Source organism: Flavobacterium anhuiense, assembly GCF_001705175.1.
Taxonomy (GTDB): Bacteria; Bacteroidota; Bacteroidia; order Flavobacteriales; family Flavobacteriaceae; genus Flavobacterium; species Flavobacterium anhuiense.
The window spans coordinates 3,921,661-4,037,003 of the sequence record NZ_CP016907.1; the positions used below are offsets into that span (position 1 = coordinate 3,921,661).

Consider the following 115,343-nt stretch of genomic DNA (forward strand, 5'->3'; position numbering starts at 1 on the left):
AATTAGTTTGAAGATTTTCTTGTTTGCATGCAGCTGTATTAACACAGAAAAGAAATTGAGCGTTTTTTTATAACTTTGTCGCATGATAAATCAAGATTCTATAGTTGCTTTGGCTACGCCTTCGGGAGCTGGAGCTATTGCCATAATTCGTATTTCTGGTGCCGATGCCATTATCATTGGCAATTCGGTTTTTAAATCTATTAAAAACAAAGATTTGACCAAGCAGAAAACGCATACGCTTCACTTGGGACATATTGTAGATGGAAGCAAAACACTAGACGAAGTGCTGGTTTCTGTTTTTAAAGGTCCAAACTCTTACACGGGTGAAGACACAATTGAAATTTCTTGTCATGGATCAACTTATATCCAACAGCAGATCATTCAGTTATTGCTTAGAAATGGCTGTAGAATGGCAGATGCAGGTGAGTTTACATTGAGAGCTTTCTTAAACGGAAAATTAGACTTGTCTCAAGCAGAAGCAGTTGCAGATCTGATTTCGTCAGATAATGAAGCTTCTCATCAAATTGCAATGCAGCAAATGCGCGGCGGATTCAGTAATGAAATTGCAAAACTGAGAGAAGAACTTTTGAATTTTGCTTCTTTAATTGAATTGGAATTAGATTTTGCTGAAGAAGATGTAGAGTTTGCAGACAGAACGCAATTTCATGAATTATTAAATAGAATTGAATTTGTTTTAAAACGTTTGATAGATTCGTTTGCAGTTGGAAATGTAATTAAAAACGGAATTCCAGTGGCAATTGTTGGCGAACCAAATGTTGGAAAATCAACTTTATTAAATGCTTTATTAAACGAAGAACGTGCCATTGTTTCTGATATTGCGGGAACTACTCGCGATACGATTGAAGATGAATTGGTAATTGGCGGTATCGGATTTAGATTTATTGACACTGCGGGAATTCGCGACACAAAAGATGTTGTAGAAAGTATTGGAATCAAGAAGACTTTTGAAAAAATCGATCAAGCTCAAGTAGTAATTTATTTATTTGACGGATTGAAATTCCAAACTTCAAGTTCAGAATTCGTAAACGAAATTGAACAGATTAAGAATAAATATCCGCTAAAACCGCTAATTATTGTGGTGAATAAAAAAGATATTTTATCTGCTGATGAAGTAGCGAATATTACCAATCAGTTAGAAAATTTAAATGCAAAACTGTTATTGATTTCGGCGAAAGAGAAAATAGGAGTAGAGGATTTAAAAAATGAATTATTGTCTTTTGTAAATACAGGGGCGCTCCGTAATAATGAAACGATTGTAACCAATACAAGACACTACGATTCTCTATTAAAAGCTTTAGATGAAATTCAGAAAGTGAAATTCGGTTTAGAATCAGGTCTCTCAAGCGATCTTATGGCACTAGATATTCGCGAAGCTTTATATCAATTCGGGTTGATTACCGGTCAGGTTTCTAATGATGAACTATTGGGGAATATTTTTGCTAATTTCTGCATCGGCAAATAGAGGGCGGTAACGTATCAGATGTGTTGGTGGTTAATTATTGTATCTAACATTTACAGAAAATCAGATATTTATATTAATATCGCATAAAAATTAAAACAGCCTTTGGGCTGTTTTTTGATTTTATAATGCCTTAAATCGAAAAAAATGGGGTCAAACCAGACTAGGTGTTACAGATGTGTTGGTGCTATTCGAAAGATGATAAAATATGGAAAGACAAAGTCTGGTAATCAAAGATATATTTGCAGAGCATGCGGGAAAACTAGAGTTGAAAATTATGCATATCTGGCTTATAAGGCAGAGATAAACCAGAATATTATCCAATTAACCAAAGAAGGTTTAGGAATAAGAAGCACAGCAAGAATATTAAAAATATCAACGACAACACTATTGAAAAGAATCATCTTTATTGCCAGAAACATTGTTAAGCCGATTATCAGCAAAGGTAAAACTTATGAAGTCGATGAACTTTGCACTTATATCAGACACAAGAAAAATTATATCTGGCTAGTTTATGCATTGGAAAAGAATTCTAGAACTGTTGTAAGTTTTAGCGTTGGAAAACGAACCAATAAAACGCTGAATCGTGTTTTGGAAACTTTAAAATTATCAGAAGCTAAAAAGATATTTACAGACAGATTGAAAAATTATCGATATCTGCTTGATGAGGAAATGCATTCAGTAAAGCGTTTTGGAACTAATCATATTGAAAGGAAGAATCTGACGCTCAGAACCCATTTGAAAAGACTCAACAGACGTACAATCTGTTTCAGCAGAAGTTTGGCTGTTTTTAATGCTGTTTTGAAGATTTATTTTTGGATTTGAATTTGAGTCTTTTATTTGACTAAACAGGACTCGAACCAATTTTCCCTGAAAACACTGGTGGTTTTTATTTTAAAAAAATGAAACGAGATTTTTCGAACCACAAAAAAAGCCTAAGAAATCTAGATTTCTCAGACTTTACCTTTTTTATAGTAGCGGGAAAGCACTATAAACCAGTCTAAATAAAAAACGGTTATATTTCAATCGAGGTGCTGCCTAATAATTCGAAGTAAAGCAAGTTGGATTAGGGTTTATCCAAAAAAAAGGAGAATTAGCAGCACTATTAAATCTTTTTGGGCTTTATTTAGTCAAATCACTGTTGCATCCTTCAAGTTACCTGTATTCAGGTAATTTATTTATTTAAGTTTCTGGTTATTAAGCTATTGATGTTTATTGGCTTTAGTCTAAAAAAATAAAAGAAATGTTTTTCCTACTTTTATGCCGATTTTTTAACAAAAAGCATCTTCTTAATATACTGGCATTTAAACATTAATCTATGGAGAGAAAACTACTTATGGGATTGCTATTTTTATTTGGCAGTCTATCTTTATTATCGGCAAAAAACAGTGCTAATATTCCCATACCGGATTCAGAATATCAGGCATTGGTAGATTTTTACAAAGCTACAGGAGAAGCCAACTGGACCAACAAATGGAATACAAAAGAAAACAATCTGCATGAAGTGCCATGGTACGGGGTTACAGTTGAGGACGGGCATGTTACAGCTATTAACCTTAATGGGACAAGCAATATTTCTGGCTCAATTCCGGCATCTTTTGGGAATTTAAAATTTCTTAAAACACTTTCCATATACGGAGGCAATTATGCAAAAGATCTCAGCGCAACCGATTTAAATGTTTTTTCCGAATTGGAAGCTTTAGAATCTCTAGATTTAAGATATGCCAAGTTAAAAGGCATAATTCCGGCATCATGGGCGAAGTTAAAAAAGCTTAAAACCCTTTATTTGAGCAGCAACGCCATTACAGGTTTATCTCCAGAATTTGGCCAGCTTGAAAGTCTTGTAACGGCCGAACTTTCAGATAACCAGATTCCAGTTTTAATCAAAGAGCTGGAGAATTTAACAGCATTGAGAACCTTAAATTTAAGCAGCAACAAAATTGCTTCAGTTTTAGCTCTACTGCCGAGTACAGTAAATCTCAGCCTGCATTATCAAGCAGTAGACATTGAAAATATTATTTACAAAGGAGTAGATTTAAAAATAGATAACCTGCCTAATATTGTTACCTACAATAGAACTAAAAATGATTTTTCTGCCAGAAGGCAATTTGCAGTTTATGTTCGCGGCAGTGAAATTGGTAATGCCGTTATGGCCGCAGATGGCAGTTTGACAATTCCTGCAGCCTATTTATCTTCTTTAAAAAATGGCGACGAAGCATATTTGTACCAGCAGTACGACTCTTCAAGCGGAAGCGTTTCTTATTACAGCAAGGTTTATTTCACAAACATAAAAGTAAATCAGCCCGCTGTTTCTAATATAGAATATCAGGCATTAGTAGATTTTTACAATGCTATGGGAGGAAGCAGCTGGAATAATAAATGGGATATAAACGAAAACAATCTTAATGAAGGCGCATGGACGGGTTTAAGTATAGAAAATGGCCATGTCACAGGATTAAACCTTAATAATACATCTAATGTTTCTGGTTCAATTCCGGCTTCCTTCGGTAATTTAAAATATCTGAAAAATTTATCTCTTTACGCGGGAAACTATTCTAAAAACCTAACTGCAACAGATTTAAATGTTTTATCAGAACTGCAGTCTCTGGAAACATTGGATATGAGATACTGCCGAATACAAAATGCCATCCCATCTTCATGGAGCAAGCTAAAAAAATTAAAAACGATTTATTTTTACAATAACTCAATTACCGGATTGCCTGAAGAATTAGGAGAAATGGAAAGCCTTGTTACTCTAGAAGCGCCATACAATCAGATAAAAACTATCCCAGCTTCTATTGGAAATCTTCAAAATCTGGTTACGCTCAATTTATCAGACAATCAGATTCAGGTTATGGCAAAAGAGCTGGAAAATGTTTTAACATTAAAAACATTAAATCTTGCAAGCAACTATATTTCAAATGTTGCGGCATTGCTTGGCAGCTCGGTCAATTTGCAGCTCCATTATCAAAATATCAATGTTGAAGGACTGGTTTATACAGGTTCTGATTTAACAGTTTCCAATCTGCCAAATACTGTTTATTACAACAGAAATCAAAATGATTTTTCTGCCAGAAGGCAATTTGGAGTCTATGTTGGTGGCAGTCAGGTTGGAAATAATGTAACAGCAGCTGCAGACGGAAGTGTAGCAATTCCTGCGGCTTATCTGGCTTCGCTAAAAACAGGAGATTCGTTTTATTTATATCAGCAGTATGACTCTTCAACAGGAAGCGTCTCTTACTATTCAAAAGTTAATTTTGTAAATGTAAAAGTAGATCAGCCAAAAATCCCAGATTTAGAATATCAGGCTTTAGTGGATATTTACAATGCAATGGGCGGAGCACGCTGGAATAATCAATGGAATATTGCCGAAAATAATCTGCATGAAGGAGCTTGGTATGGCGTAAGCATAGAAAACGGACACATCACTGGGCTAAGTTTTAATAATATTTCGAATGTTACAGGAGCAGTTCCAGCTTCAATCTCCAACTTAAAATTCCTTAAAAATCTTTCGTTTTATGCAGGAAACTACAGTAAGGATTTAAGCACAACAGATTTAAATGTTATTGGAGAATTAGAGTCCTTAGAATTTTTAGATTTTAGATACAGCAAAATCAAAGGAGATATTCCTGCATCATGGAGTAAATTAAAAAAACTAAAGACACTTTATTTAGCATATAATGCTTTAACTGCATTGCCAGACAATATTGGCGCAATGGAAAGTTTGGTAACGCTTGAAGCTCAGAATAACCAAATAAAAGCGATTCCGGCATCAATAGGAAATCTTACTAATCTCGTTACTTTAAATTTATCTGATAATAAAATTCCAGTTTTGGTAAAAGAGCTTGAAAATATAGCTTCTTTAAGAACGCTAAATCTTTCTAGCAATAACATTTCTGATGTTGCAGGATTGCTCAATGCTAATGTTAGTTTACAGCTTCATTATCAAACCATAAATGTTGAAGGGCTTGTGTATACCGGCGCCGATGTAAAAATTGAAACATTGCCGAATATTGTTCATTACAGCAGAAACCAGAACAATTTTTCGGCAAGAAGACAATTTGGCGTGTATGTGGGAGGCAGTCAAGTCGGCAGCAATATAGCCGCATCAGCAGACGGAAGCATTCTAATTCCGGCTTCTTATCTGGCATCAATAAAAACGGGAGACAGTTTTTATCTGTATCAGCAGTATGATTCTTCAACAGGAAGCATTTCGTATTATTCAACTGTAAATTTTGTAAATGTAAAAGTAGACCAGCCCAAAATTCCAGACGAAGAATATCAGGCTTTAGTTGATTTTTATACCGTTATGAATGGTGCAAACTGGACTAATAAATGGAATGTTGCCCAAAACAATCTTCATGAAGGCGCTTGGTACGGAGTAAGCATAGAAAACGGCCATATTACAGGTATTAATTTAAACAGTAACAGTTCGGTTACGGGGGCTATTCCTGCCTCGATTAAAGATTTAAAATACCTGAAATCTCTGTCACTTTACGGAGGCAATTACTATAAGGATTTAAGTGCAGCAGATTTAGGTGTTTTATCAGAACTTGCCAATCTTGAATATTTGGATTTAAGATACACCAAAATCAAAGGCGATCTTCCAGCGTCATGGAACAAGCTGAAGAAAGTAAATACACTGCATTTAAACAACAATACACTTACAGCGCTGCCTGAAGATTTTGGCGGCATGGAAAGTTTAGTAACCGTAAATGTATCATCAAATCAGATAAAATCAATTCCAGCATCTACAGGAAATCTTTTAAAGCTAGCCACTTTAAATCTTTCTTATAATCAGATTGAAGTGCTTGTTAAAGATCTGGAAAAAAATACTGCTTTACAGACTTTAAGCATTACTGGCAATAAGCTTTCGACTATTCAGGCATTGCTGCCAAGCCAGGTAAATTTAGAATTAACATCTCAAACGCTAACTATTCCTAATTTTTTATATGAAGGAAACGATGTAAAAGTGAGCGGCCTGCCAAATATTGTGCTTTACAACAGAACGGCAAATGATTTCTCGGCACAAAGGCCATTTCGACTGTTTGTAAAAGGAAACCAAGTTGGAAATAATTTAAGGGTGGCTTCAGACGGAACCATAACAATTCCTGCCGATTATCTTTCGACTTTAAAAACGGGAGACGAATTGTATTTGTATCAGGATTACGAAGGGGGTTCTTCTGCTTCTTACGATTCCAGAATTTATTTTGCCAATGTAAAAGTAGATCAGCCAAAAATTCCAGATGCTGAATATCAGGCTTTAGTTGACTTTCATAATGCTATGAATGGGGCAAACTGGAATAATAAATGGGTGACAGCAGAAAATAATCTGCATGAAGGCGCTTGGTACGGAGTAAGCATTCAGAACGGACACATTACAGGTTTAAACCTTAACAACAATTCGAATGTTTCTGGGACAATTCCAGCTTCGTTTGCCAATTTAAAATACCTGAAAAATCTTTCTTTATACGGCGGCAGTTATACAAAAAACTTAAGCGCAACAGATCTAAATATTATTTCAGGATTAGAATCTTTAGAATCTTTAGATCTTAGATACACAAAGTTAAAGGGAGTTATACCATCATCATGGAATAAACTGCAGGCTTTAAAAGCGTTATATTTAAGTAACAATAATATCGAAGACGCAGATGAATCCTTGGCTCGTTTGCCACTTTTAAAAACAGTTGATTTTACGTATCAAGATATTACAATTCCAACTATCGAAGTAGGGGCAAATGAACTGGCAATTAATCTGCCTGTTTTATCAACGTTTTTATTTAATGCAAACGGAGGTGCTGTTAATAACAAAAACCATTTTACACTTTACATTAACGGTGTAAACAAAGCATCGAATTATTCTAACAGCGAAGGAAAATTAATTTTTAAAGACATTGCTTTATTCGGAATAAAATTAACAGATAAAATTAGAATTGTCCAAAACGACGGAACAGCACAAGGAACAGCAATTAATTATACTCAGATTTTTTTTGGAAAGCCATTGGCAGATGAAGAATTCGAAATCCTGAAAAAAATCTATTCAAGTGCAAATGGAGCGCAATGGACGCAAAAATGGGATATTTCGCAAAACAAACTTCACGAAGTAAGCTGGTACGGAGTAGGAACAAAAGACGGGCATGTAGTTTCGCTAAGTTTAGCTGCGAATAATTTATCAGGAACACTTCCTGTAGAATTACCCGGTTTGACTTATTTGGAAACTTTAAATCTGCAGTCGAATGCAATTGAAGGATCGCTTCCTTCTGATTTAGGAAGATTGGCAAACCTAAAAACGCTTAATTTGCAATCGAACAAATTTCAGGGAACACTGCCTGTTTTATCTGGAGTTTCTGGATTGAAAAAACTTTCAATTGCCGGAAATGGATTCAAAGGAACAATTCCGGGGCACTTCAACGATTTTGAAAATATCGAACAGATTGATCTTTCAAACAACGGTTTCGACGCTTTAGAAAAACCTTTTACCTACGATCTGGCCAAAGTGTATATTAACCTGAGAGGTCAGGTTATCGCAAAAGAGGAATATTTATATCTAAAAGGCGACGAAATTATAGCTGATCTTCCAGCGGTTGCAACCTACAACGAAACAGCACAGGATTATACAGGACAATACCAGTTTGAACTGCAGGCCAACAATTTCAAAATTTCTGAAGCGACGGCTGTAGGCAATACCATTACGTTTCCAAATATTTCTGTGGCCAGTTTTCCTGCAGGTGCTAAAATTGCCATTTGGCAGAAAAATGGGACGTCGCAAGGAACTTATATTCAGTTTAAAGGAATTGCAGACGGTTCTGAAACACCATTAATTGCAGAAGAATATGATGCTCTAGTTGCTTTTTTTCAAAATGCAGGCGGAACAGGATGGAAAGAAGCTTGGGATACATCATCTAACAATCTTCATGAAAAGAAATGGAAAGGCGTTACAACCAACGACGGACATGTGGTTTCAATCAATCTTCCCGACAACAATTTGACTGGAACAATAAGTGCAGAAATTGGAAAATTTAGCGAACTGCAAAATCTGAATCTTGCCAAGAACAAACTAACTGGAGCCATTCCGGAAAGTATATCAAAAGTAACCAAGCTAAAAACGGTTGATCTTTCGGAAAATGAATTAACAGGGATCGATGCGGCATTTTTACCGGCGGTAAGCTTTAAAATCGATCGCCAGAGAATCAATTTAGGAGAACTGACTTTAACGGTAAATGCAGTTTTAAAAGATCAGAAAATCAATCATTACGATCATACAAATTCTATATTTAGTGCAACCCAATCCTATAATATGACTTTAAAGGATTATTTCCAAATGGTAACAGTTCCGGAAGAAGGCATTAAATTAACGAATATTTTGAGCGAATGGAATGTTCCAAATAACCAGACTTTAGAATTAAGGCAAATTGCAGGAGCTGCAAGAAACAGTATTCTAAGTTATACCATTGCCTATAGGGAAGGAGATTCTAATTTAGACGGAATTGTAAATATTCTGGATATTCAGTCGACTTTAAATTATACTTTAAGCCAGAAGCCAAAATTCTTTAATTATGGTGCGGCCGATATCAATAGAGATAAGAATCTGAACGTGTTGGATATTATTTCCTTAATTAATAAAATCCAAGCAGGAACTCTCGAAAATTCTGGCAGCACAAAACGCATGGCTTTGGCCAGCAATGAAGATGTGGTTTTAAGTATTGAAGATAATATGCTTTATATCGACAATCAGTCGGCTATGACAGCAGCATTTGACATTCGTTTAAAAGGCGGAAGTAAAACTGAAGTAAAAGAACTTCTTTCTGGCATTGGTTATACGGTTTCAATTGCAGAACATGAAGGCGAAATAAGCATTATAGGTTTTTCTATGGATAAGTCACTTTCTGGCAAGCACGCCATTGCTTCCTTATCTTCTAAAACAGCGATTGCTTCTGCCATGATTTCTAATGCCGATGCCCAATCATTGAGCTATAAAATAGCAGGAACTTTAGGAGTTGGCGATATAGATCAAGAAACCGCCGCTGCACTTGCAAATTATCCAAATCCATTTACTGATAAAACGGTGATTCAGTATCATGTAGCTGAAAACGCAGATCAAGCCATCTTAAAAGTTTTTGATGCAGCAGGAAGAACCGTTTACACAGAATCGGGTCTCGATGCATCGCAAGGAAAGCATGAATTTACTTTCCAGCGCAGAAATCTTGCTTCTGGAATTTACTTCTACAGCATCGAAGTGCAGAATAGAGTAAAACCTGTGTTTTTTAAAGGAAAAATGTTAATACAATAAACTTCACCATAATGATATCTAACGAATTGAAAACAATGAAAATAAAACCGTTTTTGGTGTTTATCTTCCTATTTATGGCTGCGTTTGCACAAGCCCAGAATAGTTTAAAAGTATTAAATGCATCAGCAGGACCGGGCGAAAAATCAAAAATTGCAATTGATCTGGCTAATGCCGATGAGGTCGTGGGAGCTGAGTTTACCCTTACGGTTCCGCCAGGATTAATTGTAAGCGAAAAAGACAGTAAAATTATCGAAAGCCGTAAAGGCGATCATGCTATTTATGTGAACATCGAAAAGAATAATCCGCGCAATTATCACTTTATTCTTCTCTCGCTAACAAGCACTTCTTTTAAAGGAAACAGCGGTGCTTTATTAGAAATTCCGATCGAGATTCCATTGAATTATACCTCGGGGCAGATACACAATTTAGACTTAAGCAGTGTTGTTTTAAGTTCTAAAAATGCTGTCGATATAGGGGCAAACCACGTAAACGGAAAGCTGACAATTGCCGCAGCACAATATCCTGATTTGACAATTTCAGGGATTAGCACAGCAGAATCTGCTATTGCTCCCGACGGAAAAATTAATGTTTCATGGAAAGTAGACAATATTGGAGACCGAATCGCTTCTGGCGGATGGGTGGAGCAGATTAGCATTGTTTCGGATCAAACAGGTTTAGAATACAATTTAGGAGCCGTTTCATATAGCCAAGATCTTGATAAACAAAATTCTGTAAACAGAACGGCAGCTTTTAATCTTCCTAAAATTTTAGGTCTTGACGGCAATATAAAAGTGAGAATCAATATTATCGCCAATACAGCGGTAAAAGAACCAGAATCTCTAAAGAATAACAATAAAGTTACTGCGGCAAGTTCTATTTTGCTTGAAAAACGTTTGTTTTTAACGCTTGACAGAAAGAGCATCGATGAGAACTCTACCGAAGTGATTAGAGCAACACTGCTGCAAAGCGGTGACCGAAGCAGTGATAAAATCTATAATTTAACCGCTTCTTTGGCTTCGCAGCTTCAGTTTGATTCCCCACTCAAAATTGCAAAAGACCAGTCTTCGGCAGTTTTTTATATCACACCGATCGATAATACAGAGAATGACGGAAACAGAACTGTTTCGTTATCAATTGCAGGAAACGATTATCCTGCCGTTTCAGATAATATCGAAATTATAGATAATGAATTTTCAACCATTACGCTAAGTCCTTCAAAAAGTACAGCAACGGATGGCGAAACGGTAACGGTTACTTTAGAAACTGGTTTTGCCAAAACAAAAGATGTAAAATTTGCGATTACGGCAGACCAAAGTTCACGATGGACTGTTCCTGCAGAAGTTACGCTTCTGGCAGGAAGTAAAACAGCTTCGTTTACTGTAACCGTAAAAAACAATAAAGTTCCTGAGCAGACCGTAACAGGGAAATTAACGCTTAGGGCTGAAGGTTTTCAAGCAGGAAATGCAGAAGTAATTTTAAAAAGTTCGAATGTTCCAGCTTTCGAATTGGAGATTGCACCGCAAACTATTTCTAAAGGCGATGGAGTTTACGCAACTTATGCGACATTAAAGCGGATCAATAAATCAGAAATAAGCACATCAGTTCGCTTAAAAGCAAGTATCGCTAATGCTTTGATTTTACCAGATGCTGTTGATTTTCCTGCCAATGTAAATTCGAAGAAATTTAATATTGGAGCTGTAAACAATGGAATCGTAGATGGAGCAAAAGTGGTGAGTGTAACAGCGGATATTTATTCTGCATCATGCAACTGCACCATTTCTGCAGGAGACGGAAGCAGTGCCAGCAAAGATATTACCATTCTTGACAGCAATGGACCGGCTTTAATTGTAAAAGCAAATCCGGCAACAGTTAAGGCAGGAGTTCAAAAAGCGGCAAAAATTACCATTTCCAGAAATACAGTGGACACTTCTAAAGCCATTTTAGCAAAATTATCGTCAGATTCTCCAACTATTGTTTCAATTCCGACAGAAGTTTCAATTCCAGCCGGACAGCAAAGTGTTGAGCTAGAAATTAATACAATTATAGATCCGTTAAAAACAGGAGATCAGACCGTACGAATTCAAGCTGAAGCCGATACTTTCAGTTCAGGATTTGCTTGGATTTTGGTTACAGATCAAAACAAGCCAGATGCTGTTGCTGACTCGGTAAAAACTGTAGCAGAAGCAAATGGTGAGGATACTATAGAAGTGACAGTTTCTATTGCCAATCAAGGTTTTGCGCTATTGGCAAAAGGTTCAAAAATAGAATATTTTCTATCTAAAGATAAATTAATTCAAAATGCAATTCCTGTATTTGCTTCACAGCTTGACAGCGATATCGAAGCAGGAAAAGCGCTGGATCTTGTAAAATCAATCAAACTCCCTCAGCAGGCCGGCGATTATTATTTGGTGGCAGCGGTAAATTCAGATCAAAAGATAAATGAATTATCGTATGCCAATAATCAGGCTTATTCGGCTATAAAATTACTTTCGAGTTATAGTGCCGTAAGTTCGGTTTCCAAACCGGTCTACAAATCGGGAGAAGTTGTTGCAATTACAGGATCGGCCAAAATGGCAAACAATTCTCCTGCTATAAATAAAGAAGTAGAAATTATTGTTGCGGCTGGAAGTTTTACACGCTCTTTTAAAGTAAAAACAAACGCTTCAGGAAATTTTGCCTACGATTTTGAACCCTTACAGGCAGAAAGCGGACATTATACGGTAAGTGCAGGATATCCTGGAACAAAAAACGCAGTTCAGGCAGAATTTGACATTGTTGGTTTTGAATGGACAAACAAACCTTCTGATTATTTAAAATGGGAAGTGGTAGCCAAAGTTCCGTATAAAGGTGAATTTGTCTTAAAAAATAACAGCAAGACACCATTAACCAATATTAATATTGAATTACCGGCAGAGGCAGGCTTCACCATACAAACAGATCCCTTAACGCTGGCATCGGGGCAAGAAGCCGTTTTAAGTTATACGATATTGGCAGAAACAGCATCGGCAGAACAAAAATATTATGAAATCAATTTTAACATAGTTTCAAACGAAGGGGCAAAACTGCCTGTCTTGGCGTATTATCATGCTAAAGTGCAAACACCTAAATTGGCAGCAAATCCGGTAAGCATCAATACTACGATGATTAAAGGAAACTCTCGTTTTTATGAACTTACAATTTCGAACACGGGAGCAATAGACGCAGAAAACGTAAAAGTGGATGTTCCGAATCTGGAATGGATGAAGCTTAAAAGTGCAGCTGTTATTGATAAAATTGCTCCAAACGAATCTGCAAAAGTCATTTTGGAATTGGTGCCAACAGATAAGCAGCAATTAAATGTCCCATTAACCGGAAACTTAGCTTTAAATCCTTCAAATGGAGGAGGAGTAAGCATTCCTTTTAAAATAGAAACCGTTTCAGAAGCAACAGGTTCTTTAATAGTTGACGTTGTTGACGAATATACTTATAATACAGAAAAAGCTCCTCACGTAAAGGGAGCTAAAGTAACAGTGCGCCATCCGTTTTCTGGTGCAGTTTTGGCAGAAGGAATTACAGATGAAAATGGTTTGTTTGCCACACCTCAAATTCCGGAAGGATATTATACGGTAACGGTATCGGCAGATAAGCACGCCTCATATCAGAATAATTTATTAATAGATCCAGGTAAAGTAACGACTCAAAAGGTATTTATTTCGTATCAGGCAGTAAGTTATCAATGGGTTGTAAAACCAACAGAAATTGCAGACGAATACCAATCTGATTTAGTAGTTAAATTCGAAACAAACGTACCAAAACCAGTAATTGTTATCGATATCGACAATCCTGTTCTAGATTTAAAAGCGGGCGAAAGCAGAATGAGTTATGCAACGGTTACAAATCACGGTTTGATCGCATTATCAAATGTGACTTTTAATGTAGATGCTCAGGGAGATTATAAGTTTAAACTCATGATCGATAAGCTTGGCATCTTAAATGCAAAATCGAGTATCATAGTGCCGATATTAATTACAAGACCGGCTTCGACCGCAAGAAGCGCGGCGGCAGCGGCGGCTGGGCAAAACTGCAGTTACAATTTAATTACAAAAGGAACTTATGTATGTGAAACCGAACAAGATTTAGCGGCGTTTAAACCGTATTATGTGCTGACTTGTTCTACACCAAGCACTCCCGTAGTAACCGGTATACCTAATTTTAATGGAAGCGGTTTTGGAGGATTGATTCCTATTGGAACAGCAATTGGAAATATCGTAACATCGCTTCCAACTATTTGCACTAATCCTTGCCTTACTTCGGTATTTGGTATGGTTATAGGATGTGCAGGTGGGCCAGCAGGTGCTGTTGCAGGATGTCTTCTTGGTCTGGCTACCATGAATGGAGAAACAATTAATCAAGTCATTGCCGTTGCTGGCTGTATTCCAGGGCCAATAGGCTGTGTTGCCAGTATGGTTGGAACATTAAAAGCTTGTATTTATGATCCATTAGCTTCAGGTAAAAAAGCGAACAGTAACAGCAACAGTTTCCTTGAAAGCATGTATAATGATTTCTATGTAATGGACAATGCGCAAAAAGCTTTAAATAGCAGGCTCAAGGCTTATTTGGGCAATGAGAGAATTATAGACAGTCCTAATTTTCATGATTTCATGAAAGAAACGGCTTTAAATCTTGATATGGAAAAAGCATTTTCTGCTGCTGATATTACCAGAATTAAAACGAATCTTTCAGGTTCTGATATTACAAGCCAGGAAATTGAAACATTCTGTAACAGATGGAATAAAACGGTAGAAGCATGGAATAAAAATATTAAAGCTCCAAATGCTGAATATCCCGATATTGTAAACAAGAATGATATTGAAGAGTATGATAGAGTAAGACAATTACTAGTTGATCTTGTAAAAACAGAGGTTTTGCATCTGCTGAAAAAATGTACAATCAAGACATGGCAGATTTAAAAGAATATATTGAAAGATTGGCTTCTCAATCTTCCGTTTGCGCAAGCGTAACTGTAAAATTTTCTCAAAAAATCACCATGACCAGAGAGGCTTTTGAAGGTACTTTAACTTTAAACAACGGTAGCGAGACAAATACAATTAAAGATCTAAACTTAGATTTATTGATTAGAGACGAAGCTGGAAATGATATGACGCATCTGTTCCAGATCAACAAAGATGCTTTCCTTAGCGGAACAGGACTTGTCGGGCCAAACAGCAGCCAGTCAGGAACAGTAATTTTTATTCCTACTAAAGATGCGGCGCCAACTGTACCCAAGTCATATTCTTTTGGAGGAACTTTATCGTATTTAGATCCCAATACAGGCGACAGGGTGACGGTGCAATTATATCCGGTGACTTTAGAAGTAAACCCAAGCCCAGATTTGGTAATGCATTATTTTATGCAAAGGGACATTTTAGGAGATGATCCGCTTACAGATAAAATAGAGCCGATTGTTCCGGCAGAAATGGCTTTATTAATTAAAAATGAAGGATACGGAATCGCTAAAAATGTTCAGGTAGAATCTGTTCAGCCTGAAATCATAGAAAACAAAAAAGGCTTATTAATAGATTTTGAAATTATTGGAAGCAACTTTAACAACGAACCAAAACAATTAGGTTTGCTGAATGTTGATTTCGGAAACATCGAAGCTCAAAAAACAGCACTTGGACAATGGTGGTTTACCAGTACTTTGTTAGGCCATTTTGTTGAATATGATCTTAAAATTAAGCATTTAAGCAGCTATGGCAATAAAAGCCTAAGTCTGATAAAAGCATCGTATGCCCACGAATTAATTAAGAGCGTAAAAGCATACGGTGCAGATCAGGATAATATCAACGATTTCTTAGTAAATGATGCAGTCGATTTAAATGATACTCCAGATGCTATTTATTATTCAAACGGAGAAAGCGATGAAGTGTATAAAGCAGCAGCAGGAACGGTTTCGAATATTATTTCTCCAAGCCAGCTTACAACGACTTTAACCATGGATTCATCTAAAACAGGATGGAACTACGGTAACACAGCTGATCCAGGAGCAGATAAGTACACACTCGAAAGAGTAGTCAGAATCAGCGATAATCTGGAACTGCCAATAGAAAACTTTTGGCAAACGCATGTAACGCTGAGAGACGGACTTGAGCCAAAGTATGAAAACAGACTTCATTTCCTTGATAAAATATCAGGATTAGAAAGATATACTTTGTATTACAGTGTCATCAATACCAACATTCCAAAAGTAGCATCTTTTGAAAGTTTGCCTCCGACAACCACAAAACCAGTAGAATCTGTTCAGGTAAACTTTAATAAAGCAATTAACCCAAGTACATTTACAGCGCAGAATGTCAGTTTGATCCATCAGGGAGCAAAAATTCCGTTTAGCGATAGTTTTATTGGAAAAGTAAACGATTCGACTTATGTTTTAAATATCAAAACTCTATCACTTGCTTCTGGATATTATGAGTTAGCAGTTCAATGTGCCGGAATAAAAGATTTGGAAGGAAACGAAGGAAATGAAGGGAAAAGCATTTCATGGATTCAGATAATCGGCGAACTTGGAATTGTTCAGTTTAAAACAGACCAAATAGAAGCACAGGCTGTAAATAGTGTCGAAATTGTATTTAACAAACCTGTAAAACCTGTTCAGTTTACAAAAGATAAACTGACTCTGAACGGGAAACCGCTGGAGAATGTTTCTATTGTTACCGATGATAATTTAAAATATACTATTGTCGGATTAAACGGGTACAACAAAGAAAATGGCCAATATGAGCTGGCAGTTGATCTTCCGTCAATAAAAGCAGAAGACAACACTTTGGGATTAATTGTGCAAACCCAAAAATGGAAAGTCGATATCACTATTCCAGAAATTGATGCGTTTACTCCTAAATATCAGGGAGCAGTACACAGCCAGAACGTAACAGATATTGTCGTAACTTTAACTAAGCCAATAAGCAGTTTTGAGAAAAACTGGGTTACACTTTACAAAGGCAGCATTAATTTAAATGCAAATCTAATTGTGATAAAACAAGACGATTTACATTATTTAATTTCTGGTTTAGGAGAATTTACTCAGGCCGAAGGCGGTTATAAAATTGTAGTAGACCAAACTGGCTTTAAAGATCTTTCTGGCAATTTTGGAACAGGAAATTCAAGCACAATGTGGGAAGTGAAGTTTGGAAAACCTTCTGCACCTTTCAACATGCGTATTGCGCCAGACAGAGGGTCATCGGCTTTAGATAATATTACTTCTGGCAATGATTTATCGATTGCCCTAACCACTACTGGAAACAAACAAACTATCGAGCTGTATGCTGTAACGCCGACTGGAAGAACTTTGGTAAGCAGACAAAAACAGGAAACGGCAAAAGAAGTTTTAATTCCGATAAAAGGATATTTCGGGAAAATTACTTTTGAAGCGGTAGTTCTCGATGAGTTTGGAAACTCAAGCGATGTAAGCAGAATAGATGTTTATATTGACATTGTAGATCTTAATTGTACAGTTACTCCGTTGAGCGATGCAAATAATAATTGTTTTGAAACAGATATTTTGAAAGTGGTGTTTGCCGATGAAATTATGGCTTCGTCATTGACTAAAAATGATATTATTGTGAAATCGGGCGGAATTGCAGTTTCTAATGAAAACATAACTTTAACTAAGGTTTCGGACAAAGAATTTGAAATTGGAAACATAGAAAAGTTTGCAGGAGATCATACTTTTGGAGTTGATTTAACAAAACTGAGTAAAAAATCAAGTGGACTGCAAGGAAAAGGAATTGTCTCTGTTAATGTTGAAACTGCTTTAAATAATACAGCAGCGATTACTGGTGACATACTTATTACCAATGATAATACAACAGTAACGTATACAGCTACACCGTCTATGCAGCTTTATGCGTGGAATGTTACCGGTGGAGAAATTATAGAACAAAATAGCAATATGGTAACCATTAAATGGACAGAAAAAGGAAATCAGACACTTTCTCTGAATTATTTAACTCAGGCATCATGCAGTAAAACAACAGCATTGGAAGTAAAAGTGGATGCATCGCTGTCTGTGGAAAATCCGATTTCAGATAAAAAAGGTTTCTTCATTTCCCCAGTTCCAAATAATGGAAGCTTTACTTTGCATCTAACTGGCGATCAGGGAACTTTTGATCTGATTATTTTTGATGCCGGCGGTAAAGCGGTTTACAGACAATCTAAGTTGGAAATCGATGGCGTTTTCAGTAAAGAAATAAAAACACATTTAAGAGCCTCGGGAGTTTATTTCTTAATGCTGCGAAATGCAGATTCGAGTTATAAAACGAAGTTTTTAATCAAATAGAGAAGAGGCAATGTTACAGATTAGGTGTTTTTATAATTTAATCATTTAACTAACTGAAAAAGAATATTAAAATTAAATTATTGAATAGAAAAGAGACGGCCAGCAGGTCGTCTCTTTCGTTTTTTGTCTTTTAATAAGCTTCAAAATGCTTTTGCCTTACCTTAGTGTTTCAAATTAGGCATGAAAATAAAATGTATTTTGGATTTGAATTTGAGTCTTTTATTTGACTAAACAGGACTCGGACCAATTTTCCCTGAAAACACCGGTGGTTTTTATTTTAAAAAAATGAAACGAGATTTTTCGAACCACAAAAAAAGCCGAGAAATCTAGATTTCTTGGCTTTTAATTTTTACTTAGTAGCCTTAACGGGACAATTTTCGAACCGTTTTCATGATGGCCTACTAAAAATAAATGGCTGATGCATTAATTTTGCCGTAGCCGATTACTCAATCAAATTATTTTGGAAGCCGCTTAGCGCCTGTTTCTTTTAATATTTTCTTTTATTGATTTATCAGTTTTCTTTTGTGATTTTTAAATTATCTTCTTCCAGAGTAAAAATAAGCTACAGCAAGCATTCACCTTTCAGGTTAAACAAAAGTTAATTCTTTACGGAAAGACGTAAAGAACTTTGATTTCATTGTTTTATTTTCGCCCGCATTATAGTAACAATCTCAAATTTATAAAGAATGCGTATGCGGAAACTTTACCTGCTTCTACTTTTTTCTGTGTCATCTATTAGCTATTCTCAAGATATTCTTTGGGAAAAGTCATATGGAGGCACGCATGCTGACTACCTTTTTGATGCGCAGTCGACTGCTGATTATGGATTTATTTTAGCCGGAAGTTCGCTTTCGAATAAAACAGGAAACAAAGCAGATGACAATCATGGCGATTTGGACTTCTGGGTCTGGAAAATGAAAGAGAATGGAGAATTGGACTGGCAGAAAAGCTTTGGTGGCTCTGGTTTTGATTTTCTCCAAAGCATTAAAAACACCAGAGACGGCGGGTTTATTCTTGCTGGGACTTCCAGTTCTTCAAAGGGTTTTCAGAAAAAAGACCATTGTAAAGGCCTGGCTGATTTTTGGGTCATAAAACTAAACGCTGCTGGAGACGAGCAATGGCAGCGAACCATAGGAGGCAGCGCCCAGGATGAACTGCTGTGCGCTTTTCAGACGAGAGATGGAGGCTACATTTTAGGGGGCTCTTCAAGTTCAAGCCCAAATCCAATTTCAGCTTCAAAACTAGACGAAAATTCATTTGCAGCAGATATTTACTCTAAATCTGAAAAGTGCAGAGGGAGTATGGATTACTGGATTGTCAAATTAGACAAAGATGGCGTGATCCAATGGCAGAAAACCTATGGAGGCCAATATTCAGATATTTTGAGAAGCATGGAACAGACTTCTGACGACGGTTACATTCTTGCAGGATATTCTAATTCTCCTGTTTCGGGCGATAAAACAGAAGCACATAGAGGTGTTGGGGATTATTGGGTCTTAAAAATAAATGACAAAGGTGTAATCCAATGGCAGAAAACCTATGGCGGGGATGGTGATGACCAGCCTTATGCAATTCATCAGACCAAAGATGGAGGCTATATTTTGGGAGGAAATTCTAACAGCTCTAACGCCTTGACAACAGAAGGAGGAATCGTTTCTAACGGAACAGATTACTGGGTTCTTAAACTTGATAAGGAAGGGGGAGTGCTATGGAGCAAGACTTTTGATTTTGGAAAAGTGGATATCTTAACATCATTAGTTGAAAATGAAGACAGCACCTATTTGATTGGTGGGCATGCACGCAACTCACGCCCTAAATCTGGAGGCGGCAGTCTAGTATCAAAAGCAGTCGGAATGGTTGCCAAAGAAAAAGACGGCATAAACGATTACATAGCTTTAAAGATTAGTGATAAAGGTGACGAAATCTGGAATAAAAGCGTAGGAAGCGGAGGAGAAGATATACTTAGAAAACTGATTGAAACCAGAGACGGCGGATACCTTATGGCTGGAACCTCAAATTCAGGCTCTTCCAAAGATAAAAATTCCAATATCGGATCTAATGATTTCTGGGTGGTCAAGTTGAAAGATAAACAGAAGATTGAAAAAGTGAAAGCCAGCATTGAGGCAATTCCTAATCCTGCCTCGACCTATACAAATATTATTATAGGGTATGATTTTGAGGAAGGTACGGCTTCTGTCGTTGATATTTTAGGTCGCACACTGCAGAATTTTTCTATATCGAGCAGGACAGTTCCCGTTGATTTAAGCAGATATGCTGAAGGGGTTTATATTATTGTCATAAAAACAGATGTTAGGACCGAATCGGTTAAAGTAATTAAAAGAAAAACCGGCAAATAGACTTATCGCAACATGAATCATTTACAAATAAAAAAAATACTATTATTTAGAGCATTGGTAATATTAAATATACTTTTTTCGACCCAGTGTATAGGACAAGGAACAACAGATAATACAGATAATTTCTCACCAGATATTATACCTTCTTCACCGGCGGCTGCTAGTTTGGGAACTTATGGAAATATTCCTGTTGGTATGCACACGGGATCTCCAAATGTCAATTTAGAAATATTTACTTTAAAAGAAAACGGAATCACAATTCCGGTCTCTTTAGGATATAGCTCTAATGGAGTTCAGGTTGATGCGGCATCAAAACAGTTGGGAATTGATTGGAATTTAATTGCTGGCGGTGTCATTTCAAGGCAGGTTAATAGCGATGATGATTTTTACACGGCATGGTCAGTACCAGACGAGGCAAAGCTCTGTATTCCTTCAGAACTGGAGCCAATTGCTTTAAATGCCCATCCTCCGCAGAAAGATATTTTTAACTACAGTGCACCCGGAATTTCTGGAAAATTTATTTTGGATGGTGCTAACTCATTTCGTGAGCTTGATGTTTCAGACAACAAAATTGAAATGCTTTTTTATACTAATGCAGATGGCGAAACAGATAGATATTTTAAGATTACAGATGTTAATGGTACGGAGTATTATTTTGGAGAAAATTCAAGCCGAGAGAGCTCTAATAACATAAGTTATTGCGGCAGTTCACCTTCTCCAGCTGGAATGCATGATACGGCTTGGCTGTTGACTAGAATAAAAACGGCTACTGGTCAAGAAGCTTTTTTTAAATATACTTCCAAAACTTTTTCTATCACTACCTATCAGCAGATGGCTAAATCAATTGTTAATTTTAATGCAATGCCTTCTACTGCAAGTGTTGGACAGCCTTGTCGTTTTGTTCAGAAGCATGAAACTTATTTTGTTCAATCAATCGAGCTTAATGATAAAAAAATAGCATTTGAGTATACAGAGCTTGAAACAAATTTTAATTATCAGGAGAGCATGCAGCTGAATAAAATTAAAGTTTATGCAGCAACGAATCAGCTTTTGAAAGCTTTTGCATTCAATTATTATGCAATAGCTCCAAACCCTGCCAGTAAGGGGATGAACACTAACACAAAACTTGATAAGAAAAGATTTTTCTTAAAAAATGTTGTGGAATACGATAATAAGGAAATTAAGAACTTCTTAAAGTATGAATTTGAATACTACAATCCAGAAGGGCTTCCGCCACATAATTCGTATGCTAAAGATGTATATGGCTATTTTAATGACAGGGATAATAAAAACCTAATTTATAATAATCTTCCAGCTCAGGATTTGTTATATACAGTCTTTAAGAATGCAAATACTGCTGACCGATTTCCAAACAAAGACGTAGTTAATTACGGTATGTTAAAAAGCATTATATATGCGACCAAAGGAAAAACGGTATTCACATACGAGCCCAATTCAGTTTATGTATCTAAAACTATTGAGCCTCCAGTTGAAGTAACGCCCGATGGAACAATGGCGATGCCAACTACACAGACAAAAGATTCTCAAGAAATTATTATTCCATTTGCTCAAAGAATAACAATATCGGGAGGAGCTGAAGTGAGTTTCATGGGTGAAGGAATTTGTACTGAAGAGCTCTACCCATCTCATCATAATGCATATGTAAATGTTTCTTTAATCAATAAAGTAACGAATGCTGTAGTTGCATTTTTTAATTCATCTGAGAATCCAAGCATTAATGTACCAATAGAAGCAGGCACCTATTTTATGCGTATTAAATCTAGTGGCCCTTGTATAGAGACATATGCTAATCTTTTTTATAGAAAGACTGAGCCATATACAGTTATGGTAAATGATCCTGTTGCTGGTGTGAGGGTCAGCAAAACTGTGGATTATGATGACAGTGGAGATGATAATAAGAAAGTTACAAAGGCATATTTTTATGGGGATTTAAATTGTTTGGAATGCAGTTCAGGGACATTTGCTATATCGAATCCTAATTTTGTAAGAAACATTGATGTATTTAGAACGGAAACTAAAACAGTTTATACGATGTTTTCTAACGCAAAAATACCTTTGAATTCTTTTACGGGCACTATTTTAGGATATGGAACTGTAGTGGAAAGTATGGGTGAAAACTTTGAAAACGGAGGGATAATTCACTACTATAATAGTGCCTCAGATGAACCATCTATTCCTATGTGCGACGAGTACATTCGTGGGACTCCATATTCTAACGGTTTCCGTGGAGGGTATGAAGTTAAAAATATGACATTCAAAAAATCGGGTAATACTTGGACATTTATAGCGCAAGATGTGTTTGAATATGAGCAGGACGAATCTCGCGATTTTACGGTAAACAACTATACTTCAAGATTGTACTCAACGCTAACGGGTTCAGGAAATACAACTATTACAGATTATTATTATAATTTCAATATCTATGAAACAAGAAGCCAACGACATTATCTCGCAAAAAAAATATCAACTGTTAAGGATGTAAATGGAAATAATCCAGTTATTACAACTACCACCTATAATTATTCTAAACCAAATCATGTGCAACTTGCCTCACAGGTTACAGAAAACTCAAGTTTGGAAACATTAGAAACAAAATATTTATATGCAAAAGATGCAGAAATGGCTTCGGAACCTGCAATCTCAACATTACTTGCAAAAAATATGGTGGGTATTCCTCTTGTGACAAAAAATTATAAAATGGGCAATAAATTATTTGAAAAGAAAACAGAATATGCTTATGATTCTACCACTTCAAATTTATTGCTTCCAAAATACATTTATTCAAACAAAGGGAATGAACCTATTAATGTTAATCAGGATAAAAAAATAACATTTAATAAGTATGATGACAAAGGCAATGTACTGCAGTACACCCCTGAAAGCGGAATGCCAGTGTCCATAATCTGGGGATACAATAAAACACAGCCTATAGCAAAAATTGAAAATGCTTCTTATGACCAAATTGCTTCTTTTGTAACGAATCTCCAGAGTTTGTCAAATGCAGATAATGATAATTGTTTATCAAGCAGTTGTAAGGAACAGATTTTAAGAGAGTCTTTAAATGCTATGAGAGTTTCGCTCAATCAATTTATGATTACAACCTATACTTATAATCCCCTTCAGGGAATTACCAGTATAACGGATCCTAAAGGCATATCTACATATTATGAATACGATTCTTTCAGTAGATTGAAATTTGTGAAAGATAAAGATCTAAATGTACTTGAGAAATATTGTTATAATTATAAAGGTGAGATTATTGATTGCGGTGATAATACATCCAGCAGTGTCATAATTTATAAAAGTGCGCCCTTAAGCGGTTCATTTACAAAAAACAACTGCTCTACAGGAGGTGTGGGCTCAAACGTAACTTTTAACCAGCCTGAAGGAGCGGTAATATCTGAAATTTCACAGGCCGATGCCGATTCAAATGGACTTTCTAAATTTAACTCAGAGGGGCAAATATATGCGAATACTAATCCGGATGTGAAATGCACATTTAGCAGCAAGGCCTACAGCGGTTCGTTTACAAAAAATAATTGTGCTGCAGAAGGAGTTGGAGCAAGTGTGGTTTACAGTCAAGCAGCAGGTTTAGAAACATCAAATATTTCACAGGAAGATGCCGATTCAAAAGGACTTGCTAGATTTAATGCGGACGGACAATATTATGCAAATACTAATCCAGATGTAAAATGCACATTTAGCAGCAAGGCCTACAGCGGTTCGTTTACAAAAAATAATTGTGCTGCAGGAGGAGTTGGATCAAGCGTGGTCTATAGCCAAGTGGCAGGTACAGAAACATCAAATATTTCACAGGAAGATGCCGATTCAAAAGGACTTGCTAGATTTAATGCGGACGGACAATATTATGCAAATACTAATCCAGATGTAAAATGCACATTCAGCAGCATGGCCTACAGCGGTTCATTTACAAAAAATAACTGTGCTGCAGGAGGAGTTGGTTCAAGCGTAGCTTACAGTCAAGCAGCAGGAGTCGAAAAATCTTATTCTTCTCAAGCTGATGCAGATGAAAAAGGGCTTATTAGATTTAATACAGATGGACAGGCATATGCAAATACTAATCCGGATGTAAAATGCACATTCAGCAGCAAGGCTTACAGCGGTTCTTTTACAAAAAATAACTGTGCTGTAGGAGGAGTTGGGGCAAGTGTGGTCTATAGCCAAGCAGCAGGCACAGTAACATCGAATATTTCTCAGGCTGATGCCGATTCAAAAGGTATTGATAGATTTAATGCAGACGGACAGTATTATGCAAATACTAATCCGGATGTAAAATGTACATTCCGTAGCATAGCCTACAGCGGTTCATTTACAAAAAACAACTGTGCTGCAGGAGGAATTGGATCAAGCGTGGCTTACAGCCAAGCGGCAGGTACAGAAACATCAAATATTTCTCAGGCTGATGCCGATTCAAAAGGGCTTGACAGATTTAATGCAGATGGGCAGGCATATGCCAATGCGAACGGCTATTGCACGTTTTACAGTCCCGCATTAAGCGGAAGTTTTACCAGAAATAACTGTTCGGCAGGAGGATCGCCCTCAAGCCTATCCTACAGCCAGCCTTTTGGAGCTGTAACTTCAACTTCTTCACAGGAAGAGGCTAATGCTTTAGGGATTTCTAAATTTAATAGTGATGGACAATCTTATGTTAATGCTAATGGAACTTGCACATATTACAGTATTGCAAGAAATGGATATTTTACTAAAAGTAATTGCACTGCTGGCGGCTCTGGATCTAGTGTCGAGTACTATCAAAGTGCAGGTGCGCAGATATCTTATAACTCACAAGCAGAGGCGGATGGATTAGGAAATATCAAATTTAATATAGATGGTCAGAATTATGCAAATGCTAATGGGACTTGTTTGTATTATAATACAGTTAAGAGCGGTTCTTTTACCAGAAATAATTGTTCTATCGGCTATCAGCCAGGTGCACCAGTAGTTTATACTGTTGCTGCTGGAGCCTTCAGCTCTACTTCTTCTCAGGCTGATGCCGATAATCAAGCTCAGAATTTAGTAAACAGTAATGGACAGAATTATGCCAATGCAAACGGAAGCTGTAACCCAATTGTCTTTAATGCTGAAGGAGAGCAAAATTTTGGCATTAATAGATTGACTATTACACTAACAGCTTCTTCCGCAAATCATAATGGACATACTTTTAATATTGAGATTAATTATGATAATCCAGTAAATGTTAACAAGTACAAAACCTTAACAGCTACATTACTGCCGGGAGAAACTTATAAAGTGGTATCCACATCTGTTTTTGCACAAACTTATGCCATAATAGCATTTTAAAATTCGTAAAAAAAATGAAAAAGTATATACTAATAGTATTCTTGCTGTTTTTTACTAAAACAATTACTGGGCAGACTTTCAGCGATGATAATTTCATCTACACTATTGCACCTAAAAAAGCGGTTAAGCCAGCCAATTTGAATTCGCTTACCAAAGAAGAGATGAATCAAAATGTTAGGTATTTTGATGGTCTGGGCCGTCCTGTGCAGACAAGAGCCGTGGGTCAGGGCGGAAACGGCGGGGATCTCATAACACCTGTAGAATATGACGGATTCGGAAGGCAGGTAAAAGAATATCTGCCTTATGCCACTGCAAACAGTGGAACCAACTATTCTAAAATAGATCCCAATACTGCTTTAAGCTCATCGGCATCATTTTATAGCAGCCTGTATGATGATGGTTCCAATCCATTTTCGCAGAAGGAATTGGAATTATCACCATTAAGCAGGGTTTTAAGACAGGCAGCCCCAGGAGATTCATGGGCAATGGATTCTGGCCATGAAATTAAATTAGACTATCAGGCTAATACAGCAAATGAAGTTAAATTATACAAAGCGACAGCCGCTTGGGATGCTAGTTCAGGTCTGTACGAAATCGGTCTTTCTGATGCTGGGACTTATCAGGCAGGAGAGCTGTTCAAAACCATTACCTATGATGAGAATACTGCGCCTGGATCAAATGTTGGTACAGAAGAATTTAAAAACAAGGAAGGGCAGATTGTATTGAAACGCACCTATAATGGAGGGGACAAGCATGATACGTATTATGTCTACGATATTTATGGAAACCTTACTTACGTGATTCCGCCAAAGGCTGAAGGAAATATTGATTACGATGTTTTAAATGGCTTGTGCTATCAGTATAAGTATGATAATAAAAACCGTGTGGCAGAGAAAAAGCTTCCGGGAAAACAATGGGAATTTATCGTTTATGACAAATTGGACAGGCCTGTTGCAGCAGGGCCTGCATTTTCTCCTTTTAAAGACGAAACTGCCACAGGATGGATTATTACCAAATATGATGCTTTCGGCAGGCCTATATATACAGGCTGGAGCAGCCAGGCCTCTAATTCAGCGGCGAGAAAATCTCTGCAGGATGCCCAGAACGCTGCGGCGGTTTTATTTGAAACAAAGCAGGCTTCTGGAACGATTGACGGAATCGAAGCGCATTACAGCAATGTTATAACTCCGACAAGCTTTAAGCTTTTAACCGTTAATTACTATGATGACTATGCCTTTCCAAACGCACAGGCTCTTCCATCTTCAATAGAAGGGCAGCCTGTCTTAAATAATGTAAAGACACTGGCAACAGGAAGCTGGACAAGGGCCATTTCAACACCGTCTTCTACTGCGGGAGAAACCAGCACGATATTCTACGATGATAGGGCAAGACCGGTAAAAAACCACCTTCAGAATCATCTGGGAGGCTACACCTCAAGTGAAAGCAAGCTTGATTTTACCGGGAAAACGCTTTATACAGTAACAAAACACAAAAGGACTTCCGGCAATCCGGAGATTGTGGTAAGAGAAGAATTCACCTATTCGCCTCAAGACCGTCTTCTTACGCATACGCACCAGATAAACGGCGGAGCAGTAGAGCTTTTGGCAGACAACACCTATGATGCCTTAGGGCAGCTGGTAAGCAAGAAAGTGGGCAACAGCGCTGGCAGCCCGCTTCAGAAAGTAGACTTTGAGTATAATATCAGAGGCTGGCTGAAGGAAATCAATAGAACGGCCAATCTGCAGCAGGATACCGATCCTGCAGATTTGTTTGCCTTCAAGATCAATTATGAAACCGCACAGACTGATATTTCAGATGTAAGGGCGCTATACAACGGAAACATTTCAGAAACATTCTGGAAAACGGCTTCAGACTTAAATGAAAGGGCTTATGGCTATAAGTACGATAACCTAAACCGTCTGACCAATGCCATTTATGAAAAGAACGGCCTGACTACAAGCGCCTATGACGAAAATCTGTCTTACGACAAAAACGGAAATATTAAAACATTGAGCCGTAAGGGAGACTATGATCCTCAAGTGGGCAATCTTGATATAGACGATCTGGTCTATACGTATCCAGCCAACTCAAACCAGTTGTCTAAAGTTGCAGATAATTCCAACAACAGCAGCGGATTTAATGATGTCAATAAAACTGATGATGATTACAGCTATGATGATAATGGAAATATGATTGCCGATAAAAACAAAAATATCACCAGCATCACTTACAACCATTTAAACCTGCCAAAGAAAATAACATTTGGAACAACGGGAAGCATTGAGTACTTTTACAATGCCTCTGGGCAAAAACTGGAAAAACAAGTTACCGAAGGCACTGTTACAGTTGTTACTGATTACTTGGGAGGTTACCAGTACAAAGACAATGTTCTGGAGTTTTTCCCGACGGCAGAAGGGTATGTAAAAAATACGGCAGGAGCGCTTTCGTATGTTTTCCAATACAAAGACCATTTAGGAAACGTACGTGTTAGCTATGCTAAAAACCCGACAACACAGGTTCTTGAAATTATTGAAGAGAATAACTTTTATCCTTTTGGATTAAAACATAAAGGGTATAACGATTACCTGCCGTCAGCTAATAAGTACAAGTACAACGGCAAAGAGCTTCAGGACGAGAATATTGGAGGCTCTCAGCTTAACTGGTATGATTATGGGGCGAGAAACTATGACCCTGCACTTGGACGTTGGCTAAATATCGACCCGCTGGCGGAACAGATGAGAAGATGGTCACCATATAACTATACCTTTGATAATCCAATGAGATTTACTGACCCTGATGGTATGGGACCAAATGATATTATAATTTGGGGTTCAGCTGAATATAAGCAAACTGCACTAAATGATTTACAAAAACTTACTAATGACAAATTAACTATTTCAGAAGATGGTAAAGTAACTATTGAACAAAAAGGAGGCAGTAATGCAGATAAGACACTCTCTGCCGGAACAGATTTAATATCTAGTTTGATAGAGTCCCCTAAAACCACCACAATTGAGCAGTCTTGGGGAGAAAATAACACTAAGCCAGACAGTGGTCTTGATAGTATTCTTAATAAAGATGGTTCTCCAGGGCCAGGAACAGATTCTACTGTAAAATATAATGCAAATGGGAAAGGTGAAGGCATTGTTAATGCAGATGGGACAAAAGGAAGACCTGCATTTATTGGACTTGGGCATGAATTAGCTCATGCTAAACAAAATGCCACAGGAACTCGAGATGTAGCGCTTGATCCATTAAAAGTTGATCCTGATGTAGGGGATGTAGGACAATTGACCAAAGGCGAAATAAAAGTAAGAGAAAATGAAAATGAAATACGAAAAGAACAAGGAGTAATTGAAAGGAAAATACCATATAACTAAAAAAATGAAAAAGTTTTTTTGTCACATACTAGTAGTGCTAATATTATGTTCATGTGGGCATTACATAAATAATAGAAATAAAAATATTGATATTTTTTTTAGGGATTGGAATATTGCTATTTCCAATTCAATAGTCTTACAACAAGAGTCTGTAAGTGATGAACATCAAAAATTTTTATACAAGAACAGATTGGAAGCATTCAAAGCACAAATAAGAGTTACAAATGACAATCAACTCAATAAAAATGAGATCCGTTATAAATTTATAAAACAATATTTTACTGAGTTTGGACAGAATACATTTTATATTATTGAAGCTAATGAATCTGGTGAAAGGAGGAATATCATATCCTACGTTGTATTTCCTGATAGTATTTCAAAAATAATTAAATATAAATATGAAAATGCAAAATGGGAAAAAATAAAAGAAAAAGAGATTGGTAAAAAATTTGAATTTGATAAAAATAAATACGTTACAAAATTTGGAGAGGGAAAAAATGAGAATGATGTTATTGTTACTCATGTTGAAAATAAAAGAATTATAAGTTCAGATTACTTTCTTTTGTTAACAATGAAAGAAATTGATATTTTGGGTAGTGTTTCAGATTAGGTGTTTTTATAATTTAGCAGCTTAGCAGGCTGAAAAAAAAAGATTAAATTTTAATTATTGAATAGAAAAGAGACGGCCAGCAGGTCGTCTCTTCCGTTTTTTGTCTTTTAATAAGCTTCAAAATGCTTTTGCCTTGCCTTAGTGTTTCAAATTAGGTCATGAAAATAAAATGTAATTTTTGCAATGGTAAATGCATAAAGAATGGATTTCAATCTAACGGTAATCAGCGTTATAAATGTACTATTTGTCAAAAACGACAGCAGATTAACTATAGGTATAACGCTTACAAAGGAGATACCAATCAGGAAATAGTGCTGTTGACCAAAGAAGGTTTGGGAATAAGGAGCACGGCAAGAATACTGAAAATATCAACGACAACCTTATTGAAAAGAATTGTCTGCATTGCGAGGAATATAACAAGACCAATTGTCAGCAGAGGCAAAACTTACGAAGTAGATGAACTGTGCACTTATATCAGACACAAGAAAAATTATATCTGGCTGGTTTATGCTTTGGAAAAGAATTCTAAAAATGTGGTTAGTTTTAATGTTGGCAAACGAACCAATAAAACTCTGAATCGTGTTTTGGAAACTCTGAAATTGGCAGAAGCAAAAAAGATATTTACGGACAGGCTTAAAAACTACAGGTATTTAATTGATAAGAAAATGCATTCAGTAAAATGTTTCGGGACAAATCATATTGAAAGAAAGAATCTGACACTGAGAGCACATCTGAAAAGGCTCAACAGACGTACAATCTGTTTTAGCAGAAGTTTAGCTGTTTTTACTGCTGTTTTGAAGATTTATTTTTGGATTTGAATTTGAGTCTTTTTATTTGACTAAACAGGACTCGAACCAATTTTCCCTGAAAACACTGGTGGTTTTTAATTAAAAAAAATGAAACGAGATTTTTCGAACCACAAAAAAAAGCCTGAGAAATCTAGATTTCTCAAGCTTTACCTTTTTTATAGTAGCGGGAACGGGACTCGAACCAATGTTTTTTGCTCGTGATCTTAGATTGCTGCAATAAAGCTTTCTTTCTTTCTTTCTTTCTTTCTTTCTAAAGATTTTTTAATTGCGATTTTGGCCGGCGATGCTAAAATTGATCCGGTTAGCTTATTTGTTTAAATGGATAAACTGTTTAATAGTTAGTTAGTTAGTTAGTTAGTTAGTTAGTTAGTTAGTTAGTTAGTTAAGTTAGTTAGTTAGATTAGTTAGTAGTTAGTTAGTTAGTTAGTTAGTTAGTTAGTTAGTTAGTTAGTTAGTTAGTTAGTTAGTTTAGTTAGTTAGTTAGTTAGTTAGTTAGTTAGTTAGTTAGTTAGTTAGTTAGTTAGTTAGTTAGTTAGTTAGTTAGTTAGTTAGTTTAGTTAGTTAGTTAGTTAGTTAGTTAGTTATTTAGTTAGTTAGTTAGTTAGTTAGTTAGTTAGTTAGTTAGTTAGTTAGTTAGTTAGTTAGTTAGTTAGTTAGTTAGTTAGTTAGTTGAAGACTATTTTCATTTTTGATTTTGCAATTAAAGGGGAGAACGAGATACTTTTTATGGCATAATGACTTAAGCTAATTCTTTTACTGTGTTTTATTGTTGATTTAAAAATTTAAATGTACCAATTCTGATCCTGAGATTTTGATACTATAATTAGGACAGACGAATTATAATGGAAGGAAATTTGTTTTTTTGTACATTTGTTTGATCTACTTAGGTTAAATGTTCTCTTGAAAAACTAGCTATTTTACCAAATGATCGGACAGATAACAAATGATGTTTTTGTAAGACTTTATTTTGTAAAATTTGTACCTTATTTGTACCTCGACATTGCTTGCCTACGATAAAATAAGGAATGCTAATTTCTGCATCGGAAAGTAAGTAAAAGAAAGATGTAAAGAATCCAAAATAAAATTTGCAAAAAGAGTTAAGATGTTCGTAGAAGTATTTTAACTCTTTTTTTATTGAAATTCAAAAATGAACGCTAAATAAATTATACAAATCTATTTAAACAACTCTTTTTTAGTGATATAGTAATATTTTTTTTGTATTATTGTAGTATAGTACAGTATAGTACTGTTGTAAATTTTACTAACTAATTAAGAAAACCATGCAAAAAATTACAAAAGAAACCGTCCCAGTTAAAAACATTCTAGCTTTAATGTTTTTTTTATTAACGATATGCTGCTGGGGGCAGACTTACGAATTTGAAAACGGCACTCGTACCGGAAATGCTGACATTCAAAACTGTGATTCCTGTTCAGGAAAAATAGTCGGTAATTTAGGAGGTACAGGAAGTGTCTCTTTAAACGTCAACGTAGCTACAACAGGCTGGTACAATCTGCAATTGTTTTACTGTACAGGAGATCCGCGTGCAATTCGGTTAACTGCTGGTTCAGCCACGGCTATTGCAATTCCATGTGAGCCAAGTGGAGGATGGAGCACAGCAGCTTCCAAAAATATAAGCGTCTATCTAAACAGCGGTACAACCACTCTGCTTTGGGATAATACCAATTCATGGGCTCCTAATCTGGATAAGTTTGTCTTGACACCATTAGCGGTTGGAACTAACCAAACTATCGCTTTTGGAACAAACAATAGTATTGTTTATAACCTCACTAATAAAACCTATAGCATAAAGTTTAATGGTGCAACTGTAATTAGCAATGCATCTGCTTATGCCAACAGTGATCAGCAATACTTGAGCAGTAATTTTGCTTCAGCGGTTTACACTTCAGAGCCGTTTACAGACAATATAGGAAACGGCACCAAACATATTTTTACTTTAAGTGGGAATTATAATCTTGGAATGCAACAGATTTTTTACACATACACCAATAAAAACTATTTGGCGGTGCAAGTGGTCTTAACAGGAAACGGATCAAACTGTTATAGAATGTCGCCTTTAACCAGTAATCAGATAACGCCAAATTTTGGAACAGGAGATACAAGAGCCGTATTTGTGCCTTATGATAATGATGCTTGGATCCGCTACAATGCTTATACTTTAAACTCAGCTGATTTTACAGCATCAGAAGTAACCAATATTTATAACAATACCAATCGAAAAGGACTTGTAATTGGTTCTTTGGAACATACCAAATGGAAAACAGGCGTTACGGTAAGTGGTGGAGGTTCTTCATCGGCATATGTTTCGGTTATTGCGGGTTGGACCAAACAAGATGTAACCAGAGATACAAGAGGTCATGGATGGGTAAATGTGGGCCAGACAAGCTGCCCTTCTCCAAAAGTTATGATTAATGCTACGGATGATTGGAGAACTGGATTTGAAGAATTTGCACAAGCCAACGCAGCAATGCAACCCAAATATATTTTTGACTGGACAGCACCAAAACCAATTGGTTGGAACAGTTGGGGAGCTATGCAGACCAATATCAACTTAACGAAGGCAAAAGCAGTGGTAGATTTTTTTCATAATGATTGCCCTGCGTTTAAAACGGAGGATAATACTTTATTCATCGACTTAGATTCGTATTGGGATAATATGAGCGATTCGGAGTTGGCACAATTTGTTACTTATGCAAAAAGTAAAGGATATAAGGCTGGGATTTATTGGGCTCCGTTTGTAGATTGGGGAAAATACAATCGTCAGGTTGAAGGAAGTTCATATACTTATAATCAGTGTTGGACAAAAGTCAATGGAAATCCTTTAGAATTGGATGGCGCTTACGCTATGGATCCGACAAGTCCTGGAACTAAGGCAAGAATTCAATATTTTATAAATCGTTTTAAAACTGCTGGATTCGAAATGATAAAAATTGACTTTTTAACTCATGCAAGTATTGAAGCGGATAGCTTTGCTAATAATCAGCTGCATACAGGAATGGAAGCGTATCAAGAAGGAATGAAATTCTTAATTGACCAAATTGGAGGAACGATGCTGGTTCAGGCAGCTATATCACCTAATCTCGCTACTGGTCCTTTTGTGCATGTAAGACGTATTGGATGTGATGCGTACGCGACAATAAGTGATACTGATTATACTTTGAATAGTACAACTTATGGATGGTGGCAAAATCAAATTTATGATTATATCGATGCAGATCACGTAGTTTTCGGAAACGCTTCAATCGGACAGAATCGTGCAAGATTATTAAGCAGTGTAGTTACAGGAACGGTAATTACTGGTGATGATTTTTCTGTTGCTGGACAATGGAAAACTACTGCGCAAAATCTTTTGCAAAATAATGATGTAATGGATGTCGCACGTAACGAAATGCACTTTATTCCTGCAGATGGAAATACGGGATATAATGCGGCGAATGTTTTTTCGGCTACGCATAATAACGTTACTTATGTCGCAGTTTTTAATTACAGCAATTCGGCTACGACAAATAATATCAGTTTGAGTCGTTTAGGGATTGGTTCAGGCAATTATACTGTTAAAGAACTCTATTCTGGAGCTACGAGTACAGCTCAAAGCACATTAAGTGTTCAACTACCTCAGGCTGATGCTGCGATTTATGCTATTTCTAGCGGGACATTAAGTACTCCAAGTTATAATTGGTCGAATGCTTCTACTAATTATGTTTTTCCTAATCCTGCGACAGAGAGTTTTAAAATTAAGTTTGATCAGGAAATTAATGGTCCAACAGTAATTTCAGTGCATAATATAGCAGGAAAAGAAGTTTGGAAAACTACTTTTATAAACAATGGAACAATTAGTTCAGAAATTCCCGTAAGCGGTCTTACAAAAGGCGTTTATGTAGTAAAAGTGAAAGCATCTGGACATCCTCAGCAAAATTTTAAATTTGTTAAGAATTAAAAATCTTTAAGTAACTTTTAAAAATCCCGATTTTCATTATGTTGAGAATCGGGATTTTTTGTATTGATGTTTTAGAATTTTTAAACGGCAAATTTGAAATATAGTACTTCTTGAGATGCATATTTTTTGTTTATCTTTTTTAATTTTTTATCCGTTTATTGTCAGATTGACTATTTTGGAAGAAAAAATAATTTGCGTTAAATAAACTTATTTATTGATTTATAGGAGTTTATGTTTTTGGAATCGGAAAAAATGAGCACTATTTTTACTTATATTCTTGCAGGGTTAATTTTAATTTGTATTATTGTAGTATAGAATAGTATAATAAACCAAAAAACTTATCTAATGAACCACTATCCTTTTCCTTTAAAAAAACTGTTTTTATCTATTTTTCTGGCAGTATTTTTTTGTATATCAGCTTTAGCGCAAAAAATATTACAATGACTTTTGGTAAAAACGGAATCATTATTTATGATGTGAAACAAAAAACGATTTCAGTAAGCCAATCTGGAAAAACTGTATTTAGCGGAGCAAAAACTTCTGTTCTGGTCAACGGAAAAACCGTAACGGCAGATTCATATCCGGATGCTATTTTTGCAAAACAAACTATTAAAGATGATTTAGGAAATGGTTTAAAATATACTTTAACTTATAAAGAGAAAAACAACCCAACTTTAATTCAGAGTTTTTATACTTATACCAATAAGTCTTACTTTATAACTCAAATAGAAATAATAAGCAACGGAAAACAAATTGCGACCAATTATATCTCACCATTAGATTTAGGCAAAATTGCTTTTGATAAAATTGAAAATCTGCATAGCGTTTTTGTTCCTTATGACAATGATGCTTTTATAAGTTATAATTCTAAAAAACTAGATACTATTTCTCAAAATACTAGTGCAGAAGTTGGAATTATATTCAATAACAATTCAAGAAACGGTTTTATTGTAGGTTCACTTGAACATACCGTTTGGAAAAGCGCTGTTAAAACAATCAATACAAATAAAGAAGCACAATTTTCAGCTTGGGCTGGGTTTTCAGAAAAAGAAATAACTAGAGATAGTATTGCGCATGGAATAATAAAAGGTGAAAAAGTTTTGTCTCCTAAATTCTTCGTCGGATATTATTCTGATTGGAGAGAAGGGATGGAAGAATATGCAAAAACAAATCGTATTGTAGAAAAACCTTTTGTTTTTACTTGGGATAAACCAACGCCAGTTGGCTGGAACAGTTGGGGCGTTTTGATGGAGAAAATTAATTTTGAAAACACGACTAAAGTTGCCGATTTTTTTGCGAACTCAATTCCGCAGTTTAGAGTAGGCAATACAGCTTATATTGATCTCGATTCTTTTTGGGATAATATGGTAAAAGGCGGATTTATAGGAGATTTTAGCAAATTAAAAGAATTTGCAGACTATTGCAAGAGCAAAGGTTTAGAACCTGGAGCCTATTGGGCACCTTTTACAGATTGGGGTTGGAAAGACGGCCCAAACCGTAAAGCAGAAGGCAGTGATTATACTTTTGGAGAATTGTGGACTAAAACCGGAAATACTTATTTTGATTTCGACGGTGCTCGTGCCATAGATCCTACACATCCTGGAACGCTTAAACGCGTTGATTACGTTATTAATAAGCTAAAAGCATGTGGTTTTAAAATGATAAAAATTGACTTTTTAGGTCACGCCGCTGCAGAATCGACTTCATTCTATGATAAAAATGTGACCACAGGAATGCAGGCTTATAAAGTAGGAATGGAACATTTAGTAAAAGCATTAGATGGACAAATGCTAATTTATGCTGCAATTTCTCCTAATATGGCTACAGGCCGTTACGTACACGTTCGCCGTATTGCATGCGACGCTTGGAAAACAATCGAGCAGACACAATACACATTAAATAGTGTCAATTATGGCTGGTGGCAAACGCATTTGTATGATTATATAGATGCAGACCATGTTGTTTTTGCAGATGTTACAGAAGGTGAAAATAGAGCTAGATTAATATCTTCGGTAATTACGGGAACATTAATTACGGGAGACGACTACAGTAAAGATGGAATCTGGAGCAAGCGTGCAAAAGATTGGCTTCAAAATCAGGAATTGCTTAAAATTGTTGCCAATGGAGTAGCTTTTCGTCCAGTAGAAGGAAATACGGGAAAACTAACAACTGAAGTTTTCGAACAAAAAATAGGAAATGATTGGTATGTGGCAGTTTTAAATTATGGTTCAGCAGCTAAAAATTTTGCTTTATCATTAGAAAGACTTGGTGTTAAGAACGGTAATTATAAATTGCAAAATCTTTTTACAGCCGAAACTGTTGAGATAAAAAAGAACAGTATAGACTTAAATCTTGGTGCTAAAGATGCTGGTTTATTTAAAATAGTAAAACGTTAATTTACAGATTTATGAGAAAATATTTTTTTAAGAAAACGGCTTTAGTATTTACCTTGTTTATTCTTTCCTCAAACGTAATAAACGCAACGGTTTCATTGCCATCTTTCTTTACAGATAATATGGTTTTGCAGCAAAAAAGTACAGTTCCTTTTTGGGGAGAAAGCGATAAACAATCAGTGTCTGTTACAACTTCTTGGGATAAAAAGACTTATAAAACAAATGTGGTAAACGGTAAATGGAATGTAGTTTTAAAAACTCCAGTTTATGGCGGCCCTTATACTATTGCAATAAATGACGGAGATTTAAAAACGCTGCAAAATGTTTTAATTGGCGATGTTTGGCTATGTTCTGGACAAAGCAATATGGAAATGCCTTTGGAAGGCTGGGGAAAAATCAATAATTATAAAGAAGAAATTGCAAATGCCAATTATCCTCAAATACGATTATTACAAGCCGAACATATCGAAAGCACTTTACCTCTAAACACACTAAAAGTGCAACACGATGGGTGGAATGTATGCAGCTCTAAAACTATTGCTGATTTTAGTGCAACAGCTTATTTTTTTGCTAGAAAAATTTATAAAGAAAAAAAGATTCCCATTGGATTGATTCATTCTTCTTGGGGAGGAACATTAATTGAAGCATGGACAAGTTCAGGAGCGTTAAGTACCATTCATGATTTTGATACCGAAATTGAAGCCATGAAATCTGAAACAAGCAGAGAAGCTTTAGAAAAAAAATACAATGCTGATTTAGCAGTTTGGGAAAAACATCTTGCTAATGCTGACAAAGGATATGAGAAAGAAAAAGCAGTTTGGGCAAAATCTAAAATTGATGATTCAGCTTGGAAAACAATGAAAGTGCCTTCTTTCTTTGACAGCAACGGCTTAGGAAATTTTGATGGAATAATCTGGTTTAGGAAAACAGTCAACATTTTGGATAATACTAAAGATTTTAAATTTAGTTATTATGCCGACGACGATGATATACTTTGGGTTAACGGAAATTATATTGGAGAAACTAAAGGTTATAATGTAGAACGCCATTATACCATTCCAGCGAAATATTTGAAGAAAGGTGAAAACCTAATAACAATAAGAGTTTTTGACGGAGCAGGAAATGGAGGAATTTACGGCGATGAAAATATCGCTTTAAAATCGGATAAAGAAACTATTTCATTGACCGGAGATTGGAAATATGTTATTGGTGTCGACAGTAAAGATTTGCCTGCAAAACCATATTTGGCTCAAGGGCAAAACCGACCAAGCGCCATATACAATGCCATGATTGCGCCTTTGTTAGATTATAAAATAAAAGGAGTAATCTGGTATCAAGGTGAGAGTAATGCCGAAAGAGCGCATCAATATCAAAAGTTAATGCCACTCTTGATAAACGACTGGCGAGACAAATTTAAAGACAAAAACCTTCCTTTTTTCTTTGTGCAACTGGCAAATTATAAAGAGAAGAAAAAACAGCCGGGAGATTCTGATTGGGCAGAATTAAGAGAAGCACAATTCCTGACCTTAAAAGTTCCCAATACAGGAATGGCTGTTACAACCGATATTGGTAATGGAGAAGACATTCATCCAAAAAATAAACAAGATGTAGGAGGGCGCTTGGCGAATATTGCTTTGGCGAAAGTGTATAATATCAAAATTGATTATTCGGGACCTCTTTATAAATCACATAAAATTGTGCATAACAGCATTGTTCTGGATTTTGATTTTAATGCAGGAATTAAAGCCAAAGAAAGTTCGCTGAAAGGATTTTCAATTGCGGGATCCGACCAGAAGTTTTATTGGGCAGAAGCAAAAATAGTTGATGGAAAAGTAGTTGTTTATGCTCAGGAAGTTCCAAACCCTGTGGCTGTAAGATACAATTGGGCAGACAATCCAGACGGAAACTTAACCAATGTATCAGGATTGCCAGCATCATCATTTAGAACCGATAATTGGAAAGGAATTACAGAAGGAAAAAAATAAAAAAATAACATATAATAAAATGAAAAAACAAAGTATCAATTTAAGGCAGTCTTTTGCGATAGCATTTTTTATTCTCACGAGTTATTGCAGTACAGTAACCGCACAACAGATTATTGCTGTAAAAACAAAAACTAATGCATTAGTTTTACAAGTAACACCAGGAAAAGAAGTTAACACTATTTATTTAGGAGAAAAACTGGCAAACGACTCGGATTATGCTAAAATACAAAGTCAGTTTCGTCAAGGAACGGATTATTCAGGAATTTATAACGCGGCTTACACTGCTTCTGGATCAAAAAATTTATTAGAACCTGCAATTACAGTCACACATGCTGACGGAAACACTTCTTTGGATTTGCTATATGTAAGTCACAAAACGAATGCGGTGAGTACAGGAGTTTCTCAAACCGAAATTACATTAAAAGATCCTGTTTATCCAGTTGAGGTTCATTTGTTTATTCAGGCTTATTATGATACTGATGTTATTGAGCAATGGACAACCATTCAGCATAATGAAAAAGGAAGCATCACTTTAAATAAATATGCATCGGCTAATTTATATTTGAAAGGATACAAAAACTTTTATTTGAATCAATATCATGGAGACTGGGCAAAAGAAATGCAGCCAGAAGAAACTAAAATTACTCACGGAATCAAAACTTTAGATACTAAATTAGGATCTCGCACCAATTTGTTTCAACCTTCTGTTTTTATGGTTTCTTTGGATAAACCAGCTACTGAAGATGAAGGGAAAGTTTTATTTGCAGGTTTAGAATGGTCAGGTAATTTTAGAACCGATTTAGAATTAGATCCATTGAATAATCTTCGTGTTATTTCTGGAATCAATAATGCGGCAGCAGCTTACAAATTAGCTAAAAGCGAAGTTTTTACGACTCCTAAATTTTGGTACACTTTATCATCAAAAGGAAAAGGAACTGCAAGCCGTAATCTGCACGACTGGTCAAGAAGTTACAAAATCTTAGACGGAAAAGAAGATCGTTTAACTCTATTAAATAACTGGGAAGCAACTTATTTTAATTTTGATGAAGAGAAATTAAAAGTGCTTATCGCTGATAGTAAAAAACTGGGAGTAGATATGTTCTTGTTAGACGACGGATGGTTTGGAAATACATATCCGCGTAACAATGACGATGCCGCTTTAGGAGATTGGGATGTTAACAAAAAGAAATTGCCAAACGGTATCGGAACTTTAGTAAAAACGGCTAAAGACAATCAGGTGAAATTCGGAATCTGGATTGAGCCAGAAATGGTAAGTCCTGCTAGTGATTTATATAAAAAACATCCTGATTGGGTTATCAAACAGCCGGGAAGAGCAGAACATTATTTCCGTAATCAATTGGTTTTAGATTTGGCAAATCCAAAAGTTCAGGATTTTGTGTACGGAGTTGTAGATAATCTTTTTACTGAAAATCCAGAATTGGCTTATATTAAATGGGATTGTAATGCTGTGATTTATAATGCTTATTCTAATTATTTGAAAGACAAACAGAATAATTTCTACACCGATTATGTAAACGGATTGTACAAAGTGCTGGAACGTATACGCGTAAAATATCCAAAAGTGCCAATGATGCTTTGTTCTGGCGGTGGAGGAAGAGTAGATTATGGTGCTTTGAAATACTTTACAGAATTCTGGCCAAGTGACAACACAGATCCTTTAGAGCGTGTTTACATGCAATGGGAATACTCGTATTTTTATCCAGCGCTTACTATTGCGGCACACGTTACAGACTGGGGAAAACAACCTCTAAAATACCGTACAGATGTTGCTATGATGGGAAAATTAGGTTTTGATATTGTGGTAAAAGATTTAAATGAAAAGGATTTGGCTTTCACTCAAAAAGCAATAAAAAACTATAACGAATTAAGTAATACCATCTGGCAGGGAGACCAATATCGTCTGCAGAATCCGTGGGATAATGATGCTGCTTCTGTAATGTTTGTCAATAAAAATGGTAATGAAGCTGTGGTTTTCAGCTATTCTGTTAACTCTAGATATGAAGCAGGAACTCATCTTCCAATTAAACTAAAAGGATTGCAGGCTGGACAAAACTATAAAGTAGAAGAAATTAACGTGTATCCAGATAAAAAACCAGTGGTAGAAACCGCTGTATATTCAGGCGATTTTTTAATGCAAGTTGGGATTAATCCGAATGTTACAGCATCAAACAGTAGTGTTGTTTTAAAAATTACTAAGGCCTAAACTAAATTTCAAACATTAGTATATATTTGTAATACAATATTTTCTAAATAAATACTTATTAAAACGATTTATGAAGCAAATTATTCAGCAGATCAAAAATCTTGAATCTATAAATTCCTTATCTAAGCATGAGCAATTGGTTCAGGGAATAATTAATGCCATTGATGAAAAGGTAGTCGTAAAAGGCGATTTACTTCCGTCTGTAAATACTTTTATAAGCGAACTAGGTTTTGCGAGAGAAACCATTGCAAAAGCTTATAAAGAATTGGTGCACAGAGGAATTATAGAATCGAAAAACCGATTGGGGTATTTTGTAGCTACCAATGATGTAAAGCAAGAATTAAAAGTGGCATTGCTGATATTTGCTTTTGATATTTTTCAGGAAATGTTTTACGAGAATTTTAGAAAAGGATTAGGTAAAAATGTGCAACTGGATATTTTCTTTCATCATAACAATTTTGATACGTTCGAAAATATAGTTCAAAGCATAAAAGGAAAATACGGAATGTTTGTTATCGCTCCGATTCCGAATAAAAAAACACCTGCTGTCTTAAAACAATTGCCTACAAACAGAGTGCTGTTGGTAGACCGTTTTATAGAAACAGATGAAGATTACAATTATGTTGCACAAGAGTTTGGAGATTCGTCTTACAACGCTTTTGTGCAGCTTAAAGATAAAATTAAAAAGTACGATGAATTGGTATTTTTCTTCAAGCCATCGTCTGCAGAACCTAATGAAATCTTAAATTCTTTTAAAAGATTTATGAAAGATTATGATATCAAAGGTGTCATAAAAGAAGAATATACAGCTGGCTCTCTGGAAAAAGGAAAAGTATATTTTACCATTCACAATTTGGAACTTTGGGAAATGCTGAAAGATTCTAAAATTAAAGGATTGAAGATTGGTAAAGACATTGGTTTTATTTCGCATAACGATGATATTGTAAAAGAGATCATTTTTGACGGAGTAACCACGTTTTCTACAGATTTCTCTGAAATGGGAAGAAGAGCAGCCGATTTTGTGCTGAACAGAAAAAAAACGCAGGAAATCATTCCAACAGTTCTTATCGATAGAAATTCGCTGTAATTTATGAATGTTTTATCGATTGTTAGTTTCCTACTGATTACGGGTTTAGTTGCCGTTATTTCAGCAATAAAAACGCGAAAAAAAAAGGTACAGACAACAAGCGGACTTTTTTTTGCAGACCATAACAATAATTTTTTCATAGTCGGAGGTGCTTTACTGCTCAGTAATATAAGTGCTAATCAGTTTATAGGTGAAAACGAATCTATTTACACCAATAACATGAGCGTGATAGCATGGGGCGTAAGTTCTGTGCTGGCGATGCTTTTGGTTGCTGAGTTTTTTCTTCCAATTTATTTTCGAACTGGAGCAATGACAATTCCCGATTATCTCGGAAAGCGTTACGATCAATCGACTAAAAGACTCGTGTCTATTATATTTCTTTGCAGTTATATTGTTAATTTACTTCCAGCCGTATTATATGGTGGAGCAGTAGCGCTGACTGGAATGTTTAATTTCTTGTCTCCATTTGGATTTAGTTATTGGCAGAACATTTGGGTAATGGTCTGGCTGATAGGTCTTACAGGTTGCGCTTATTCAGTTTTGGGCGGTTTGCGAGCCATATCGATCAGCGATACTGTTTTGAGTGTCGGTTTGCTGACTATTGGTATTGCATTCCCATATTTTGGTTTTAAATTTTTAGGAGATGGAGATTTTTTCAAAGGACTTCATATTCTGCTTTCAGAAAATAAAGAGCATTTAAATGCAATTGGTGGGCCTCAGGATGAAATTCCGTTAAGCACGATTTTTACAGGTATGTTTATCATGAATCTGTATTATTGGGGAATGGAACAATTCATTGTTCAGCAGGCTCTTTCGGCAAAAAGTCTATCGCATAGCCAAAAAGGGATGGGATTGGCTTGTTTAGGAAAACTATTATGTCCTTTTATAATTAATATCCCAGGATTAGTTGGAGTTCATCTTTATGAAAATCTGGAAAATACAGCAGAAGTTTTTCCTCTTGTCATTAAAGATACAATGCCGGGAATCATGATTGGTCTTACCGCAGCTGTTGTTCTTGGGGCAGCAATAAGTACTTTTAATGCAGGACTTAACAGCAGCAGTACTTTATTTGTTCTTAATCTTTACAAACCTTGGTTAGAGAAAAGAAATAAAGAAGCGACAGAGAAACATCTGGTTTACACAGGACGTAAATTTGAAATTATTGTTTCAGCTCTGGCTATGTTTTCGGCACCATTTATCATTTTTAGTAAAGCTGGTTTTTACACTTACTTGCAGCAATTAGGCGGTATGTTTTGTGTGCCCATTTTTACTATTATACTGATTGGTTTTGTATTTAAAAAAGTACCGCCTCAAGCAGCAAAAATAGGTATGATTTTTTTCATTTTGAGCTATATTATTTTCAATTATGTATTGGACATTAAATTGCATTATCTGCACATGCTGGCTCTTTTGTTTATTCTGACTTCATTCTGTATGCTATTGGTATCTAGGTATTATCCTGCGTATCAATACACCGAAATCAAATTAGAAACAGTAGAATTATCGGCTTGGAAAAATCGTTATTGGTATTTTGCTTTATTGATTATTGGCATGATAAGCATTTTTATTTTATTCTCTAAATGGGGAATAGCTTAGGTTTTAAGGTGCTGAGATGCTGAGGTTCTAAGGTTTAGGTGCAAAGGTTCAGAGGTTCAAAGATTTATGTAGAGACGCACTTCAGTGCGTCTTTTTTTATGTTTTAGGTTTAAAGCTAACAGTTTTTTAAAACCTGTTAGGTCTAATTAATAGACACATATTGAAAAGTTTTTTTTAAAAAAACGCATTTTGCATGTCTTTTAATTGATAAATTTCTTGAGAATGAGTTCTTAAATTTGTACACTTTTTTCCTTGGTTTTAATTGAACCTTTCTTCTTTTTTGTCTGACATTTCTTTAAATTATCATATCCTTTATTTTCTTTTTCCTTTTTTAGGTGCCGTATTTGTGGCAAAGCCTAAATAAATCAATAAAAAAAATAGCAAATTCTTAAAACATAAATTTGGATGTAATGAAAATATTTGTATGTTTGTAATGTTGTAGTATAGTATAGTATAAGTCAATTCGTTTTCTCGTATTTTAAATGCTCAATAAAGAACAAAAAACTAACTAACTAATTTATTAACTAAAAACCAAATTATTATGAGAATTGCAATAAGATACTTATGCTTCTTAGTAGTTATGTTGTATGCCGGCACACTTTACTCCCAAACCATAACTGGTAAAGTTAAGGATGAACAAAATTTACCTTTACCAGGGGCAACTATTCAGGTTAAAGGTACTCAGAATTCAACAGTAACAGACATTGATGGTAGTTACAAATTATTAAATGTAAAATCTGGTTCCACGCTTGAGTTTAGTTTTATCGGATTTGATAAGCAAACAGCAATTGCAAACAAGTCTGAAATTAATATCTCTTTGACTCCGAGCACTCAGGAACTGACAGAAGTGGTAATAGTTGGAGCTGCTATAAAAAAGGGAGATCTAACAGGTGCCGTAAGCAGCGTTTCTGGAGATAAGCTTAGAGAGGTTCCTACTCCAAACGTAGTGCAGGCGCTTCAAGGGCGCGCGTCAGGAGTCTACGTGCAGCAAAGTGCAGTGCCTGGCCAAACAGGCTCAATAAGAATTAGAGGGAATAATTCTCTAAACTTTGGCGGTAACCCAATATTTGTAATTGATGGTTTGATTACAGATAGTAATTTTGAAAACATAAATCCTGATGATATTGCGAGCATGGAAGTGCTTAAAGATGCTTCTGCTACTGCATTGTATGGTTCAAGAGCTGCAAATGGAGTAATCGTAATCACAACAAAAAAAGGTTCAAGATCAGGAGAAGCAAAAATACAGTATGACACATGGACAGGTGTATCTGAATTTGCAAGAACCATTCCGTTAATGAATGACCAGCAGTTATTTGATTTAAGAGTTGACGCTTATGCAAATCGTTATATGGATGAGAATCCTGGTGCTGATCGTGCTGCTTATATTAATCAAATTAAGTCAGATGGTTCGACTGTATTTGCACCTTATGAATTAGAATCTTACAGAACTGGTAAAAGCTATAATTGGTTAGATCAGGTAACGCGTTCAGGTTTTCAAACCAATCATAATTTAAGTTTTAGCGGAGGAGGAGAAAAAGGAACTTATTTTGTGAGTTTTAATTATGTTGATCAGGAAGGGCTTCTTAAAAATTCTGATTTTAAAAGATATAATGGAAAAATTAACCTTACACAGGATTTAAAATCTTGGTTGCAGTTTGGTACCAATACGACCTTTTCAAGAAGTCAGAGCAATTACCAAGAAGGAAGTGCCTTTGGTGTGGCATTGGGAGCAAATCCATTATTGCCTATAGACCCAAAAGCTACTTATCTGAGATATGGTGAAGTATTTGATCAAAATCTTTACAATCCAATAAAAAGTCTTGACATCATAAATACAAGTACGCGCAATAGACTTACAAGCAGTAATTTTTTAAGCGCAAAACCAGTAAAAGGACTTGATATCAGAACGAATCTTTCTGTGGATGTTATAGATCAGGCAAATTTTGATTATGTGCCAAGCTACACTGGACAATCACTTAGAAATTCTATGAATGGCGAGGCGCACCATTACAGATATTCACAATTAAATTATCAATGGGATAATACTGTAAGTTATAGTAAAGTTTTTGCTGCAAAGCATGACGTAAGTATAATGGGAGGATTTTCTGTACTAAGTAATTCGGGTAATACTACAGATGTAAGAGCTCGCGGATTTGTGAGTGATGACTTGACATACATGGCATTATCAGGAGCTTATCAAAAAGACAATGCACAGTTAGGATCGAATTTTACAGATTATACAAATCAATCATATTTTGCAAGAGCGAACTATACTTTTGATGGGAAGTACAATATTACAGGTACAATAAGAAGAGATGGTTCTTCTAAATTTGGTCCTAATAACAAATGGGGAACTTTTCCTTCTATAGCGGGAAGCTGGGATATTTCTAGAGAAAATTTCCTTTCTGGATTTGAAAAATTAAGCCAACTTAAATTTCGCGTAGGTTATGGTATGGTAGGAAATCAGAATGTAGATGCTTATAGATACTTTGCATTATACAATGCGCAAGTGAGCAATAATTCTGGAACTTACGTGTCTGATAATTACATCGATAATTTTGATTTAAGATGGGAAAAACAAAAACAATTTAATATTGGATTAGACGCTGGTTTCTTCCAAAACAGATTGACTGCAAGTGCTAACTATTTCCACATCAATAATGATGATCTTTTGATGTTGCGTAACATGCCAGTTTCATCAGGATATAAATATAAGTTAGACAATATTGGTGCTACTACTAATGAAGGATTTGAATTAGAAATTAGCGGTGACATTATTAAAAACAAAGATTTTAAATGGAATGTTTCTGCCAACATATCATCCGCAAAAAATAAGGTTACAAAACTTTATGGAGATGCTACAGAGATATACAACTTAGGTGGTTATAGTAACAATGAGATCCAGCGTACTGGGAACTTTTTCTTAGGAAAATCAGTAAACACAGTTTATGTATTTCAATATGATGGGATAGCACAGCAAGGAGAAGATCTTACTAAAATAAATTATGGAAGCCGAACTGTTCAGGCTGGAGACATTAAAATTAAAGACCGCAATGGAGATGGTGTAATAAACGATCAAGACAGATATGTGGTTGGCGATTTAAATCCTGATTATTATGGTGGTTTTTCTACAGATCTTAATTATAAAGGTTTTGGATTAAATGCAGTATTTGCGTATTCAATAGGAGGTAAGAGACCAAGTGGGACTTACGAAAGCTATATGAACTCTGGAGGAATGAGTGCCGCACATACAGATCTTTTGGATCGTTGGACTCCAACAAACACCAATACAGATGTGCCAAGAGCTTATTATGGAGGAGGAAGATATACTTTGGGCGAAACAGATAAGGCGATACAAGATGCTTCATTCCTTAGATTAAATGCGCTTACATTATCTTATACATTACAAGACAGAGTTGCAGAAAGTGTTTTTCTTAAAAATTGCAGGTTTTATGTAACGGGATCGAATCTATTTATTATAACTAAATATAAAGGATATGACCCTGAGGGAGGAGATTCTTATCCGATTTCTAGAGCGATAGTTATGGGATTAAATGTAACTCTTTAATCAAATTAATTCTAAAAATTATTTTTATGAAAGCAAAAATTATAGCCTTTATGGCCCTAACAATATTATCCGCTTCCTGTTCTTCAGATTTTTTAGATCAAGAACCAAAAAGTTCTCTTACTGCTGAACAAGCATACGGCAGTTTAGGAAAAATAGAACCTGTTCTTTTGGGAGCTATAACAAATTGGAGAAATATGCAAAAAGACCGTGCAGGACTTTATACTTCTCTTGGTACAGACGAAGCGCAACAAGGAGCTTTGCAGGTGACAGGAGATGCAAACCAAGCAGGACTTGATTTGTATAATGGTTTCTTAAGCCAGGAAAATCAGGCAATTGGACAATTATGGAATGACAGATGGCCAGTAATCGAAGTTGCAGCTCAGTCTATCAGAGCATTAGGAATAAATACCGAAGATGATAGTGCAAAACGCGATCTTTTAATGGGTGAAGCTAGTTTTTTGAGAGCAACATTAATGTTTGAACTTACACAATACTGGGGAGAAATACCGATTAATGATAAAGCAAAATCGGCAGAGTTTGGTTTAAAGCGTCAGCCTTTAGATTTGGTTTACTCTTATATAGTTGCCGATTTGGAAAGAGCAGTAGAGAAACTTCCTGTAACACAAAGCAATCCTGCATTTCCTGCAAAAGGAGTAGCTCAGGCGCTTTTAGGAAAAGTATATCTATATGCGCCAGAAGCATCAGGATACCGTGATTATAACAAAGCAAAAAAATGGTTTGAAGAAGTTATTAAATCTGGAAAATATAGCTTGCTGCCTAATTACGCAGATGTTTTTAATCCTGACCATGCTAATTCTTCAGAATCTTTATACGAATGGCAGTATAACAACAATTGGCCAGATAACAACCAGATACAATGGCAGACAGGTTCAAGAGTTTTAGCCAATATGGATCAATATGCCTATTTTGGAGGTTACGATCTTATTCTTCCTACTCAATATTGCTATAAAGACAAAACGGCTGGAGGATTATGGGAAGCTGGTGACACACGTAAAGCTGCCAGCATCCGTTATGATTTTACTTATAAGGGAGTTACGCCAACACTTCCTGCAGGTTTTGGTGGTGATGAGCTAGATCCGCACATTAAAAAATACGAAGATATTCGTGTAGACGGAAAACAGTCATTTTGGAATTCAGGTAAAAATAAAGCGTATATCAGATATTCTGATGTATTGCTTAACTACGCAGAATGTTTAAATGAATTAGGAAGCACAACAGAAGCTGAAAGTTATGTGAATCAGGTTCGAACAAGAGCTTTTGGAGGAACATTGCCAGCAGGAATGGCTTGGAGCGGACTTTCTCAAGCTCAGTTTAGAGATCAGATTCTAGATGAGCGTATGCGCGAATTGGCTTTTGAAGGATGGAGAAGAATGGATCTTATCCGTACAGGAAAATTGGTAGAATTGGTAGGCGCTCGCAACAAATGGGCAAAACAAAACGGTACCATTGCAGCATTTCATAACCGTTATCCTATTCCAATTGGAGAGATTAAGCTTAACGATGAGATTGGCCCAGAGGATCAAAATCCGGGCTATTAATATCTAAAAAAAAAATCAATAGTAATTTTTATTTTTTTGGTTCATGTGGTTCGGTTAATGCCACAGTTTTGATTTGTAATGCCATTTTGGGTATAGGTAGTAACAGTACTGAGTTCTTCTGTTCGAAAAAGCTTATTCCAAAATGGCATTCTTATTTCTTATAATTCAACAATTTTTAATCATTCAAATAACAGTATGAAATTTTATACTTATCAGGTTTATCTCTATTTATTTGTTTTAAATGCCATTTCGTTCAATTTTTACGCTCAGAATAAAGTAAGTCTAAACTCTTCTAATATTGTTTGGAAGGTAAAACCACAAGCAGAAATAGGAAAAGACAGCCTTAAAATGTTTGCTTCAAATTACGCTGATACTGACTGGGTAAAAGCAGTTGTTCCAGGCACAATATTTAATTCTTATGTCGTAAGCGGATTAGAAAAAGACCCTAATTTTGGAGACAATATATATCAGGTCGATAAATCAAAATACGATCGCAGTTTTTGGTATCGTTCTGAATTTGCCATTCCGGAAAATTTCACAAAAGAAATCATCTGGCTAAATTTTGAAGGTATAAACCGTGAAGGAGAAATTTACCTTAACGGAAAAAAAATAGCAGTTTTAAGCGGAATGATGCAACGCGGCAAATTTGATATTACAAAGCTTGTAAACCGTAAAGCAAAAAATGTCTTAAACATTTTAGTAAGCATTCCGAAACAGCCATTAAATAACTACGGAAGCCCAACTTACATTTCTAGCGCAGGATGGGATTGGATGCCTTATGTGCCAGGATTAAATTCTGGAATTACAGACGATGTCTTTTTAACCAATACCGATAAAGTCACCATTGCAGATCCATGGATTCATACCAATCTGCCAACAAACGCAAGAGCAGATCTGGAAATAAAAGTAGACTTAAAAAATGCATCTGGACAAAATCAGGAAGGAGTTCTTACGGGTGTAATTATGCCTGGAAATATTACTTTTTCTAAAAAAATCAGTTTAGATGCTGATGGAATCACGAATGTAAAATTGACAAAAGAACAGTTTCCGGAACTTTCCATTCAAAACCCGAAACTTTGGTGGCCAAATGGTTATGGCGATCCTAATTTATATACTTGCCAATTTACTTTTAAAGTTGGAAATGTAGTTTCGGATAGTCAAAAGATAACTTTTGGAATCAAAAAATATACTTACGATACAGAAGGTGGCGTTTTGCATATTTCTATAAACGGAAAACGTGTTTTCTTAAAAGGAGGAAACTGGGGAATGAGCGAGTATATGCTTCGTTGCAGAGGTGAAGAATATGATCTTAAAGTAAAACTTCACAAAGAAATGAATTATAATATAATTCGAAACTGGCTGGGCTCAACAACAGACGCAGAGTTTTACGAAGCTTGCGATAAATATGGTATAATGGTTTGGGATGATTTTTGGCTAAATGCCAATCCAAATCTGCCATTGGATATTCATGTTTTCAATAGCAATGTAATCGAGAAAATAAAACGTGTTAGAAATCACGCCAGTATCGCAATTTGGTGCGGAAATAATGAAGGTCTTCCGCAGCCTCCGCTAAATGGCTGGATTGCTGAAAATATTAAAACGTTTGACAACAACGACCGTTATTATCAACCTTGTTCGAATACAGGAAACTTAAGCGGTAGCGGACTTTGGGGCAATAAAGATCCGAGGTTTTATTTTACAAAATATCCAGAACCTTATGAGGGAACAGGGGACGGTCCAAGCTGGGGTTTACGTTCTGAAATTGGTACAGCAGTTTTTCCTAATATCGAAAGCTTTAAAAAGTTTATTCCAGAAAAAGACTGGTGGCCCAGAAACGATATGTGGGATAAACATTTCTTTGGACAAAAAGCCTTTAACGCCACTCCAGATAATTATGATAAAAGCATTACAGAACGTTACGGTAAACCAAATAATCTGGAAGAATATACTAAAAAGGCTCAACTTTTAAACATAGAAACCAACAAAGCCATGTACGAAGGATGGCTGGATCATATGTGGGAAGATGCCTCTGGTATTATGATCTGGATGAGCCAATCTTCATACCCAAGTATGGTTTGGCAGACTTACGATTACTATTATGATTTGACGGGAGCATATTGGGGAGTAAAATCGGCTTGTGAGCCTATGCATATTCAGTGGAGTCCTGTAGACAATTCGGTAAAAGTAATCAATACAACAGGAACTGATTTTAAAAATCTGAAAGCCGAAGCCGTTGTCTATAATTTAGATGGAAAAACGGTAGGAAAGTATAAGCAAAATGCTGTGGTTGATTCTTATTCTAATACAGCTGTAGAAAGTTTTGTAATTCCGTTTTATTCCAATCAGAAAGATTTGGCTTTTCAAAAAAATGTTACCGCATCCTCTACTGATGGAGGAAATACAAGAGATGTTGCAGATGGAGATTCAAATACGCGCTGGGCAAGTAATTCGACAGATAATGAGTGGATTTATGTAGATCTTGAAAAAGAGTATATTGTGAATCGAGTGGTTTTAAACTGGGAAAATGCTTTTGGAAAAGAATACAAAATCCAAATAAGTGACGATGCCAAAAACTGGACAGATGTAGGCGTGATTAAAGACGGAAAACAAGGTCTTCAAACTATTTCATTTGATGAAACAAAAGGCCGTTACGTTCGGATGTTAGGAATAAAACGTGGTTCTAGCTGGGGATATTCTCTATACGATTTCAAAATTTTTGGTGCAGAAACCCATGTTGATACTTCCGATTTAAGTCCTGTGCATTTTATTCGATTAAAACTAAAAGATGCCTCAGATAAATTAATCAGTGAGAATTTTTATTGGAGAGGCACCAATATGAAAGATTTTACAGAACTGAATAAACTGCCAAAAGCCAATGTAAATGTTTCCAGCAAAGTGGTGAAACAAAATGGGAAATATGTGATAAAAGCCAAAGTTTCAAGTCCGTCTGGAATTGCTTTCGGAATTAATGTGCAACCAATAAATGATACGTCAGGAACTCAGATTTTGCCAGCAATTATCAGTGACAGTTATTTTACTTTATTGAAAGGCGAAAGCAAAGAAGTAACAATAGAATTTGAAAAATCGGCATTAAAAAATGGAGAAAAACCAGTAATAAAAGCCGTACCATACAACAACTAAATGGAGAGATCTATCCTAACAGGTTTCCAAAACCTGTTAGGTATGTTTTAAAAAATTTCAATACAACAAACCTGTCAGGTTTAAAAGAATAAAACCATGAATATCAAAAAAATCAAAGCCCTGTTTTTTATACTAATACCACTTTTGGGTTATTCGCAAAATAATCCTTTAGCGTTATGGTATACAAAACCTGCTTCACAATGGGAAGAAACTTTGCCTCTAGGAAACGGAAGGTTGGGCATTATGCCCGATGGCGGAATTGAAACCGAAAAGTTAGTTCTAAATGATATTACTTTATGGAGCGGATCTCCACAAGATGCTAATAATTATAAAGCTTATACTTTTTTACCTCAAATAAGAGAATTGTTATTGGCTAATAAAAACAGCGAAGCCGAACAGCTCATTAATCAAAATTTTGTTTGTACAGGCCCAGGTTCAGGGAGCGGGGACGGAGCAAATGTGCAATTTGGATGTTATCAGGTTTTGGGAGATATGACTTTAAAGTTTGATTATAAAACCAAATCAAAAGCTATAAATTATAGTAGAAACTTAAATATCCAAACTGCACTTGCATCAACTCAATTTACTATTGACGGTGTAATTTATAAACGAGAATATTTTGCTGGTTTTGGTGATGATGTCCTTTTTGTAAAATTGACTTCAAGCAAAAAAGGAAAACTTAATTTTACCGTTCACTTAGACAGACCGGAACATTTCAAAACAATCAACAACAGTGATAATTCCTTAGTGATGACAGGTCAGTTAAACAACGGAATTGATGGAAAAGGAATGAAATATAAAGCCAAGGTAAAAGCCAAAACGACAGACGGAACAGCTTTATATACCAATAATACAATCGAAATTAAAAATGCTACAGAAGTAGTGCTTTACATTTCGGCAGGAACCAATTTCAAAGATCAAAATTTCGAAGATGCAGTAGATAAAACTTTGGATGCTGCTTTGCAGAAAAAGTATCAGGATCAGAAGAAAAAACATATTGAAAACTACCAAAAGTTATTCAATCGTGTAGCGCTGAATTTTGGAAAATCAACTAAAAATGCATCGCCAACAAACGAACGTTTGGATGCTTTTATGAAAGATCCTGATTCAGATACAGCACTTCCTGTTTTATTTTATCAATATGGACGTTATTTGAGTATCAGCAGTACAAGAGTGGGATTGCTTCCTCCAAATTTGCAAGGTTTATGGGCGCATCAGGTTCAAACTCCGTGGAATGGCGATTATCATCTTGACGTAAATGTTCAGATGAATCATTGGGCATTAGAAACAGGAAATTTATCTGAATTGAATCTGCCTTTAAAAGATTTAGTTAAAGAAATGGTGCCTTACGGCGAAAAAACAGCAAAAGCCTATTACAATGCTGATGGTTGGGTAGCACACGTTATTACGAATATCTGGGGATTTACAGAACCAGGAGAAAGCGCCTCTTGGGGAATCGCAAAAGCGGGTTCGGGCTGGTTGTGCAATAATTTATGGAATCATTATTTGTACACGAATGATAAGGCTTATTTAGCTGAAATTTATCCAATCATAAAAGGCGCAGCGCAGTTTTACAACAGCATGCTGGTAAAAGATCCAGAAACAGGATGGCTGGTAACTTCACCGTCAGTTTCTCCTGAAAATTCATTTTTCTTGCCAAATGGTCAGGACGCACATGTTTGTATGGGACCAACAATCGACAATCAAATCGTTCGTGAATTGTTTAATAATGTAATTAATGCATCTGCAAAATTAGGATTGGATAATGACTTAAGAATCGAACTGGAAAAACGATTAAAATTATTACCGCCATCAGGAATAATTTCTCCTGACGGAAGAATTCAGGAATGGCTAAAACCGTATAAAGAACCAGACCCACAACATCGTCATGTTTCTCATTTATACGGATTATATCCAGCGCCTTTAATTACCCCAGAAAGCACGCCAGAACTTGCCGAAGCGGCTAAAAAAACACTCGAGGTTCGCGGAGACGATGGTCCAAGTTGGTCAATAGCTTATAAAATGCTTTTTTGGTCTCGTTTAAAAGAGGGTAATCGAGCTTATAAATTATTAAAAACGATTTTGAGACCAACTTTAGCAACGAATATTAATTATGGAGCAGGAGGAGGAGTGTATCCAAATTTACTTTCTGCTGGGCCGCCTTTCCAAATTGATGGTAATTTTGGAGCTACAGCAGGAATTGGTGAAATGCTGATACAAAGCCATGCTGGATTTGTCGAATTATTGCCTGCAATGCCCGATGCTTGGCTGAAAGAAGGCGAAGTAAAAGGATTAAAAGCCGAAGGAAACTTTACTATAAATATGAAATGGGAAAAAGGTAAAGTGACGAAATATGAAATTTTATCTCCTGTACCAACAAAAGTGAAAGTAAAAGTGAACGGCGAATTAAAAGAAATCATTTCATCTAAACTATAAATTAAATAGATTCTTTTTAGACCTGACAGGTTTTTAAAAGCTGTCAGGTCTAAGTAGTTTAAATTGTCTCCAGCTTTAGCTGGAGATCATTAAGCTAAGCGATTTTCGCTTTTCTGATGCGGTTTGTCATTTCGACGAAGGAGAAATCTCCGCAAGAAACTCTACAAAGATTGGGTTTACGTTGTGGAGCTACTCGTGAAGATTTCTCCTTCGTCGAAATGACAATATTGCGGTTAAATAAATTTTTAACCGTTAATCTTCAATCGAAAATCGCTTGACTTATTAATATTTAGCTAAAGCTGTAGGCAATTCAAGAAATAATGAAATTATGTTTCATAAATCTTTATTCTAAATGAAATTCAAACAAATACTATACTCTTGTGCCATAATAAGTTCAATAAGTTTAGGAGCACAAACGGCAGAAAAAACAGCGTCTCATGTAAATCCGTTTATTGGAACAGGAGCAGCACACGGTTCACCGCTTTCAGGAAATAACTATCCTGGAGCCACAATGCCTTTTGGAATGGTGCAGTTAAGTCCAGATACAAGAAACATACCCGATTGGAGTGTTGCCAGCGGTTACCATTATAACGATACCACAATAGCGGGTTTTAGCCATACGCACTTAAGCGGTACAGGCGTAGCCGAATTATTTGACGTAATGCTGATGCCTTTCAGCGGTTCTATTGTAAAAGAAGAAACAGGACAGAATGTCTATCAATCTAAATTTACGCATGACAAAGAATCGGCAAAACCGGGTTATTACAGCGTAGAACTTTTAAATTATCAGATAAAAGCCGAATTAACGGCAACAACACATGCAGGTTTTCATAAATACAGTTTTCCCAAAAATAAAGAAGCGCACATCATTGTTGATTTAGATCATTCGATGAAAAAATCGGATTGGAATAGCCGTATTATCGCATCTCAATTATCATTTCCAAATGATCATACCATTGAAGGTTATCGTATAATTACGGGTTGGGCACCTATGCGAAAAGTATATTTTCATGCCGAATTTTCACAGCCAATACTTCATAATCATGTAACAGATGGAGGAAATGTGTATGAGAATGCCAAAATAGTAAACGGAAATGCCATTCGCGCTATTTTGGATTTTGATACTTCGAAGCAACAGGAGGTTTTAGTAAAAGTTGGAATTTCTGCCACAAGTATCGAAAATGCCCGTTTGAATGTTCAGACCGAAATTCCTGCTTGGGATTTTCAAGCAGTTGTAAATAATGCAGATGCTGTTTGGGAAAAAGAATTAAGCAAAATAAAAATAGAAGGCACAGACGAGCAAAAGCAGATTTTCTATACGGCTTTGTATCATACCTTCATTCAGCCAAATACTTTATCAGATGTTAACGGAGATTATCTATCAGCAGATTTTACGGTTAGAAATTCATCTAAGCCATATTATTCTACTTTTTCTTTGTGGGATACGTATCGCGGCGCACATCCATTGTACACGCTTTTACAGCCGGAACGTTCGGCTGATTTTGTAAACAGTATGCTGGCATATTATAAGGTTTTTGGTTATTTGCCTATCTGGCAATTATGGGGACAGGAGAATTATTGCATGATAGGTAATCATGCCATTCCTGTGATTGTGGATGCTGTTTTGAAAAAAATCCCCGGAATTGATGCCGAAGAAGCCTTTGAAGCCGTAAAGAATTCATCGTTGCGAGAACATCCCGGATCGCCATTTGGAATATGGGAAAAGTACGGATATATTCCCGAAAACCTGAAATCGCAGTCGGTTTCCTTGACTTTAGAAATGGCTTATGACGATTGGTGTGTGGCCGAATTGGCAAAGAAATTAGTCAAAATCGATGACTACAATCAATTTGCAAAACGTTCTCAGTTTTATAAAAATTTATACGATAAAGAAATCAGTTTTTTCAGGGCAAAAGATGATAAAGGCAATTGGATTGGACCTTTTGATCCGCTGAAATATGGCGCAAACGGCGGTTATCCTTTTACAGAAGGCAATGGCTGGCAATACTTTTGGTATGTTCCTCAGGATGTCAAAGGATTGGTAAATTTAGTTGGAGGAGACAATTTGTTTACCAAAAAACTGGATACGTTTTTTACTTTGGACGAAAGGCCAGAAGAAGTAAACGATAATGCTTCAGGATTTATAGGACAATACGCTCACGGAAATGAGCCAAGTCATCATATTGCTTACTTATACAATTATTCAGGCGAGCCGTGGAAAACGCAAAAATATACTGCTGAGATTTTAAAGAAGATGTATAATACCACTTCATCAGGTTATTCTGGCAATGATGATTGCGGTGAGCTTTCTGCTTGGTATATTTTTAGTGCAATGGGATTTTATCCTGTAAATCCAGCAAACGGTGTTTATGTAATTGGTTCGCCACTGTTGAAAGAAGCTTCTATAAAATTGAAAAACGGAAAGACTTTTAAAGTTACAGCGAAAAACGTTTCAGATCAAAGCATCTATATTCAAAGCGCGAAATTGAATGGTAAAAGTTACACCAAGACTTTTATAAAACATACAGATATTGAAGCTGGAGGTACTTTAGAATTTGTTATGGGACCAAAACCTAATAAAAAATGGGGAAGTAAGTTAGAAGACAGACCTAATTAATTAAAATAATAAATTTAGTTTGTCATTCCGAGGAACGAGGAATCACACACGAAACTCTACAAAGAAAAGATTAATCGTTGCGGAATTACTAGTGTGATTCTTCGTTTCTCGGAATGACAAGATTAACGAAATAAAAAAGGTTTGATGATTAAATTCATCAAACCTTTTCGTTTTCGAAAATCCGACAGGTTTTAAAAACCTGTCGGGTCTGCTGTTAAAAATAGTTACTAACTTAAACCGAAACCGATTCTTCGTTTTTTAATAACGATAAATGTATCGTAACTCCTGAATGGCTTTTCTCTTCAGAAAGAACACTGTTAAAAGTTTCCTCAGCTTCTACTTTTTTATCAAGACCTAAAAGACCTAATCCTTTCATGTACAGACAGTGAATTTTATTTCGCTTGTCCAAGTCATCTTCCCAAATCATAAGATCCGGAAGCGAAACTGCAAAATAATCAATCGTAACATGATCGTTTACATGTTTTTCTGCATAAGCAACAAACTTCTCGAAACGTTTATTGGCTTCTGGAATATTGTTTAATTTTAAGAAAGCCAATCCCTGATAGAAAATTTTATCTGGTTGTTGGTCATTATAAAAAATCGCTGCTGTTGGTTCTTCTAATCCTTGAGTTGCTTTATGCCACCAGTTATTCGCTTCTTCTAAATTATTTTTCTTTTCGAAAGCAACTCCAAGCCAATAATGAATATCGTTTTCTTGTGCGCCTGGCAGTTTTCCTTCACCTAAATTTTCTGGATAAATTTGAGCCTGTTCCAAAAGTTCTATGGCTTTATCATAATTCCCTTCAGTAATATTCTGTTTAGCAATTTCGGTCAAAGAAATCAGGTATTGACCGCTTACTTTTCCTTCACCACCTTCCCAAGGATGGAATTTTCTGTTTTGCAATAAAGTTAAAGCTTTATTATGTTTGCCTAAAAGATTGTACAAAGCCACTCTTTCTAAATACACATCATCTCTTTGAATAACCAACTCTAAATGTTTTTCTAAGAAAGCCAGTCTGAAAACCAAATCTCTGTTCAAACGTTTGTACAATTGGTCTAATTCCATTAAAATTCTGGAATCTTCCGTATCCAGAGAAAATGCTTTTTCTAAACTTGAAAGCGCTTTTTGCTCATCATTTAATTTATTGTAATAAGCCAATGATAAGTTACGGTGAACAGTTGGAAACGTATCGTCTATAGCAACCGATTTTTCCCAGCAGGAAATAGCATCATCATAGAATTTTGAAGCATACCAAAAGTTTCCTAAATAATACAAAGCTTTTGCGTCATTCGTCTGTTTCTTGATAACTTCTGAAAGAACTAAAGCCGCTTCAATCTGGTTTGGAAAACAGTAATCTGGTTTTGCCTGAGAAGCCATTTGGAAACATTTTTCGGCTTGACCGAAATCATTTAATTTTTCATAAAATGAACCTGCAAAATACCATGCCATTGGATAAGTGTTTTCATCTTTCAAACCTTCATTTAATAATGATGCAGCTTCTTCATATAAACCGGTTGCGCTGTAATCTAAAGCATATTCAATATAAGTATGAATGTTATCTCGGATTAATGCATTTAGATACGCCAGATCTTTTTTATCGGTACTTAAAATATACTTTTCATATAGCAATCCGAAATTAAACAAGTCGTTCTGTAAATATTGGTCTGCAAGTTGAAGTGCTTTTTCTTTTTGATTTAATTTTCTAAGAAATGCTACCTGCAAATGAAGTGCTTTATGATCTTCGGTATTTTTAGAAATAGCTTTTTGAATGTGTTCCAAAGCCAGTTCAAAATCACCATTTAACGCATCGAGCTGTGCCACATAAAAATAACCTTGATTTTGCCAAGCTGCATTCCAAGTTGATTTGTAAAAAGCATCGTAAGCTTCTTTGTTTTTGTTTTGATATTTAAGACACAATCCCAAATTGAAGTAAGCTTCACCATCGTACGGATTTGGGTTTCGCTGCGTCAATGTTTTTATGGCTGCTCTAAAATAGGGTTCGGCTTCAGTAAATTTTGCTCTTCGCATGAGCCATAATCCCATAGCATTATTAGAACGAATATCGCCAGAATCACGTTTTAAGGCTTCTTCGTAATACGGAATCGGACTGTAAGTAGCGTGTCTGTATTGCTCCAAATGCTGTGCTGTTAGGAACAATTGTTCGTTATTCTCGATGTCTTCTGGAGCAAGTGCAGGTTTTGCGGCTTCTGGAATTTCATCTTCATTTTGTCCTTCATAAATCCAGTCAACTAAAACTTTATCATCTGCATCGGTCACAGAAATCGATAAACCTTCTAAAGAGGCATTGTGCTCAAAATCGATAGTTTCTTCAAATGAATTTTTGGGAGAAGCATCGTATTGTTTTTGTAACAAAACAATATCATTGTTTTTTAAAGTGACGGTTGTTTTTGGATAAACTCCTGTTGTGTAAGCTTTAATTACTAATTTGTTATCGATGCTTTCCAGATTAACCATCGCGTTTTTAGTGGCATTTTTTACAACTCCTAAATCACGATAGGGCATAAAATATTGCGTGAATTCTTTTTGTTCTCCTGGCATAATCCAAGTAAAATCAGGCTGATTGTCGGTATAAACCCCGCACATCAATTCGATATAAGGGCCATCTTCATCAGTAAGATTACGATCCCAAGCACGACCGAAGTCGCCGTGTCCCCAAGTCCATTGTTTTTTCCCTGGAGAAACATGATGATTGGCAACATGAAGCAATCCGCCTTTTGAATCATTTTCGTAACCTCCCACAAAATTATATTTGGATGCAATGGCCATATAAGATGTCGGAACCGGAATATTTTTATAACGAGAAATATCTGTTCCAGGCGAATAATCGACTTTATAATACGTTCCTTTTGCAATTGGGAAAGACGAAACGTCGCGCTTTCCATGATCAAAAACAGCATTTACATCTGGAGGAAAAACCGACTGATAATCGTCGTTTACTTTAACTGCAGGATTGGCCCACCATAAAAAAGTCTGTGGAAATGAGGTTCTGTTGTATAATTGGGCTCTAATTTCCAAATAAGCTTTATCTGGATACAATCGAAATCCGGCCATACCTTTAGTTCTAAACATACGTTCTACTTCGCTGCACCAAATTGTAGCGCTCCCGTCTTCGTGTTCTTCTATAGTAAAATCAACAGGGTCAAAAGTGGTTGGTCTATGGTGCTGTGGCCAGTTAAACTCAATTCCACCAGAAATCCAAGGACCTGTAAGTCCGACCAATGCAGGTTTTACAACCTGATTGTAATACACAAAATGACGTTCTTTGGTTTTATCATAAGCCATATGAACGCGTCCGCCTAGTTCTGGTAAAATCATTATTTTAACAAACTCATTTTCAAGATAAACGGCTTGATATTCTTTATTGGTTTTTTCGTCAGCGATTTTTTCAATAACCGGATAAGGATATACAGATCCGTTACTTCCCTGATACACTCTTTTTTCAATAAATACAGGATTTTTTTCAGGTTTGCCCACCTCATAAGTTGGCAGGATTATTTTTTCCTTCCAAACATTTACTTTTTGCATGATGTAATGAAATTTAAATTATTGAATATTCTTTGATTCTTTATCAGAAACCATCAGTTTTTCAATCTCTTCGAGACTTTTGTTTTTGGTTTCAGGAAGTTTTTTGAGTACAAACAAGAATCCTAAAGCACAGATAATTCCATAAATCCAGAAAGTTCCAGATGTGCCTAAGTATTCGTTGAAGATTGGAAACGTTTGTACCAAAAGTGCAGATGCTATCCAGAGTGCAAATGTGGCAACAGACATCGCAACACCTCTGATGCGGTTAGGAAAAATTTCAGATAAAATAACCCAGGTAATAGGAGCAAGAGACATGGCGTAAATAGCAATTGCTAATAATACCAGTAATAATAAAGGGAGACCGGTAACATTGGTATAATAAAAATAACCGAGTAAGGCGTAAATTATGGCAAGTCCAGCCGAACCAAAAAGCATTAGTTTTTTACGTCCAATTTTGTCTACAGTTCCCATGGCAACCAATGTAAAAACAAGATTGATACTTCCTGTAATTACGATATTCATAAACAAATCATTAATGCTATAACCAGCCGAAACAAAGATTTCCTGAGCATAATTAAAAATGATATTGATACCGCACCATTGCTGGAAAGAGGCCAATACAATTCCGATTAGCAGAATGGGTAGTGCTCTTTTATCAAGCAACATTTTGAAATCGGTTTTTTCAGTTTCTTCTGTAAAAGTTTCTTTAATTGTGGCAATCTCTTCTTTGGCGTAGGCCAAACCTCCAATTTTAGTTAAAGTATTCTCTGCTTTATCATGGTTCCCTTTTTTTGCAAGATAGCGAGGGCTTTCAGGTATTAAAAACATTAATATAAAAAAAAGAACCGCGGGAAAAAATCCTGCCCAAAGCATCCATCTCCAGCCTGTTTGACCGTTCCAAGAAGCTAAAATCTGTTCATGTGAATAATCTGGCGGAATAACATCAGTAATTAACATATTGGTAATCTGTGCAGCAAGAATTCCAATCACAACGGTTAACTGATTGATAGAAACAAATAATCCTCGGGTTTCTTGAGGGGCAATTTCTGCAATGTATAAAGGAGAAATGGTAGAAGCGATTCCAATTCCGACTCCGCCGATAATTCGCCAGATAATAAACACGGTAAAGGTTTCAGATGCTCCTGTTCCAAGAGCACATAAGGAGAATAATATGGCAGCAACGATTAGTATAGGACGTCTTCCGTAACTGTCGGCTAATTTTCCTGCAACGGCTGCTCCTGCGACGCATCCTACAAGGGCACTGCTCATTGCCCAGCCTTGCATAGCTGGAGAATTTGTAATGCCAAAATAAAGTTCGTAAAATGGTTTTGCGCCGCCGATTACAACCCAGTCGTAACCAAAGAGTAATCCTCCCAATGCCGCAACAAGACTGATTGATAGTAAAAAGGTATAATTATAGTTTTTCATAAAAAGGTTTTATAGCTTTTGTAAAATTAGCGGAATAGGAACCTTTGATTTATGGATATTTTTTTTGAATAGATGGATTATAATCTGATTTTTTACTATTGAATGATTAAATACGAAAACAATTGCGTTACTGCTTGTATTCGGTTCGATATTGTATTGGTGAAGTACTCATGATTTTTTTGAACAAACGAGAGAAATATAAAGGATCATTAAACCCTAAATTAAAACTGATTTCTTTTATGCTCATAGTGGTAAAGCTCAGATATTGGCAGGCTTTCTGCATTTTTAAATAATTGAAATAATGTATAGGAGAGTAACCAGTCTGCTTCTTAAATAGTGTAAAAAAATGAGAAGGAGAATAATTAAAATAAGCGGCAACATCATTAATTTTTAAGGAAATATCGAGATGTTTTTTCATATAGTCAATAGCCGATTCAATAGTATTATCCTCTGAAAATTTTCGGTTCTTTTGAATGAAGAATTTTTCATACAAAAAGGTATTTAGTAACTGCCATAAAGAAAGATTGGCAAATTCGAGATTACTGGCGCTATAGCCGTCTTCCATAACGTCTAATATGTTTTCAAAAAGTTCAATGCGTCTTTCTTCAAGCGATAGTTGAGGTGCAGTGTCAGGATGTTCGGCAATGAATTTATCATAGAAAAAAGGAGCTTGCACTCCCGTAAAATGGATCCAGTAAATACTCCACGGATTTTGTTTTAAAGCATAATAATCATGTGCAACTTCAGGAGGTATAATATAAAAGGTATTGGCTTTTAAGGTTATGGTTTTATTTTCTTTGCTTATGATGCCTTCTCCTTTGTAACAATAAATTAAAATGTATTGCTTGCTCCCATGTTTTCGTTTCATGGAATGATGACTTGCATTAGGGAAAACACCAATATCCGTAAAATATAAACCAGCTATAAGCGGATTCTTTTTAATGATCGAAAGTATATTCTTTGGAATTACAATCATTCGCTGTCCTAGAAAACCTTCTTTGACTTTTGTTTTTTCTTTTTGTGCTGCATTTTTCATGATCCAGATTGTGTTTTTCAAATATCGTAATTTAATCCATGCTTTCACAAAAAATGTCCATTTTGAGAACCATAATCAAAACTAAATTTGAAATTCTATACTAACACTTCAAATTCTAACCTTTTTGTAAAACTTTATGAATGCTACAAATAACATTGTTTGTGAGTCTTTTGGCTGGCATGATGAGAAAGAGATTTTCAAATTTCAGATCACAAATAGTCATGGCAACTATGTCGAACTTATTAATTATGGTGCCATAGTAAAATCCATAGTAGTGCCAGATAAAGTGGAGAACAAAGAAAATGTGGTTTTAGGATTTCCAACTTTAGAAGGTTATGTAAAAGATCAATCTTATATAGGAGCGACTGTTGGCCGTTTTGCAAATAGAATTCATAATGCGGCATTTTCTATCAAAAATAAAATCTATTATCTCGATAAAAACGATGGTAAAAATAATAATCATAGTGGTTCGGCTGGATTTAATAACAAAGTATTTGATTGTATTGTAGAAGAAGATGCCGTAATTTTTTCTCTTGAAAGTAAAGATGGAGAGGGTGGTTTTCCTGGGAATTTGAAAACAATAGTCGTCTATAAATGGACAGATCAAAACGAACTTAAAATTGATTTTCTGGCAGAAGTCGATCAACCAACTCCGTTAAATTTTACCAATCATTCTTATTTTAATTTGACAGCTTGTAAAGAAAAAATACATCATCATCAGTTAACCATTCAAGGATCAAAAATTCTGGAAAGTACTGTTGATTATATTCCAACTGGAAAAATTTTGCTCGCCGACGAATATTTGTTTTTGAGAGATGAATTAAAAGACGTGATGCAAAACAACGGACTTAATCTCTATTATATTTTTGATAGAAAAACTAAAAATGAAAATGCTGTCTGCGAATTGTATGATGAAAAATCGGGAAGAATAATGCGTGTTTACACCTCTTATCCTGGAGTACAACTGTATACAGGAGATTATTTAAACTGTGATATTGTTGGAGAACATAATAAATTATACAGTTCATTTGACGGACTCTGCTTAGAGTGCCAGTTTTATCCCGACAGTCCAAATCACCAGCATTTTCCGAATACGATATTCCAATCCGGACAAGTTTATAACGAAACTATTATGTATGCTTTTGATGTAATAAAATAACAAAAGGAACTATCACCTCTAATAATTATAAAATGAAAAAAATCTTTCTTAACCGATCTTTAAGTGTGCTGACACCTGTGGTATTTTTTGTGCTAACGAGCTGTGTTGCACAAAACGAAGAACTTTCTTTAAAATCAAAAGATAATCTTAATGAAATCAATTTGTCTCTGACCAAAGACGGAAAATTATCGTACAAGGTTTCCCGTAAAGATAAAACAATAATCGAAGATTCGCCTCTTGGACTTGTTTTTGAAAATCAGGATTTTTCATCAGGCTTGTCTGTTGCAAAAGTTTCAGCTATTGAAGAAAAGCGTGAGCAATACGAACTTAAAGTAGCGAACAACAAAGTGATAGATCATGTTTTTAAAAGCAAAAGCATTACATTCAAAAACAGCAAAGACGCTTTAATGACAATAGATTTAATTGCGGGCCAAGAAGGTGTTGCTTTTAGATATAAGTTTCCAGAGCAGGAAAAGCAAACTAGAATACTTAAAAATGAATTGACAGGTTTTCATATAGCTCAGAATGTAAAGGGATGGTTGCAGCCTTATAACAAAGCAGGAGATTATACACCAGGTTATGAGGATTTTTATATTAATGTAAAGCCTGGAGATCCTATAAATGGTGCCAGAGGTGAATCAGTTGGCTGGTGCATGCCGGCGCTTTTTAATGTAAATAATACTCAAAATTGGATTTTAATTGCAGAATCAGGAACTGATGGTTCATTTCCGGGCTGTCATTTAGATTCAGATTCTAAAGATGGAATTTACAGAATCGCTTTTGCTAAAAATGATGAAAAATTCACACTGCCTTTAGCTGATAAAGGAATTGCATATCCTGAATCAAACTTGCCTTGGACAATGCCTTGGAGAGTAATTATGATTGGAGATAAAGCAGGAGATATATTATTGTCTACCATGATTACCGATTTGGCTCCAGCTTCTAAAATTGAAGAGACTTCATGGATTGTTCCAGGAAAAGCGGCTTGGTCGTGGTGGTCACATCCTGAAGATTTTACGCCAGAAATGTATAAAAAGTTTACAGATGTTTCGGCATCATTTGGATTTAGATACACGCTTTTTGACGCTGGATGGGAAAAAGCCAACAGAGAAGGAAAAATTATTGACGATGCTTTGTCGAAAGGAGTTCAGCCACTGGTTTGGGGTTATTCGGCTGAATATTTTGAGGCTGATAAAAGGAAGAAGAGATTTAAGGAGCTGGCAGAAATGGGCGTAAAAGGAGTTAAAATAGATTTTTGGTGTTCAGACAGACAGGAAGTTATGGGAACGCTGCAGTCGGTTTTTGAAGATGCAGCCAAAGAACATCTTTTGGTAAACCTGCACGGTACAACTGTACCAAGGGGCTGGCATAGAACATGGCCTAATTTTGTAACGGCTGAGGCTATTTTAGGAACTGAAAGTTATTTTTATGAGCCAAGATTTCCTGAAAAAGCGGCGGAGCAAAACACTGTATTGCCTTTTACAAGAAACGTTGCAGGACCAGCAGATTATACGCCATTTGCTTTGACTTTTAGAAAGTATACTCGTTTAAATACAGCGACGCATGAATTGGCTATGGCCATGATTTATACTTCAGGAATAATTCATTTTGCCGATTCAGAAGAGGTTTTTAATTCACTCCCGAATGAGTTGAAGAATTTACTGAAAGAAATGCCAGCAACATGGGATAAAACAGAATGCATTATTGGAGAGCCGGGCAAAGCATTAGTATTGTCACGCCAGAAAGATAATCTTTCTTATATCGTGGGTATTAATGGAACTAATGCAAATCAAATCATAACAATTGATTTAAAAAAATACGGCAAAGGTTTTTCAAAATTCAGAATTATTTCTGAAGGAAAAGATCCTTTAATGGATTTTAAAATAGAATCGCATGCTGTAAGTTCAAAATGGAAATATAGCTTGGCTCCAAAAGGTGGTTTTATCATCCAATTTATTAAGTAGCGGAAAATAGAAAAATAAGTTTGGTTAATAATGTGTGATTTTTAAAGATAAGAGAGTCTATTGATTTTTATTTTATACTTATTAACGAAAAAAGTTTAAATGCTTTAGGAGCTTTAAAACTTAAGTTTTTTTATCTATTAAGATGTTATTGATTGACATTTCTTCGCATCAAAAAATAAAAGCTTACAATCAAGAAGCGAAGCAGTATATTTTTTATAAAAAAGACCGATTGTTCTTTTTTTATTGTAATTTTGTCATAGTAAAAAAAGGGCCATGAAAATAAAGACATCCAAGTCAGAAAATACTAAGCAGTTAATTATAGAAAAAACGGCATCGGTTTTTAATACAAAAGGCTATGCAGGTACTTCCATCAATGATTTGATGAACGTAACGGGTCTTTCGAAAGGCTGTATTTATGGTAATTTTGAAAATAAGGATGAAATTGCTCTGAAAGTCTTTGATTATAATTTTGCTAAGATTACCCAGCATGTGAAAGAACGCATCCTAGCAACAGGCGATTCAGTTGAAGGACTGTTGGTTTATCCAGAAATGTATAAAAACTACTATAAATATTCGTTTTTACAGTCGGGATGCCCGATACTCAATACAGCTACAGAAGCAGATGATACACATCCGCAACTTAAGGAACGCGCGCAAAAGGCACTTGATCTTTGGAAAACTGCTATTGTGAATCAGGTAAAACGAGGTATTGAAGAAAAGGAAATAAAAGAAGAAACAGATCCAAATGAATTGGCTGTGATTATGATTTCGATAATCGAAGGGGCGTTTATGCAGGCAAAAGTGAATAATAGAATGACCGAGCTCAAGGTAGCAATGTCGTTTTTGGAAAAAATGATTATGCAGTTAAGAGCATAATTTTTTTTTACTATAAAAAAGACCGATTGGTTTATTTTGAATTATAAAATAATAAACAATAATAAAATGGAAGAATTTGATATTGCCGTTATAGGATCAGGTCCTGGCGGATATGTAGCCGCAATTAGAAGCGCACAGCTTGGTTACAAAACAGTTTTAATAGAAAAATATAACAGTTTGGGCGGTACTTGTACCAATGTGGGATGCATTCCTACGAAAGCACTCCTGGATAGCACGCATCATTATGCAGATGCAGCGAAGAGTTTTAGAGCACATGGAATAGAATTTTCAGATATCCAGCTAAACTTTGAGCAGCTTTACAGACGCAAAAGCGAGGTGGTGCAGAAGAACACACAAGGCCTAGAATTTCTGATGAAAAAGAATAAAATAAGCGTACTTCATGGTATAGCTTCTTTTGTCAGCGATGAACAAATTAAAGTCTCACATGCCGATCAGACAGAAACTTTTTTAAAATCAAAGAAATATATTATTGCTACAGGATCTAAACCAGCTACGATTCCTGGTGTCATCATAGATAAAAAAAGGGTAATTACTTCTACTGAAGCTTTGGATATGAAAGAGAAACCTGAACATATTGCTATCATTGGTGGTGGCGTAATTGGTGTTGAAATGGCATCGATCTTTAATAGAATAGGAACAAAAGTTACCATTTTAGAGTATGCTGATAACCTTATTCCTAATATGGATCAGGAACTCGGAAGTGCTTTGGCTAAAATTTTAAGTAAGGAAGGTGTTGAAATTAAATTGGGACAAGCGGTTTACAAAACAGAAAATCTGGGTGAAAAAGCTAAAGTGTATTTCAAAAATAAACAAGACGAACAAAATGAGCTAACGGTAGATTATGTGTTAGTTGCAGTAGGTAGAAAACCCAATGTAACTGCTTTGGGGCTGGAGAATACCAATGTAACATTAAATGCCAATGGCACTATCAAGGTAAATGAACTTCTCCAAACAGCAGTACCTAATATTTACGCTATTGGTGATGTTATTGGTGGAGCCATGTTGGCTCATAAAGCCGAGGAAGAAGCTGTATTTGCGGTGGAAAGGATAAATGGTCAAAAACCGCACATTCATTATAACCGTATTCCTTCCGTGGTATATACTTGGCCAGAGGTTGCTTCTGTAGGGGCCACGGAAGAGGAATTAAAAAGAGATGGAGTTGCTTATCAAATAGGCAAGTTTCCTTTTGCAGTTAACGCTAGGGCCAGAGCAGGTATGGAGCAGGAGGGTTTTGTTAAGGTGATTTCTGATCCAAAATATGGCGAATTATTGGGTGTGCACATTATAGGAGCTAGAGCAGCAGATCTTATCGCACAAGCCGTTGTAGGGTTAGAGTACGAAGTGACCGCGGGAGACATGGCTTCTATCAGTTATGCTCATCCAACCTATTCAGAAGCGCTTAAAGAAGCATATACGATTGCTTCAGGAAAGCCGTCACTTAATATTTAAAACAAAGGATTGAAAAAATCATAATTCATTTTAGTTTAAAATTAAATTCAAACTATACTAGAGGCAGCGTAAATTTGTGCTGCCTCTAGTGTTTTATGCTCTTAGACTGAATAGTTTGATGCACAACGGAATTAGTGCGCAGGAAATGGCGAGAAATATAGTGACCCTGATATAATAGATTCTGCCAAAGGGAAGTTCGTTTTGCAAAATGCATGTTATTGTGTGGAATGGAATTGTTTTGCCGCGAAATCATTTTTTAAATAATTCTGAAAAATAATATTCTATTTCTTTTTGTAATACAGCTGCACCAATCCAGTTTCAAATGTTTTTGCCGAAACAAATTCAAGTATTTGCTCAGGTCTGCCGTCTTTAAAAAGTTTGGTTCCATTACCCAATAAAACAGGGATAATTGAAATTATGAATTCATCGATTAAACTATTTTTCAGCAGTTCATTTATTACTTCAGCGCCGCCATCACAATAAATATTTTTTCCTTTTTCAGATTTTAGCTTCTCGACCAGTTCGGCTATGTTTCCTGTATAAAAAATTGTCCTCCCTATTTGTGGCCTTTCAGTTCGAGTGATGACATAAACATCTCTTTGGCCGTTGTCGTAATGAGATGCACCGATTTCCTTTAGAACATAATCATAAGTTTTTCTGCCAATAATTATGGTATCTACATTAGCAGTAAATTCAGCATATCCATAATCTTCTCCGTCTTTTTCTACCAGTTTCAAAAAACTCAGATCGTCGTTTGGCTTTGCTATGTAGCCATCTAAGCTCATAGCGATGAAAAGTGATATTTTTCGCATTTTTTATTAAGTTTTAATGTTCTGTCAAATGTACTTTTGCGCCACCGATTACACTTTGTAAAAATGCGACAAATTATAATGATGAAGGCCAAAATCCAGTATTTCGCTTAATTTCATTACTAAGATGCGAATGGTCATAATAGCCGCATTCAAATGCAATATCTGAAAGGCTTCGATGTTGATTTGTTTTTTGGATAATATTTAAAGCATTTTGAAAACGAATAATATTTGAATATTCTTTTGGAGAGAGTCCAATGTATTTTTTAAAATTACGCTCCAACTGTCTCACCGTTGTGCAATTCTTTTTAGCTAATTCGTAAATGCTGATTTGTCCGTTTGTTAAATCTATATCCCTAATAACAGATTGCAGAGGAATGTTTTTGTTGTTTATTCTATCAAAATAGAAGCGGTTAAAATAATCGAATGGTTTTTCAAATATCTTATCAGCATGAAATGAATTAGATTTTTCAAATTCAACAGTATTATTAATCAATATATTTTGCGGGTCGTAGCTATAGAAATTAGCAAAAGCGGCAGGTTTTAGACACGCGCCTGCTAAATGAGTATCCATATCAATTAAACTATCTTTATAGGAATTCATAGCACCAACAGCGTAAGTTTTTCCGAATTCAAGATGTAGAGAGCCGTTATCTGTCAAGCAGTTGCTTCCTAAATTTATAATAATTCCACTGCATCCGTCTGGATAAACCCGTTCCCACAGCGCTTCGTATGGTTTTCCTTTTAGTTCCCAAAAAAAATGAATATAAGGCTCTAATTCCTTGCAGGGTTTTATTTTTATGTATTCCATACGCATCTATATTAGTTACAAAAGTAGCTAACCTTCAATTTGAACGAATAAAAAGACTGTTAAATATGTCTATGCTTTTGACCGATAAATCCATCTTATGGGATAGCATTATATATAATTTTATTTTCAGTTCAGATCTTACTTCGTTGTTATGGTTTTTTTGGTAAGACTGCTAATGTTAGTAAAATTTGTTAGGTTTTGTTTGTGCAGGGGAGATTAATAGTTATTTAATCTCCTTTGTTTTGTTAAGCCAAGTGATTAAGACAATTAATAAATATGTGATTTATATGAAAAGCGAGAATTTTAAAATTAAAAAGAGCAGTTCCCTAAAATTGGCTGTCATAGCTTTTATGCTATTGTTTTTTGGTCCAGTAAAAGGATATTGCCAAAATGAAGAAAAGACAAAAAGTGCTTTTGGAGTTATTGAAAGACTTGTGGGAAGTCGCGCCAACGAATTTCAGTTAAGTCTTGATGAAAACAAAAAAAGTAACTCGGAATGGTTTGAAATTGAGACAGAGAATAATTTGGTCAAGATAAAAGGTTCGACTAATACCGCAATCTGTTATGCCGCATACAATTTCTTAAGAGACATAGGAGCAGTTTTGATTAGTTGGGAGGGAAACAGAATTGATTTGCCTAAAACATGGCCGAAATATTCAAAAAAAGGAGAAACGCCTTTTCAGTACAGAGAATATCTGAATGCCTGTACTTTTGGCTATACAACTCCGTGGTGGGACTGGAAACGTTGGGAACAGGAAATTGATTGGATGGCATTGCACGGAATCAATCTGCCGACAGCAATGGAAGGTCAAGAAGCGGTTTGGCAGGAATTATGGAAAGAATATGGCTTAACCAGCTCGCAGTTAGAATCTCATTTTGCAGGACCAGCTTATCTTCCTTGGCAGCGTATGGGCAATATTAATAGTTTGGAAGGTCCATTGCCACAAGAATGGTTTGTTAAAAAAGAAGCACTTCAGAAGAAAATCTTAGAAAGAATGAAAGCGTTGGACATGCATCCTGTCGTACCGGCTTTTAGCGGTTATGTGCCAAAGGCTTTCGCCGAAAAGCATCCCGAAGCTAAAATTACAGAACTTAAATCATGGTCAGGCGGTGGATTTGCGAGTACTTTTCTATTAGATTCCAAAGATCCATTATTCAAACAAATTGGAAAGCGCTTTATTGAAATTTATACCAAAATGTATGGAAAGTCTAATTTTTATTTAGCCGATTCCTTCAATGAAATCGAGCCTCCTGTTTCTGAGCACAATAAATATGAAGAACTTTCCAATTATGGAAGCGCTGTTTATGAAACTATAGATGAAGCCGCTCCTGGTGCTGTTTGGGTTATGCAGGGATGGCTTTTTGGTGATAACAAAGAATTTTGGACTAAGGAAGCAACGAAGGCATTTTTAAGCAAAGTTCCAAATGAGAAAGTGATGGTTCAAGATTACGCCAACGATAGATATAAGGTGTGGGAAAATCAGGAAGCTTTTTATGGCAAACAATGGACATACGGGTATGTACATAATTACGGAGGATCAAACCCAGTTTATGGAGATTTGAATTTTTATAAAGATGAATTGGCAAGCTTGCTTAAAAATCCAAATAGAGGAAATATTGTAGGCTACGGAGCAATGCCTGAAGGATTAAACAATAATTCGATAGTTTACGAATATATATATGATCTGCCATGGACTAAAGCAGAACAGCCTTTAAATGATTGGATGGCTAAATATTTAAATGCAAGGTATGGACAGACTTCAGAATCTGTTTTTCACGCTTGGGATTTATTGCTCAAATCGGTTTATAATGTTAAATATTGGGAAACACGTTGGTGGAACGACTGGGCTGGAGCATATCTATTATTCAAACGTCCTACACTGAAAATTACGGAGTTTAAAGGAAATCCGGGAGATAAAATCAAATTAAAAGAGGCTTTGGATATTTTGAAAAAAGAAGCTAAAAAATACAATAAGAAGAATCTTATTCAATACGATTTAATAGATGTTTCGAGACATTATAATTCACTTTCTATTGACGAAGAATTGATTGAATGCGTAAAAGCGTATCAGGAGAAAAACATTGCAAAAGGAGATCAATTGTTTAAACAGATCGAAAAACAAGTTTTAGAAACAGATAAGATGATGTCTGGACAGCCTTTAAATAATTTAGATCAATGGGTGAAATCGGCCTCAGATTACGGAAGTTCACCAGAAGTTTCTTCATTGTATGTTAAAAATGCCAAAACATTAATTACCCTATGGGGTGGAGAAGGCCATCTGAATGACTATGCTTCAAGGTCATGGAAAGGAATGTACAAAGGATTTTACTGGCCAAGATGGAAAATGTTTTTGCAAGCTTTAAAAAAGGCATCAGTTGACAATACCTCTTTTGATGAAAATAAAGAAAGAGAATCAATTAAAAATTGGGAAATTAATTGGACAGAAAGCAAATAAATTTATTCTTATGTGATGATAACTCGTATATATACATATTTTAACCCAATATTAATAACATAACATAAAGCCACACCATCAGTATGCAGAAGAAAAATTTCCGAAATCGATTTATTAGTCAGTTTTTCATTATATAATTGTATAAAAAAAGCATCGCTAAGCCTTACTATCATTGACTTTATAGAAATTATCCATGTTTATGAATAACTTGTCCATTTGTTAACATTTCTTTAGCACTAATTTCGTCAATACTTTAACTAAAATAACCAACATTTACAATGGAAAAACTTAAACTATTATTATTAGCCTTTTTCTTTGGCTTCTCAATTAATACTTGGGCACAAAAAACAGAAGTGTCCGGTGTTGTATTGGATGACAAAGGTATTCCTATGCCAGCAGTTAATGTACTTGAGAAAGGTACAACTAATACTGTTACAACAGATTTTGACGGAAAATTTAAATTTACGGCTTCAAACAAAAATGCAACACTTGTGTTTTCATTTATGGGTTTTGAAGATCAAGCCGTAAAATTAGACGGAACGAAAACCAACTATTCGATTAAAATGATGTCTACCACAACCAACTTAGAGCAAGTTGTTGTTGTAGGTTACGGTAAAGGATCTCGTAAAAACTTAACCACTGCAGTTTCATCTGTTAAGGCTGAAGATTTGAACAGAGGAGCCATCAGCGACGTTGGACAGCTTTTGCAAGGAAAAGTTTCTGGTTTGAATATTTCTTCAAGCGGCGATCCAACAAAAACGGCTTCTGTGGTTTTGCGTGGAGCTTCAACATTAAATAGTTCTCAAGGGCCATTTTATGTAATTGACGGTATTCCTGGTGTTGACATTTCTGTAATTTCTCCAGATGATATTGCTACTATTGACGTTTTGAAAGATGCTGCTGCAACGGCAATTTATGGTAACCGTGCTGCAAATGGGGTTATTATGGTAACAACAAAAAAAGGAAGCAAAGGTAGAACGCAAGTGGCATACAATGGATATGTTGGATGGGAAGAAGTTTCAAACAATCTGGATATGATGAATGCAGATCAGCTGAGAGATTTTACAACAAAAAACAATCTAAACTTTACTCCAGAAAATGACAAAGGTGCCAACACAAACTGGCAAAAAGAAATTTTAAGACCTGGACGTGCCAAATCAAGCAGCCATAATCTTTCTATGAGTGGTGGAGGAGATCACGGAAGTTATACTGCAAGCATCACTTCGATTAATAAAGAAGGAGTTATGTTAAAAAGTGATTTCTCTCGTATTATTGCCCGTTTGTCTGTTGAGCAATATGCTTTTGATGATAAAGTTAAATTTGGTTTGAATGTTACTAATTCAAATACAAAATATCAAAATGTACCACAACGTAATACGGTACTTTTGCAAGCAGCAAGTTATCTTCCTGTGTCTCCAGTAAGAAATCCTGATGGAAGTTTATTTGAAAATTTTGTGAGCCCAGGATATTTTAACCCTGTAGCTTTAATTGAACATGGTACTGACGAAACTAGAACAGATAACCTTGTAGGGAATCTTACTGCAGAAGTAAAACTTCCTTTTGGAATTACGTATAATTTGAATTTAGCACATCAGAGATTAACGGCTTCACACGGAGAGTTTTATGACAGTTATTATTCTCAATACAATAGTGCGAACTTTTACAACAATCCAGATCCACCTTTGACAAAAACATTGGTTAACTTTGGTGTAAATGGTTCTGCATTGAGAAATTCTTATGAAACTAGAAATAATATTATAGAGAGTTTCTTTACATGGGATAAAACATTTGGAGATCATAAAATAAAAGCTGTTTTGGGGTACTCATGGCAGGAAAATACTTTAGGAGATGGTTTTCAGGCTACAACGACAAACTTTCCTGTAGACAATGTTGGATACAATAACTTAGCTTTAAGTAATTACACTTCAGTTAATGGTTATGTAGTAAATTTTGGTGATAGCAAAGCCTATCAAAAAACACGTTTAATCTCATACTTCGGACGTTTAAACTATAATTATAAAGATAAATATCTTTTGCAAGGATCTCTAAGAAGAGACGGTGGATCTATGTTTGGTGCAAATAATCAATGGGGATATTTTCCATCTGTAGGAGGTGCATGGAGATTGGACAAAGAAAGTTTTATGCAGAACCAGAATATTTTTAGCGATTTGAAACTGCGTGCAAGCTGGGGGGTAACAGGAAATTCTTCTGGGTTTAATGCTTATACGGCCCAATTTATATCTGGAAGTTTAGGAACTTTTTATTACAACGGACAGCAAATTGGGGCTTATGGACCTAACCAGGCAGCAAATCCTGATTTGAAATGGGAAAAAACAGCGACAGCAAATATTGGACTTGATTTCTCTATTGCAAAAGGAAAAGTAACAGGTTCTGTTGATGTTTACGACAAGAAGACAACAGATATGATCTTCAACTATAATGTTAATCCAGTATTGGTGCCAGTAGGAACAATTGTAGCAAACGGAGGTACAATGTCTAACAAAGGTATTGAGCTTAGCTTAAGCACAACTCCAGTTAAAACAGCAAATTTCAGCTGGAATTCTAACCTGAACTTGGCTCATAACAAAAATGAGATCGTGAAATTAACTAGTCCGTTTTTTGTTGGAGGTGACTCTATCCGTCGTGTACAGCCAGACGGAGGCGGACAGACAGGAAGTACTTTGCAAATTTTTAAAGAAGGAAAACCTCTTGGACAGTTCTTTACCTTGAAATATGCAGGAAAAAATGCAGCTGGGGTTTCTCAGTATTATGACAAAAATGGTGATTTGACTACTACACCGCAAATTGGGGTAGATTACCATTATGCAGGAAGTGCACAGCCAAAATTATTGATGGGATGGGCAAATAATTTTCAATACAAAAAATTTGATTTAAGTATTTTCTTCAGAGGAGTTTTCGGAAATAAAATTTTCAACGCAACTCGTGCCGATTTGTTTAGACCAAGCACGGCAATGACCAATAATATTTTGGTTGATGCAGGAAATGAATCTCCAAATGACTTAAACTCTTTTAAATATTCAGATCGTTTTATCGAAGACGGAAGCTATATAAGATTGGACAACATGACATTAGGATATAATTTTGGTAAAGTAGGCAGGTTCATAAGCAGTCTTCGCCTTTATCACACGGTAAATAATGTATTTGTGATTACTAAATATACTGGAATTGATCCTGAAGTAGAACAAGGAGGAACAGCTCCTGGTGTAGATTCAAATAACTTCTATCCAAAAACAAGAACGTATTTGTTCGGTTTAAATGTGACCTTCTAAAAATTAAATGCTAAAAATTATGAAAAAGATATTAAAATATTTAGGACTCCCAGTACTTATGGCTGGTTTAGTATGGTCTTGCAGTGACCTTGATGTGCCTATTACAACTCAATTGACACCTGATGTGTTTCCTCAAAATTCAACACAATATGTTCAGGCCACGGGTCCAGTTTATGTAGCTTTCAGAGGAGAATTTTCTTTTGCTTGGTGGTGGGCTCAATCTTTAAGTACAGATGAATCTATTTTGCCTGCAAGAGGAGGAAACTGGTTCGATAACCGAAATTATATTGCCATGCATTACCATGACTGGAATGCTGACAATGGTATTATTGGAAGTCTTTGGGATTGGACATCTAAAGTGATTGGAACATGCAATCAGACGATTTCAATTTTAAGACAGACAATGCCAGAGGGAACAGAGAAAAAGACTCTGATTTCAGAGATCAAAACAATGCGTGCTATTTCTTATTTCATGTTAATGGATAGTTATGGAGATGTGCCTTTGGATACTTTGTATGGAGATTTTACTGCCCATGCTAAAACACCAAGAAAAGAAGTTTTTAATTTTATTGAAAAGGAATTAAAAAGTGCCGTTCCTAATTTGAATCCTGCATCTGGGGTTAGCACTTATGGACGACCAAACAAACAGACTGCCAATGCAATGCTGGCTAAATTATATCTGAATGCTGAAGTGTACGCAGGAACCTCACGTTATACAGATTGTATTGCAGCTTGCGATGAGGTAATTAATTCAGGATTATATGCTGTTGAGCCAAGAGCAACTTACCTGCAGATGTTTTACCCGACCAATGGGCCGCAAATGAAAGAGTTTATTTTTGCAGTTCCTTATGATCCAGCAGCAGTTACAGTTGGCTACAACGGACAAATGTATCACGCACGTTATGATGTGCCACGTTCTGAGAGAGCTAAATTTGGTCTTTCTTTTACGCCAAGTGCGCCTAGAAGTACACTGCCTGAATTTTATGCTTATTTTAATGATCCTAACGATATTCGTAACAAACAGTGGTTGACTGGTCTTCAGTACATGAATGATGGCGTGACTCCAGTAATGGTTACAACAACTAAAAAAGGATATGACCAGTTTTACACAGGATCTGACGGAGGTGCTTCATACACTTATCAAGTAAATTTAACGCCAAATATTATACCTCGTCAGAGTGAAGCTTTATTTGATCTTGGAAACGATGAAATTGCTTGGAACATGGGGTATAGAAATATTAAATTTTACCCAGATGCCACTTCAACAAATCGTAACCAAAAGAATGATGTTCCTTTCTTACGCTATTCAGATGTGCTGTTAATGAAAGCAGAATCAATCCTTCGCGGAGGCGCTGTAACTTTAGGTCAAAGCGCAGATGCATTGGTAAACATGGTTCGTTCTAACCGTACAACATCTGCACCTGTAAGCGGTGTTACTTTAGAAGAGCTTTACAAAGAAAGAAGCCGTGAGTTTGCTTGGGAAGCTTGGCATAGAAACGATATGATCCGTTTTGGAAAATATGAAGGATCATGGGGCTATAAAACTAATACAGATGTTTATCGTCGTGTATTCCCGATTCCAACCAATGCTATGGTTTTAAATCCAGCTTTAATTCAAAATGATGGATATTAAAAATAAGGGTTTTGAATAGGTACGCATTGTGTAACCCGATTTAATTTTGAAAGGAGAAGAGCGTAAAATTCTTCTCCTTTTTACTAAAAGTAACATTGGTTTTTGCTACTTATAATAACCAATTCATTTTTGTTTCATTTTTAGAATGCTTGCAAAGCCTAATCAAATGTGTTTTTTGAAGATAAATGAGAGATTAAGCTTTGTAACATTCTTTTAATTTTTAGAAAAATCATTATCAGCCCAATTTGTCCCATCAATACACAGCATAAATGGAACTAAGTAAAATCTATAAAATAGGGCATATTGCCATAAGTTTGACTTTAGTTTTTTTATTGTCATGCAACGCTCAGAAAACCATTTCCTTGCAAAAGAAACAGTTGTCAGATATGGTTTATCCGTTGTTGGACACCGAAAATTCAAGATGGTTTTACTTTTCATCAGCAAGCCGTCCTTTTGGTATGGTTAATTTAAGTCCCGATACTGAAATTAAAGGCGATTGGGGAGGTGGCTATAAATACACTGTAGATACAGTTAAGGGATTTAGCCACGTGCACGAATGGCAAATGTCTGGGGTTTCGGTAATGCCAGTTACGATTTCTGATGCCAACAAATCAACTATTTTTAAAGACTTTTATTCCAAATTTAGCCATCAGACCGAAGTCATAACACCAGGATATCATTCATTAAAACTAGACAGATATCAGATAACGGCGGAATTAACTAGCACACCGAGAGTCGGACTTCATCAATATACTTTTCCTAAAAAAGCACAGAAAGCAGTTCTTTTTAATCTGAACACTGTTTTAGGGCCTTGTGAAAACACTAACGGGAAATTAGAAAAAAACAATGATTATGAACTTTCTGGATCATTAGTTTTGAGCACTAATTTCAGGCGTCCAAAACCATTGACCGTATTTTTTAAAGTCAAAACAAATCAGCAAATTACTTCTGTAGAAAGAGATCCTGCAACGGAAAATTATTTAATCCATTTCAGCATTGCGAAAGAACAAATACTAATGAAAGTTGGTATTTCGTATACCTCAATAGAAAATGCCTCTATCAATATTGAAACTGAATTGCCTCATTGGAATTTTAACCAAACAGTTGCTGATTCAAGAAAAGAATGGATTGCTTTGTTAGGAAGAATAAAAATAGAAGGAGGCACTGAGAGCGATCAAAGAAGATTTTATACCGATTTATGGCATGCCTTACAAGGAAGAAAAATGATCAGTGATGCAAATGGAGCCTATCCCGATAATACAGGAAACAAATTCAGGGTAGGACAATTGCCTTTGAGTGCTGATGGAAAACCGAAATTCAACCATTACAACTCTGATGCTTTTTGGGGAGCGCAATGGACCATCAATAATCTTTGGGGATTGGTTTATCCTGAAATCATGGAAGAATTTGTGCATTCGCTAATGCAGTATTACAAAGATGGCGGTATCATTCCTCGTGGTCCTGCTGGCGGAAATGATACGTATGTAATGACAGGAGCTTCGACAACTCCATTTATAGTCAGCGCAATCCAAAAAGGAATTGTAAAAGAAAATTTAGAAGAGATTTATATAGCACTCAAAAAAAATCATATGCCAGGCGGTATTATGGAAAAAGCAGGATATGAGCACAATACCAATATTGGAGGCGGACTAAAATATTATTTGCAAAAAGGATATGTGCCGTACCCGCTTCCCGATGGCAATTTCGGAAGCCATCAAGACGGAGCAAGCCAGACTTTAGAATATGCCTATCAGGATTGGACTTTGGCGCAGCTGGCTAAAAAACTGAATCATGAAGAGGATTACCAATACTTTATGAAAAGATCTGAAAACTACAAAAACATATTTGATTCGTCAATCGGTTGGATGCGTCCGAGAAATGCGCAAGGAGAATGGCGCGAAAATTATGATCCTTATCAGTATGAAAACGGATTTATTGAATCTAACGGAGCACAGTCAACTTGGCTTGTTCCTCATGATATTGAAGGTTTAGCATCATTAATGGGCGGAAAAGAAAAGGCGGTAGAAAAATTGAATATTCAATTTGAAACAGCTAAAAAACAAAATTATACCTCAGGAACTTCACATGACGCAGAATTGCATCCAGAATTCAGCAGGATTCCTGTAAATTTCGGAAATCAGCCATCAATCCAAACTTCCAATATATTTACTCTTTTAGGAAGAGCCGATTTAACGCAGTTCTGGACTAGAAACGTAGTGAAAACGACTTTCAGCGGATTATCTCCTGCAACTGGATATAACGGAGATGAAGACCAAGGTCTAATGGGAAGTTTAAACGTTTTGCTTAAAATAGGCTTGTTTCAAATGAATGGGGGAACAGACAAGGATGCAGTTTACCAAATAGGGAGCCCAATTTTCAACAAAATTACGATAGATTTGAATCCGGCATATTATTCAGGAAAGACATTTGTAATTAGAGCCCAGAATAATAGCTCAGAAAATGTATATATAAAAAATATCAGATACAATAATAAAGCAGTAGAAGACTTTACGCTTTCGCATCAACAGATTACAAATGGAGGTGAGTTAATCTTAGAAATGTCAGATCAGCCAAAATCTTAATACTAAAGAAATAATTAGGGAATGAAAAATACAAAGTCGCTCATTTTTTTAGCAGCAAGTTTTCTTCTTGCTATAAATAGCAGTGCTCAGCAGAATGTACATCAATATGTTGATCCAATGATAGGTTCAGAAGGCGTGGGAAGAGTTTTTATCGGGCCTTCTTGTCCTTATGGAATGGTAAAACCAAGTCCAGATTGTACTTCTAGTCCAAACAGCGGTTGGCTTCCAGAACCAAAAGAAGTGACAGGATTCAGTCAAGTGCATGTGAGTGGAACGGGTGGAGGACCAAAGTACGGCAACATCCTGATTATGCCTTTTTCTGGTGCTTTGGATAAAATGGATCAGACTTCTTTTAGAGCTGAAGAAAATGTAAAATTGGGTTACTACGAAACTGTTTTTAAAGAAAATAACATTAAAACTGAAATTACGACTGGAGAGAAAGTTTCATTTTATAGAATTACCTATCCTAAAAACAGTTCAAAAGAATTAAAGATAGACCCAGGATTTTTTTGGGAGAAGAAAAAATTCCTGATGCTAGAGAAGCCCAGCAGTTTGTTGGCTCACAAATTGAAATAGTTTCAGATACAGAAGTGAGAGGCTATAGCAGAATTAGAGGCGGATGGAATAATGGAAGAGCTTACACGGTTTATTTCTGTGCCGTTTTCGATCAGCCAATAGCGAAATACGTGACTTTCAAAGACGGGAAATTCTATAATAATCAGAAAACCCAATTTGACTCAGGAAAGAAAACAGCCGCATTATTGTCTTTCGGAAATGGAGGAAAAGAAGAGCTGAACGTCAAAATCGGAATTTCGTTTTTGAGCGAATTAAAAGCGAAGAATAATATAGATGCTGAAATTCCGCATTGGGATTTTAATGTCGTATTGAGCACACTGCAAAATAAATGGGAGAATTTATTAAGCCGTATTCAGCTTTCAAAAGACACTTCAGACGAGTATAAAAGAATGTTTTATACAGGTTTGTATCACACTATGATTATGCCTGTGGACAGAACAGGAGAGAATCCTTTATGGACAAATGATGAGCCGTATTACGATGATTTTTATACGATTTGGGACACATTTAGAACTTCAAGTCCGTTAATCACGCTAATTGATAGCAAACGAAAAGTAGATATCATCAACGCGATGCTTAATATTTACAAACGTGAAGGATATATGCCAGAAGGAAGAAGCGGAAATGATAATGGAAGAACTCAAGGCGGATCAAATGCTGAGGTGGTTATCGCTGATGCTTTTGTGAAAAACTTAAAAGGAATTGACTACGAATTGGCTTTACAAGCCATGATGAAGGACGCTACGGTGCCTCCGGGAGGAAATGAAGAAAGAGAAGGACGCGGCGGACTTTTGGATTACCTTAAATTAGGTTACGTTCCTTATGGCACTGACCGCGCAGGAAACCGAACAATCGATTATTCGTACAACGATTATAATATTGCCACAGTGGCTAAAGGTTTAGGCAAAACAGAATTGTATAATCAATACATGAAACAAGCTGAAAACTGGCAGAATTTATGGCGTGCCGATTACGAAAATAACGGAGCAAAAGGATTTATCATGCCAAAAGACAAAGACGGAAATTGGCTGGATGATGTCGTTTTTGGAGAATCCAAAATCCAGAAACCTACTTTTAAGTATACGCCTGTTATTATCGAATCTCCTTGGTATGTATGCCATTGGTGCGTGTTTTTCTACGAAGGAACTTCTTGGGAATATTCATTTAGCATTCCGCATGATGTTCCAGAACTGATTAAAAAATCGGGAGGAGAGAAAGCGTTTGAAAACCGTCTGGATATTTTCTTTGATCAAAATTTATATAATGTGGCCAATGAACCTTCATTTTTAACGCCTTGTTTGTACCATTGGATCGGAAAACCTTATTTGAGCAGTGACAGGATTAGAAGCATTATAAAGAATAATTTTAATACTTCGAGAGAAGGTTTGCCAGGAAATGATGATTCTGGCGCTATGTCTTCCTGGCTGGCTTTCCACATGATGGGATTATACCCAAATGCTGGACAGCCTTATTATCTAATCAATACGCCTTTGATTAAAGAAACAGTAATACAGTTGGAAAATGGTAAAAAGTTTACCATTTCAGCTAAAAAAATGACAGATAAAAATAGATACATAAAAAGTGCTCTACTAAATGGAAAACCATACAACAAAGCATGGATTACGCATGATGATATTAATAACGGTGGCGAATTGGTTTTAGAAATGGATTCAAAACCATCAGCTTGGGGAACGACAATTTTACCGCCAAATAAATAAAAAATGATAAACAGGATGAAAAATATATTTTTAATGCTTCTTTTCTGCATCGTTTATCAGAAAGGAATATCTCAGAATTACATTCCAACATTAAAAAATAATACGCAACTGCATTATGTCTGCAAACTGCACGGACAAACGAGAACTTTACAGCTCATAGCAGAAACAGCAACTGATAAATTAGCTTTTAAATTAGAAACCAGAGGCGTGAAAAGTAAAATAGTAATGCTTCCCGAAGCCGTAAAAAACGGAACTGAATTAAGTTTTAATCAAGGAGAATATGAGCCAGTTTTAAACTTAAAACCAACAGAAACGTTTTTTATGATTTCGCAGTCGGCTTATCAAGATTTAGTCAAAAAAGGTTCCTTTGTTTATAATAATACAACCTATGTTCTAGATGAAAAAAATGCAGAAAGTGTTCAAATTGAAGGCAAACCAGTTGATGCTCTGCATGTAAAAGCGAAGATTGATGAAACTGAAATGTGGATTGTAAAAAATCCAGATTTCCCCTTAATCTGTAAAATCACAAATAATCCGTTGGGGATTAACCCAACGTTGGTAAAAGTTGTGGATTAATAAAGTAAACTGTGGGTGAAGCAGAACAAAATTTAACTTTAACACATAGAAACATAGATTATTTTACTGCTTTTGTTTAAGAGTAGCAAAAAAAAGCAAGCTTTAACACATAGTCCCGATAGCTATCGGGATAAATTGAAATTGGTGAAACGCCTTTTCTAAAGTTTACAAAGCTATGTTTCTATGTGTTAAAATTAATTTCACCCAAAGGGTTAAAGTTTCTGAGTTATAATAATAAACCATGGCATTTAAAAATTTCTGTTGGGTATTGATTTTTGCAGTTCTAATTTCTTGTAAAACAGAACAGCATTCGCACGACCAAAAAATAAAGATTGCTTTTATAGCCGATGCACATTTACAGGATATTTTTGCCAAATTTGAAGACAGCAATTATCAAGGCATTCAAAACCCTGTAACGGGCGAATACGCCAATATTAGGACCATGAATGCACAACTGCATTCAACTCGAATTTTTAATGAAAACTACTTTGCTTTTTTAGAAGCGTTAAATGACATTGTAAAAAGGGACATAAAACAGGTTGTGCTTCCAGGTGATTTTAGTGATGACGGACAGCCCGTTCATGTTCGCGGATTACGAAAAATACTCAACGAATATTCTCAGAAATACGGCATTTCGTTTTATGTAACCACAGGAAATCACGATGTTGTAAGACCTTTTTCGCAAGATGCTGTTAAAACTGATTTTTTAGGAAAAGATGGAAAAGAACAGATTATTAGCAGTTCTGAAAACAATTTTAAGGCAAGTAAAAGCGAACTAGTTCCAATTATAACTGCCGATATGAAAAATTGGGGTTATAAAGAAACAATTGAAGAAATGCGTGATTTTGGTTTCTTTCCTAAAAAGACCGATTTGTATTGGGAAACACCTTTTTCAAACTACACTTACCAAGAATATAATTTTGAAGAAGCCCAAAAAGAATCCGCTTTAGAAAAAAGAACGTATAAAATTAAAGACACCAATTTGTTTCTGCCAGATGCAAGTTATTTGGTCGAACCCATACAAGGAATCTGGCTTTTAGCTATAGATGCCAATGCGTATGTTCCGAATGAAAAATTATCAGGAAAACCAAATGATCCTCATGACTTTTCTGGAGCCAATACAGGGTACAATAATGTTCTGATTTATAAAAGCCATTTGCTAAAATGGGTAAAAAAAGTGGCAGAGCAAGCAAAAGCAAAAGGAAAAATACTAATTGCTTTTAGCCATTACCCAATGGTGGAATTTAATAATAATGCTTCAGCTGAATTGAAACAGCTTTTCGGTGCCAATAAAATGCAATTGCAGCGTGTTCCCAATGAAGATGTCGCACAGCAATTTGCAGATGCGGGAATTCAGGTTCATTTTGGTGGACACATGCACATAAACGATACAGGCGTTAGAACAACAGCAAAAGGAAACACGCTGTTTAATATTCAGACTCCATCGCTTGCCGCTTATATGCCAGCTTATAAAATTTTGACCATTGATTCAGATTCTGAACTCGAAGTTGAAACTGTTGTAATTGGAAAAGTACATAAATTCAATAGTCTTTTTCCTTTTTATGAAGAAGAATACTCGCACTTAAAAGAAATAAAAAGTAAAGACGTTTGGGATAAAGAAATTCTAAAGGCAAAAGATTACGAAGAATTTACCAATTGGCATTTAAAAGAGTTGGTTCGCCTAAGGTTTTTGCCTGAAGATTTTCCTGCAGAATTTCTAAAATCTATTGTAGATCTATCAGGAAGAGATTTATTAGAAAAGAACAAAAATAGGGAAGAAGTGGCTAAAGATTTGAAAGAGAATTCTCTGATCCTTTCCGATTTTGAATCATGGAATGGTTTTGATATGATTTTCGATTTTTACCGTTTAAAAAGTGCTGACGAATTAGCATTTTCAAAAATTGGAAAAGAAAGATTAAAACAATATGAAGTCATATGCAGACAGTTAAAAAAAGCAGATGACCCCAAACTGATTTTATGGGCAGAAATATTTCATAAAACCATGAATGGAGAGCCTTCCGATCATTTTAAGATTGATTTGAAAAATGGTAAAATTCATAACTTATCTGTTAAATAATTTTAATATTTATTAAATCAAAAAGATTAAATTGCATTTATAATTTATTTTCATGAGATTAAAATTCCTTATAGTATTCTTATTATCTGCCAGTTTTTATTATTCGTATTCACAGAATATAAAATTTGTGCATTATAACGACAATAACGGACTGTCTCATAATTCGGTACGCCATATTGTACAGGATAAAAAAGGTTTTATGTGGTTTGGAACATTCTCTGGATTAAACCGTTTCGACGGTTATCAGTTCAAGAATTACATGAGTTCTACTCCTGGAAAAAATAAATTGTACAATGATGATATTACAGCTTTAGAATTAGACGAAGCTTCTAATAATTTGTGGATTGGAACCCGAAAAGGATTGACGCTTTTTAAAATGGACACCCATGTCTTCACCACTTTTTTTCATAAAAAAAACGATCCAAACAGTTTGCCTGATGATGAAGTGAGATCGGTTTATGCAGATAAATTCAATAGAGTTTGGGTGGGCACTAAAACCAAAGGAGTTTATTTGTTTTTTCTGAAAGAGAACCGATTCGAGAAAATCCAGCTTAAAGGTTTTGATTATGTCAAAGAGATTTTTGAAGATAAAAAAGGCAATGTTTGGGTTGGTAGTTATGAAAAATCAGGTGTGGCCAAAATTACAATGGATGCAAAAGGGGCAATTGTTAGGATTATGACCTATACGCTCTCTGTACCAAATTCAAATGTCAAAAATCCATACCTTAATTTTATTTACGAAGATGCCAAATCGGATATTTTTATAGGAACCCGAGAAGGACTATACAAATTGGATAAAGCAAGAGATCAGTTCATTAATCTTTATATTGAGAATAAACAGATTCGAGGAGCTTTAGGTCCATATTTTCTATCTGTTGCAAAAGCCCCAGACGGGAAATATTGGGTAGGAACGTTAGGAGGATTGCTGGTTTGCAATGAATTGGAAGATATCCAAAAAGGAAATTATAAATGGTATTATTCTATTTTGTCAGATGATAGTTCGCTGGTTGATAATTTAATTGCATCACTTTATTTTGATAAATCTGGCGTGCTATGGATTGGAACCGAAGACGGTCTGGACAAATATGATCCTTATGAAAATCAGTTTACTTTAAACAAAGATATATCGCGTTCTATTGGCAATCAGGCGCCTAGAATAAGAGGATTTGCCAAAACATACGATGAAAAAGTAATTGTAGCGACTTATCATAACGGACTTTTTATTTCCAATACAAAAGGCTCAGTTCCTTTGCATAATACAGGAAAAGATATTGCCAGCATTTATTCCGATGATGGAAAGATATTTTACTGCGGTCTTTGGGATGGAAATATTTTGGTGTACAATTACTTGACAAATTCTTCCAGAGAAATACATACCGGATTTGATAATTCGCCTGTTTTTGCCTTTTCTAAAATTGATGGCGAGTCTCTCATTGCGGGTTCATTTGGAGAAGGCGCTTTATTTTTAAATACAAAGACCCTGCAAGTGCAGACCTCAAGCAAGCTTTTGCCAAACTTTCAAATCAATGCGATTGATAGGGATGCTAAAAATAATATATGGTTTGCTACAGAAACGGGAGTGGTAAAATACAATATCAATTCAGGGAAAATAGAAACCTATTCATCACTTTTTATCAAAGAAAAAGGAGTGCCGCATGATGAGAATGTAAGTGATGTTTTAGTTGACGTAAAAGGCAAGATATGGGCTTCAACACGTTTTGGGCTATGCTTATACAATCCGAAAAAGAACGAATTTGAGCCGATAAAACAACTGAAAGAACTTTCAGGAAAATGGATTACCGATATCCTTTCAGATGCGAAAGGAAATTTATGGCTGAACATCAATAACAACAACATTGCTTTTGTTAGAGCCGATTTGAAAGATATCAGCATTTACCACGTAAACAGCGGTAACAGGCTCGATGTTTTCAGCTCCAGTGGCTTCTTTTATTTTAATAATTCGAATATTTTTCTGGGCGGTAAAAACGGAATCATTTCCTTTTCACCACCAGCAATGCAAAGAAACAAATGGTCGCCATTGCCCGTTATTTCCGAATTTAAGATTCAGAACGAAGAAGTTTTTCCAGAAATGGAAATCAATGGAGAAATTCCGCTTTCAAAAGATCTGAATTATGGTAAAGAAATTGAGCTTAGCCATAAAAACCGAAATTTTTCGATTCAGTTTTCGACTCCTTCCTTTGCAAATGAAAAATTGAATAGATTTCAGTATATGCTCGAAGGCTTTGATAAACATTGGATTACTACTAATAGCACTTCAAGAATAGTCCAGTATACGAATTTGTATCCTGGCAATTACACTTTTAAAATACGATCAAGCAATAGTGACGGATATTGGAGTAAAATTGTTTCTTATAAAATAAAAATCCTGCCTCCGTTCTGGCTTACGCCGACTTCATTTTTAATGTTTTTTGCGATTCTGTTTGGAGTTTTCTATTTCATCAGAAGAGAGATTAAAAACCGAATAAGGCTAAAACAAGAACTGCTTACCGAAAAAGTAAATAGAGAACATGATATAAAACTCAATAATGAAAAGCTGCGTTTCTTTACGAATATTTCGCATGAATTAAGAACGCCATTAACATTAATTTTAGGGCCTGCAAAACAGCTTTTGGAGGAAAACAGCAATGCAACCGATTATGAAAAAAGCAGATATAATCTGATTTATCAAAATGCTAGCCGATTGTTGAATTTGGTAAATCAAGTTTTAGATTTTAGAAAAGCGCAATCAGGCGAATTAAAACTGAAAGTGACTAAAACAGATATTTTGGCGTATTCTAAGAATATTTTCGATTCGTTTAAAGAAATGGCCTTTAATAAAAAGATTAAACTCAATTTTATCACAGAGGATCAGCAAATAAATGGATGGCTGGATAATGACAAGTATGATAAAATACTGTATAATCTTTTATCGAATGCTTTGAAGTTTACCAATAAAAACGGAAATGTAGATTTGTATGTAAGGCTTAAAGATGCCGTTGAAGATATTTTGGTAATTGAGGTAACTGATGACGGAATCGGAATTCCGCTAAAAAGCCAGAATAAAATTTTTAAACGTTTTTATCAGGCATCGAACAGTCAGGAAAATAACACCGGATCGGGAATTGGTTTATCGCTGGTAAAATCTTTGGTATCTATTCACAAAGGAGCTATTTCTGTTGAAAGCACACCAGGAAAAGGAAGTACATTTAGAGTTGAAATTCCAATAGACCGTGCTTCTTATGAAGATAAAGAAGTCTTTGAATATGCTCTTAAAAATGACAATTTAAGCATGCTTATTCCAGAAAAAGCAGCGAAGAAAATCATTCAAAATACAGATTTAAAAGAAAAAATCTTGGTTATTGAAGACAATAGTGAACTCAGAAAATATCTGGTTGATTATCTGTCTGATTATTACAAAGTTTATGATGCCGAAAATGGACAAGAAGGTTTGAAAATATGCCGACAAATTAAGCCGATCTTATGTGTTACAGATGTCATGATGCCTGTTATGGATGGACTAGAATTTTGTAAAGAACTTAAGAATGACGAATTTATCAGCCATATTCCCGTTATAATGCTGACTGCACTTTCTGAAAATATGGATAAGGTAAAAGGTTACGACACTGGAGCAGATGGTTATTTGGTAAAACCTTTTGAGCCATTATTATTGAAAACAGTTATTGAGAATATGATCAAATCGAGATTGGAGCTCAAACAGAAATTTTCTGGAGAAGTGGAAAGCAAAGTAAGTATGCTGACACATTCGCCAGTAGATGAAGAATTTATGGAAAAAGTGACTAATCTGATCAATGATAATTTAAGTGAAGTAGATCTGTCTACCGATTTCTTGTGTGATAAATTGGGTGTAAGTTCGTCTAAACTCTACAGAAAAATTAAAGAACTTACCGACTTGGCTCCAAACGAATTTATTAGAACGATCCGTTTGAAAAAATCAGCAGAATTGCTTAAAACTAAAAAATATAATGTTTCAGAAGTAACCAATCTCGTTGGTTTCAATGACCCGTTATATTTCAGCAGATGCTTCAAAAAACAATTTGGTTTCCCGCCGAGTAAACTGATATAATTAAGTTTTTTCTGCCACGAATTCACGAATTTTTTTGCTCATATTAGATCGGATTTTTGTTCTAATTGCACTAATTTCTATAAATCGCTTATTTTCATTCCGACAAGAACCTTAGTGATAGCGAATAGATGAAGCAAATTTCCATAGTAACTCAGTAAAGATTTTAACTCCATTAAAAACGTAGCCCAAGGTTTCAACCTTGGGTACAAAATATATTTCCATTTGCGGTATTCTGCGCTAAGCAATTATAAATATTCATCTAAATAATTTAGAAAAAATCCGTGTAATTTTTACTCAAAAAAGAAGTAGCATCTGTCTTCAAATAAAAATTCGTGAATTTGTGGCAAAAAACACTTTGCCATAGCTTTTCGTTTGTTTAGTATGGAAAAATCCTACAATAATCAATTTTATCCATGTTTTTGATGTATTAGTCCATTTTGAAAGGAATATGTAATTCTATTTTTGTCTTGTAACTTTTAACTATTAAGCATTATGAAAAAGCATATAGATACAGATAATCCTTTGAAAAATTTAGATGAGTGGGAAGATGATTTGCTAATGCGATATCCTGATCCTTCTGAAAAAAATGTAAAAGAAAAGCAGAAGGAAGAGTTCAGGAATTATGTCGATTCAGAAAGGGTAGAAACAGTTAAAGAGTTTTATAGAATAAACCACACGTATCAAACCTATGATTTTGTTTGCAGTAAAGAACAGGAATTTCTGCAATTCAACAAAAAAGAAATGTCAATCTGGGAGGCTGTTGATTTTTTAAACACACTTGTAGACGACAGTGACCCAGATATTGATTTAGATCAGACGCAACACCTTTTACAGACTTCAGAAGCAATTAGAGCTGATGGCCATCCTGATTGGTTTGTCTTGACGGGTTTTATTCATGATTTGGGTAAAATATTATGCTTGTTTGGAGAACCCCAATGGGCAGTTGTGGGAGATACATTTCCTGTTGGATGTGCGTATTCGGATAAAATCGTGTATTCAGAATTTTTTAAAGAAAACCCAGATTATACAGATCCAAGATTCAATACCAAATTTGGAATCTACACAGAAAATTGTGGATTGGATAAGGTAAAGATGAGTTGGGGACATGACGAATATTTATATCAGATTATGAAAGATTATCTGCCAGAACCAGCTTTATACATGATTCGTTATCATTCATTTTATTCTCAGCATAAAGAAAATGCTTACGCACATTTAATGAATGAAAAAGATATTGAAATGTTTGACTGGGTTAGAAAGTTCAATCCGTACGATTTGTATACAAAAGCTCCAGTTAAGCCCGATGTACAAGCATTGCTTCCTTATTATAAAGAATTAGTGGCTAAATATCTGCCTGAGAAATTGAAGTTTTAAAAAGACCAGATAGATACATAGAAACATAGTTTTTTGAGCTAAAGATGTATTATAAGAACTAGTTTTCCACACATAACTTGATATTTTATAATAAGTCAAACGCCTTTGAAATAAAGAAAAAAACTATGTTTCTATGTGTTTAAAAAAAATAATGTCAGCTATCTAAAACCAAAACAAATGCAGAAAACCAAAACCAAAATACTTTTATTCAGCCTGCTTATACTTTGTGGTGCAGCTGTTTTGGCACAGGAAAAAGATCGCAACGATTGGGAAAATCCTCTTGTGTTTCAAATCAACAGAGAACCCGCAAGAGCAGCTTTTCTTCCTTATGCAGATGAAACTTCCGTAATCATTGATAAATATGAAAATTCGCCTTGGTATTTTTCTTTGAATGGCAAATGGAAATTTTCATGGGCTCCAACACCAGATGAGCGCCCAAAGGATTTTTATAAAACAGATTTCAGCACATTGCATTGGAAAGAACTTCAAGTGCCTTCGAATTGGGAACTAAACGGATATGGAGTTCCGATTTACACCAACATAACGTATCCTTTCGAAAAAAATCCGCCTTTTATCAATCATTGGGATAATCCTGTTGGGTCTTATAAAAAAGATTTTGTGCTACCTGAAAATTGGAAAGGCCGACATGTTTTTCTTCATTTCGAAGCAGGAACTTCAGCAATGTACATATGGGTAAATGGAGAAAAAGTGGGTTACACAGAAAATACTAAAAGCCCCGCAGAATTTGATATTTCGAAGTATTTGAAACCGGGTAAAAATAATTTGGCTATTGAAGTTTACAGATGGAGCGATGGTTCTTATTTAGAAGATCAAGATATGTGGCGACTTTCTGGAATTGACAGAAATGTGTATTTGTATAGTACTGACAATGTTCGCATTTCGGATTTCTTTGCAAAACCAGATTTAGATGCAAAGTATAAAAACGGAAGTTTAAATGTTGATGTGAGTTTAAAAAATCTGACTTCAAAAGCAGTAAACAACCAAAAGTTGGTTGCAAAATTGGTTGACGCCTCGGGCAAAAATGTTTTTAGCAAAGAATTCAATATCAATTTTGAAGCTTCAAAAATTCAGAATCTTAATTTTTCTCAAAGTATTTCAAGTCCGAAATTGTGGAGTAGTGAAACGCCGAATTTGTACACTTTGCTTTTGACTTTAAAAAATGCAAAAGGAGAAATTGTAGAAACCGTCGGAACCCAAATCGGATTCAGAAAAGTGGAATTAAAAGGCGGACAATTATTGGTAAACGGTGTCCGATTAATGGTTCATGGCGTAAACATTCACGAACATAATCCAGAAACTGGACATTATCAGGATGAAGCCACGATGTTGAAAGACATTCAGATGATGAAACAGCTCAATATCAATTCTGTACGCTGCAGCCATTATCCAAACAATATTCTGTGGGTAAAATTATGCAACAAATACGGTTTGTTTTTGGTGGATGAAGCCAATATTGAAAGCCATGGAATGGGAGTAGAAGGACAGCCTCTAAAGTGGATGAATCCAAAAACGAATCCGGGCCATCTTCCAGAATGGAGAGAAGCACATTTAGACCGAATTTATAGCTTGGTAGAAAGAGATAAAAATATGCCATCGGTAATCATTTGGTCATTAGGAAACGAAAGTGCTAATGGACCAGTATTTCATGAGGCATATAAATGGATCAAAAAAAGAGATAATTCGCGTTTGGTTCAATTTGAACAGGCAAAAGAAAATGAGAATACAGATATCGTCTGCCCAATGTATCCAACAATTGAATACATGAAAGAATATGCTGCGAGAAAAGAAGTGAGTCGTCCGTTTATTATGTGTGAGTATTCGCATGCCATGGGGAACAGTAGCGGAAACTTTCAGGAATATTGGGACATCATTCGTGGCAGCAGAAATATGCAGGGCGGATTTATTTGGGATTGGGTAGATCAGGGATTTTATGGAATTGATGAAGCGGGTCGTAAGTATTGGACTTATGGTGGCGATATGGGAAGCCAAAACTATCTAAACGACGAAAATTTCTGCCATAACGGATTAGTTTATGCTGATAGAACACCGCATCCTGGAGCATTTGAAGTGAAGAAAGTCTATCAGAATATTTTATTCAAAGCAGTCGATATCAAAAATGGTATAATCGAAATTAATAATGATTTTGGATTCACAAACCTGAACAAGTACAACTTTAGATATGAAGTTTTAGAAAACGGTAAAGTAATCAAAGAAGGAAATTTGAATGTTGCTTTAGATCCAAAAACTAAAAAACAATTCAAACTTGATTTACCAAAATTAGAATCAAAAGAAGGAATAGAATATTTGCTAAATGTTTTTGCTTACACTAAAACCGGATCAGATTTACTGCCTCAGAATTTTGAGATTGCGAAAGAACAATTTGTAATCGAAGACGGTAAATATTTCCAAAAATCTGAAAAATCAAACAATTCGAAAGTTCAAGATGAGAAAGATCAGTTTGTTTTAACTTCTGATAATGTTACAGTTAAAATCAGCAAATCGACTGGATTAATTTCCTATTACAGTATAAAAGGCGAAGAATATTTTAAGCAATATCCTGAACCTAACTTCTGGAGAGCGCCAACCGATAATGATTTTGGAAACAAAATGCAGATTAGAACCAATGTTTGGAGAACGGCAGGAAAAAATACATCGCTAGAAAATATTCAGCAAATTGAAGAAGGCGGTAAGCAATATATTGTTGCTAAATTGAAGTTGAATGATGTTGCTTCAGACTACACTATTAAATATGCATTAGGAAATGACGGTGCTTTGGAAATTCAGGCTTCTTATAAAAAAGGAAATAATCCAGTGCCAGAGCTGCCGCGTTTCGGAATGATTTTCACCTTGAAAAATACTTTGGAGAATCTGGATTATTACGGAAGAGGTCCTTTAGAAAATTATCCAGATAGGAAAACTTCTTCATTCAAAGGAATTTATAACAGTAAAGTTGCAGACCAATATGTGCCTTATACGCGCCCGCAGGAAAATGGATATAAGACCGATATACGCTGGTTTAAATTGTCAAGCAATACAGGAAATGGCTTGGAAGTAAAAGGTCTGCAGCCTTTATGTATGAGTACTTTGAATAATTATCCGAGCGATTTTGATGGCGGGATTTCTAAAAAGAACCTTCATTCCAGTGACATCACTCCAAGAGATGAAGTAGTTGTTTGTGTAGACTTAACCCAGCGAGGTTTAGGAGGCGACAACAGCTGGGGACAACCGCCACACGAACAATATGTATTAAGCCAAAGCGAATACAGCTACGGATTTATTATTAAACCACTTTAAATAACCTGTTGTTTAGTTCCAGTCACAGTTTTCAGTCACATAACCACTGAATACTGCGACTGTGACTGAATACTGCGATAGAAAATTAAAACTAGAACTAAAACTAAAAAATGAGTAACCCTACAAACGGAAGATTAATTTCTTTAGATGCGCTGCGCGGATTTGTAATGTTTTGGATTATGAGTGGCGAACATATAATTCATGCTCTAGCCAAGGCGGCCCCAATTCCTATTTTTCTCTGGATGTCATCGCAATTGCATCATGCGGAATGGAATGGCATTACATTCTATGACATGATTTTCCCTGTGTTTTTGTTTGTAGCAGGCGTTTCTATGCCATATTCTTTTGAGAAGAAAATGAATTTAGCGGGAGTATCAACTCCGCAGGAATTGCCCTCAAAAGAAAAACGAAAAATATACCTTTCTATGCTGAGGAGAACCATTATTTTAGTGGTTTTAGGTTTTGTAGTAAATGGATTATTGCGTTTTGATGGCTTTGACCATACCCGTTTCGCGAGTGTTTTAGGAAGAATTGGAATAGCTTGGTTTTTTGCCGGAATGATTTATTTGAATTTTGATTTCAAAAAACAGTTTATATGGTTTTTAGGCATTTTGATGGGCTATTATGCGGCCATGAAATGGATACCGGTTCCTGAGTTTGGAGCGGGAGTTTTAACCAAAGAGGGATCATTAGAAGGATATATTGACCGCCTATTTTTACCAGGCAGACTTCACAGTACCGTTTATGATCCAGAAGGCATTTTTTCGACTCTTCCCGCGATTTCTACGGCATTATTAGGAGTTTTTACAGGAACATTTTTAAAAGCAAAAAATCAGTTTTCAATAAATGCAAAGTTAATTTTGATGGCTTTGACGGCTGTATTGTTAATTATTGCAGGTTTAATTTGGGACATTGATTTTCCAATCAACAAGCATTTGTGGACAAGCTCTTTTGTCTGTTTTGTCGGCGGATTTAGTATTCTATTTTTTGTCTTTTTCTATTTGATAATTGATTTGTCTGGTTTTCATAAATGGGCATTTCCGTTGATTTTAATTGGTTCAAATTCGATTTTAATATATATCGCAGCCGAAGGCTCTGTAGATTTTAAACATACTGCTGATTACTTTTTTGGAGGTATGATACAGTATTTGCCAATGATATGGCAGCCAGTATTTGTTGCTCTCTCAGTAACTGGTGTACAGCTTCTTTTACTTTATTTTCTGTATAAAAGAAAATGGTTTCTCAAGATTTGATGCGATCAGATCTTACAATACATTTTACTATCTAACCACACAATAACCACACATTATGAATGTATTACAAACCGCAGATTACATTGTTTTCTTTATTTACTTTATCATAGTCACGGCCTATGGAATGTACATTTATAGAAGCAAAAAAACTGCAGCAACCAGTTCCAAAGAATATTTTTTAGCAGAGGGTTCGCTTACTTGGTGGGCAATTGGAGCTTCTTTGATTGCGTCTAATATTTCAGCAGAACATTTTATCGGGATGAGCGGTTCGGGTTTTGCCATTGGACTTGCCATTGCTTCTTATGAATGGATGTCTGCGGCTACTCTGATTATCGTGGCCATGTTTATTCTTCCCGTTTATTTGAAGAATAAAATATTTACCATGCCGCAGTTCCTAGCCAAAAGATATAGTGGAACCGTAAGCACGATCATGGCCATAATTTGGCTTTTAATTTATGTATTTGTAAATCTTACTTCGATTATCTATTTAGGCGCTTTGGCCATTTCGTCCATTGCACCGATAAGTTTTCAGTTTTGTGTAATCGGATTGAGTCTGTTTGCTGTAATTGTGACTTTGGGTGGTATGAAAGTAATCGGATACACAGATATGTTTCAGGTTATTGTTTTAATTCTGGGTGGACTGGTAACAACTTATTTGGCCTTGACACTATTGTCAGACCAATTCGGTTTTGGAAAGGATATCTTAAAAGGATTGTCTGTAATTGCCGATCAAGCTCCAGGACATTTGCATATGATCTTAGATAAGTCCAATCCGCATTATAATGAATTGCCAGGAATGTCGGTTTTAGTGGGGGGAATGTTAATTAACAATCTGGCCTATTGGGGGTGCAATCAATATATCGTTCAACGAGCTTTAGGAGCCAATTTAAAAACAGCGCGTAAAGGAATTTTATTTGCCGCTTTTCTAAAATTATTGGTTCCAATTATTGCCGTTTTACCGGGTATTGCCATGTTTGTCATGCATGAAAACGGAACGTTTCAGCAGGAAATGGTTGATGTGGCTGGAGTTTTAAAACCAGATCATGCGTACCCGACTTTAATGAATCTGCTTCCCGCAGGATTAAAAGGAGTGGCATTGGCGGCTTTAACAGCGGCAATTGTGGCTTCTTTGGCTGGAAAAGCCAATAGTATTTCAACTATTTTTTCGCTAGATATTTATAAAAAATATTTCAACTCACAAGCATCAGAAAAAAAATTGGTTCGTATAGGAAAGTGGTGTGTGGTGGTTTGTATGATCATTGCAGCTTTTGTAGCTCCTGCATTAAAATCATTAGATCAGGCGTATCAATTTATACAAGAATATGTGGGATTCTTTTCGCCAGGAGTTTTAGCAATTTTCTTGTTGGGAATGTTTTGGAAAAAAACAACTCCAGCTGCAGGATTGGCAGGGGCATTGTTAACGGTGCCTATTGCAGCGGTCTTAAAATTCTTGCCGATGTGGACAGAAGGCGCTTTTCCTGATTATCCTTTCTTAGACAGAATGACTATTGTTTTCTTTATCATTGTATTGATAATGGTGGGAATCAGTTTGGCCAAACCAGTATCAGAAGAGGAAGCTGAAGTTCATAAAATTGAAGTTGATAAATCGATGTTTAAAGTATCATCAGAGTTTATAGTTGGATCTTTTATTATCTGTGGAATTTTAGTGGCTTTGTACACTGTTTTCTGGTAATTTCTGTTTTGCCACGAAGGCACAAAGACTCAAAGTTTATTTAAAAGGATTAAATTGAAAATTGCTCGCAAAAGCGTAAAGTTTATTAAGGAGAGAAGGTTTTAAAAAAAAACTTAGCGACTTAGTGTCTTTGTGGCATAAAAAAAATAGAAATGAAAAGAAATTTTGTAATCATACTGGTTGTTTTTTGTGTTTCCTTAACCGTTTCAGCGCAAAAAGTATTTGACATTAAAAAATATGGCGCTGTGGGAGATGGTAAAACTTTAAATACAAAAGCAATCCAAAAAGCCATTGATGCAGCTAATAAAAGTAAAGCCGGGAAGGTTGTTTTTTCTAAAGGGAACTTTCTATCGGGAAGTATTGTTTTAAAAAGTAATGTAGAATTATTTTTTGAAGAAGATGCCGTTTTGTTAGGAAGCACCAACCCAGATGATTATCCGAAATATGAAGGAATAAGAGCTTTGATTATTGCAGCTGAATCTAAAAATATGGCGGTAAAAGGAAAAGGCATTATAAATGGACAGGGAAGAGAACTGGCTTTAGCAATTGATTCGCTGCATCACACGGGAGTTCGAATAGATCCGAAATATAATTACAGAAGAATGCGTCCTGAAGATGGAAGAGGAAAACTGATTTCGTTTGTAAAATGCGATTCGATTACAATGACTGATATTACTTTGAAAAATAGTCCAGGCTGGACACAATGTTTTAGAGAATGCAAGAATATTGTCATTGATTTTATGAAAGTAGAAAGCAGAGCGTATTGGAACAATGACGGAATTGACGTTGATGGTTGCGAAAATGTCCGAATAACCAATTGCAATGTGAACACTGCCGATGACGGAATCTGCTTGAAATCGGAAGTTCCGGGACTTCACAATAACAATATTTACATTGCAAACTGTACAATAAGATCGAGCGCCAATGCTGTGAAATTTGGAACAGGTTCTTACGGTAGTTTCAAAAATGTAACCATCGAAAATATCAAAGTTTTTGACACGTTTAGATCCGCAGTAGCGATTGAATCTGTTGACGGAGCCGAAATTGAGAATATCAAAGTTTCAGATATTACAGCAGTCAATACAGGAAATGCAATATTGATTCGTTTGGGGCATAGAAACGGAGATAAACCAGGATCTATTAAAAATGTATCGGTAAAAAACGTAAAAGTGCAAGTACCGTTTGGTCGTCCTGATATTGACTACGATATGCGCGGGCCTGAGGTTGATTATTTCCATAATCCGTTTCCATCTTCTATTGCTGGAATTCCGGGGCATTTAATTGAAAATGTGACATTAGAAAATATTGAAATCATTTATCCAGGAAGGGCATCAAAAGGAATGGCATATCATCCACTAAGCCGATTAAAAGATGTAAAAGAAAACATAAATGGTTATCCTGAATTTAACATGTTTGGAGAACTGCCTTCTTGGGGATTTTATGTCCGTCACATAAACGGAATTGAAATGAAAAATATCAAACTGATTTTGGATAAAGAAGATTTTCGTCCTGCTTTTGTTTTTGATGATGTAAAAAATCTAGCGATGAAGGCAATTGATATTCCTTCAGATAAAGTCAGTCAAATTATTTTTAAAGATGTCATAGGAAGCAATTTGGATAGCGAAGCTGCAAAAAGAAAAATAGAACCAGAACAGAATAAATTTGAATTGCCTGCCCATTAAGAGTTGGCTGCAAAGACGCTAAGAAGCAAAGTGTTTTTGTTTCACGCAGATTGAAAAAAATCTAAGCAGATTTAACAGATATTTTATAAAAAAAAAAATTAATTAAATCTGCCTAAATCTGAAAAATCTGCGTGAAAAAAACTTAGCGCCTTTTGCGCCTTTGTGGCAAAAAAAATAAAAAATATGAAAAAGAAATCGATCATCATGCTGCTAATTTTCTGCCTTTCGTTAACCGTTTCTGCGCAGAAAATCTACGACGTTAAAAAATATGGAGCAAAAGGAGACGGTAAAACCAATGATGCTGCAGCTATTCAAAAAGCAATCGACGCTTGCAGCAAAACGGGTGGAAGAGTTTTAATTCCAGCACCATTTACCTTTTTAGCAGGACCAATTGACGTCAAATCAAAAGTAGATTTGCATATCGAAGCGGGTGCGAAACTATTGGCAAGTCCAGATGAAAAACTCTACACAAAAAGTGCTTTCAGAACCAATCCAGGTGAAGGGACGATTTGGATTGGAGGAGAAAACGTGGAAGATTTCACCATTAGCGGAAGCGGGAAAATAGATGGAAACGGAATTTCTTTTATGGGAGCAGAAGAAGATGACGCATATGTTTTAAAACCATTCAATGTTCTTGATCCAAGACCTCACGTATTGACGATTATCGGTGGTAAAAATATCAGAATTAAAGATGTTCACATCGGAAATTCGGCCTATTGGACAGTTCATTTGGTAGGCTGTAACGATGTAGTAATCAGTGGTATTACTTTATTGAATAGCTTGAAAGTCCGCAACAGCGACGGAATTGATTTGGACCATTCTAAAAATGTCAGAATCAGTGATTGTTATATCGAGAGCGGAGACGATTGCATCTGTTTGAAAAACAGAAGAGAATTTGAAGAATTTGGAGCTTGTGAAAATATTACAGTTACCAATTGTACTATGACCAGCAGCAGCTGTGCTATTAAAATTGGTTCAGAAAATATGAATGCTATTAGACAGGTTGTTTTCAATAATTGTATTATTAAAAACAGCAATCGAGCATTAGGGATTCAGAATCGTGACGAGGGAACGGTAAGCGATGTTATTTTCTCTAACATCATTATAGAAAGTAAATTAAACACGGATACTTGGTGGGGAAAAGCAGAACCGATTTATATAACAGCTTTCAGCAGAGCGAAAATAAATCATAAAGATGCCAATTGGCGTTTCCCGAAAGGAGCAACAGAAGGAAAAGTGGGCGAAATCAAGAATATTTATTTTTCTAATATTCAGTGCACAGGAGAAAACGGTGTTTTTGTAAGCGGAGAATCTAAAGATAAAATCAAGAATATTGTTTTTGATAATGTGAGTGTTTTTATAGATAAAATTACATCCTTTCCAGGCGGATTGTACGACAGACGCCCTGCTAATGTAGAAGGTTTTGTAAAAGGAAGCACTTCTGGTTTCTATTTTGATTCGGCAGAAAGCATTAAGGTTCAGAATTGTACCGTTCAATGGGGCAAAAATAAGGCAGATTATTTTAAACATGCAGTTGAAAGTAAAAACGTTGATGTTTTGAAAGTAATCAATTTAGATGGAGAAGCCGCTTTCGCAGATAAGTATGAGGCAGTTAAAAAGTAATTTATTCTTGAAAAAAATAAGTGTAAAAATTACAATAAAGAGATGCTTTAAAAAGATTAATTAATAAATTGCAGATATAAAAACAATACAATGAAAATAAATTTAATTTCAACATTATTCATAGGAGGTTTGCTATTTACCACTATTTATGGAAATGCTCAAAAAGTGGTTCTAGAGGTTGATGCTTCCAAAACGATAACTAAAATTCAGCCGACCATGTTCGGTTTGTTTTTTGAAGACATCAATTTTGCTGCTGATGGTGGACTTTATGCGGAAATGATTAAAAACAGATCTTTTGAATTTGAGAAACCTTTAATGGGATGGGAACAACCTAAAAGCAACAGATCTTCCATGAATAAAGAATCCGGTATGGCTCTGCCCATCAACGTAGCGGCAAATAACACTAATTTTTGCAGGGTTGAAATTAATAATGACAAAGGTTATGCTTTAATAAATGAAGGTTTTAGAGGAATGGGAGTGAAGAAAGATGCGAGATACAATCTTTCGTTTAAGGCAGCTAATCATAAAGGAGCCATCAGAAAGATTATTTTCCAACTGATTGACAAAGATCAAAAAGTACTTGGAGAAACCAGTGTAGTTCCAAAATCTGATGAATGGACCAATTATACAGCACAATTTGCGGCAACTGAAACAGAAGCCAAAGCAAAGCTGAAAATCACTTTTGAAGGAACAGGAACAATTGATTTGGACATGATTTCATTATTTCCCGAAGATACTTGGAAGAATAGAAAAAATGGACTTCGCAAAGATTTAGTTCAGCTTTTATACGATGTAAAACCAGGATTTTTACGTTTTCCAGGTGGTTGTATTGTGGAGGGAAGAACTTTGTCAGATCGTTACCAATGGAAAAAATCTATTGGGAATGTTGAGGATAGAAAAACCATGATGAACAGATGGAATGTTGAATTCAATCATAAATTAACGCCAGATTATTTTCAAAGTTTTGGTTTAGGATTTTTTGAATATTTTCAGCTTTCAGAAGATATAGGGGCAGAACCGCTTCCAATTTTGAGCTGCGGAATGGCGTGCCAGTACAACACTGGTGAATTGGCATCCATGGACGAACTGGATCCGTACGTAAAAGATGCTTTAGATTTGATTGAATTTGCAAACGGCGCTGTTACGACAGCTTGGGGAAAAGTTCGTTCAGATATGGGACATCCAAAACCGTTTAACTTAAAATATATCGGAGTTGGAAACGAGCAGTGGGGCGCTGATTATATTGAAAGATACAAAGTTTTTGAAAAAGCTATAAAAGCAAAATATCCAAATATCATTATTGTGTCAGGCAGCGGGCCTTCACCAGATGGTGAACATTTTGATTATGCAATGAAAGAACTTAAAAAGCTGAATGCAGAATTGGTTGATGAACATTATTACCAAAGCCCAAAATGGTTTAGGGAAAATGCTGGCCGTTACGATAATTATGATCGCAAAGGCCCAAAAATATTTGCTGGAGAATATGCGGCACAAAGTGTTTCTGGGGCAAATCCAAACAATAGAAATAATTGGGAATGCGCCTTTTCTGAGGCTGCTTTTATGACAGGATTGGAGAGAAATGCAGAAGTAGTGCAATTAACTTCTTATGCACCTTTAATGGCTCACGAAGATGCTTGGCAATGGACGCCAGATATGATTTGGTTCAATAATCTTCAGTCTTATGGTTCGGCAAACTATTATGTACAGCAATTGTTTTCGACTAATAAAGGAACCGATTTATTAACCATTACGCAAGATGGAAAAGCGTTAATTGGTCAGCATAATTTATACGCATCGGCTGTAAAAGACGTGAACAGTAAAGAAATTATTGTGAAATTGGTTAATACAGCTTCAACAGCATCTGACATAAGTATTGATTTGAAAGGAGCGAAATTGGGGGCAAAAGGAAGTTTGATTAGACTGGTAAGTGCAAATTTACAGGATGAAAACACTTTTGCAGATCCAAAAAAAATCACGCCAAAACAAAGCGAATATAAGATTACGAAAGGGAGTCAACAATTGAATCTTCCTCCGTATTCAGTAACAGTGTTAAAATTGAAAACGATTTAATTAATTTCATCAAAAAGTAAAATTCATGCTGCATCATTCTTTAAAAAAAAGCCTTTTTCTGCTCATTGCATTAGCAGGAGTTTCTGCTTCTGCGCAAAAAGATTTAAAACTGCAATACAAACAGCCCGCTGTTGAATGGACAGAGGCACTGCCTGTAGGAAATGGTACTCTGGGCGCAATGGTTTTTGGAAGGGTTGAAGCAGAGTTAATTCAGTTAAATGAAGCTACTTTATGGAGTGGAGGACCAGTTCATAAAAATGTAAATCCAGATGCTTTTAAAAACTTAGCTTTAATTAGAGAAGCGCTTAAAAATGAAGATTTTGAAAAAGCTAATGTTTTGACCAAAAACATGCAAGGACCATATAGCGAAAGTTTTATGCCTTTAGGAGATCTTATTTTAAAGCAGGATTTTGGCGGGCAAAAAGCGGCATCATACGATAGAAGCTTAGATATACAAACCGGATTAGCCGTAACGAGTTTTAATGCTGGCGGAGTAAATTACAAACGAGAAATCTTTGCTTCGGCTCCAGCACAATGTATTGTAATTAAGCTTTCGGCAGACCAGCTGAAAAAACTTTCTGTGACCATTGATGCGGCAAGTCTTTTAAAAAATCAGAAAGCAGTACAGAATCAAACATTAGTTTTAAAGGGAAAAGCACCTTCGCACGCAGATCCTAATTATATCGATTACAATAAGGAACCCGTTATTTATGAGGATGTAACTGGATGTAGAGGTATGCGTTTCGAATTGATTATAAAACCGGTTGTAAAAGACGGCGAAATAAGCTCTGAGGGAGATAAATTAGTTATCAAAAATGCCAGCGAAATTCTACTTTTCGTTTCGGCAGCAACTAGCTTCAACGGATTTGATAAATGTCCAGACAGTCAAGGAAAAGATGAACATAAATTTGCTGAAGCTCCAATAAAAAAAGTTGCTGGTAAAAAATATGATTCTCTATTAAAAGAACATATTGCTGATTTTCAAAAATTCTTCAATAGGGTTTCATTAAAGCTAAACGGAAAAGAAACATCCAAGTCTGATCTTCCAACTGACATACGATTAGAACAATATGCAAAAGGTGAAAAAGATGCGGGTCTTGAAGCTTTGTTTTTTCAATTTGGACGATATTTACTGATTTCTTCTTCGCGTACGCATAATGTGCCAGCAAACCTGCAAGGAATTTGGAACAATAAGCTTCGTGCACCTTGGAGCAGTAATTATACGACCAATATTAACTTGCAGATGAATTATTGGCTCGTAGAATCGGGAAGTTTATCAGAATTGTTTTTTCCGCTCGACGAATTCATTAAAAATGCTTCTGCAACAGGAGCAGAAACAGCTAAAAGTTATTATCATGCCAACGGTTGGGTTTTGCATCATAACTCTGATATTTGGGCTATGACTAATCCGGTTGGAGATTTTGGAAAAGGAGATCCAATGTGGGCCAACTGGTACATGGGAGCCAATTGGCTGAGCAGACATTTATGGGAACATTATCAATATACTGGCGATAAAAATTACCTGAAAAAAGTATATCCCATTATAAAAGGTGCGGCAGAATTTAGTTTAGACTGGCTACAAAAAGATAAAAATGGCCATCTGGTAACAATGCCTTCAACCTCTCCCGAAAATATATTTTATTATGACGGCAAGAAACAGGGAACTGTAACAACAGCTTCGACAATGGATATCGGAATCATAAAAGATTTATTTGAAAATACCATTGAAGCTTCTAAAGTTTTAAATGCCGATTTAGAGTTTAGACAAAAAGTCAACAGTGCGAGAGAGGAATTACTTCCTTTTCAAATTGGAAGTAAAGGGCAATTGCAGGAATGGTATAAAGATTTTGAAGAAGAAGATCCGCACCACAGGCACACTTCACATCTGTATGCTTTGCATCCAGCCAATTTAATTTCTCCTCTTCAAACCCCAGAATTGGCTGCTGCGGCAAAGAAAACACTAGAACTTCGAGGAGATGATGGAACAGGTTGGAGTTTGGCATGGAAAGTAAATATGTGGGCGAGACTTTTGGATGGAAATCGTGCCTATCAGTTATTCAAAAATCAATTGCGATTAACTAAAGATAATGATCCTAAATACAGCAGACACGGAGGCTGTTATCCAAATCTTTTTGATGCGCATCCACCATTTCAGATTGATGGAAATTTTGCAGGAAGTGCAGGTGTAATCGAAATGCTGATGCAGAGCCAAAATAAAGAGATACATCTGCTTCCTGCTTTGCCAGATTCATGGAAAGATGGAGAAATTAAGGGAATTACAGCAAAAGGCAATTTTACTGTAGATATAAAATGGAATGAAGGTAAAATGAGCCAGACAACAATTGTGTCTAATATCGGAGGAACTTGCTCTATACGTTCAGCACAACCATTTATAATTGAAAAGTTGAATGTCAAAAGTGAAAAATCGTCTATTGGTTACACTGCGGTTTTTGAGACTAAAAAGGGGACTTCTTATAGCATAACACCTTTAAAATAAGATTGTAATTTAATAAAAACAACAAAAACGAGTTATAGTGAAAATCAAATAAAATCTTTTGCCCATACAGAAAACAATATCGTTTAGATTAATAGCACATTAAGAAGCTGTAATTTCTAAGTGATATTTTGTAAGAAACGCCAGAGATGTTTTTGCTAATTTTGATATACATTGGTGTGGCAAAGTGCTGTACAATCTGTCAGAAAAGAAACAGGGGACCGACGGGGTTCGTCTGAAGGTTCTGTACAATGATTTAGTTAATTTGCCCCATACCTTTTCAGGCACCCGTCGGCTGCCAAGAAGCTCCTTAATTTTTGAGGGGCTTTTTTGTTAAGTGGATTAAAGGAATCCTTAATTTCAATCAGGTTACACGCAACTATATGATTGAGCGGTAGCATGTTTTCTGGTACTATCTGCTTAGCTATAAAGAAAACCGCCTGCATCTTTAGAACACAGGCGGCGGTTATTATTGTTTAAATTATTTAGACGATAAAGATGTTGGCTATATCCACTACTTGCTGGGTATTTAAAGGCTCATCGTAGGCTTCTGATCCTGCTGCAGCTCCAAACGCGGCAGCGGTATTAAATCCAGCTTGCACCGTTACGCCTTCTCCGTCATAGACGGCCTGAGTGGCAGCTGGCATTCCAGCACCTCTCTCGGCATTTGAAATCCAGCCTTTTAGACCTCTTAGTCTTCTAACCTCTGACGCATGGCGCGCTTCTACCGAATGGATCTGCAGAGCAGCTGTAAGCAGGTCCGGTGTTGTAATCAAGTTGGCGGCCTGTCCCTTGTAAGCTCTTACGCCAGTATCTTCAAAAGCTTGTGCCAAAGCTAGAAAAGTAGGATAGTCATTAAAAGGATCAAAAGCGCCTCCAACTGTAAAGTCAAAGGTCGGCTTAGCAACAAAATTGGCACTTGCTGTTCCTCCAAGTCCTGCAATAAGAAATTTAACATGGTCGGACTCGTGGGCTGAGATCTGCTGGAATACCTTTAAATCCCTACCGCCGTTCTCAGATGCTGGGATGACACCTGAATCCAGTGCCATAGCATAAAATTCATCTTCTAGGTATTCAAGGGTGAGAGCGAACTGCAGTGCACCTATTGGCGTTGCAGGAGTAGCTGTTATATCTTTGGCAAAAGCTTTGCTACTCAAGGCAGAAAGCCCGAAAGGTATTGAGGCCATAGCCAGATTTTTTCCGATATTTCCAAACTGAGCAAAACTGTCTCTTCTAGTGCCCATGCTTTGCATTATGCGCTCATCGGCGAAGGATTCTATAAATTTTAGGATGTTCATAATTTCCAGTTTTTAAGGTTAGCATTAAGGCAGGTATTTAGCGGTAAATTTAGTGGAGATAAATCCTCCAGCAATCGGAAGTATCTTTGAAGGATCCTTCGCGTCATCTAGCCCTGTTGACATATTCACGATATCATCTCCTGCAAAATCCTTTGAATTAGGATTGATTAGGCTTCGGATAGCTGATGCGTGGCGAGCTTCCACCGAGACAATTTTTCCTGCCAGCAGCAGATAATCAGCTGTTTTAATCAATCTCCCAGCTCCGTTATATGCGGCAACTCCCGTGTCTTCAAGCGCTTTGGCTGTAGCAAGGACTTCAGTGCGGCTGTTAAAGTTTAGAGAACCGTAGTTAAAAGAAAGTGTTGGCAGTAGTTGTGTAGACGGATTAGGAAGCGCTCCGGTTAAGGCAGCTTTAAAGAAATCTCTGTGCACCACCTCATGATGATAAAGATCAGTCAGTACTTCGCGTTCTAAAGAACTGAACGCGCTGTTGAAGCTAGAGGCGTTAACGACTTTCGTGTAAAAGTCGGCTTCTAGCTGCTCTAGGGCATAGGCATAGGTGAGCACCCCGAAATCTCCTGAGCCTAAATCGAATACGCCATTGCGGACGCCCGGAAGGGTATCCTCCTGCATGGGTTGGTCATCATCACTGTCGCTGCATCCTGCGATAAGAAGACTTGCGGAGGCAAGTGCCAAACCGCTGAGCTTCAAAAAACTTCTTCTGCTGTCCAGGGACGGGTTTACTGCCTGGATTTTAACTTCGTTTTTCATAATCTAGTTTTTATTAGGTTAAACAACACTGGTTTAGTTCGCTGGTATTTAGGTATTAACGAAATTTTAGCAAGTACGGTTTTAAAATGAAACTCTTTTTTCTAAAACGTCCGCTACACTTATGAAAAATAAAGATAAAGGAGTCTGAAACTCTATTTGTATTTTTAGAGCCAACGGAAAAGGGAGATTAAATTTATGTAAGGTTTCAGAGGTATTATATAAGCAACAGCGTCATTTATGAGACAAATTTGATTTATTAATTTAAACATTATCGATATGCTTCATCCTGTTACGCCTTGGACAGCTACTGTTCAGGCAGATATTGTAAATGCCGAGTTGCTACATGAAACTGCGCTTTTCGAATACCAACTTCAGATATATAATGCTGGCGATTCCCTATGGCTTGCCGCCCAGTGGCCTAAATCTGGAAGAATGGCATTTAGACTGGCCTTTGGCATGAACAGCAATTTTTATAAAGTTCAGGTTAAGAAGCGGGAAAATGATTTGCTAATAGAAGCTTGGACTAGACTGGGACATTATACGGTCAGGCTTTGTTTTCCAGAGGCAGATTCAGCGCTGTTTCGTTATACTACCTCATTCACAGCGGCTTTTTCTCTACTGATTCCATTCTGGCCTCGAGATATTGTGCCACTAACCTATGACGGCAGGGTAGAGAATACCTCAGGGATCATCCATTCACATCAGCAGGGCGCGCGCTCAGGGCATATCTTTTTCAGCATGACTCGACCTGAAACAGGATCGGTCTTCTATTTCCAAAATCTAAGCGCCATGTCTGCCTACTGCGAGACATCGCAGACTTCGCTTTCGGAAACAGTCGGAGGAAGCTGGCCAGAAATAGGATTTGAATTTCCTGTAAACCGCGAGAAGCCTATCCCTGAGGGGATAGAATTTATTATCTCGGATGCTTTTGTTTTGCTCGATGAAAAGATTATGAAGGAAGAAAGTCAGATGACATCTGCGTTTTTAAATCATCTTAGCGTCATTTACAATCATATTGAAAAGCCTGAACCTGTTTATCAGGACTGGCTTGGTATCGCGGAGAAAGTTTTGGGGCAACTGCACCTGAATAAGGGATGTTGGACAATGGCCAATAGTTCGCCTTTCTTGAATGCTTATGTATGCGATTATAAAACTCCTGCTGAAATTATGGTGCAGTTGGCTGTGAAGCTGCCTCTTCACGAATATTTAGCCTGGTCTGAAAGTTCCCATCCCATGTATGATGATCTGGATATGGGACTTGAGGACTTCTATGATGAGCGTGTCAAAAGCATCGTCCGCTGGCATCCCGCTCTTGTAGACCAGCTAGACAAATCTGAAGAGCAGAAACGTGAGATGGTGATGGATTCTTGGTACCTCCATCATCCGCTTTTAAATTTGGCGCGTCTAGCCCTTAGAGGGGATAAAATTGCAGAGAAGCTCTTTCTGGATTCCGTAGATTATGCCGTAAAGACCGCACGGCATTTTGACTATAATTGGCCAGTTTTTTATAAGATGACAACCTATGAGGTAATTAAGGCAGAAACCCAGCCAGGAGAGGGAGGGGAGAAGGATGTGCCAGGCTCATATGCTCATGTGATGCTGATGGCGTACAAGCTCACAGATGAAAAGCGTTTTTTAAATGAAGCCCTGCGTGCACTTAAAAGTTTAGAAGGGCTAGGATTTGACATTTTCTATCAGGCCAATAATACAGCTTTTACCGCCGGTGCATTGGCAGAGCTCTACCTCGAAACCAATGATGAGAAGTTCCTCAAGCTGAGCTATAGCTGTATAGCTGGCCTATTTAAAAACATGCAGCTCTGGAGTTGCGGCTACGGTTACGGAAAGCATTTCCCCAGTTTCTTTTCGGTATTTCCCTTAGACGATGCGCCCTATACAGCAGCTTACGAAGAGTTTGAAGTCTATGCTGCTCTTCATCAATATATGGAAGTGACACAAAATATTGACATACTCCCAGCATTAAAAGTATTAATTCCTGAGTTCATCAAATATGCTTCAGCAAGGCTTGCCTATTATTATCCGCCATTATTGCCTCAGGATATGATTGCTCAAGAGATTAAAACAGGGGAAGTGCAGAAAGAGCTATGGGTGCCTTTGGAAGACATTCACGATGGGTGGGAGAAATCTGGAGAAGTCGGACAGGAAGTTTATGGGGCAGGCCTCGCTTTCGGAGTGGTGCCCCGACAGTATTTTAGGCTAAAGGAACTTAATGCAATAGGCTTTATCAATTATCCTGCAGTAAAGTTCCGCTTCGCAAAAAAAAAGATCACCTTTATAGTAGCTGGAAGTCCAAAGTTTAGGGCTCTAATGAAAGTCAGCGGGCTTTCCAAAACTGCCGTATCAAAAATTAAGGTAGAGGTTAAAGAGAATTCCAAATATACCGAAATTAAAGCCGTCAATGGGAATGAATTTGAATTTTCTGGTGATGCGGCAGTAAGAATCAGCTGGTAATTTGGCTCATGCAAAAAGAATGGAACATTATTTTTAGAACAAATGAAATGCCCACTTGGGACTTAAATTTAAAAGATATGAAAACATATAAAGTAGGTATCATAGGCTATGGTGGATTTGGCCAATTTCTGCACCATTGGTGGGACAGACTGGAGCAAATCGAGATAGTGGCTATCGCTGATACCACGGCAGGTCTTAAGACTGAAGGGAATTGTAAGTTGTATGGGAGTTGGAAGGAGTTGCTTGCAGATCCCCAAATAGATATTGTAAGCATTGTAACACCTCCTGCGCTGCATGCCGAAATGGCCTGCGCTGCCATGCAAGCTGGAAAGCACGTATTGCTTGAAAAGCCTGTTGCCATTAATCTGCTCCAAGCTGAGCGTATTCTGAAGGTCCAGGCAGAGACGGAAAAGATTATTACTGTTGACCATATGATCCGATATAATCCCATTATCCACTCTTTGATGGCACTCTCGGAAATCGGAGCGCTTGGAAAGTTGCGGCATGCCGCTGTACACAATTATGCACAGGATCAAGCTCTACCTGAGGAGCACTGGTTTTGGGATGAAAAAGTCTCAGGTGGCATTATGGTGGAGCATGGAGTACACTTTTTTGACATAGTAAGCGCACTTAGCCGTCAGAAGCCCGTAGAGGTTTATGGCACTTCTGATCAGCGCAATCAAAGGCAGAGAGACCGCATGTCAGCAATTGTCAAATATGATGATGGACTCCTAGGGGAATATCATCATGCTTTTTCCGGCCCTGGTTTTTTTGAACAGACTACTCTTCATTTGGCATATGATCTTGCAAGAATTGAAATCGAAGGCTGGATGCCTATGAAAGGCACTCTGAAGGCTCTTACCAATTCTTCAACTCGAAAAGCTTTTACTTCTCTGCCAGATTGGAAAGAAATTTCAGCAGAAGCGATTGGTTGCGGTTCTGATGACTCGAGGCCAGAAGGCTGGGGAGCAGCAGAGGCATTATCAGAGGAGAAAGATTCTGTAAAGGCTGGCGGAATATTTTATAAAGTAGACCATATACTTTCGGGCAGTTTTGAAATTCAGAGGACCAAGGCAGAAGTGTACGGTAGATGCGTGCAGGAGCTTTTGCTTGATGTCATTGCAAAGATTGAAAACAAAGAGCATGAGCTTGCCGTTACGCTCCAAGATGGAGTGCAGGCGTTGCGAACTGCACTTCTAGCTTCAAGATAGCTTAAGAGCAACCTTTAAAAGATGATTCTACGGAAATAAAAAAAGGAAACAGTGTGTTTTTCTGTTTCCTTTTTTATAATTGTTAAGATTAATGGGTAATTATCTGCCGCTAGATGCAGTAATTTTTCCCAACTGTAGCCTGTAGTCCGGTCTTTTTGCATTGTAGATATCCACAAAGGTTTCTTTATTATCAGTTTGGGAATATACATTAGAAAAAATACTGTTGCCATACCAGTTTTCCAGATCTGAATTATCAGTATTGTTTTCTGTAAAGATGTTGCCAGTGCACTGGTTGAAAAACATCTCTTCAAATTTGATTTTTTTCAAATTATCAGCATTCATTTCAGTTTTGCTATCCAACAACACTGCTGGATTAAATCCTGATACAACGCTTCTTTTTAGTTCTAGAGCAGTGTTTTCGCCGACATAGATTGCTTCTTTTACTAAACCTGACTGAACATCAGCCTTAATATTCTCGCTGTCATTAAGCAGGGTAAGATTGGAAGCAGAAACGAAGGTCGATTTTTTTGTGAAGTCAGTTTCGTTTTTCTTTTCATAAGCTTTAACCTCTAGGCATCTAGAACCATCTTTGTTGCTTGAAAGGTATGAAGATCTCACTGCAAGAGAATTGAAAAGTCGACATTGTGCTCCTTGAGTAATTTTAAAGTCGTCATTGATAGATTTATAAGAAACCAACTGCGATGCATTTACATCTCCGCCGTAAAAGGCAAAAGAATCGCCTCCTGAAAAGCTCACCATAATGTTTTCTAAGACTGTTTTATTTCCAGCTCCTGCAACTGTAAGGCCGTTAAAGGCATCTGCTCCCTTTACTTTTCTTCCAGCAAATTCAATACGAACATATTTTAAGATTCCTGAGGAGCTAGCAACATTGTTGCCACCATATACGGTAAGGGCAGGATCAAGATCCATGTTATAGGAGCCCACGCTTCCAAATTTATTGATAGGCGCATCACCCAAAATAACTAGGCCGCCCCAGTCACCTGCTTTTTTCATGCTGGCATTTGAGGTAAATATGATAGGGTCTGTTTCCTGACCTTCAGCCATAATTTTAGATCCTTTTGTAATAATAAGAGTGCCTTTGGTTGCGGCATCTCCAATAATTACTGTACCCGGATCAATAGTTAGAACCGAATTATTGGTTACATATACATTGCCATGAAGAATGTATACGTTTTTTTTCATCAATTTAGTATTCTCGGTAATGTTTCCAGCCAGTATTTGGTTTGCATCTTTGGATTCGGTTTTCTGTGGCTTGAATTCTGTCCAGTTGTCCAACCAGTTTGCATATCCAATTATTCCTTTTTCTTGCTGTGCATTTGCTGCCACTGCTAGCAGCAGACAAATGGTTAAAGTAATTTTTTTCATAGTCTTGGGGCTATTGTTATTATTACATGTTTTTGGTACTCAAATAGTTTACTTGTTTTTATTTTATAGCAGATGTAAAAATGATCGCCAGTATTAAAAAACAAAAATCTCTACTTTTCGGATGACCTACTACAAATATACTAAAAAGATTAGACTCTGCGGGGCTTTGCTTATATTTAACATTTGTTGAAGCAAACTTAGCTGAGAAAAGTTTTTCAGAGGCTTTTTATCTGTTTTGAATTACCAGAATAGGTTTCATTTTCTAAATATTTGGTTTCATCTTATAAAATGAAACCAGATTGATATACGAATAGATATCCATTTAAATTTTAAGGCTTTAATTTTAGTAAGATATTAATTCTAATAAATTATAGCTCTATGAAAAAGAAAACACTATTAATGGCATTGATCAGTTTATGTGCTTTGGCATATTTAAGCTCAGAGGCTCAAACTAAAAAAAAGCCTAATATCATAATGGTTATCTCAGACGATACAGGCTGGGGAGACCTAGGAGTCTACGGAGGAGGAGTAGGTCGAGGCATGCCGACACCCAATCTCGACAGAATGGCAAAAGAAGGCATGCAATTTTGGTCATTTTACGGACAGCCAAGCTGTACCCCAGGAAGAGCCGCGATGCTTACAGGACGCATTCCGAATAGAAGCGGTATGACCACAGTTGCTTTTCAAGGACAGGGAGGCGGACTGCCTAAAGAAGAATGGACGCTGGCTTCAGTGCTTAAAAAAGCCAATTATAAAACCTATTTTTCTGGAAAATGGCACCTTGGAGAAGCAGACTATGCAATGCCTATAGCGCATGGTTTTGACAAAATGCAGAATGTGGTGCTTTATCATTTGAATGCTTATACTTATGCTTTCCAGTCTTGGAATCCAGAGATGTCTCCAGAGATGCTGGAGCTTTTCAAAAAAGTAACTACAGGTATACTTGAAGGCGAAGCAGGAGGAAAAGCTAGAGAGGTTAGTAAGGTTACTGAAGAGAATATAGCTGAACTGGATATGATGATGGTAGAAAATAACTTAAAGCAGCTTGATGAATATGGAAAAAGCAAAGATCCGTTTTTTATGTGTATCAATTTTGCTAAAAACCATCAGCCAAACCTTCCTTCTAAACAGTTTGCAGGCAAATCTCCAGGTAAGAGCAAATATTCAGATGCTGTAGTAGAGATGGATTACAATGTAGGTCGTATTATGGATAAAATTCGTTCTTTGGGCATAGCAGAAAATACAATTGTCATTTATACAGTAGATAATGGCGCTTGGCAAGATGTGCATCCTGATTCTGGATATACTCCTTTTAGAGGTACCAAAGGAACAGATAGAGAAGGTGGTAGCCGCGTGCCTGCAATTGCTTGGTGGCCAGGACAGATTGAGGCAGGAAGCCAAAGCCATGATATCGTAGGCGGACTTGATCTTATGGCTACTTTTGCAAGCCTTGCTGGAGTGGAGCTTCCTAAAAAAGACAGAGCAGGTGCTGACATGGTTTTTGATAGCTATGATATGTCAAATGTATTGTTTAAAAAAGGAACGCCGCTTCGTGATAGATGGTTCTATTTTACAGAGGCCGAATTGTCGCCAGGAGCTGTACGAATAGGAAAATTCAAAGCGGTATTTAATACGCGAGGAGATAATGGTGCTATTGCAGGAAGTGATGCCCCTGGGCAGCAACTAGGCTGGAGAGGGGATGAAACCTATGTAGCAACAGTTCCCGCTATTTACAATCTGTGGCAAGATCCTCAAGAGCGTTATGATTTGTTCATGAACAGCTGGACAGAGAAAACTTGGACAGCTATAATTTTTAACCAGGCCATTGCAGATCTGATGAAAACCTATGCCCAGATACCTCCAAGAGCACCTCAGAGCGAAACTTTTACAGGCGAGATGCAGATAGAGCGTTTTAGAACTATTGAACAGGTGAAAAAAATGATGAACGAAAAGAAAACCACTCTGCCACCATTAAGTGTGGATCCAAAATAGATTGGATATAGAACTTTAACAATCAAAGGGACAGCGTGCTGTCTCTTTTTATTTTTGGGCTAAATTATGTTTTCCTTAATTATAGAAATGTTGGACTACGAAGCTCTGAAAAGAAGATCTACATTCAGCAATGCCATGATGGATTTTTTTATAATTTAGCTTCTTATAATGGGAAACGAGAAAATTTTAAGCGGAAGAATTGCTGTTCCTGAAGAATTTCAGGAGGTATTTTCGCATTTTTATTTTGCAGAGAACAATTCGGAAGGGACGATCACACAAACACTTCTGCCTTCCTATCAGACTATTATGATCTTCATTTTTGGAGAAAAGGCTTTGATCCACACGCAGAACGATGCTAGCTTGGAAGTGGAGAAGTCTATTGTTCTGGGGCCCGTAAAAAAAGCATTTGACTATTCTCTACCCGCGGGAAGCAAAATTTTAGCAGCAAATTTTAAAGACGATGCCTTTTATCGTTTTTTTGGACCGGCGGCCATTTCAGAGAATCTACCCGTTGATTCTGATTCGTTGCTAGATGAAAACTGCTTTACTGCTCTTTGGAACAGACTTGCAGGGATTGAAGATCAAGAACGGCAGTTAGAGTGTATCCTTGAATTTTGCAGGCCTTATCTGAGAAATCGAAATCCGGTGGTCCAGCAACTAATAGAACTAAATACTACAGCTTACAGTCCCATAAAAGAAGTGGCAGGAGATAAAAACCAAACTGAGCGCGCCATACAGCTTACCCATAAAAAACATTTAGGCTATTCAGCCAAAGAGATTATGCGCTTTCAGCGTTTTCTTAAAGCTGTCCAGATTATGCAGACTATTGCAGGGAGAGCTTCAAAAGAGGATTGGTTTGAAATCATTGAGCAGTGTGGGTATTATGATCAGAGCCAGCTTATTAACGATTTTAAACATTATATAAATCTAAGCCCATCCAGATATCTTAAGCTGCAGTGCAGCATATGCAGTCCTTTGGAGTAATTTTCGTTTTCTTACAATTTTATGGTATGTGCCAAGTCTAAATTTGTCCTATCAATTTAAAATTATAGAACAATGAGACATTTAATTATTTATGCCCATCCTAATGGGGAAAGCTTGAACGGAAAATTTAAAGATGCCTTGCAAGGTTATTTGTTGCAAAAAGGAAATGAGGTTATAGTTAGAGATTTATATGAATTGCAATTTGACCCTGTACTTTCACTTCAAGATATGGAAGGCCAAAGAAAAGGCCAGGTGGAAGATGATGTGAGATTAGAGCAGGAATTCATAAGCTGGGCAGAGCACATAACGTTTATTCATCCAATCTGGTGGACAGGAATGCCCGCTGTTATGAAAGGCTATATTGACCGAGTATTTAGCTATGGATTTGCTTACCGCTATGATCAGGGTGTTCAGAAAGGGCTTCTTAAGGGAAAGCAGGCTGTGATCATTAATACGCATGGCAAATCGCATGATGAATACCGTGAAATTGG

55 protein-coding genes (1 of these 55 running past the window's edge) are annotated in these 115,343 nt (G+C 36.2%); 47 read left to right on the forward strand and 8 right to left on the reverse strand.

Annotated features, from left to right (window positions below; genetic code table 11):
* Positions 1-82: 82 nt before the first annotated feature.
* The 21 genes from mnmE to BB050_RS16845 all read left to right on the forward strand — a co-directional run bounded on the left by mnmE (position 83) and on the right by BB050_RS16845 (position 57,145).
* Positions 83-1,483 carry a tRNA uridine-5-carboxymethylaminomethyl(34) synthesis GTPase MnmE gene (gene mnmE / locus BB050_RS16745; RefSeq protein WP_066034368.1) on the forward strand — a complete coding sequence of 467 codons (1,401 nt, stop codon included), beginning with the start codon at positions 83-85 and terminating at the stop codon, positions 1,481-1,483.
* 144 nt (positions 1,484-1,627) lie between these two features.
* Entirely contained in the window at positions 1,628-2,305 is a 678-nt protein-coding gene (locus BB050_RS16750; RefSeq protein ID WP_066034369.1) for an IS1 family transposase, read from the forward strand.
* A gap of 493 nt (positions 2,306-2,798) precedes the next feature.
* On the forward strand, positions 2,799-9,770 hold the full coding sequence (locus tag BB050_RS16755; RefSeq protein WP_236940350.1) for a leucine-rich repeat domain-containing protein: 6,972 nt from the start codon (positions 2,799-2,801) through the stop codon (positions 9,768-9,770).
* Between the two features lie 11 nt (positions 9,771-9,781).
* On the forward strand, positions 9,782-14,719 hold the full coding sequence (locus BB050_RS22100) for a CARDB domain-containing protein (protein WP_236940351.1): 4,938 nt from the start codon (positions 9,782-9,784) through the stop codon (positions 14,717-14,719).
* Complete coding sequence (locus BB050_RS22105) at positions 14,692-18,084, forward strand: T9SS type A sorting domain-containing protein (protein WP_066034372.1); 3,393 nt, start codon at positions 14,692-14,694, stop codon at positions 18,082-18,084. The genes BB050_RS22100 and BB050_RS22105 overlap by 28 nt, the downstream gene beginning before the upstream one ends.
* 692 nt (positions 18,085-18,776) lie before the next feature.
* A complete protein-coding gene (locus BB050_RS16770; RefSeq protein WP_066035209.1) occupies positions 18,777-20,441 on the forward strand; it encodes a T9SS type A sorting domain-containing protein in 1,665 nt (554 codons plus the stop codon).
* 12 nt (positions 20,442-20,453) lie between these two features.
* Positions 20,454-25,784: a DUF5977 domain-containing protein gene (locus tag BB050_RS16775; RefSeq protein WP_123907000.1), complete on the forward strand. Its 5,331-nt coding sequence runs from the start codon at positions 20,454-20,456 to the stop codon at positions 25,782-25,784.
* A gap of 14 nt (positions 25,785-25,798) precedes the next feature.
* Complete coding sequence (locus BB050_RS16780) at positions 25,799-29,164, forward strand: DUF6443 domain-containing protein (RefSeq protein WP_083219860.1); 3,366 nt, start codon at positions 25,799-25,801, stop codon at positions 29,162-29,164.
* 4 nt (positions 29,165-29,168) lie between these two features.
* Entirely contained in the window at positions 29,169-29,774 is a 606-nt protein-coding gene (locus BB050_RS21905; RefSeq protein WP_066034375.1) for a hypothetical protein, read from the forward strand.
* Positions 29,775-29,932: 158 nt separating this feature from the next.
* Complete coding sequence (locus BB050_RS16790) at positions 29,933-30,592, forward strand: IS1 family transposase (protein WP_066034376.1); 660 nt, start codon at positions 29,933-29,935, stop codon at positions 30,590-30,592.
* Between the two features lie 1,271 nt (positions 30,593-31,863).
* Entirely contained in the window at positions 31,864-34,539 is a 2,676-nt protein-coding gene (locus BB050_RS16795; RefSeq protein WP_066034377.1) for a T9SS type A sorting domain-containing protein, read from the forward strand.
* A gap of 440 nt (positions 34,540-34,979) precedes the next feature.
* A complete protein-coding gene (locus tag BB050_RS16800; protein ID WP_066034378.1) occupies positions 34,980-36,935 on the forward strand; it encodes an alpha-amylase family protein in 1,956 nt (651 codons plus the stop codon).
* A gap of 11 nt (positions 36,936-36,946) precedes the next feature.
* Positions 36,947-38,917, forward strand: a complete 1,971-nt coding sequence (locus BB050_RS16805; protein ID WP_066034379.1) for a sialate O-acetylesterase — start codon at positions 36,947-36,949, stop codon at positions 38,915-38,917.
* A 19-nt stretch (positions 38,918-38,936) separates the two neighbouring features.
* Positions 38,937-41,141 (forward strand): alpha-galactosidase, encoded by a 2,205-nt coding sequence (locus tag BB050_RS16810; protein ID WP_066035210.1) that lies wholly within the window; start codon positions 38,937-38,939, stop codon positions 41,139-41,141.
* Between the two features lie 70 nt (positions 41,142-41,211).
* Complete coding sequence (locus BB050_RS16815) at positions 41,212-42,228, forward strand: GntR family transcriptional regulator (protein ID WP_008469304.1); 1,017 nt, start codon at positions 41,212-41,214, stop codon at positions 42,226-42,228.
* A gap of 3 nt (positions 42,229-42,231) precedes the next feature.
* Positions 42,232-43,824, forward strand: coding sequence for a solute:sodium symporter family transporter (locus BB050_RS16820; RefSeq protein ID WP_066034380.1), 1,593 nt, complete (start codon positions 42,232-42,234; stop codon positions 43,822-43,824).
* A gap of 541 nt (positions 43,825-44,365) precedes the next feature.
* Positions 44,366-47,392 (forward strand): SusC/RagA family TonB-linked outer membrane protein, encoded by a 3,027-nt coding sequence (locus BB050_RS16825; protein ID WP_066034381.1) that lies wholly within the window; start codon positions 44,366-44,368, stop codon positions 47,390-47,392.
* 26 nt (positions 47,393-47,418) lie between these two features.
* The gene (locus BB050_RS16830) at positions 47,419-48,951 is read left to right on the forward strand and encodes a RagB/SusD family nutrient uptake outer membrane protein (RefSeq protein WP_066034382.1); all 1,533 of its coding nucleotides are present in this window, start codon (positions 47,419-47,421) and stop codon (positions 48,949-48,951) included.
* A 195-nt stretch (positions 48,952-49,146) separates the two neighbouring features.
* A complete protein-coding gene (locus tag BB050_RS16835; RefSeq protein ID WP_066034383.1) occupies positions 49,147-52,092 on the forward strand; it encodes a discoidin domain-containing protein in 2,946 nt (981 codons plus the stop codon).
* Positions 52,093-52,188: 96 nt separating this feature from the next.
* Positions 52,189-54,528: a glycoside hydrolase family 95 protein gene (locus tag BB050_RS16840; protein ID WP_066034384.1), complete on the forward strand. Its 2,340-nt coding sequence runs from the start codon at positions 52,189-52,191 to the stop codon at positions 54,526-54,528.
* A gap of 352 nt (positions 54,529-54,880) precedes the next feature.
* A complete protein-coding gene (locus tag BB050_RS16845; protein ID WP_066034385.1) occupies positions 54,881-57,145 on the forward strand; it encodes a GH92 family glycosyl hydrolase in 2,265 nt (754 codons plus the stop codon).
* A 232-nt stretch (positions 57,146-57,377) separates the two neighbouring features.
* On the opposite strand, the gene BB050_RS16850 is transcribed toward BB050_RS16845, so the two are convergent.
* The 3 genes from BB050_RS16850 to BB050_RS16860 all read right to left on the reverse strand — a co-directional run bounded on the left by BB050_RS16850 (position 57,378) and on the right by BB050_RS16860 (position 63,177).
* A complete protein-coding gene (locus tag BB050_RS16850; RefSeq protein WP_066034386.1) occupies positions 57,378-60,692 on the reverse strand; it encodes a DUF5107 domain-containing protein in 3,315 nt (1,104 codons plus the stop codon).
* A gap of 18 nt (positions 60,693-60,710) precedes the next feature.
* The gene (locus BB050_RS16855) at positions 60,711-62,120 is read right to left on the reverse strand and encodes a sugar porter family MFS transporter (protein WP_066034387.1); all 1,410 of its coding nucleotides are present in this window, start codon (positions 62,118-62,120) and stop codon (positions 60,711-60,713) included.
* A gap of 127 nt (positions 62,121-62,247) precedes the next feature.
* Positions 62,248-63,177, reverse strand: coding sequence for an AraC family transcriptional regulator (locus BB050_RS16860; protein ID WP_236940352.1), 930 nt, complete (start codon positions 63,175-63,177; stop codon positions 62,248-62,250).
* A gap of 115 nt (positions 63,178-63,292) precedes the next feature.
* On the opposite strand from BB050_RS16860, the gene BB050_RS16865 reads away from it, so the two are divergent.
* From BB050_RS16865 to lpdA, 4 genes are all read left to right on the forward strand, one after another.
* Complete coding sequence (locus tag BB050_RS16865; RefSeq protein WP_066034389.1) at positions 63,293-64,315, forward strand: aldose epimerase family protein; 1,023 nt, start codon at positions 63,293-63,295, stop codon at positions 64,313-64,315.
* Between the two features lie 32 nt (positions 64,316-64,347).
* On the forward strand, positions 64,348-66,279 hold the full coding sequence (locus BB050_RS16870; protein WP_066034390.1) for a glycoside hydrolase family 97 protein: 1,932 nt from the start codon (positions 64,348-64,350) through the stop codon (positions 66,277-66,279).
* Positions 66,280-66,552: 273 nt separating this feature from the next.
* A complete protein-coding gene (locus BB050_RS16875; RefSeq protein WP_066034391.1) occupies positions 66,553-67,155 on the forward strand; it encodes a TetR/AcrR family transcriptional regulator in 603 nt (200 codons plus the stop codon).
* Between the two features lie 66 nt (positions 67,156-67,221).
* Positions 67,222-68,625: a dihydrolipoyl dehydrogenase gene (gene lpdA, locus BB050_RS16880; protein WP_066034392.1), complete on the forward strand. Its 1,404-nt coding sequence runs from the start codon at positions 67,222-67,224 to the stop codon at positions 68,623-68,625.
* A gap of 281 nt (positions 68,626-68,906) precedes the next feature.
* Here the strand turns inward: lpdA and BB050_RS16885 are convergent, their stop codons facing one another.
* Both BB050_RS16885 and BB050_RS16890 read right to left on the reverse strand, forming a co-directional pair.
* Positions 68,907-69,437, reverse strand: coding sequence for a dihydrofolate reductase family protein (locus BB050_RS16885; RefSeq protein ID WP_066034393.1), 531 nt, complete (start codon positions 69,435-69,437; stop codon positions 68,907-68,909).
* A 73-nt stretch (positions 69,438-69,510) separates the two neighbouring features.
* Complete coding sequence (locus BB050_RS16890) at positions 69,511-70,245, reverse strand: helix-turn-helix transcriptional regulator (protein WP_066034394.1); 735 nt, start codon at positions 70,243-70,245, stop codon at positions 69,511-69,513.
* A 287-nt stretch (positions 70,246-70,532) separates the two neighbouring features.
* Between BB050_RS16890 and BB050_RS16895 the strand changes: the two genes are divergently transcribed.
* From BB050_RS16895 to BB050_RS16970, 17 genes are all read left to right on the forward strand, one after another.
* The gene (locus BB050_RS16895) at positions 70,533-72,701 is read left to right on the forward strand and encodes an alpha-N-acetylglucosaminidase (RefSeq protein WP_066035211.1); all 2,169 of its coding nucleotides are present in this window, start codon (positions 70,533-70,535) and stop codon (positions 72,699-72,701) included.
* A gap of 278 nt (positions 72,702-72,979) precedes the next feature.
* Positions 72,980-75,991 (forward strand): SusC/RagA family TonB-linked outer membrane protein, encoded by a 3,012-nt coding sequence (locus BB050_RS16900; protein ID WP_066034395.1) that lies wholly within the window; start codon positions 72,980-72,982, stop codon positions 75,989-75,991.
* Between the two features lie 19 nt (positions 75,992-76,010).
* Positions 76,011-77,624: a RagB/SusD family nutrient uptake outer membrane protein gene (locus BB050_RS16905; protein ID WP_066035212.1), complete on the forward strand. Its 1,614-nt coding sequence runs from the start codon at positions 76,011-76,013 to the stop codon at positions 77,622-77,624.
* Positions 77,625-77,893: 269 nt separating this feature from the next.
* On the forward strand, positions 77,894-80,206 hold the full coding sequence (locus BB050_RS16910; protein ID WP_066034396.1) for a GH92 family glycosyl hydrolase: 2,313 nt from the start codon (positions 77,894-77,896) through the stop codon (positions 80,204-80,206).
* A 21-nt stretch (positions 80,207-80,227) separates the two neighbouring features.
* Positions 80,228-80,782, forward strand: coding sequence for a hypothetical protein (locus tag BB050_RS22190; RefSeq protein WP_250637240.1), 555 nt, complete (start codon positions 80,228-80,230; stop codon positions 80,780-80,782).
* Positions 80,716-82,500, forward strand: coding sequence for a GH92 family glycosyl hydrolase (locus BB050_RS16915; protein ID WP_250637241.1), 1,785 nt, complete (start codon positions 80,716-80,718; stop codon positions 82,498-82,500). The genes BB050_RS22190 and BB050_RS16915 overlap by 67 nt, the downstream gene beginning before the upstream one ends.
* Before the next feature lie 15 nt (positions 82,501-82,515).
* Positions 82,516-83,076, forward strand: coding sequence for a hypothetical protein (locus tag BB050_RS16920; RefSeq protein WP_066034397.1), 561 nt, complete (start codon positions 82,516-82,518; stop codon positions 83,074-83,076).
* Between the two features lie 241 nt (positions 83,077-83,317).
* Positions 83,318-85,153 (forward strand): metallophosphoesterase family protein, encoded by a 1,836-nt coding sequence (locus BB050_RS16925; protein WP_066034398.1) that lies wholly within the window; start codon positions 83,318-83,320, stop codon positions 85,151-85,153.
* 52 nt (positions 85,154-85,205) lie between these two features.
* Complete coding sequence (locus BB050_RS16930) at positions 85,206-89,237, forward strand: hybrid sensor histidine kinase/response regulator transcription factor (RefSeq protein WP_066034399.1); 4,032 nt, start codon at positions 85,206-85,208, stop codon at positions 89,235-89,237.
* Between the two features lie 492 nt (positions 89,238-89,729).
* Complete coding sequence (locus tag BB050_RS16935; RefSeq protein WP_066034400.1) at positions 89,730-90,611, forward strand: inositol oxygenase family protein; 882 nt, start codon at positions 89,730-89,732, stop codon at positions 90,609-90,611.
* Positions 90,612-90,788: 177 nt separating this feature from the next.
* Positions 90,789-93,926, forward strand: coding sequence for a beta-galactosidase, LacZ type (gene lacZ / locus BB050_RS16940; protein WP_066035213.1), 3,138 nt, complete (start codon positions 90,789-90,791; stop codon positions 93,924-93,926).
* 110 nt (positions 93,927-94,036) lie between these two features.
* Complete coding sequence (locus BB050_RS16945; RefSeq protein WP_066034401.1) at positions 94,037-95,179, forward strand: acyltransferase family protein; 1,143 nt, start codon at positions 94,037-94,039, stop codon at positions 95,177-95,179.
* A 55-nt stretch (positions 95,180-95,234) separates the two neighbouring features.
* Positions 95,235-96,872, forward strand: coding sequence for a sodium/sugar symporter (locus BB050_RS16950; protein ID WP_066034402.1), 1,638 nt, complete (start codon positions 95,235-95,237; stop codon positions 96,870-96,872).
* Between the two features lie 152 nt (positions 96,873-97,024).
* Complete coding sequence (locus BB050_RS16955; protein WP_066034403.1) at positions 97,025-98,554, forward strand: glycoside hydrolase family 28 protein; 1,530 nt, start codon at positions 97,025-97,027, stop codon at positions 98,552-98,554.
* Between the two features lie 183 nt (positions 98,555-98,737).
* The gene (locus BB050_RS16960; RefSeq protein ID WP_066034404.1) at positions 98,738-100,177 is read left to right on the forward strand and encodes a glycoside hydrolase family 28 protein; all 1,440 of its coding nucleotides are present in this window, start codon (positions 98,738-98,740) and stop codon (positions 100,175-100,177) included.
* 90 nt (positions 100,178-100,267) lie between these two features.
* Positions 100,268-102,247, forward strand: a complete 1,980-nt coding sequence (locus BB050_RS16965) for an alpha-L-arabinofuranosidase C-terminal domain-containing protein (RefSeq protein WP_066034405.1) — start codon at positions 100,268-100,270, stop codon at positions 102,245-102,247.
* A gap of 25 nt (positions 102,248-102,272) precedes the next feature.
* Complete coding sequence (locus BB050_RS16970; protein WP_066034406.1) at positions 102,273-104,744, forward strand: glycoside hydrolase family 95 protein; 2,472 nt, start codon at positions 102,273-102,275, stop codon at positions 104,742-104,744.
* A 482-nt stretch (positions 104,745-105,226) separates the two neighbouring features.
* On the opposite strand, the gene BB050_RS16980 is transcribed toward BB050_RS16970, so the two are convergent.
* Together BB050_RS16980 and BB050_RS16985 are read right to left on the reverse strand one after the other, a co-directional pair.
* On the reverse strand, positions 105,227-106,039 hold the full coding sequence (locus tag BB050_RS16980; protein ID WP_066034408.1) for a ferritin-like domain-containing protein: 813 nt from the start codon (positions 106,037-106,039) through the stop codon (positions 105,227-105,229).
* Between the two features lie 24 nt (positions 106,040-106,063).
* Positions 106,064-106,810, reverse strand: coding sequence for a ferritin-like domain-containing protein (locus BB050_RS16985; protein ID WP_008469258.1), 747 nt, complete (start codon positions 106,808-106,810; stop codon positions 106,064-106,066).
* A gap of 276 nt (positions 106,811-107,086) precedes the next feature.
* Between BB050_RS16985 and BB050_RS16990 the strand changes: the two genes are divergently transcribed.
* Both BB050_RS16990 and BB050_RS16995 read left to right on the forward strand, forming a co-directional pair.
* Positions 107,087-109,279, forward strand: coding sequence for a hypothetical protein (locus BB050_RS16990; RefSeq protein ID WP_066034409.1), 2,193 nt, complete (start codon positions 107,087-107,089; stop codon positions 109,277-109,279).
* Positions 109,280-109,287: 8 nt separating this feature from the next.
* Positions 109,288-110,490 (forward strand): Gfo/Idh/MocA family protein, encoded by a 1,203-nt coding sequence (locus BB050_RS16995; protein ID WP_066034410.1) that lies wholly within the window; start codon positions 109,288-109,290, stop codon positions 110,488-110,490.
* A 99-nt stretch (positions 110,491-110,589) separates the two neighbouring features.
* Here BB050_RS16995 and BB050_RS17000 read toward each other — a convergent pair whose 3' ends face one another.
* Entirely contained in the window at positions 110,590-111,876 is a 1,287-nt protein-coding gene (locus BB050_RS17000) for a hypothetical protein (RefSeq protein WP_008469255.1), read from the reverse strand.
* Positions 111,877-112,254: 378 nt separating this feature from the next.
* Between BB050_RS17000 and BB050_RS17005 the strand changes: the two genes are divergently transcribed.
* The 3 genes from BB050_RS17005 to BB050_RS17015 form a co-directional block, all read left to right on the forward strand.
* Positions 112,255-113,868, forward strand: a complete 1,614-nt coding sequence (locus BB050_RS17005) for an arylsulfatase (protein WP_236940353.1) — start codon at positions 112,255-112,257, stop codon at positions 113,866-113,868.
* A 168-nt stretch (positions 113,869-114,036) separates the two neighbouring features.
* Positions 114,037-114,852 (forward strand): helix-turn-helix domain-containing protein, encoded by an 816-nt coding sequence (locus tag BB050_RS17010; protein WP_066034411.1) that lies wholly within the window; start codon positions 114,037-114,039, stop codon positions 114,850-114,852.
* A gap of 72 nt (positions 114,853-114,924) precedes the next feature.
* Positions 114,925-115,343, forward strand: partial view of an NAD(P)H-dependent oxidoreductase gene (locus BB050_RS17015; protein WP_066034412.1) — the 5' portion only. The gene runs 172 nt beyond the window's last position; 419 of the gene's 591 nt are visible here — the first part of the coding sequence; the start codon lies at positions 114,925-114,927; its stop codon lies beyond the right edge, outside the window.

What these genes read in the sequence shown, in the direction of transcription:
- BB050_RS16970 (WP_066034406.1), top strand. Translation starts at nt 102,273, where the DNA reads ATGCTGCATCATTCTTTAAAAAAAAGCCTTTTTCTGCTCATTGCATTA.
- BB050_RS16795 (WP_066034377.1), top strand. Translation starts at nt 31,864, where the DNA reads ATGCAAAAAATTACAAAAGAAACCGTCCCAGTTAAAAACATTCTAGCT.
- BB050_RS16935 (WP_066034400.1), top strand. Translation starts at nt 89,730, where the DNA reads ATGAAAAAGCATATAGATACAGATAATCCTTTGAAAAATTTAGATGAG.
- BB050_RS16985 (WP_008469258.1), bottom strand. Translation starts at nt 106,810, where the DNA reads ATGAAAAACGAAGTTAAAATCCAGGCAGTAAACCCGTCCCTGGACAGC.
- BB050_RS16840 (WP_066034384.1), top strand. Translation starts at nt 52,189, where the DNA reads ATGAATATCAAAAAAATCAAAGCCCTGTTTTTTATACTAATACCACTT.
- BB050_RS16900 (WP_066034395.1), top strand. Translation starts at nt 72,980, where the DNA reads ATGGAAAAACTTAAACTATTATTATTAGCCTTTTTCTTTGGCTTCTCA.
- BB050_RS16930 (WP_066034399.1), top strand. Translation starts at nt 85,206, where the DNA reads ATGAGATTAAAATTCCTTATAGTATTCTTATTATCTGCCAGTTTTTAT.
- BB050_RS16770 (WP_066035209.1), top strand. Translation starts at nt 18,777, where the DNA reads ATGCGGAAACTTTACCTGCTTCTACTTTTTTCTGTGTCATCTATTAGC.
- BB050_RS16925 (WP_066034398.1), top strand. Translation starts at nt 83,318, where the DNA reads ATGGCATTTAAAAATTTCTGTTGGGTATTGATTTTTGCAGTTCTAATT.
- BB050_RS16890 (WP_066034394.1), bottom strand. Translation starts at nt 70,245, where the DNA reads ATGGAATACATAAAAATAAAACCCTGCAAGGAATTAGAGCCTTATATT.
- BB050_RS16920 (WP_066034397.1), top strand. Translation starts at nt 82,516, where the DNA reads ATGAAAAATATATTTTTAATGCTTCTTTTCTGCATCGTTTATCAGAAA.
- BB050_RS16775 (WP_123907000.1), top strand. Translation starts at nt 20,454, where the DNA reads ATGAATCATTTACAAATAAAAAAAATACTATTATTTAGAGCATTGGTA.
- BB050_RS16825 (WP_066034381.1), top strand. Translation starts at nt 44,366, where the DNA reads ATGAGAATTGCAATAAGATACTTATGCTTCTTAGTAGTTATGTTGTAT.
- BB050_RS16790 (WP_066034376.1), top strand. Translation starts at nt 29,933, where the DNA reads ATGAAAATAAAATGTAATTTTTGCAATGGTAAATGCATAAAGAATGGA.
- BB050_RS21905 (WP_066034375.1), top strand. Translation starts at nt 29,169, where the DNA reads ATGAAAAAGTTTTTTTGTCACATACTAGTAGTGCTAATATTATGTTCA.
- BB050_RS17005 (WP_236940353.1), top strand. Translation starts at nt 112,255, where the DNA reads ATGAAAAAGAAAACACTATTAATGGCATTGATCAGTTTATGTGCTTTG.
- BB050_RS16855 (WP_066034387.1), bottom strand. Translation starts at nt 62,120, where the DNA reads ATGAAAAACTATAATTATACCTTTTTACTATCAATCAGTCTTGTTGCG.
- BB050_RS16830 (WP_066034382.1), top strand. Translation starts at nt 47,419, where the DNA reads ATGAAAGCAAAAATTATAGCCTTTATGGCCCTAACAATATTATCCGCT.
- BB050_RS16800 (WP_066034378.1), top strand. Translation starts at nt 34,980, where the DNA reads ATGACTTTTGGTAAAAACGGAATCATTATTTATGATGTGAAACAAAAA.
- BB050_RS16755 (WP_236940350.1), top strand. Translation starts at nt 2,799, where the DNA reads ATGGAGAGAAAACTACTTATGGGATTGCTATTTTTATTTGGCAGTCTA.
- BB050_RS16845 (WP_066034385.1), top strand. Translation starts at nt 54,881, where the DNA reads ATGAAATTCAAACAAATACTATACTCTTGTGCCATAATAAGTTCAATA.
- BB050_RS16910 (WP_066034396.1), top strand. Translation starts at nt 77,894, where the DNA reads ATGGAACTAAGTAAAATCTATAAAATAGGGCATATTGCCATAAGTTTG.
- BB050_RS16895 (WP_066035211.1), top strand. Translation starts at nt 70,533, where the DNA reads ATGAAAAGCGAGAATTTTAAAATTAAAAAGAGCAGTTCCCTAAAATTG.
- BB050_RS16835 (WP_066034383.1), top strand. Translation starts at nt 49,147, where the DNA reads ATGAAATTTTATACTTATCAGGTTTATCTCTATTTATTTGTTTTAAAT.
- BB050_RS16820 (WP_066034380.1), top strand. Translation starts at nt 42,232, where the DNA reads ATGAATGTTTTATCGATTGTTAGTTTCCTACTGATTACGGGTTTAGTT.
- BB050_RS16870 (WP_066034390.1), top strand. Translation starts at nt 64,348, where the DNA reads ATGAAAAAAATCTTTCTTAACCGATCTTTAAGTGTGCTGACACCTGTG.
- BB050_RS16750 (WP_066034369.1), top strand. Translation starts at nt 1,628, where the DNA reads ATGGGGTCAAACCAGACTAGGTGTTACAGATGTGTTGGTGCTATTCGA.
- BB050_RS16865 (WP_066034389.1), top strand. Translation starts at nt 63,293, where the DNA reads ATGAATGCTACAAATAACATTGTTTGTGAGTCTTTTGGCTGGCATGAT.
- BB050_RS16815 (WP_008469304.1), top strand. Translation starts at nt 41,212, where the DNA reads ATGAAGCAAATTATTCAGCAGATCAAAAATCTTGAATCTATAAATTCC.
- BB050_RS17000 (WP_008469255.1), bottom strand. Translation starts at nt 111,876, where the DNA reads ATGAAAAAAATTACTTTAACCATTTGTCTGCTGCTAGCAGTGGCAGCA.
- BB050_RS16995 (WP_066034410.1), top strand. Translation starts at nt 109,288, where the DNA reads ATGCAAAAAGAATGGAACATTATTTTTAGAACAAATGAAATGCCCACT.
- BB050_RS22100 (WP_236940351.1), top strand. Translation starts at nt 9,782, where the DNA reads ATGATATCTAACGAATTGAAAACAATGAAAATAAAACCGTTTTTGGTG.
- BB050_RS16875 (WP_066034391.1), top strand. Translation starts at nt 66,553, where the DNA reads ATGAAAATAAAGACATCCAAGTCAGAAAATACTAAGCAGTTAATTATA.
- BB050_RS16980 (WP_066034408.1), bottom strand. Translation starts at nt 106,039, where the DNA reads ATGAACATCCTAAAATTTATAGAATCCTTCGCCGATGAGCGCATAATG.
- BB050_RS16965 (WP_066034405.1), top strand. Translation starts at nt 100,268, where the DNA reads ATGAAAATAAATTTAATTTCAACATTATTCATAGGAGGTTTGCTATTT.
- BB050_RS16990 (WP_066034409.1), top strand. Translation starts at nt 107,087, where the DNA reads ATGCTTCATCCTGTTACGCCTTGGACAGCTACTGTTCAGGCAGATATT.
- BB050_RS16945 (WP_066034401.1), top strand. Translation starts at nt 94,037, where the DNA reads ATGAGTAACCCTACAAACGGAAGATTAATTTCTTTAGATGCGCTGCGC.
- BB050_RS16960 (WP_066034404.1), top strand. Translation starts at nt 98,738, where the DNA reads ATGAAAAAGAAATCGATCATCATGCTGCTAATTTTCTGCCTTTCGTTA.
- BB050_RS16905 (WP_066035212.1), top strand. Translation starts at nt 76,011, where the DNA reads ATGAAAAAGATATTAAAATATTTAGGACTCCCAGTACTTATGGCTGGT.
- mnmE (WP_066034368.1), top strand. Translation starts at nt 83, where the DNA reads ATGATAAATCAAGATTCTATAGTTGCTTTGGCTACGCCTTCGGGAGCT.
- BB050_RS16885 (WP_066034393.1), bottom strand. Translation starts at nt 69,437, where the DNA reads ATGCGAAAAATATCACTTTTCATCGCTATGAGCTTAGATGGCTACATA.
- BB050_RS16955 (WP_066034403.1), top strand. Translation starts at nt 97,025, where the DNA reads ATGAAAAGAAATTTTGTAATCATACTGGTTGTTTTTTGTGTTTCCTTA.
- lacZ (WP_066035213.1), top strand. Translation starts at nt 90,789, where the DNA reads ATGCAGAAAACCAAAACCAAAATACTTTTATTCAGCCTGCTTATACTT.
- BB050_RS22105 (WP_066034372.1), top strand. Translation starts at nt 14,692, where the DNA reads ATGTACAATCAAGACATGGCAGATTTAAAAGAATATATTGAAAGATTG.
- BB050_RS16805 (WP_066034379.1), top strand. Translation starts at nt 36,947, where the DNA reads ATGAGAAAATATTTTTTTAAGAAAACGGCTTTAGTATTTACCTTGTTT.
- BB050_RS16950 (WP_066034402.1), top strand. Translation starts at nt 95,235, where the DNA reads ATGAATGTATTACAAACCGCAGATTACATTGTTTTCTTTATTTACTTT.
- BB050_RS16810 (WP_066035210.1), top strand. Translation starts at nt 38,937, where the DNA reads ATGAAAAAACAAAGTATCAATTTAAGGCAGTCTTTTGCGATAGCATTT.
- BB050_RS16850 (WP_066034386.1), bottom strand. Translation starts at nt 60,692, where the DNA reads ATGCAAAAAGTAAATGTTTGGAAGGAAAAAATAATCCTGCCAACTTAT.
- lpdA (WP_066034392.1), top strand. Translation starts at nt 67,222, where the DNA reads ATGGAAGAATTTGATATTGCCGTTATAGGATCAGGTCCTGGCGGATAT.
- BB050_RS17010 (WP_066034411.1), top strand. Translation starts at nt 114,037, where the DNA reads ATGGGAAACGAGAAAATTTTAAGCGGAAGAATTGCTGTTCCTGAAGAA.
- BB050_RS22190 (WP_250637240.1), top strand. Translation starts at nt 80,228, where the DNA reads ATGAAAAATACAAAGTCGCTCATTTTTTTAGCAGCAAGTTTTCTTCTT.
- BB050_RS16780 (WP_083219860.1), top strand. Translation starts at nt 25,799, where the DNA reads ATGAAAAAGTATATACTAATAGTATTCTTGCTGTTTTTTACTAAAACA.